At 52.4% G+C, this 115343-nt stretch carries 106 protein-coding genes (1 of these 106 cut by a window edge); 52 read left to right on the top strand and 54 right to left on the bottom strand.

Annotation, left to right across the window (positions count from 1 at the left end; all coding sequences use genetic code 11):
• Window positions 1–276: 276 nt before the first annotated feature.
• The 4 genes from DZC79_RS03735 to DZC79_RS03720 form a co-directional block, all read right to left on the bottom strand.
• A complete protein-coding gene (locus tag DZC79_RS03735) occupies window positions 277–1956 on the bottom strand; it encodes a C45 family peptidase (protein ID WP_118950215.1) in 1680 nt (559 codons plus the stop codon).
• Between the two features lie 137 nt (window positions 1957–2093).
• The gene (frr, locus tag DZC79_RS03730; protein ID WP_118950214.1) at window positions 2094–2657 is read right to left on the bottom strand and encodes a ribosome recycling factor; all 564 of its coding nucleotides are present in this window, start codon (window positions 2655–2657) and stop codon (window positions 2094–2096) included.
• A 73-nt stretch (window positions 2658–2730) separates the two neighbouring features.
• The gene (gene prmC / locus DZC79_RS03725; protein ID WP_118950213.1) at window positions 2731–3591 is read right to left on the bottom strand and encodes a peptide chain release factor N(5)-glutamine methyltransferase; all 861 of its coding nucleotides are present in this window, start codon (window positions 3589–3591) and stop codon (window positions 2731–2733) included.
• The gene (locus DZC79_RS03720; protein WP_118950212.1) at window positions 3588–4967 is read right to left on the bottom strand and encodes a thioredoxin family protein; all 1380 of its coding nucleotides are present in this window, start codon (window positions 4965–4967) and stop codon (window positions 3588–3590) included. Before DZC79_RS03720 ends, prmC begins: the two co-directional genes overlap by 4 nt.
• Before the next feature lie 119 nt (window positions 4968–5086).
• Between DZC79_RS03720 and recN the strand changes: the two genes are divergently transcribed.
• Window positions 5087–6745 carry a DNA repair protein RecN gene (gene recN, locus DZC79_RS03715; RefSeq protein ID WP_118950211.1) on the top strand — a complete coding sequence of 553 codons (1659 nt, stop codon included), beginning with the start codon at window positions 5087–5089 and terminating at the stop codon, window positions 6743–6745.
• Window positions 6746–6867: 122 nt separating this feature from the next.
• On the opposite strand, the gene DZC79_RS03710 is transcribed toward recN, so the two are convergent.
• Window positions 6868–7116, bottom strand: a complete 249-nt coding sequence (locus DZC79_RS03710) for a class I lanthipeptide (protein ID WP_118950210.1) — start codon at window positions 7114–7116, stop codon at window positions 6868–6870.
• 132 nt (window positions 7117–7248) lie between these two features.
• Entirely contained in the window at window positions 7249–8709 is a 1461-nt protein-coding gene (locus tag DZC79_RS03705; protein ID WP_157976895.1) for a hypothetical protein, read from the bottom strand.
• A 196-nt stretch (window positions 8710–8905) separates the two neighbouring features.
• Here DZC79_RS03705 and DZC79_RS03700 point away from each other — a divergent pair, with 196 nt between their 5' ends.
• Together DZC79_RS03700 and DZC79_RS03695 are read left to right on the top strand one after the other, a co-directional pair.
• Window positions 8906–10207 (top strand): NAD(P)/FAD-dependent oxidoreductase, encoded by a 1302-nt coding sequence (locus DZC79_RS03700; RefSeq protein WP_118950208.1) that lies wholly within the window; start codon window positions 8906–8908, stop codon window positions 10205–10207.
• An 89-nt stretch (window positions 10208–10296) separates the two neighbouring features.
• On the top strand, window positions 10297–10914 hold the full coding sequence (locus tag DZC79_RS03695; RefSeq protein ID WP_118950512.1) for an L-threonylcarbamoyladenylate synthase: 618 nt from the start codon (window positions 10297–10299) through the stop codon (window positions 10912–10914).
• Between the two features lie 109 nt (window positions 10915–11023).
• On the opposite strand, the gene DZC79_RS03690 is transcribed toward DZC79_RS03695, so the two are convergent.
• The 4 genes from DZC79_RS03690 to mqnB form a co-directional block, all read right to left on the bottom strand.
• On the bottom strand, window positions 11024–12124 hold the full coding sequence (locus tag DZC79_RS03690; protein WP_118950207.1) for a S1 family peptidase: 1101 nt from the start codon (window positions 12122–12124) through the stop codon (window positions 11024–11026).
• 106 nt (window positions 12125–12230) lie between these two features.
• Window positions 12231–12908 (bottom strand): tRNA (guanosine(37)-N1)-methyltransferase TrmD, encoded by a 678-nt coding sequence (gene trmD / locus DZC79_RS03685; RefSeq protein WP_118950206.1) that lies wholly within the window; start codon window positions 12906–12908, stop codon window positions 12231–12233.
• A gap of 156 nt (window positions 12909–13064) precedes the next feature.
• Window positions 13065–13487 carry a putative signal transducing protein gene (locus DZC79_RS03680; protein ID WP_118950205.1) on the bottom strand — a complete coding sequence of 141 codons (423 nt, stop codon included), beginning with the start codon at window positions 13485–13487 and terminating at the stop codon, window positions 13065–13067.
• A gap of 1 nt (window position 13488) precedes the next feature.
• The gene (gene mqnB, locus DZC79_RS03675; RefSeq protein WP_118950204.1) at window positions 13489–14178 is read right to left on the bottom strand and encodes a futalosine hydrolase; all 690 of its coding nucleotides are present in this window, start codon (window positions 14176–14178) and stop codon (window positions 13489–13491) included.
• A gap of 105 nt (window positions 14179–14283) precedes the next feature.
• Here mqnB and DZC79_RS03670 point away from each other — a divergent pair, with 105 nt between their 5' ends.
• The 4 genes from DZC79_RS03670 (at window position 14284) to DZC79_RS03655 (ending at window position 16806) form a co-directional block, all read left to right on the top strand.
• Window positions 14284–14694, top strand: coding sequence for a 6-pyruvoyl trahydropterin synthase family protein (locus DZC79_RS03670; RefSeq protein ID WP_118950203.1), 411 nt, complete (start codon window positions 14284–14286; stop codon window positions 14692–14694).
• Window positions 14695–14728: 34 nt separating this feature from the next.
• Complete coding sequence (gene folE / locus DZC79_RS03665; protein WP_118950202.1) at window positions 14729–15325, top strand: GTP cyclohydrolase I FolE; 597 nt, start codon at window positions 14729–14731, stop codon at window positions 15323–15325.
• 97 nt (window positions 15326–15422) lie between these two features.
• Window positions 15423–15926, top strand: a complete 504-nt coding sequence (locus DZC79_RS03660; RefSeq protein WP_118950201.1) for a 2'-5' RNA ligase family protein — start codon at window positions 15423–15425, stop codon at window positions 15924–15926.
• Between the two features lie 535 nt (window positions 15927–16461).
• Window positions 16462–16806 (top strand): TfoX/Sxy family protein, encoded by a 345-nt coding sequence (locus tag DZC79_RS03655; RefSeq protein ID WP_118950200.1) that lies wholly within the window; start codon window positions 16462–16464, stop codon window positions 16804–16806.
• Here DZC79_RS03655 and DZC79_RS03650 read toward each other — a convergent pair.
• The 5 genes from DZC79_RS03650 to DZC79_RS03630 are packed head-to-tail and all read right to left on the bottom strand — an operon-like array spanning window position 16803 to window position 19908.
• Window positions 16803–17099: a chaperone modulator CbpM gene (locus tag DZC79_RS03650; RefSeq protein WP_118950199.1), complete on the bottom strand. Its 297-nt coding sequence runs from the start codon at window positions 17097–17099 to the stop codon at window positions 16803–16805. The genes DZC79_RS03655 and DZC79_RS03650 overlap by 4 nt on opposite strands.
• An 11-nt stretch (window positions 17100–17110) precedes the next feature.
• Entirely contained in the window at window positions 17111–18019 is a 909-nt protein-coding gene (locus DZC79_RS03645; RefSeq protein WP_118950198.1) for a DnaJ C-terminal domain-containing protein, read from the bottom strand.
• A 57-nt stretch (window positions 18020–18076) separates the two neighbouring features.
• A complete protein-coding gene (locus DZC79_RS03640; RefSeq protein WP_118950197.1) occupies window positions 18077–18913 on the bottom strand; it encodes a hypothetical protein in 837 nt (278 codons plus the stop codon).
• Window positions 18914–18933: 20 nt separating this feature from the next.
• Window positions 18934–19308 carry a VOC family protein gene (locus tag DZC79_RS03635; RefSeq protein ID WP_118950196.1) on the bottom strand — a complete coding sequence of 125 codons (375 nt, stop codon included), beginning with the start codon at window positions 19306–19308 and terminating at the stop codon, window positions 18934–18936.
• Window positions 19309–19335: 27 nt separating this feature from the next.
• Window positions 19336–19908 carry an NUDIX domain-containing protein gene (locus tag DZC79_RS03630; protein WP_198666759.1) on the bottom strand — a complete coding sequence of 191 codons (573 nt, stop codon included), beginning with the start codon at window positions 19906–19908 and terminating at the stop codon, window positions 19336–19338.
• A 63-nt stretch (window positions 19909–19971) separates the two neighbouring features.
• On the opposite strand from DZC79_RS03630, the gene DZC79_RS03625 reads away from it, so the two are divergent.
• Window positions 19972–20448 carry a DinB family protein gene (locus DZC79_RS03625; protein WP_118950194.1) on the top strand — a complete coding sequence of 159 codons (477 nt, stop codon included), beginning with the start codon at window positions 19972–19974 and terminating at the stop codon, window positions 20446–20448.
• 48 nt (window positions 20449–20496) lie between these two features.
• Here the strand turns inward: DZC79_RS03625 and DZC79_RS03620 are convergent, their stop codons facing one another.
• Both DZC79_RS03620 and DZC79_RS03615 read right to left on the bottom strand, forming a co-directional pair.
• Window positions 20497–21189 (bottom strand): response regulator transcription factor, encoded by a 693-nt coding sequence (locus tag DZC79_RS03620; protein WP_118950193.1) that lies wholly within the window; start codon window positions 21187–21189, stop codon window positions 20497–20499.
• 12 nt (window positions 21190–21201) lie between these two features.
• Window positions 21202–22566, bottom strand: a complete 1365-nt coding sequence (locus DZC79_RS03615; RefSeq protein ID WP_198666758.1) for a sensor histidine kinase — start codon at window positions 22564–22566, stop codon at window positions 21202–21204.
• Window positions 22567–22694: 128 nt separating this feature from the next.
• On the opposite strand from DZC79_RS03615, the gene DZC79_RS03610 reads away from it, so the two are divergent.
• On the top strand, window positions 22695–25766 hold the full coding sequence (locus tag DZC79_RS03610; protein ID WP_118950191.1) for a glycosyltransferase family 117 protein: 3072 nt from the start codon (window positions 22695–22697) through the stop codon (window positions 25764–25766).
• A gap of 186 nt (window positions 25767–25952) precedes the next feature.
• Here the strand turns inward: DZC79_RS03610 and DZC79_RS03605 are convergent, their stop codons facing one another.
• From DZC79_RS03605 to DZC79_RS03590, 4 genes are all read right to left on the bottom strand, one after another.
• Window positions 25953–26822, bottom strand: a complete 870-nt coding sequence (locus tag DZC79_RS03605) for an SH3 domain-containing protein (RefSeq protein ID WP_157976894.1) — start codon at window positions 26820–26822, stop codon at window positions 25953–25955.
• A gap of 73 nt (window positions 26823–26895) precedes the next feature.
• Window positions 26896–28185, bottom strand: a complete 1290-nt coding sequence (gene eno, locus DZC79_RS03600; RefSeq protein WP_118950189.1) for a phosphopyruvate hydratase — start codon at window positions 28183–28185, stop codon at window positions 26896–26898.
• Window positions 28186–28471: 286 nt separating this feature from the next.
• Window positions 28472–28873 (bottom strand): DUF1573 domain-containing protein, encoded by a 402-nt coding sequence (locus DZC79_RS03595; RefSeq protein WP_118950188.1) that lies wholly within the window; start codon window positions 28871–28873, stop codon window positions 28472–28474.
• Window positions 28874–28982: 109 nt separating this feature from the next.
• Window positions 28983–29492 carry a DUF1573 domain-containing protein gene (locus DZC79_RS03590; protein ID WP_118950187.1) on the bottom strand — a complete coding sequence of 170 codons (510 nt, stop codon included), beginning with the start codon at window positions 29490–29492 and terminating at the stop codon, window positions 28983–28985.
• Window positions 29493–29619: 127 nt separating this feature from the next.
• Between DZC79_RS03590 and DZC79_RS03585 the strand changes: the two genes are divergently transcribed.
• Window positions 29620–31143 carry an acyl-CoA synthetase gene (locus tag DZC79_RS03585; protein WP_198666757.1) on the top strand — a complete coding sequence of 508 codons (1524 nt, stop codon included), beginning with the start codon at window positions 29620–29622 and terminating at the stop codon, window positions 31141–31143.
• 107 nt (window positions 31144–31250) lie between these two features.
• Here the strand turns inward: DZC79_RS03585 and DZC79_RS03580 are convergent, their stop codons facing one another.
• The 4 genes from DZC79_RS03580 to DZC79_RS21070 all read right to left on the bottom strand — a co-directional run bounded on the left by DZC79_RS03580 (window position 31251) and on the right by DZC79_RS21070 (window position 39686).
• The gene (locus DZC79_RS03580) at window positions 31251–36689 is read right to left on the bottom strand and encodes an alpha-2-macroglobulin family protein (RefSeq protein WP_118950185.1); all 5439 of its coding nucleotides are present in this window, start codon (window positions 36687–36689) and stop codon (window positions 31251–31253) included.
• A gap of 183 nt (window positions 36690–36872) precedes the next feature.
• A complete protein-coding gene (locus DZC79_RS03575) occupies window positions 36873–37439 on the bottom strand; it encodes a hypothetical protein (RefSeq protein WP_118950184.1) in 567 nt (188 codons plus the stop codon).
• Window positions 37436–39421, bottom strand: a complete 1986-nt coding sequence (locus DZC79_RS21075; RefSeq protein WP_157976893.1) for a patatin-like phospholipase family protein — start codon at window positions 39419–39421, stop codon at window positions 37436–37438. The genes DZC79_RS03575 and DZC79_RS21075 overlap by 4 nt, the downstream gene beginning before the upstream one ends.
• A gap of 118 nt (window positions 39422–39539) precedes the next feature.
• Window positions 39540–39686 carry a hypothetical protein gene (locus tag DZC79_RS21070; protein WP_157976892.1) on the bottom strand — a complete coding sequence of 49 codons (147 nt, stop codon included), beginning with the start codon at window positions 39684–39686 and terminating at the stop codon, window positions 39540–39542.
• A 295-nt stretch (window positions 39687–39981) separates the two neighbouring features.
• Between DZC79_RS21070 and DZC79_RS03565 the strand changes: the two genes are divergently transcribed.
• From DZC79_RS03565 to DZC79_RS03550, 4 genes are read left to right on the top strand one after another with little or no spacing between them, the layout of a single operon-like run.
• Window positions 39982–40587: a hypothetical protein gene (locus DZC79_RS03565; RefSeq protein WP_118950183.1), complete on the top strand. Its 606-nt coding sequence runs from the start codon at window positions 39982–39984 to the stop codon at window positions 40585–40587.
• Between the two features lie 19 nt (window positions 40588–40606).
• Window positions 40607–41218 (top strand): hypothetical protein, encoded by a 612-nt coding sequence (locus DZC79_RS03560; RefSeq protein ID WP_118950182.1) that lies wholly within the window; start codon window positions 40607–40609, stop codon window positions 41216–41218.
• Window positions 41215–42000, top strand: coding sequence for a sensor histidine kinase (locus DZC79_RS03555; RefSeq protein WP_118950181.1), 786 nt, complete (start codon window positions 41215–41217; stop codon window positions 41998–42000). Before DZC79_RS03560 ends, DZC79_RS03555 begins: the two co-directional genes overlap by 4 nt.
• Before the next feature lie 12 nt (window positions 42001–42012).
• Entirely contained in the window at window positions 42013–42663 is a 651-nt protein-coding gene (locus tag DZC79_RS03550) for a response regulator transcription factor (protein ID WP_118950180.1), read from the top strand.
• Window positions 42664–42808: 145 nt separating this feature from the next.
• Here DZC79_RS03550 and DZC79_RS03545 read toward each other — a convergent pair whose 3' ends face one another.
• Window positions 42809–45877, bottom strand: coding sequence for a gliding motility-associated C-terminal domain-containing protein (locus tag DZC79_RS03545; protein WP_118950179.1), 3069 nt, complete (start codon window positions 45875–45877; stop codon window positions 42809–42811).
• Window positions 45878–46085: 208 nt separating this feature from the next.
• On the opposite strand from DZC79_RS03545, the gene DZC79_RS03540 reads away from it, so the two are divergent.
• The 3 genes from DZC79_RS03540 (at window position 46086) to DZC79_RS03530 (ending at window position 50424) form a co-directional block, all read left to right on the top strand.
• Window positions 46086–46679 (top strand): RNA polymerase sigma-70 factor, encoded by a 594-nt coding sequence (locus DZC79_RS03540; RefSeq protein ID WP_118950178.1) that lies wholly within the window; start codon window positions 46086–46088, stop codon window positions 46677–46679.
• Between the two features lie 80 nt (window positions 46680–46759).
• Window positions 46760–47758: a FecR family protein gene (locus DZC79_RS03535; protein WP_118950177.1), complete on the top strand. Its 999-nt coding sequence runs from the start codon at window positions 46760–46762 to the stop codon at window positions 47756–47758.
• Window positions 47759–47898: 140 nt separating this feature from the next.
• Complete coding sequence (locus DZC79_RS03530) at window positions 47899–50424, top strand: TonB-dependent receptor domain-containing protein (protein ID WP_198666756.1); 2526 nt, start codon at window positions 47899–47901, stop codon at window positions 50422–50424.
• 10 nt (window positions 50425–50434) lie between these two features.
• Here the strand turns inward: DZC79_RS03530 and DZC79_RS03525 are convergent, their stop codons facing one another.
• Together DZC79_RS03525 and DZC79_RS03520 are read right to left on the bottom strand one after the other, a co-directional pair.
• A complete protein-coding gene (locus DZC79_RS03525) occupies window positions 50435–51526 on the bottom strand; it encodes a COX15/CtaA family protein (protein ID WP_232831750.1) in 1092 nt (363 codons plus the stop codon).
• Window positions 51527–51636: 110 nt separating this feature from the next.
• Window positions 51637–52365 (bottom strand): outer membrane beta-barrel protein, encoded by a 729-nt coding sequence (locus DZC79_RS03520; protein ID WP_118950175.1) that lies wholly within the window; start codon window positions 52363–52365, stop codon window positions 51637–51639.
• Between the two features lie 109 nt (window positions 52366–52474).
• Here DZC79_RS03520 and msrB point away from each other — a divergent pair, with 109 nt between their 5' ends.
• The 3 genes from msrB (at window position 52475) to DZC79_RS03505 (ending at window position 54705) form a co-directional block, all read left to right on the top strand.
• A complete protein-coding gene (msrB, locus tag DZC79_RS03515) occupies window positions 52475–52924 on the top strand; it encodes a peptide-methionine (R)-S-oxide reductase MsrB (protein ID WP_317124957.1) in 450 nt (149 codons plus the stop codon).
• A 40-nt stretch (window positions 52925–52964) separates the two neighbouring features.
• Complete coding sequence (locus DZC79_RS03510; RefSeq protein WP_118950173.1) at window positions 52965–54035, top strand: DUF4421 domain-containing protein; 1071 nt, start codon at window positions 52965–52967, stop codon at window positions 54033–54035.
• Window positions 54036–54099: 64 nt separating this feature from the next.
• Window positions 54100–54705: a ribonuclease HII gene (locus DZC79_RS03505; RefSeq protein WP_118950172.1), complete on the top strand. Its 606-nt coding sequence runs from the start codon at window positions 54100–54102 to the stop codon at window positions 54703–54705.
• Here DZC79_RS03505 and DZC79_RS03500 read toward each other — a convergent pair.
• From DZC79_RS03500 to DZC79_RS03460, 9 genes are all read right to left on the bottom strand, one after another.
• A complete protein-coding gene (locus DZC79_RS03500) occupies window positions 54702–55697 on the bottom strand; it encodes an ion channel (protein ID WP_118950171.1) in 996 nt (331 codons plus the stop codon). The genes DZC79_RS03505 and DZC79_RS03500 overlap by 4 nt on opposite strands.
• A gap of 79 nt (window positions 55698–55776) precedes the next feature.
• Window positions 55777–56454: an SIR2 family NAD-dependent protein deacylase gene (locus tag DZC79_RS03495; RefSeq protein ID WP_118950170.1), complete on the bottom strand. Its 678-nt coding sequence runs from the start codon at window positions 56452–56454 to the stop codon at window positions 55777–55779.
• Window positions 56455–56456: 2 nt separating this feature from the next.
• Window positions 56457–57155 carry a hypothetical protein gene (locus DZC79_RS03490; protein ID WP_157976891.1) on the bottom strand — a complete coding sequence of 233 codons (699 nt, stop codon included), beginning with the start codon at window positions 57153–57155 and terminating at the stop codon, window positions 56457–56459.
• Between the two features lie 11 nt (window positions 57156–57166).
• Window positions 57167–58312, bottom strand: coding sequence for a beta-ketoacyl-[acyl-carrier-protein] synthase family protein (locus tag DZC79_RS03485; protein ID WP_198666755.1), 1146 nt, complete (start codon window positions 58310–58312; stop codon window positions 57167–57169).
• Window positions 58313–58418: 106 nt separating this feature from the next.
• Window positions 58419–59033: a hypothetical protein gene (locus DZC79_RS03480; protein WP_118950167.1), complete on the bottom strand. Its 615-nt coding sequence runs from the start codon at window positions 59031–59033 to the stop codon at window positions 58419–58421.
• Window positions 59034–59083: 50 nt separating this feature from the next.
• Window positions 59084–59476 carry a 3-hydroxyacyl-ACP dehydratase gene (locus DZC79_RS03475; RefSeq protein ID WP_118950166.1) on the bottom strand — a complete coding sequence of 131 codons (393 nt, stop codon included), beginning with the start codon at window positions 59474–59476 and terminating at the stop codon, window positions 59084–59086.
• Window positions 59477–59601: 125 nt separating this feature from the next.
• A complete protein-coding gene (locus DZC79_RS03470; protein ID WP_118950165.1) occupies window positions 59602–60501 on the bottom strand; it encodes an LpxL/LpxP family acyltransferase in 900 nt (299 codons plus the stop codon).
• 4 nt (window positions 60502–60505) lie between these two features.
• Window positions 60506–60724 carry a phosphopantetheine-binding protein gene (locus tag DZC79_RS03465; protein WP_232831748.1) on the bottom strand — a complete coding sequence of 73 codons (219 nt, stop codon included), beginning with the start codon at window positions 60722–60724 and terminating at the stop codon, window positions 60506–60508.
• 35 nt (window positions 60725–60759) lie between these two features.
• Entirely contained in the window at window positions 60760–61065 is a 306-nt protein-coding gene (locus tag DZC79_RS03460) for a hypothetical protein (protein ID WP_118950163.1), read from the bottom strand.
• Between the two features lie 12 nt (window positions 61066–61077).
• Between DZC79_RS03460 and atpB the strand changes: the two genes are divergently transcribed.
• The 6 genes from atpB (at window position 61078) to DZC79_RS03430 (ending at window position 65898) form a co-directional block, all read left to right on the top strand.
• Window positions 61078–62202 (top strand): F0F1 ATP synthase subunit A, encoded by a 1125-nt coding sequence (gene atpB / locus DZC79_RS03455; RefSeq protein WP_118950162.1) that lies wholly within the window; start codon window positions 61078–61080, stop codon window positions 62200–62202.
• 63 nt (window positions 62203–62265) lie between these two features.
• Entirely contained in the window at window positions 62266–62511 is a 246-nt protein-coding gene (gene atpE / locus DZC79_RS03450; protein ID WP_106523203.1) for an ATP synthase F0 subunit C, read from the top strand.
• Window positions 62512–62634: 123 nt separating this feature from the next.
• Entirely contained in the window at window positions 62635–63129 is a 495-nt protein-coding gene (gene atpF, locus DZC79_RS03445; RefSeq protein WP_118950161.1) for a F0F1 ATP synthase subunit B, read from the top strand.
• A 50-nt stretch (window positions 63130–63179) separates the two neighbouring features.
• Entirely contained in the window at window positions 63180–63740 is a 561-nt protein-coding gene (atpH, locus tag DZC79_RS03440; protein ID WP_118950160.1) for an ATP synthase F1 subunit delta, read from the top strand.
• 61 nt (window positions 63741–63801) lie between these two features.
• On the top strand, window positions 63802–65379 hold the full coding sequence (atpA, locus tag DZC79_RS03435; protein ID WP_118950159.1) for a F0F1 ATP synthase subunit alpha: 1578 nt from the start codon (window positions 63802–63804) through the stop codon (window positions 65377–65379).
• 324 nt (window positions 65380–65703) lie between these two features.
• On the top strand, window positions 65704–65898 hold the full coding sequence (locus DZC79_RS03430; protein ID WP_118950158.1) for a cold-shock protein: 195 nt from the start codon (window positions 65704–65706) through the stop codon (window positions 65896–65898).
• An 88-nt stretch (window positions 65899–65986) separates the two neighbouring features.
• On the opposite strand, the gene DZC79_RS03425 is transcribed toward DZC79_RS03430, so the two are convergent.
• Window positions 65987–66919 (bottom strand): NAD(P)/FAD-dependent oxidoreductase, encoded by a 933-nt coding sequence (locus DZC79_RS03425; RefSeq protein WP_118950157.1) that lies wholly within the window; start codon window positions 66917–66919, stop codon window positions 65987–65989.
• A gap of 128 nt (window positions 66920–67047) precedes the next feature.
• A complete protein-coding gene (locus tag DZC79_RS03420; protein ID WP_118950156.1) occupies window positions 67048–68004 on the bottom strand; it encodes an MlaD family protein in 957 nt (318 codons plus the stop codon).
• Between the two features lie 167 nt (window positions 68005–68171).
• Here DZC79_RS03420 and icd point away from each other — a divergent pair, with 167 nt between their 5' ends.
• The 4 genes from icd to serC all read left to right on the top strand — a co-directional run bounded on the left by icd (window position 68172) and on the right by serC (window position 73749).
• Window positions 68172–69527 carry an NADP-dependent isocitrate dehydrogenase gene (gene icd, locus DZC79_RS03415; RefSeq protein ID WP_118950155.1) on the top strand — a complete coding sequence of 452 codons (1356 nt, stop codon included), beginning with the start codon at window positions 68172–68174 and terminating at the stop codon, window positions 69525–69527.
• 607 nt (window positions 69528–70134) lie between these two features.
• Window positions 70135–70911, top strand: coding sequence for an SH3 domain-containing protein (locus DZC79_RS03410; RefSeq protein ID WP_118950154.1), 777 nt, complete (start codon window positions 70135–70137; stop codon window positions 70909–70911).
• A gap of 372 nt (window positions 70912–71283) precedes the next feature.
• Window positions 71284–72660, top strand: coding sequence for a DNA repair protein RadA (gene radA, locus DZC79_RS03405; protein WP_118950153.1), 1377 nt, complete (start codon window positions 71284–71286; stop codon window positions 72658–72660).
• 30 nt (window positions 72661–72690) lie between these two features.
• On the top strand, window positions 72691–73749 hold the full coding sequence (gene serC / locus DZC79_RS03400; protein ID WP_118950152.1) for a 3-phosphoserine/phosphohydroxythreonine transaminase: 1059 nt from the start codon (window positions 72691–72693) through the stop codon (window positions 73747–73749).
• Window positions 73750–73816: 67 nt separating this feature from the next.
• Here serC and DZC79_RS03395 read toward each other — a convergent pair whose 3' ends face one another.
• Together DZC79_RS03395 and DZC79_RS03390 are read right to left on the bottom strand one after the other, a co-directional pair.
• On the bottom strand, window positions 73817–74473 hold the full coding sequence (locus DZC79_RS03395; protein WP_118950151.1) for a hypothetical protein: 657 nt from the start codon (window positions 74471–74473) through the stop codon (window positions 73817–73819).
• A 42-nt stretch (window positions 74474–74515) separates the two neighbouring features.
• Window positions 74516–75172 (bottom strand): hypothetical protein, encoded by a 657-nt coding sequence (locus tag DZC79_RS03390; RefSeq protein ID WP_157976890.1) that lies wholly within the window; start codon window positions 75170–75172, stop codon window positions 74516–74518.
• 54 nt (window positions 75173–75226) lie between these two features.
• Here DZC79_RS03390 and DZC79_RS03385 point away from each other — a divergent pair, with 54 nt between their 5' ends.
• Window positions 75227–76021: an ABC transporter permease gene (locus tag DZC79_RS03385; RefSeq protein WP_118950149.1), complete on the top strand. Its 795-nt coding sequence runs from the start codon at window positions 75227–75229 to the stop codon at window positions 76019–76021.
• 23 nt (window positions 76022–76044) lie between these two features.
• Complete coding sequence (gene surE / locus DZC79_RS03380) at window positions 76045–76872, top strand: 5'/3'-nucleotidase SurE (protein WP_118950148.1); 828 nt, start codon at window positions 76045–76047, stop codon at window positions 76870–76872.
• Between the two features lie 84 nt (window positions 76873–76956).
• On the opposite strand, the gene DZC79_RS03375 is transcribed toward surE, so the two are convergent.
• Window positions 76957–77499 (bottom strand): glutathione peroxidase, encoded by a 543-nt coding sequence (locus DZC79_RS03375; protein ID WP_118950147.1) that lies wholly within the window; start codon window positions 77497–77499, stop codon window positions 76957–76959.
• Between the two features lie 647 nt (window positions 77500–78146).
• On the opposite strand from DZC79_RS03375, the gene gyrA reads away from it, so the two are divergent.
• The 4 genes from gyrA to DZC79_RS03350 all read left to right on the top strand — a co-directional run bounded on the left by gyrA (window position 78147) and on the right by DZC79_RS03350 (window position 83589).
• Complete coding sequence (gene gyrA / locus DZC79_RS03365) at window positions 78147–80855, top strand: DNA gyrase subunit A (protein ID WP_118950145.1); 2709 nt, start codon at window positions 78147–78149, stop codon at window positions 80853–80855.
• 206 nt (window positions 80856–81061) lie between these two features.
• A complete protein-coding gene (locus tag DZC79_RS03360) occupies window positions 81062–81283 on the top strand; it encodes a hypothetical protein (protein ID WP_118950144.1) in 222 nt (73 codons plus the stop codon).
• 96 nt (window positions 81284–81379) lie between these two features.
• Complete coding sequence (locus DZC79_RS03355; protein WP_118950143.1) at window positions 81380–81571, top strand: cold-shock protein; 192 nt, start codon at window positions 81380–81382, stop codon at window positions 81569–81571.
• A gap of 233 nt (window positions 81572–81804) precedes the next feature.
• Window positions 81805–83589 carry an ABC transporter ATP-binding protein gene (locus tag DZC79_RS03350; RefSeq protein WP_118950142.1) on the top strand — a complete coding sequence of 595 codons (1785 nt, stop codon included), beginning with the start codon at window positions 81805–81807 and terminating at the stop codon, window positions 83587–83589.
• 50 nt (window positions 83590–83639) lie between these two features.
• Here the strand turns inward: DZC79_RS03350 and DZC79_RS03345 are convergent, their stop codons facing one another.
• Entirely contained in the window at window positions 83640–84071 is a 432-nt protein-coding gene (locus tag DZC79_RS03345; RefSeq protein ID WP_118950141.1) for a hypothetical protein, read from the bottom strand.
• 75 nt (window positions 84072–84146) lie between these two features.
• Between DZC79_RS03345 and wrbA the strand changes: the two genes are divergently transcribed.
• A complete protein-coding gene (gene wrbA, locus DZC79_RS03340; RefSeq protein ID WP_118950140.1) occupies window positions 84147–84758 on the top strand; it encodes an NAD(P)H:quinone oxidoreductase in 612 nt (203 codons plus the stop codon).
• Window positions 84759–84768: 10 nt separating this feature from the next.
• Here the strand turns inward: wrbA and DZC79_RS03335 are convergent, their stop codons facing one another.
• Window positions 84769–86355: a Na+/H+ antiporter gene (locus tag DZC79_RS03335; RefSeq protein ID WP_118950139.1), complete on the bottom strand. Its 1587-nt coding sequence runs from the start codon at window positions 86353–86355 to the stop codon at window positions 84769–84771.
• Window positions 86356–86469: 114 nt separating this feature from the next.
• Here DZC79_RS03335 and DZC79_RS03330 point away from each other — a divergent pair, with 114 nt between their 5' ends.
• Genes DZC79_RS03330 through DZC79_RS03320 form a run of 3 tightly spaced genes read left to right on the top strand, consistent with a single transcriptional unit; the run spans window position 86470 to window position 92460 of the window.
• Window positions 86470–86799, top strand: coding sequence for a DUF6660 family protein (locus DZC79_RS03330; RefSeq protein WP_118950138.1), 330 nt, complete (start codon window positions 86470–86472; stop codon window positions 86797–86799).
• Between the two features lie 42 nt (window positions 86800–86841).
• Entirely contained in the window at window positions 86842–91206 is a 4365-nt protein-coding gene (locus DZC79_RS03325; RefSeq protein ID WP_232831747.1) for a CusA/CzcA family heavy metal efflux RND transporter, read from the top strand.
• A 24-nt stretch (window positions 91207–91230) separates the two neighbouring features.
• A complete protein-coding gene (locus DZC79_RS03320; RefSeq protein WP_118950136.1) occupies window positions 91231–92460 on the top strand; it encodes an efflux RND transporter periplasmic adaptor subunit in 1230 nt (409 codons plus the stop codon).
• A 275-nt stretch (window positions 92461–92735) separates the two neighbouring features.
• Here the strand turns inward: DZC79_RS03320 and DZC79_RS03315 are convergent, their stop codons facing one another.
• The 4 genes from DZC79_RS03315 to DZC79_RS03300 all read right to left on the bottom strand — a co-directional run bounded on the left by DZC79_RS03315 (window position 92736) and on the right by DZC79_RS03300 (window position 95885).
• Window positions 92736–93215 (bottom strand): carboxymuconolactone decarboxylase family protein, encoded by a 480-nt coding sequence (locus DZC79_RS03315; RefSeq protein WP_118950135.1) that lies wholly within the window; start codon window positions 93213–93215, stop codon window positions 92736–92738.
• Between the two features lie 131 nt (window positions 93216–93346).
• Entirely contained in the window at window positions 93347–94390 is a 1044-nt protein-coding gene (locus tag DZC79_RS03310; RefSeq protein WP_118950134.1) for a bifunctional transcriptional activator/DNA repair enzyme AdaA, read from the bottom strand.
• A 115-nt stretch (window positions 94391–94505) separates the two neighbouring features.
• Window positions 94506–94991, bottom strand: a complete 486-nt coding sequence (locus DZC79_RS03305; RefSeq protein WP_118950133.1) for a DUF6265 family protein — start codon at window positions 94989–94991, stop codon at window positions 94506–94508.
• 78 nt (window positions 94992–95069) lie between these two features.
• Complete coding sequence (locus DZC79_RS03300) at window positions 95070–95885, bottom strand: AraC family transcriptional regulator (protein WP_118950132.1); 816 nt, start codon at window positions 95883–95885, stop codon at window positions 95070–95072.
• Window positions 95886–95986: 101 nt separating this feature from the next.
• Here DZC79_RS03300 and DZC79_RS03295 point away from each other — a divergent pair, with 101 nt between their 5' ends.
• Entirely contained in the window at window positions 95987–96727 is a 741-nt protein-coding gene (locus DZC79_RS03295) for a DUF6630 family protein (protein ID WP_118950131.1), read from the top strand.
• Window positions 96728–96787: 60 nt separating this feature from the next.
• Here DZC79_RS03295 and DZC79_RS03290 read toward each other — a convergent pair whose 3' ends face one another.
• On the bottom strand, window positions 96788–99271 hold the full coding sequence (locus DZC79_RS03290; protein WP_157976889.1) for a PKD domain-containing protein: 2484 nt from the start codon (window positions 99269–99271) through the stop codon (window positions 96788–96790).
• A gap of 309 nt (window positions 99272–99580) precedes the next feature.
• Between DZC79_RS03290 and DZC79_RS03285 the strand changes: the two genes are divergently transcribed.
• Window positions 99581–99940, top strand: a complete 360-nt coding sequence (locus DZC79_RS03285; protein ID WP_118950129.1) for a DUF4180 domain-containing protein — start codon at window positions 99581–99583, stop codon at window positions 99938–99940.
• A 67-nt stretch (window positions 99941–100007) separates the two neighbouring features.
• On the opposite strand, the gene DZC79_RS03280 is transcribed toward DZC79_RS03285, so the two are convergent.
• Complete coding sequence (locus DZC79_RS03280; protein ID WP_118950128.1) at window positions 100008–100223, bottom strand: class I lanthipeptide; 216 nt, start codon at window positions 100221–100223, stop codon at window positions 100008–100010.
• A gap of 207 nt (window positions 100224–100430) precedes the next feature.
• Between DZC79_RS03280 and DZC79_RS03275 the strand changes: the two genes are divergently transcribed.
• The 4 genes from DZC79_RS03275 (at window position 100431) to DZC79_RS03260 (ending at window position 104013) form a co-directional block, all read left to right on the top strand.
• Entirely contained in the window at window positions 100431–100715 is a 285-nt protein-coding gene (locus DZC79_RS03275) for a hypothetical protein (protein WP_157976888.1), read from the top strand.
• Window positions 100716–100830: 115 nt separating this feature from the next.
• Window positions 100831–101205 (top strand): hypothetical protein, encoded by a 375-nt coding sequence (locus DZC79_RS03270; RefSeq protein ID WP_118950126.1) that lies wholly within the window; start codon window positions 100831–100833, stop codon window positions 101203–101205.
• 187 nt (window positions 101206–101392) lie between these two features.
• Complete coding sequence (locus tag DZC79_RS03265; RefSeq protein WP_157976887.1) at window positions 101393–103264, top strand: tetratricopeptide repeat-containing sensor histidine kinase; 1872 nt, start codon at window positions 101393–101395, stop codon at window positions 103262–103264.
• 11 nt (window positions 103265–103275) lie between these two features.
• Window positions 103276–104013 (top strand): LytR/AlgR family response regulator transcription factor, encoded by a 738-nt coding sequence (locus tag DZC79_RS03260; RefSeq protein WP_118950124.1) that lies wholly within the window; start codon window positions 103276–103278, stop codon window positions 104011–104013.
• Window positions 104014–104146: 133 nt separating this feature from the next.
• On the opposite strand, the gene DZC79_RS03255 is transcribed toward DZC79_RS03260, so the two are convergent.
• Both DZC79_RS03255 and DZC79_RS03250 read right to left on the bottom strand, forming a co-directional pair.
• On the bottom strand, window positions 104147–106129 hold the full coding sequence (locus tag DZC79_RS03255) for a T9SS type A sorting domain-containing protein (protein WP_118950123.1): 1983 nt from the start codon (window positions 106127–106129) through the stop codon (window positions 104147–104149).
• 456 nt (window positions 106130–106585) lie between these two features.
• A complete protein-coding gene (locus DZC79_RS03250) occupies window positions 106586–106894 on the bottom strand; it encodes a hypothetical protein (RefSeq protein ID WP_157976886.1) in 309 nt (102 codons plus the stop codon).
• Between the two features lie 331 nt (window positions 106895–107225).
• Between DZC79_RS03250 and DZC79_RS03245 the strand changes: the two genes are divergently transcribed.
• The 5 genes from DZC79_RS03245 (at window position 107226) to DZC79_RS03225 (ending at window position 112854) form a co-directional block, all read left to right on the top strand.
• Entirely contained in the window at window positions 107226–108659 is a 1434-nt protein-coding gene (locus DZC79_RS03245; protein WP_118950121.1) for a serine hydrolase domain-containing protein, read from the top strand.
• A gap of 133 nt (window positions 108660–108792) precedes the next feature.
• The gene (locus DZC79_RS03240) at window positions 108793–110331 is read left to right on the top strand and encodes an MFS transporter (protein WP_118950120.1); all 1539 of its coding nucleotides are present in this window, start codon (window positions 108793–108795) and stop codon (window positions 110329–110331) included.
• 386 nt (window positions 110332–110717) lie between these two features.
• Window positions 110718–111608 (top strand): helix-turn-helix domain-containing protein, encoded by an 891-nt coding sequence (locus DZC79_RS03235; protein ID WP_118950119.1) that lies wholly within the window; start codon window positions 110718–110720, stop codon window positions 111606–111608.
• 153 nt (window positions 111609–111761) lie between these two features.
• Window positions 111762–112001 (top strand): class I lanthipeptide, encoded by a 240-nt coding sequence (locus DZC79_RS03230; protein ID WP_118950118.1) that lies wholly within the window; start codon window positions 111762–111764, stop codon window positions 111999–112001.
• A gap of 241 nt (window positions 112002–112242) precedes the next feature.
• Window positions 112243–112854 (top strand): Crp/Fnr family transcriptional regulator, encoded by a 612-nt coding sequence (locus DZC79_RS03225; protein ID WP_118950117.1) that lies wholly within the window; start codon window positions 112243–112245, stop codon window positions 112852–112854.
• Between the two features lie 23 nt (window positions 112855–112877).
• On the opposite strand, the gene DZC79_RS03220 is transcribed toward DZC79_RS03225, so the two are convergent.
• On the bottom strand, window positions 112878–113465 hold the full coding sequence (locus DZC79_RS03220; protein ID WP_118950116.1) for a hypothetical protein: 588 nt from the start codon (window positions 113463–113465) through the stop codon (window positions 112878–112880).
• 540 nt (window positions 113466–114005) lie between these two features.
• On the bottom strand, window positions 114006–114392 hold the full coding sequence (locus DZC79_RS03210; RefSeq protein WP_118950114.1) for a Fur family transcriptional regulator: 387 nt from the start codon (window positions 114390–114392) through the stop codon (window positions 114006–114008).
• A 348-nt stretch (window positions 114393–114740) separates the two neighbouring features.
• Here DZC79_RS03210 and DZC79_RS03200 point away from each other — a divergent pair, with 348 nt between their 5' ends.
• Window positions 114741–115343, top strand: the 5' end (the start) of a protein-coding gene (locus DZC79_RS03200) for a GTP-binding protein (RefSeq protein ID WP_118950112.1). 615 nt of this gene lie beyond the right edge of the window; only the first 603 of its 1218 coding nucleotides appear in the window; it begins with the start codon at window positions 114741–114743; its stop codon lies off the right edge, out of view.

The raw sequence follows: 115343 nt of genomic DNA, 5'->3' as shown, positions 1-115343 counted from the left end.
AGTAAGGCCAGGTGTTTTTTTATGATCATACGCCAGCATTAAAAATAATCACGACATTAAAGAATAAAGACTTGCTACCTACTTATGTAGCGAAATTAAGCTCAACAAAAAAGACACGCAGAAACCTGGCACAATATTTGATGTACATAGTTTATCTTTCCATAGTACGCGGTTATTGGTTTAAAAAAACGTCCCCCATTCCTGGAGGACGTTTTTTTCGGGCTCGAGGAAACCCTGAAGTAGCCTATGTTATGTATCTCTGCCGGCGGTCTTGGCTTATTGCCTGCTTTTCCTGATCTCCTTTTCTGCTTTCTTTATTTTTTCCTGTATGGCCTGCCGTTCCGCTTCCGTTGCGATCACCTTGGTGAGCGCTGTGCGGTAGGCGGCAATCGCTTCGGGATATTTATGCCGCTGCTCGTAAATATCGCCGGCAATACGGTAAGCATCGTAATATTCGGGATTGTTAGGCGCCAGGTCGCCGGGATCGGCTTGCAGCTTATCGAGCCAGCTCATTTTGGCCTGCCTGAAGCGAAGGAAGCGGGCATAGGTATCGGTAGCCAGGAAAGGATCCGGTGCAATATTCAGGCTGGTATCGGCCACCTCTTCATCTTGGCGCAACCCTTTCATCGCAAATATTTTCCGCAGGTCGTAGCACACATAGGCGCCCATTTGCCAGGGTGAAGTGCTCACCCACATCCGCAGGCTGTCGGGCATAAAGATCACCGAATGATGCGCCACGAACTGGTTCAGCGCCTTTTCATTGCCCACACCGATATTGGCGTCATGCAGCCCTTTATAGTCGCGCAATATAGCAGCCACTTTGGCCGGGTTGAGCGGATAATTCTTTTGCAGCAGCTCCTGCAGCCGCTGGTAGCGGTATACCGAAGCACTGCCGGCCATCTGCTCGCGGTTCAGCTCCTGCCCTTTAAGCGCATCGCTCTGGTAATGGTTAGCGCATTCTATGTTATCGGAATGCGGATCGTAAACCCCCAGCATATCCGGCGTCTTCTCGATCACTACCGAACGATGGTCGGCGGCGGAACCTATGAGAAAGCTTTCGCTCACAAACATCTTGCGGCGGCGGGCAATGGCGATAGCCTCTCCAATATTACCGGCATATTGCAGCACTTCCCTGGCCACCAGCGATACCGGCGTTGCCGCGCCGCGGGGTATCGATGATTTGGCCGCATTGATCGTCACGGTCAATCCCCTGTCGTTCATCCCGGAAACCACACCGATAAAGCCGCCCCAGGTAATGAAGGCAAACTTATGCCCCTTATCGGGCGCTACGAAAGAAACGATCTTATTTTGGGCAAACTCATCACCAACCCAGAAATCGAAGTTCCTTCCCAGGATCATCGCACCGTTCTCGGTACGGCTATCCCAGGCGCCGAAAGAAGTACAGCCCACCAGCATCAGGTTCTGCAGCGCATGCCCGATATCGTGCGCGGCATGGTAGTTAAGCTGCCGGGAATAATTGCTGCCGATCCACTGGAAGCTGTCGGAAGCTGCCCGGGATACGCCATAGATCTCTTCTTTGTATTCTTCGGTAACATGCCCCGGCAGGTCCCGGTTCATGAAGCCGATGATGTACTTCAGAAATTTCAGATAGGAAGGCGAAGGGATCATTTTCCGTATCTGGTGTGTGAAAGCCACCTCCTGCGATACAATCAGCTCCTGCGACAGCTTACCGTTAATGAGCCCACGTTCATAAGGCTTGCCAGAAGTATACATTTCGTACAGCCCGTAACGGCTTTTCCTTATCCAGTTGTCGCCCAGCGTGAAAGCAGCGCTGTCCAACTGCCGGCGCTGCAAAGCTTCCGTCTGCGGGTCGGATACGGCGGGCGGCTTAAACTCCGAAACTTTCCAGATATAAATACCAAAAGCCAGCAACAGTACGATCAGGATGCCCAGGAACCAGGCAAAGCCTTTAAGGATTTTTTTGAGGATACGCATGGAAATGCAAAGATAGGAAGGGGAAAAGGAAGAAGAGCAAGGCCGGCAGGGGAAAACAAGGCCTTAACGAGACAGGTCCGGCATAAGCAACACAGGCTGCCCTTTCAGGCAGCCTGTGTTGGTATCATTTATAGGGATCAGATTGTCATGATCTCTTTCTCTTTGTCTTTGCAATGCTGGTCGATCAGCGCGATGTGCTTGTCGGTGATGCCCTGGATGTTTCCTTCCGCCTGCTTGGACTCGTCTTCGCTGAGGCCATCCTTTTGTGCTTTCTTGATCTGCTCAATCATATCGCGGCGAATATTGCGGATAGAAACCTTCCCTTGCTCCCCTTCTGCGTTCACTTTCTTCACCAGCTCTTTACGGCGTTCTTCGGTCAGCGGCGGCAGGAAGAGGCGGATCACCTGGCCATCGTTCTGCGGCGTCACGCCCAGGTTGGCCTGCATAATAGCACGCTCTATGGGCGCGATCATCGGCTTTTCCCAGGGTTGTATCGATAAGGTACGGGCATCGGTTACGGTGATATTGGCTACCTGGTTCAGCGGTGTGGGGTTGCCGTAGTAATCAACCATTACACCGTCGATCATCTGCGGGTTGGCCTTGCCCGCCCTTACCTTCAGGAGCTCGCTCTCAAGATGGCTGATGGCTTTCTGCATCAGGCTGCTCGTATTCTTTATGATATTATCTACTTGTTCTGACATATTTAGATCGCTTTTCGAGGGTAGCAAAAGTAGCAAACCCCTTTGCAAATGCCAAATTTTATGATACAAACGGTTAATCTTCCCTGCGTGCCTGCAGCATGCGGTCCCTGCCCTGCATGTCTTTCCTCAGCACTGTATGCCAGCCCTGCGCTTCATAGTATTCCTTCGTTGCCCGGGCATGATCCATATGCAGCTCAAGGAATACCGAACCGCCCGGCCGCAGCTTCTTTGAAGCAAACGCAGCAATAGCCTTATAAAACTGCAGGGGATCATTATCTGTAACGAACAAGGCCATATGTGGCTCATAGTCCAGCACATGCGTCGCCATGCCGTGCTGCTCGGGCAAGGTGATATAAGGCGGGTTGCTGACGATAATATCGGCATCAGGCCATTGGTCTTCGTTCCCGGACTGCAAAATATCGGACTGCAACCATTCAAGGGACAAGCCCAACGTAGCCGCATTGCGTGCTGCTACGGCCAGAGCGTCTTCTGACAGATCGGCTGCATATACTGTAGCACGGTCCAGGTGCTTTTTCAAAGCCAATGCCAGGCAGCCGCTGCCCGTACCGATATCCAGGGCTATCGCACCCGGCTTTCCCTTCCATTCCTTTATGATCCAGTCAGCCAGCTCTTCCGTTTCGGGCCTGGGGATCAGCACCCGTTCATCGACATAGAGCTTCATGTCGAGAAAATAACATTCACCCAAAACGTATTGCACCGGCCGCTGCGCCACCAGCGACCGGGTATAGGCTTCCAGCTGCGCTTGCTGCGCCGGACTGAGCGCGGCCTCCGGCTGCCGCAACCAGGCATTGCGTCGATACCCGGTAACAGCTTCGATCACCCATTCGGCAATGTTGGCGGATTCGGCTTCATCGTAAATGGCGCCCAGCCGTTGCTTCAGGTCATTAAATGCAGTCGCGGTCTCCAGGCTCACAGGTTACCGGCTTTCATTTTCTCAAGCGTTTCTTTCATAGAAGCGGCAACGTCTTCCGGCATGCCCGCCGTCCTGGCTACAGCCTCTTCTTCCAGGGCTATCGCCTTTTCTTTCTCACCACCCAGGTACAGCAGGTTAGCATGGGTATCGGCAAACATAGGCCAGCTCTGGTTTTCTTTCCCCGCCAGCGTTGCGGCTTTGTCCGACCATTGTATGGCCATGGCTATCGCTGCAGGATCGTCTTTTTTATTTTCCACCACTTTCCAGGCCGATTCATTCAGGGATTGAGCAGCGCTCAATGTGGCCGAATGGCGCATATCCGGGTTCTGGGCCAGGGTGGCTTCGATCGACGATTCGTACTTTTCTTCCGGTACCTTCATGGCCTTGAGCTGGTAGAGCAGCGAGCTCTTCGCCCGTTGCAGCTCAGCTTTATCCTGCTCCGCATAAGTAGCAGCGGGCAGCTCCAGCAGGTGATTGGCTTCGCTGATCGTCGCTTCCCAGGCTTTTTTCTCATCACCGGTCCTGCTATAATACTCCTTGTAGAAATAGTGCATACCGGAAAGGCCTCCGGCGCTGATATCGTAGCGGCGCATACCTTGTTCGATCAGCTTCAGCAGGCCTTCATTTTTGGTCTCCACGGCATAGCCCAACGTATTGTAGGCCAGGCGCGGCCCGAAGTAATAGAAGTAATCGTCGATATCGGGATAGAGCGAGATCACTTTTTCCTTATTGGCGTAGACTACGGGAACAGCTTTATTATTCAGGGTAACTGTATGCTCCGTAAGGAATTTCAGGGCCTCATCATCCGGCTGGGTGGGTACATATTGCGCTACATAGAGATCGAGCGCTTTATCATTGTTGTGGTCCAGGCGCCTGGCCTTCTTCATATAAGCCACCAGGAAAGCCTTATCCTTCTTGCCTTTGGCCAGCTGCGCTTCATAATCGGTCCATTTCATAGGATCTTTCTGCTCCGTCACAGCTATGTCGGCCCTGTTCAGGAACTCATCGATCTCACAGGAGCCCATTACGCGGTATACCACTTCCTGCGTATTGGGATCGATAAACAGGTTGGTGGGATAACCTTCCACTTTATATTGCTTGGCCAGCGCTATCCCCTCGCCTTTCTCCGCGTCGATCTTATAATTGACAAATGCTGCATTGTATTTTTTACCTGCAGCTTCCATGGGGAAGATATTTTTGGCCATGATCTTACAGGGACCGCACCAGGTGGTGTAAATATCCATGTAGATCATCTTCTTCTCCTTCTTTGCCCTGGCCAGCACGTCCTTCCAGGCGCCCTGCTCGAAGTTGATGCCCTGAGCCTGTGCCCAGAGCGTCGCAACGCTGCACAACAGCAGCAAACCGATCCTATTCATAATTTATGATTTTTGCACAAGATACTTCAATTTGCTTGTCCGGCGATCAAAATCAAAAATTAACCGCAGGACATCCTAAAACATTGGCCATTCGTTTAAATTTGCACATTGCCTTAGCTATGCTACAAAAATTATACATCCGTAACTATGTGATCATAGACGAGCTGGAGATCCTGTTCGACCGCCATCTGAATGTCATTACCGGGGAGACCGGCGCTGGAAAGTCCATTATCCTGGGCGCCCTGTCCCTGATCCTGGGCGACCGGGCCGATACTTCGGTATTGATCAACAGGGAAGAAAAAAGTGTGGTGGAAGCCACTTTCCATACCGGGCACAATACTTATTTCAACAGCTTGTTGCAAAGGGAAGAGCTGGACATAGAACCGCATACCCTTATCCGCAGGGAGATCAGCGCCAGCGGCAAAAGCCGCGCTTTCATCAATGATACCCCGGTAACACTGAGCCAGCTTAACGAGCTGACCTCCGCCCTGGTCGACCTGCACCGGCAGTTCGACAATCGTGCGCTGGAAGAGCATACATTTCTGTATGAAGTGATCGATGCCGTAGCCGAGAACCAAAGCCTGCTGGCCGGCTACCGGTCGCAATATAGCCGGTACAGGCAGCTCCAGGCCGAGTATCGCAAGTTGTCGGACAGCCAGAGCCAGTGGCAGAAGGAGGCCGACTACAAGCAATTCCTGTTCGATGAGCTGGAGCAGGCTGCGTTCAAAGAGGAAGAGATCGAAACTGCAGAGCTGCAACTGAAACAGCTGAGCCATGCGGAGCAGATCAGATCGGTGCTGCAGCTGGTATACGGCACCCTGGAAGAAGGCGAGCAGCCCCTGAACAACGAGCTGAAACGGCTGCGCCAGCAGCTGCAAACGATAGCTGCTGTGCAGCCCGAAGCCGAAATTCTCGCCCAACGCATGGAAAGCGCACTGCTGGAGCTGAAAGATATTGCCGGGGAGCTGGACAGCCTGCAACGAGCTGTGGACCTTGATCCCGAACAGCTGCAAAACCTCCAGGAGCGGCTGGACCTGGGTTACCGGCTGCTCAAAAAGCATAGTGTACAGCAAACCGGAGAGCTGATCGCGATTCACCTGCAGCTCTCCACCGAGCTGCAGGAGCAAAGCCATGCAGGACAAGCCTTACAGGCGCTGCAGGAGCAGCTAAATACGGCGGAGCAGGAGCTGATTGTACTAGCAGCGCAGCTACATGAGAAAAGGCTGGCTACAGCGCCGGGCTTCGCTGCGCAGGTCAATGAGCTGCTGGCACTGGTAGGTATGCCCAATGCGCTGCTTAAGATCGAAGTACAACCTTCTGCCACGCTCCAGGAGTATGGCAGCGACCAGGTAAGCTTCCTGTTTGACGCCAACAAGAGCGGCAAATTCAGTCCGGTACAGAAAGCCGCATCCGGCGGGGAGATGAGCCGGATCATGCTGTGCATTAAGGCCCTTACTGCCAAGGCCCTGGAGCTGCCCACGCTCATCTTCGACGAAGTGGATGCGGGCATTTCGGGCGAAGCTGCCAAACAGGTAGGCCTGCTGCTGCGCTCGCTCAGCGATTATCACCAGGTGCTGTGCATTACGCATCAGCCGCAGGTGGCCGGCAAAGGCACACAACATTTCTACGTATACAAAACCACAACCGATCAGGGGCAGGTGAAGACGCGTATCCGTCTGCTCAGCAGCGAGGAACGCATCAGGGCCATAGCCCAGATGATCGGCGGGGAGAAGCCCTCAGAGGCTGCTATAGAAAATGCACGCGAGCTGGTAGGATAACCGACGGTCGTACATAACACGAACCCCTGCAGAAGCCGGTTCTGCAGGGGCTTTCTTCAAACACAACAGCCTCTCGTTTTATTCCTATGCCCGCGCAATCCATTGCGCAGGATGTTTCCGTATCAGTTACAATCTCCCCCCGGTCCCACAAGGGTATTGCATACCGGCACTTCCGAGTACCGCACGCAGCAGGCGCAGCCCGGGGCAGCCGAGTCTTCGCTCTGGTTACGGGTCGGGCCGCCGGGGCACCATTCTTTACCGGCCGATATAGGGCCACCGCCATTGATCTGCACCTGGTGCACCTCACTCAATAATGATATGGTTTCCTTATTGAGATGAAGCTTATGTAATGCGAGTTTTTTCTTTTTCATACTTCAGCTGGTTTAGACACTCAAAGTTCGTTACGGGTACTGCAAAAAAATTTCAGTGGCTTTGCCTCCTCTTCACCAAAACGGGCCGCTCTGTCCGAACGACTCCGCTTTGTATTAACGAGCATGAATTGATCAGAAAACCACGCGGGCAAACCCGATACTGTTCCGACGAAGGACGGGGATCATCAGCTCCCGTATATCCGTTTGCTTGCCCGAGCGCGGCAGCCAGTCGGCGCCGGCAGAGCGGCCCGGGTTCATCTTCTTCATCTGCAGGGTACCCGACAGGTCGAGCGCCGCCAGGCTGAGCGAGGATTTATTGCTGGAGAAATCGTTGTAAAGGAATACCAGACTGGCGCCCGAATTCAGCATAGCATAGGAAGAAAACATACCATCATCCTCCTGCGAGTACTGTTCCTTGCGGATGAAATTGTGCCATTTCCGCTCTCCGTTCGCATCATAGTCCAGCACCATGATATCGCCGTAATGATATTCCCTGGTAGAAGAGGTGGGATAACCGTTGTTGTACCACGAATAATAACCGTAACCCGGCCCGTAAACCGAGGTGCGTGTGGTTACATAATAATTTTCACCGACCAGGATAAAGCCGCCGTCGTTTTTTACAACGAGATCGCGCACTACAAAATCGTTGAACGCTTTTTTCTTATTGCGATCGTCGGTAGCATTACGCAACTGATCGTCGAAGGGTATCTTTTTAAAAATGCTGAAGGTATCTTTCGACATCTCGTACATGCCGTAGACGATGCCGTCCATATTGCCCGATTTTTTGCCGGAGAAGAAGGCGCCGATATAGATCTCATCTTTGTTGTCATTGGCCCGCATGAACATACCCGACATATAATCGTCGCCGAGCGGCAGGGGGATATGCCGGAACTCCTTACCATCCGGTGACAGATGGAACAGCCAGGCATCGCCGCTGAACGCTCTTTCGCTCGATCCGTTATAGCCCGAAAGGTACAGGCTGCCATCTTTGGTCAATAGCGACTGTCCCAGGTTAAAGTCATCCTCGCTGATGACAAAGGGATGTTCTTTGGCCAGGATATTCAGCGCATTGTCGAGCAATATGGTGCTGAATTCCTGGCGGCCGTTCTTTCGCTTGCCCAGGCTGAACACCATCAGCTTGCTTTTGTCACTGCTCATTACCGACGAATAGTATTGCCTTTCGGTAGAAAGCCAGCCCATTTTGACCGAATCCAGGGCTACCGGCTTCTGCAGCATGCGGGCCCTGCTGTCCAGCTTGGCGGCATATTGCACCACCTGGTTGCTTTGCACTGCCTGGTACAGCACAATGATCTGGTCTTCGGTGGTATAAAAGCGCGTGGCATAGATCTTCTGGGGAAAGAAATCGAGCGCTATGGTCGCCAGCAGGCGCATGGAATCGTTGTAGGCATCGAGATAATAGCCTTCTTTCGACGCACGATAGGTGTACAGGCGGTCGCCCGACCAGCCTACGACGCTGAAGTCGCTGTTCTGGAACGTAAATTTCTGTTCCCTTGAATAAAAAATATCCTGTGCTTTTGCCGGCCCGAAATAAAGGCCCAGCAGCAATGCCGTGCTGAAAATTAGGTTTCTCATCTTAATGCGAAGTTACGATCGGTACAACAAGGTAGAAATAAATTCAGGCAACAAAAAATATAATTAACCGCTGTTTATGAAAGCCTTGCAGCTATCGGGGTGTATAAATTAACAGGGGCGACAAAACAATATAACTATATACGTGTAATTATTTCGGGGAACCAATTAAGCCACCTAATTTTGTAAATAAATTGCTATGTCCCAACAAAATAAAAGGATCGTTATCCTTGGTGCGGGCTTTGCAGGATTGCAGCTGGCGCGCCAGCTAAGCAACACTTCTTTCGACATTACCCTCATCGACCGTTACAATTACCACCAGTTCCAGCCACTGTTTTACCAGGTCGCCACAGCGCGTATCGAACCCAGCAGTATCTCCTTTCCCCTGCGAAAGATCTTCCAGCGTAAGAAGAACATCCATGTCCGTATTGCAGAAGTGAAAGAGATCAGGAGCGGCGAAAACAAAGTGATAACCGATATCGGCGTTTTCAGCTACGACCGGCTGGTGATCGCTACCGGCTGCACTACTAATTTCTTCGGTAACCAGGAAATCGCCGCCAAGGCCTTTCCCATGAAAAGCACCACTGAGGCAATGGCCCTGCGCAACCGTATCCTGATGAATTTCGAAGAAGCGCTGCGGGCCCGCGGCGAAGACCTGAAGGCGATCATGAATATTGTAGTGGTCGGCGGAGGCCCTACCGGCGTAGAATTGTCCGGCGCCCTTGCCGAAATGAAACGCAATGTGCTGCCCAAGGATTACCCTGATATGGACTTCAGCAAGCTGCAGGTGTACCTGCTCGAAGGCGGCCCGGCCACTTTGGGACCCATGTCGAAGGCATCTCAGCAAAAATCGCAGCAATACCTAGAACAGCTGGGCGTACAGGTGTGGACCAATTCGGTAGTGGAACGCTACGACGGCACAACGGTGTACCTGAAAGACGGCCGCAATATTAAAACCCATAACCTGATCTGGGCTGCGGGTGTCACCGGCAATATTCCCGGCGGCCTGCCCAAAGACCTGGTGCAAAGAGGCAACCGGCTCAAGGTGGACCGCTACAACCTGGTCGAAGGTTTCGATAACATTTATGCCTTGGGCGATATTGCCTATATGGAAACGCCTAAGTATCCCAAGGGACATCCGCAGGTCGCCAATGTGGCCATCAACCAGGCCAAGCTGCTCGGCAAAAACCTGAAAGCCTCGCTGCCCGGCAATGCCTGGAAAGAATATGAATATAAAGATCCGGGTTCCATGGCAACAGTAGGTAAACGCAAAGCAGTGGTTGACCTTCCCAAATTCAGCTTCCAGGGGAGGCTGGCCTGGTTTACCTGGATGTTCCTGCACCTGATGCTGATCCTCAGTGTTCGCAATAAATTATTTATCTTCATCAACTGGGCAATCAGCTATTTTACCAACGACACCACCCTGCGCCTGATCCTGCTGCCGACAAAGAAACAAGTGGAAATGGTACTGGAGCCGGAAATGGAGAACGCGCGCGGATAAGGAAACGACTGAGACGCAACGGTCGCTTTTGGTGATCAACTGCCAATCGGCGGAATGTTTGTTCCGGTATGCCCCAAAACCATGATACTATGCTGATCCATCTGCATCCCGAGAATCCTCAGCCCCGCAACGTAAAGACAGTAGTGGACTGCCTGCGTTCCGGCGGCGTGATCGTCTACCCTACCGATACTATTTACGGCATCGGCTGCGATATCTACAACCCGCAAGCCATCGAGCGCATTTGCCGGATCAAGGATATACAGCCCAAGAATGCACATTTTTCTTTTATCTGCCGCGACCTGAGCCACCTCAGCGATTATGCCCGCAATATTGATACGCCTGTTTTCCGCCTGCTGAAGAGGGCGCTGCCAGGACCTTATACCTTCATCCTGGAAGCCACAAGGGAAGTACCCAAACTGCTGAAGACCAAAAGGGACACCGTGGGCATCAGGGTACCGGACCACATCATCTGCCAGACCGTCGTACAGGAGCTGGGACATCCCATCATGAGCGCCTCATTGCCTATGGACGGCGATGTTGAATATTATACCGATCCTGAGCTGATCCATGATATCTTTGAAAAGCAGGTGGACATGGTGATCGACAGCGGCATAGGCAGCATGCTTGCCTCTACCGTGATCGATTGCACCGGCCCCGAACCCGAGCTGGTAAGAGAAGGCGCGGGCCCCTGGGAAGGGCTGCTGTAACGCTTACAGCACGTGATGCTGGCACACGTGCCTGTGTGTGGGAAAAGGTCTGTATGATTGAGGCACGCACGAATTCATGCGCCGGCAAAGAAGAATTATTATCAATTGTTTATACGCCGAAGATCGCTACGATTTTGTAGCTATCGTCAAGGATCACTTTCACCCGGGCATTGTTCACCGTTTTGTAGGCCTGATCCTTGATGCTGAAATAAGTGAAATCGACCGTGTATACATAGGTATGCTCGTCGATCTTGCGTATATCCTTCAGGTCGTTCACCGCATTTTCCGTTATGGTCCAGGAGTGCCGGTAGCGGCTGGCCAGCTGCGCTTCGTTGGGCGGCTGCAAGTCCCAGTAGCGGTACATATCCGGGGAGAAATAGGATAAGATCTCCTGCAGGTCACGGTGTTCCTCAGCCAGCAGGAAAGCTTTGATCACTTCCACCTGGCGTCCTTCGTCGACACTGGCTGCCGATGCTTCTGCCGTAAGATCGAAGTCGTTCTTATAGCTTTGGAGGGGAAGCTTTTCAATATTGATCGCAAAGAAAAGATTATCCTCGATCACGCCTTTGGTGGTGATGCCGATCACTTCGCCCTGGTCGTTGAACAAGGCGCCGCCGCTGCTGCCATGGGTTATATTGGCGGTGTTCTGGATGATGCGGCCATCCTCGCGGAAAGCAGAAATAATACCATTGGACAAGGTTTGCTCCAGGCCCCTGGGATTGGACACCGTGAAACATTCCATCCCTATTTTAGGCAATGAAGTGGCAATCGTTGCCGGCTGAAATCTATGGCTACCGTTACCGATTCTGAAGAAGATATAGTCATCGTCTTCGCTGAAACGATATATTTTAGTGATGGGGTATTTGTGGCCGTCGGCATCGATGGCATAGGCTTTTTTACTGTTCTGGAAGACATGGAAATTACTGATCGCATCGCCTTCTTCGTTGATGATGATGCCCGAGCCCTGGCTTTGCTCCATCTCCCCTTCCGCCATGATCATCACGACAGACTTATGTACATGATCGAATTTATCGGCCAGCGTCTCTTTTACTTTGCTGTTGTTCTCGCGCAGGGCGCTCAGCTCTTTCCGCTGGGCTTCCAGCTCGTCCAGCATTTTCTTCCGTTCTTTGTCTTCAGGGTTGCCGCAGGCAGCGAGCAGCCATAAGCCGGCGCAGCAGATCAGGACCGGCATCTTTTTCTTGGTGTTCATGTTTTCAGCAAGGATAGGATTAGGTTTCTGGCGTAAAGATGCAAAAATATCGTGTAATTGATACAGCGCTACCTTAAGGTAATATGGCCCCTGGCCCGCAATCAGCTTAATCCTTCAGCAGGTCGGGTCTTCTTTGCTGCGTGCGTTCAAGCGCCTTCTCATAGCGCCAGGCGTCGATAATTTTAGGATCGCCGCTCAGCAGCTCCTGCGGCACTTTCCAGCCCCTGAAATCGGCGGGTCGGGTATATACGGGAGGCGCCAGCAGATCGTCCTGGAAAGAGTCGAACAGGGCCGAAGTCTCATCGCTGAGCACACCCGGTATCAGTCTTCCTACCGCATCGACTACCACGGCAGCGGCCAGCTCGCCGCCGCTTAGCACATAATCGCCTATCGACAATTCCAGTGTAATGAAGTGTTCTCTTATTCTTTCGTCGATGCCCTTGTAGTGGCCGCAGAGGATCATCAGGTTCTCCTTCATCGAAAGGCGATTGGCCGTTTTCTGCTCAAACCTTTCTCCGTCCGGTGTCATAAAAATGATGTCATCGTAGCTGCGTTCGGCCTGCAGGCTTTCAATGGCTCTAACCAGGGGCTCGGGCATCATCACCATGCCGGCGCCGCCGCCAAACTGGTAGTCATCCACCTGTGCATGCGCATAAGGCGTGTAGTCGCGCAGGTTGTGCACCTGTATTTCCAGCAAGCCTTTCTGCTGCGCTCTTTTCATAATAGAGTGTGCAAACGGGCTTTCAAGCAAATAAGGAACTACAGTAATGATATCGATGCGCATTTTTAGATGTTAGATGTTAGATATTAGATATTAGAGGTCAGGCTTTAGATGTAAGCGATTGTAAGTATTTAGATACTGGAATTGAATTTTGGAAATTGGAAATTGAAAATTGGAATTTGGTACTTGGTATGTGGAATTTGAACATTGGAATTCGCTTCAGAAATCGGCGCCGCAGTGAAAGCAATGCCATTTATCGGAGGTAAAGCCCTGCAGGAGCCAGCGCAGCATAGCGGGCCGTTTGCTGTAGTCTTCCTTCCTGGTATTTTTGCTGCCGCAATGGATACAGATACGGTTATTGGGATCGAGCTGATCGATATCTTCCTCATCCCAGAAACCGATAGTCGATTGTACCGCCAGCGCCTCCTGCTCGATCACTTCGAGCACGTGCTCGGCCATGGCCTTGTCGCATTCCGCTACCTGCAACCGTATCAGGCCATTGGCTTCGGCGATATGCCATTGCATAGCTATCGTATGCTCATTTTGCAGCACACAGGCCAGGCCTTCCGCTTCCAGCCTCGACTTGACGATATGGGCGTGTACATAGTTGTCGAAAGTGCGCAGGGTAATCAGTTTTGCCATATTAAACGCTCTTCTGCAGGGTTTGCGATATATTGGCGATCAGCCAACTGTTGAGCTTTTCGATCGCTTCCTTCATTTTCCAGCGGCTTTTATCGCGGGGCTCCACATAGTTGGAAATGCTCCGTACCTGGAGGAAGGGAATTTTTTTCGTCAGGCATACATAATGAAAAGCCGCGCCCTCCATGCTTTCCAGGGCACAGGCGTAATGCTCTGTGCGGCTGCTGATCGTCGATTCTGTACCACTGACTGTGTTGACCGTGAGCGCCGATACGAAAGGCAGGTTTAGCCGCAAAGGAAAATCGCTGAAGGTGTTGATCAGCTTTTTGTTGATGAACGGCCGTTCCTGGGCATCCATCAGCCCTATATCAAACATATCGCGGAACCGCCCGTTGTCTTCCACACCGAGATCGCCCAGCACTTCTTCCTGTACAATAACCAGCTCGCCCAGGAGAAGATTGCGGTCGAAAGCGCCCGCTACACCCGCCTGCAGGCAGAAATGCGGGTCAAAGGCGGCGATGCTTTCTGCAAGGTTGAAGGCCGTCTGCATACTCCCGATACCAGTGATACAAATGCTGATTTCCAGGCTTTCCCGGCGATAATGGTTCCCTCCTGTTTGTTGAAAGCGCTGCGCCAGGAATTGCTGCAAGGGTTCCAGCTCAAATGTAGTTGCCGCTGCAACCAGTAATCTCATAGCCTGTTTTTGTTCCGGCAAATTTAATCTGTTTATAGCTTTATGGGTAATGTTTTTTGCCAAACCTCGCTAAGGTAGTACCTTTGCAGAAATCATTAAAATTTTATGGTATACCTTACACGTGTCGAGCATTTTAATGCTGCGCACAAATTGTATAACCCGCATTGGAACGAAGAGCAGAACCGCGAGATCTTCGGCAAATGTTCCAATGCCAACTGGCATGGCCACAATTATGAGCTGCATGTAACCGTAAAAGGGGAACCCCATCCCGAGACCGGGTTTATCTTCAATGCAAAAACCCTGGGCACCCTGGTTAAAGATATTATTATTGAAAAAATAGATCACAAGAACCTGAACCTGGACGTGGACTTCATGAAAGGAAAGTTTACCAGCGCCGAAAACCTGGCCATAGGCATCTGGAACGAACTGGAACCGCATATTGCCCGGGAAGGCGCCATCCTGCATGGCATCCGCCTCTACGAAACCCCTAAGATCTACGTAGAGTATTTCGGCTAGAATTTCCGTTCAAACGATCAATTTCAAGCATTTAATGGCGTACAAAAAAACAGAGCATTACGACGAAGACATCACCACGTCCCTGAAAGATCACTATACTTCGGTGATCAACCTGTTGGGCGAAGACATGCACCGCGATGGGCTGGAGAAAACTCCCGAGCGCGTAGCCAAGGCCATGCAATACCTCACCCAGGGCTACCAGATGGATGCCGCCGAGATCCTGAACTCGGCCAAGTTCAAGGAGAGCTACAGCGAGATGGTGATCGTTAAGGATATCGAGCTGTATTCCCTTTGCGAGCATCATATGCTGCCCTTCATCGGAAAGGCGCATATCGCCTATATTCCCGATGGTTATATTACCGGCCTCAGCAAGCTGGCCCGCGTGGTTGATTGCTTTTCGCGCCGCCTGCAGGTGCAGGAAAGGCTGACCGAGCAGATATTGCATGCCATCCAGGATTCGCTGCAGCCCCAGGGTGTAGCAGTAGTGATCGAAGCCAAGCATATGTGTATGATGATGCGTGGTGTAGGCAAGCAGAACAGCGTCACCACTACTTCGGCTTTCAGCGGGCAGTTCCAGGTAAACGAGACCCGCACCGAGTTCCTGAAGCTGATCTCTTCCGATCTGAGCTAAGACAACGGCATTTAAAACGAATCATTTTAAGGAGCGGTTTCCCGGCGGGGAGGCACGCTCCTTTTTCGTATCTTTAGGGAAGTCCAAACCAAAGCCTATGGAAGCACTGTACCTGGTAGCCATATTACCACCCGGCCCCGTGGATGAATCCATATGGCAGCTCAAGCAGGAGTTCGCCGAAAGCTTTCCCAGCTTCAAAAGCACAAAGGTATTGCCGCACATCACCCTGGTACCGCCGTTCCGGGAAGACAGCAGCCGGGCCGGGTTCCTGGCGCATGACCTTACGGTGCTCAGCAGCGATTGCCGGCGTTTTGCCCTTCGTTTAAATGGCTTTCAACATTTCGGATCGCATACCATTTACGCCGATGTGGACCAAAATGAAGCATTAGCAAAATTATTGACCCGTCTGAACCGCAGTAACGCGCAGCCACATATGACCATAGGGTATAAGAACCGCGACCGCTTTGCCTTTCCGAAAGCCTGGAACGCTTTTAAAGACAGGTATTTTGAGGCCTTCTTTACGGTAGACAGCTATTGGCTGCTGTGCTTTGAGCGGGGTCGCTGGCAGCGGCTTTGCGAGATACCGCTTGTAGCCGGCTGATCAAAGGAGCACCAGGCCAGTTCGGCAAAGCCGGTCAGGATACATGGCGGTCTGAACGGTCATCACTGGCGCGCGACTTCGCGTGTGTCCGTATCCACTGTTACTTGCCTTTGCAGGTTTTACTCCTACGGGACAACTATGGATGCTTGTTTGCTACAAACCTTTTGCTCCTACGGAGCATTTTATGGATGGCCTTTTATGGTACAAACCTTTTGCCCCTACGGGGCAAAGGCTGCCTGCACGGCAGCCGGGCGTTGTATTTCTCACAAAAGCTAAGCGACACGAAGCATGATTAAAGAAGGCTTGCAGTGTCGCGGCGAGAAAAAGAGACCATTTGCTGGCACACACATATGCTTAGCCGGTCGGGACGCATAGCGGCCTGAACGGCGACCGGGCTTTTATGTAGCTAACAAGCAACAAGAGACGAAGCGTGATTAAAAAAAGTCCCGCGGCGGGAAGAAGGTGCGTCTATCCTCGGCCCCTTCGTCTTTAAGGGAAAATAAATACGCTATCTTTATAAAAAACCGCACCTGATATGCCTTATGATGAAAAGCTGGCCGACCGCGTACGGGAAGCGCTGCTGGCGTACACCACCGAAATCGAAGAGAAAAGAATGTTCAGCGGCCTCTGCTTTATGGTGAAGGGAAAAATGTGTGTCTGTGTCAGCAGGGATGAGCTGATGTGCCGCATAGGCCCCGAGGCCACTGCTGCAGCCCTGGAGCGGGACGATTGCCGGCCTATGATCCACAGCGGGCGAACCTTAAAGGACTACGTATATGTAGCGCCCAAAGGCTATAAAAGCCGGAAAGATTTCGACGGCTGGATTGCCGCAGCCATGGCCTTCAATAAGGAAGCGAAGGCTTCGAAGAAGCAGGCCTAAGCCCCGGCTTCGTACCGCGCCAGCTTTGCTTCCAGCGCGCGCACCCGTGCCTGCAGGCTGCCGATCCTTTCCAACAGGTAATGTACCGTTTCAATGCCGGCCACATTGATATCCAGCTCATGGTACCAGCGCGTATAGCTTTCCAGCTGCTCCAGCTGGTCGTAGTCGATAAAGCGTTCTTCTTCGCGCTGTATGGTATGGATGAGTCCGCTTTGCTCCAGCGCGTCGATAAAAGACAGCTCGGTATGATGGTGAATACAGTATTCTGTTATCGTGATCAGCTCAGTAGCCATAGAAATTTGTTTTAGGATTTTGCGAGTTGTTCAAACAGTTCTTTTTGCTTGTCGCTGAGCCCCGTCGGCAGTTTCACATTGAAGCTCACATAGAGATTGCCGAATTCCCCTTCTTTTTTATACACCGGGAAACCTTTGCCCTTCAGCCGGACAGTGGTGCCATTCTGGGTACCGGGCTTCACCTTCAGCTTTACCTGCCCCGAGAGAGTTTCCAGGGTTACCTCTCCACCCAATACCGCCGTATAGAGGTCAATATCCTGTTTCAGGTACAGGTTATCTCCTTCACGCCGGAACACCGGATCTTCATTAATGTGAAAGGTGAGGTAGAGGTCGCCTGCAGGGCCACCATTCGTTCCCGGACCACCATAGCCCTTCAGCTTGATCTTCTGCCCCTGTGCAATGCCTGCATTAACGGTGATCCGTACATGCTTGCCATTCACGGTAAAGGTCTGCTGATGGGTGGTATAGGCCTCGCGTAAAGACAGGCTCAGTTCGGCATTGTAGTCCTGCCCCTTGAACACGGATTGTCTTCCGCCGCCGCTGCGGCTACCGAACAACGATTCGAAGAAGTCGGAGAACTGCCCCTCATCGAAGTTGCCCGAATAGTCCTGCCAATTGCTTCCGCCACCGCCGCCATAACCGCTGCTTTGCTGGTATTGGCTTTGCGCCCGCTGCGCCTGTTCGTATTGTTCCGCATGCTTCCAGTTTTCGCCGTATTTATCATACTGCTTGCGCTTTTCCGGATCGGTGAGCACTTCCTGCGCTTCATTCAATTGCTGGAACTTGGCTTTCGCTTCCTGGTCATCGGGATTAAGGTCGGGATGATATTTTCGGGCCAGCTTCCGGTAGGCTTTTTTCACCTCATCGGAGCTCGCATCCTTTTTAATCCCCAGCACTTCGTAATAATCGATAAAGGCCATAAGGCAAACGTTGATTTTCGGGTTAAGAACAAATGGTGCGGGTAAAAGTTGATGCGTTCAGTGCGCGATCCTTTTTACCCAATCGGATCGGAGCAGCTTTTTATAATACCCCCGGTAGCGCTTCAGCGCCGCCTCATCGTCCAGGTCCAGGTTTGCCGGCACCACATTGTTAAGGTAAAGCCGGGTGTTGCTCCCCTGGGGCTCCAGCGCAAAGCGGATCAGCCGGAGGGTATCTTTTGCACCCAGCACTACATTCCGTATCTCATAGTTGCGGACATGCCAGGGGTTACCTCTGTCATAGCCACTATCGGAATAGACCTGGAAGCCCCGTTGCCGTAAGGTATCGAGCAATTGTTCATTGCTCATCCTGATCTTGTAGTATTTGCCGATGGTCAATCCTTTTTCCTTTGAGAAGTAATACGATTTGGGCGGCGAGGTCGCCATCAGGGCCAGCATACAGGGCAAGAGTATCCAGGCAGCGGCCGGCTTTATTGTTGCATCCTGTTGCTCCGCTTTTTTTTGAATGCGAGCGATAAGCATAAAGACAAAAGGCAGCACCAGCAAGGCCCACAGGTCGGTGTAATCCACTATCCTTTCGATAGGGATCAGCGCTACCCGGTTGTATGCCGCGATAAAACGCTCCGATAGCGGCAGCTTCCAGCATATAAAGAAAAGGGCAGCCGGCAAAACGGCATAATGCTTCAGGCGGGGAAAAAGATAGGCCAGGAGCAGCGGTAGCAGCACCAGCCCTGCTATATCGGAGAGCTTCCCCGTCAGCACATTGTGGTACCGGGCTTTCCCGTAATGATCGTTGAGCAGCAATACTGCCAGGCTCAGCAACAGCCAGGGGTTAAACAAGAGGCGTTTACAGCGTGTAGATCGTATATCCTGCATGAACTAAAAATAGCTAAAAATCAGATACGCCAGGGCGGGTTCAGACGATTTTCCCCGGCATAGTAGAGCACCAGTTGGTTCCCATCAGGATCGCGGAGCCGTGCTTCCCGCCAGAGCCAGGGCTGATCTTCGGGTAAGGTCTCCATTTTAATGCCGGTGGCCTGCAGCATTGCAACACGATCGTCCAGGTCTTCACATTTAAAATAAATCGCTATTGCCGGTCCCTCCGCCAGGCGATCTGACAGGTGGAGGGACAGCGTGCTGCTACCGTCGGGACACACGAAACGGGCATAGCGCGGCAGGGCATCGACAATCAGCGTCAGCCCCAACTGCCGATAGAAAGCAACCGAACGTTGCAGGTCAGGTGAAGGCAGAGTTACCTGGTTCAGGTTCATAAAGCATAGCGCAATTAGGTACGCAAGTTAAGGCAATGCCTGCTTTGCCCACAGGTACTGCAGCAAAAGGATCGTTTTGGCATCGCGGATGGTTCCGGCGCTTACCTGATCCAACACCTCTTCCAGGCTCAGCTCCAGCACTTCGATAAACTCATTCTCAGCAGCAAGTCCTCCCCCCTCGCCCACCTTCATACTGCTGTCGTAGGGCGCGATAAAGTAATAGACCAGCTCCGTAACCGATGCCGGCGACATATAGGTTTCCATTACTTTTTCCACTGCTTCCAGGCAATAGCCCAGCTCTTCGATCGCTTCCCGCCGGATGCAGGCTTCGGCCGTCTCTCCTTCCTCCAGCACACCGGCACAGCATTCGGTAAGATAGCCGTTGCCATTGCCGTTCAGGAAGGTGGGCAGCCGGAATTGCCGGATCAGCAACAGGGTTTGCCGCACCGGATCGTAAGGTAGCACCACAGCGCTGTTGGGCCGCACGTAGACTTCCTTTTGCTGTTCCCGGCCGTCGAGCCGGAAGCGGACCTGCTTCAGGGTGTATTTTTTGTCGGAAAGGATCTCTGTTCCTTCGATCGTTACCCGGTGGTTGTCCATAAGCATTTCATCTTTTGTTTACCGGCAATAAGAACAATCGGGACGCCAAATAGTTATTCAATCATGGAACAAAAAAACACGCTGATCGCGGAGCTGGTCTTCCTGCTCGAAAAAGGCAATGCCCATGCCTCATTTGAAGACGCTGTTGCCGATGTGCCGGCGGAGCTACGGGCAATGAGACCCGATGGCCTGCCTTACAGCATCTGGGAGCTGGCAGAACATATCCGGATCACCCAATGGGATATTGTCGAATTCTGTCTGTCGGCAAAACACAAGTCGCCTGAATGGCCGGAGGAATACTGGCCCGGCGCGCATGATAAAGTCAGCAATAAAGATTGGGAAGAGGTACTGAAGCAGGTAAAGGAAGATCGCGATCGGTTCATCGCCTTATTGCAGCAAAAAGAGGCGGATCTCTACACGCCTTTTGCACATGGCAACGGGCAGAATCTCCTGCGGGAAGCCCTGCTGATCGCTGACCATACGGCCTATCATATAGGGCAGATCCTGGTACTGCGGCGCTTGCTCGGTTGCTGGAGCTGACTCTGGTGGCCATTCAGGTCGCTACGCGCCCCGACCGGCCTCGGCCGGCTATCCGCAGACGAAAAGATAACCCTGGCCTTTCAGTGTAATGATCTGTATGTTGTCGTCACCGGCAAAGAAAGCGCGCAGCTTGCGGATATACACATCAAGGTTACGGGAATTAAAAAAGGAATCGTCGCCCCATACGGTTTGCAGCAGCAACCGGCGATCCAGGGCCTTACCCTTATGCAGGCACAGCATGCTGAGGATCTGGCTTTCCCGCTGCGACAGCCGCCTGACTTCCTTATCCAGGTGTAGCTCCAGCTTGCCGGGATAAAAACGCCAGGCATTCAGCTGCACCTCTTCGGGCAGCTCGGGCTGGTTACCGTTCTTTTGCTGCTGCAGCCGCAGCTGGTTCTCTATACGCGCCATCAGCTCGTCCATGCTGAACGGCTTACGGATATAATCGGTGCCACCGCTGGCAAATCCCTGCACCAGGTCTTCCGTTTGGCTTTTGGCAGTCAGAAAGATCACGGGCAATTGCGGGAAAAGGTTACGGATAAGGTTGCCCAAAGTAAAGCCGTCAACATGGGGCAGCATCACATCCAGCACGCAGATATCGGGATTGAACTGGCGGATCACATCGGCAAGACGGGTACCTTCTTTTTTATGCAGCACTTCATAGCCTTTCAGCATCAGGGTTTCCCGGACGATACGCCCCAGATAAGGTTCGTCTTCAATGTAAAGTATCTTTTTCTTCATGATAAGTGCACACTATAGGCAAAGCGTGAAGCGGCAGCCGCCCTCAGGCATATTGGTTACAGCAATGCTGCCCTGGTGCTGCTGCATCACCTGCCGGGCATAGCTCAGGCCCAGCCCATAGCCTTTGACCTGGTGGCCGGCTTCCGAAGGCACACGGAAAAACTTCTCAAACACTTTACGGTGATAATCTTCAGGGATGCCGGGGCCGTTATCGGTTACGGATACATTCAGCTGATCGCCGCTCTGTTCCAGCAGGACCTGGATAAGGATCTGCCCGCGACCGTATTTCAGGCTGTTGTCGAGCAGGTTAATGAGCACGCCCTGGAAGTGAAGCTTATCCGCCATAGTATTGAACTGCCGGCCCCTGGCTTCAAAACGGACTTCAGCATCGTAGGTCAGCATCTTGACCTGATAGGCTTGCAATACTTCTTCAATGATGTCTTTCAGATCACACAGCTCGGGCTGTATCACCAGCTTACCCGATTCAAGCAATGAGGTATGCAAAGAGCGGTTCACCAACAGCTCCAGCCGTTCCAGCTCCAGGGAAGCCATTTCCATATACTCGGAAGTCAGTGCCTTCTGATCGGCAGCATCGAAATGCTGGATGGCTTCGAGGGCAACTTTCATCGTGGCAATAGGTGTCTTGAGCTCATGCGACATATTGCTGACAAAGTCATCTTTCATTGCGCTCAGCTGGATCTGGCGCAGCAGGCTTCTATAGGTGGTATAAAAGGCCATCAGGATCACACCCAGCAGCACCACCACAAACACAGCCTGCGGCCAGAGCCTTTGCAGCAGGTAGCCACGGTACCGGGTGATGAGGATACCGTGACCCGTCTGTAAATAACGGTTGGGAATAAAGATCGCTTCTCCGGCGCCCGGCTTAGCAGCGGTAGCGATCCATTGTACCGGGAACTGCCAGCCCATACGCCGCATCCTGTCGGTAAATTCATTATTGAACACGGAGGTATCGATATGGAAGAGGTATTGCTTTTCCGTCGGGCTCAGCTGGCGGACGCGACGGACGGCCATTTTCAATCCCTGCAGAGAAATATCCTTTCCACTGTCGCGGAACAGCAGCGAGGATAATTTTCTCAAAGTGTCATCGCTCAAGGCCGGAGCCGCTTTCGGGTCTGTGCTGGCTGCCGCCGGCAGCTCGCGTATCTGCGGGTCGACCACCGAGACCAGCAGCAGCGAATCGGTAATGCCTTGCTGTACATTGTCGAAGAGCTTGCTCAGCTCTTTCTGGAGGCCGTTCTCTTCTTTTTCGTACTGGGTATACAGCCACTGGATGGCAAAGCCCATCAGCAGCAGGTACCCGATCGCCATAAGGACACGGGTACGACGCAGCTTATATGTTCCGCTTGTGGATCGCATAAGAACAAGCAAATTACAACATTCGCGGCGAAGCATCCACCCATTAACTTTAATTAACCTTAGTTCCCTTTGGATTAACCCTGTCCCCTGGGGTCTGCGCCTAGCTTTGCTCCTGTCAATCCGATGCTATGACTTACCGCAAATACAACAACCTTACTGGCTGGCTGCTCGCCCTGCTGGCTTTTGTTATTTATTTCCGTTCGATGGAACGTACTGCCAGCTTCTGGGATTGCGGCGAGTTCCTGGCCTGTGCTTATAAGCTCGAAGTGGGACATTCGCCGGGCGCGCCCCTGTTCATGCTGCTGCAGCGGCTGTTTGCCCTGCTGGCCGGGCCGGAAGCCTGGCTGGGAAAGCCCTCCACCCGCGCTGCCTTTGCTATCAATACGCTTTCGGTGCTCGCCAGCGCCCTTACCATCCTTTTCCTGTTCTGGAGCATTACCCGCCTCTGCCGCAAGATCATTAGTCCTGCGGCGACGCCGGACCGCAGGCAGACGCCGATGATCCTGGCCGCCGGGATCATCGGCGCGCTCGCCTATACCTTCTCCGACACCTTCTGGTTCTCTGCTGTGGAGGCGGAAGTGTATGCCACCTCATCTTTCTTTACCGCGCTGGTATTCTGGGCGGCGCTGAAATGGGAAGCGATCGCCGACGAGCCGCATGCCGATCGCTGGCTGTTGCTGATCGCCTACCTGGTAGGCATTTCCATTGGCGTGCACCTGCTCAACCTGCTTACAATACCCGCTATTGCAATGGTCTGGTATTTCCGCCGGAAAAAGACCAGCCGCCGGGGCCTGCTGCTGGCCCTGGCGGGCGGATGCCTGCTGCTGGGCATCGTTCAGTTCGGCGTGATCCAGTACCTGCCGATCTTAGCATCTTCCTGCGAGCTTTTCTTTGTCAACAGCCTGGGCCTGCCTTTTCATTCGGGTGCGCTTTTCTTCGTCCTGCTGCTCACAGCCGCTTTGGTCGCGGCCCTGTTTTATTTCCGGAAGAAGGGCTGGTACCTGCTGCATATAGCCGTACTCTGCCTTGTCTTTATCCTCATCGGCTTCTCCTCCTATATCGTACCCATTATCCGTTCTTCAGCCAATACGCCTGTGGATGTGAATAATCCGGACAACGTTATCAGCCTGGTACCTTATGTGCAGCGGGAGCAGTACGTGCATCCGCCACTGCTCTACGGCCAGGACTTCGACAGCCCTGTTACGGGGGTAAAAGAAGGAAAGCCTTTTTATTATGCACAGCAGGATGCGCAGGGACACCGTTATGTACCGGCCGGCGCCCGCAATACCTATACCTACGAAGAAGGTACACAACGGTTCTTTCCCAGGATATGGGATAATTTCGAGCCGGGGCACCAGGCTTTTTACCGCCGTTACCTGGGGCTGGACAAGGAAGAAGCGCCCACAGCAAAAGACAATCTATCTTTTTTCTTCGGCTACCAGATGAACTGGATGTGGTGGCGTTATTTTATGTGGAACTATGCCGGGCGGCAAAACGATGCCGAGGGTCAAGGAGAGGCACGCAACGGCAACTGGATCAGCGGCATTCCTTTCCTCGATTACCCGCGCACCGGTAATATAGACCTGATGAGCGATCCCTGGAAGCATAACGCTGCCCGCAATGAGCTCTATTGCCTGCCTTTGCTGCTGGGCCTCGCCGGCATGATATGGCACTTTCGCCGGCAGGGCAAAGATGCTTTCATTGTGCTTCTTTTGTTCTTCTTTACTGGTATCGCCATTGCCCTCTATCTTAACATGTCGCCCCTGCAGCCCAGGGAACGGGACTATGCTTTTGCCGGCTGCACCTATGCCTTCGCTATCTGGATCGGCATGGGTACCCTGGCCCTGGCGCAGCTTACCGGCAAAGCGCTGCCGCGGTTCAGCCTTCCCCTGGCCTTTACGCTTTGCCTGCTGACCGTTCCTCTGCTGATGCTGAACGAAGAATGGGACGATCATAACCGGTCGGGCAAAAGCCTGGCGCAAGCTACCGCCCGCAATACTTTACTGTCCTGCGCCCCCAACGCCATCCTGTTCACACAGGGCGATAATGATACTTATCCGCTATGGTACCTGCAGGAAGTGGAAGGGGTGCGCCCCGATGTGCGGGTAGTGATCATGGAGCTGCTCAATGCCGACTGGTATATCGACCAGCTGAGGTACAAGCTGAACGAAGCCGATGCGCTGCCCATGGTATGGCGGCGGGAAGACTATATGGGCGATGCCGGCAACTATATACCCTACTATCGTCACCCGCAGCTGCCCGAAGAACGCTTTTTCGATCTCTACGAAGTCTGCAGCTTTATCGGCAAGCCGGAGAACAAGCTCCGCAACCAGACCGGAGCGCCGACGAGCTACCTGCCTTCCAAGAACTTTTCCCTTCCGCTGCCACCCGGTACAAAACAGGTCCCCCCGGTATTGCCCGGCAGCAGCGACCGGCTTTATTTCAGCATCAGTGGTAATGGTGTACAAAAGAAAGAGCTGGCGGTCATGAATATCCTGGCGGCCAATGCACACGCGGGCTGGAAGCGGCCTGTCTACTTCAACGGCAGCTATCCCAATAAGGAGGACGTGCTGGGCCTTATGCCTTACCTGCGCATGGAAGGCATCGTGTATCGCCTGGCGCCCTTTACAGCCGCCGATTACAATGCTACGGCGCGGCAAGTCAGCAATATCGATGTGGAGAAAAGCCTGTATTGCTTCAGCTCCCTGTACCGTTACGGCGGCGCAGAAAGGAATGATGTTTATTTTGATGAAAAGAACCGGGTAATGCTGATGGCCTACCGCATCAACAGTGTGGAGCTGGCCGAAAGGCTCACGGCCATGAATCGCAGAGAAGACGCAATAAAGCTGCTGGACAAGATGGAACACAACATCACTGCGGCAGCCTACCCTCACGACGAGCTTTCCGTTTTCATGGCCGAAGCTTACTATCGTGCAGGGGCCAGGACGAAAGCCGCACAGCTGGCCTTATTGCTGGCTACCCAGCTTCGGCAGGACATGGTCTGGATCAACAATATGGATAGCGAACGACAGGAAAGCATGGCTTACGATCTGCAGCGGGATCATGCGTTGCTGCAACGCCTGGCTGCAGCGGCGCGCGCTTCCGGTGATGAAGATACTGCCAGGCGCCTGCAGGGCGGTGCAGCGGAACCACTGCCACAGCTTCATTACCAACCGGGCACCCCTGATACGCAACGGTAATGAATACTCGCGGCGGCGGCGCGGCGCGGAATCTTTTTTATATAGAATAGGAAAGTACTTTCCTATTTTCTCTCTGCGCCACCGCACCGCTGCGGGATACTTTGCCTTACCGCGCCTTGGCGCCTTTATGGCAGGTTGAATTGCAGCACAGCACTGTAGCGCATTGCAGGGAAAAATTGCGGGAAATTACAGCTTCTTTGCCTGGTGCCCATCCCAGGCATAGACTTCCCGGGTCTTTTTGACTTTGAAGACGGTTTCTCCGTTGGGGTCCGTTTTTTCTTCGTCAGCTTCGCCTTCTTCCGCCAGGCGGATGATACGGCCGGGCTGCCCGCCGGGCTCTTTGGGAAAGAGCAGGGTCTCGGAATGATAGAAGACGCCGGCATCGCCCACTTCCGATTTACCGGGCAGGGCTAAGAGCTGGCGGCCCGTCCAGCCGAAATAAAAGTAATCGGTAGGAATGCCGCAGGCTTCGCCGCCAAACTGAATACGCCAGATATCGCTGGTCCCTTCCAGCCCCATGTCGCCCAATAGCTTCGCTTCGGTCACCGAGGTCTCCAGCGCCTTGACCACAAATTCCTTTTCATCCAGCAGCTGCAGCGCGGGATCAAGCGCTTTGGCCTTTACATGCCAGATGGCAGGCTGGTAGTCGTCATCTTTTGCCCGGGAAGGACTGATCCAGTCCAATCCGTACAGGAAAGTCTGCTGCGCCTTATCGGTACGGCTGCCCAGGGCCAGCATGCCCAGCCAGATATATCCTTCTTTACCGGCGCCGTAACGGATCCTGACCCAGGGGGCGTAAATACCTTTCAGCTGCTCCATATGGCCCGCCTGTTCCCGGACCACCACAAGTGTACCGCAGGGAAGGGAATCGGTAATGGTCTCCATTTTACCGGGCTGTGCGCGGACATTGGCTGTTTTGCCATAGACCCTGAAGGTATCGCCCGGCTTGGCATACCAAAGATTAAATTCTATATTGTTTTCCCGCTGTCCCCACAGGGTTGTATGACCAAGACTAAACAGCAAAGCCATGAGGCAGCAGATCGATATTCTGTTCATGCTGTAAAAAATAGGATATTAGACAAACGAGGCTGCCTGGAAGGTCAGCCTCGTTCAATTATTTTCCGGGAGCTTATTTTCCGAATTTCAGCTTCCTGCCGGGATAATAAGCCAGGCTGCCCAGCTCTTCCTCGATACGGATCAGCTGGTTGTACTTGGCCATACGGTCGCTGCGGGAAGCGGAGCCGGTCTTGATCTGGCCGCAGTTAAGCGCCACGGCCAGGTCGGCGATCGTGGTATCTTCAGTTTCACCGCTACGGTGGCTCATGATCGTATTGTACTGGTGGTATTGTGCCATGCTCACGGCATCGATCGTCTCCGTAAGAGTTCCGATCTGGTTTACTTTTACCAGCAGGCCATTGGCTACATTTTCCTTCAGGCCTTTTTCGAGGCGCAGCACATTGGTCACAAACAAGTCGTCGCCCACCAGCTGCACTTTATTGCCCAGGGCTTCGGTCAGCATTTTCCAGCCTTTCCAGTCGTCTTCCGCCATACCGTCTTCGATGCTCACGATCGGGTATTTCTTGCACCATTTTACCCAATATTCTACCAGCTCTTCACTGCTCAGCTTCTTGCCATCGGATTTATGGAAAATGTACTTTTTGCTTTTGGCATCGAACAGCTCACTGTTGGCGGCATCCATAGCGATCGCTACCTGGTCGCCGGGCTTGAAGCCTGCTTTCTCAATCGCTTTCAGCACCGTTTCAATAGCTTCTTCGTTGCTCTGGATATCGGGGGCAAAGCCACCTTCGTCACCTACATTGGTGCTGTAGCCTTTTTCTTTCAATACAGTCTTGAGCGTATGGAAGATCTCCACACCCCAGCGCAGGCCTTCGGTGAAGGTAGCGGCGCCAACAGGCATTACCATGAATTCCTGGAAATCGATCTTGTTATCTGCATGCGCACCGCCATTCAGGATATTCATCATCGGCACGGGCAGCGTCTTGGCGTTGGTACCACCGATATAGCGGTACAGGGGCATACCGGCTTCTTCAGCCGCAGCTTTGGCTACGGCCATACTTACGGCCAGCATGGCGTTGGCGCCCAGCTTCGACTTATTGGGAGTGCCGTCGAGGGCCAGCAGCATCTTGTCGATACCAGCCTGGTCCATTACATTAAGACCATACAGCTCCTCAGCGATGGTTTCATTTACATTTTTTACTGCCTTCAATACCCCTTTGCCCAGAAATTTCTTTTTGTCGCCGTCGCGCAGCTCTACCGCTTCGTGAACGCCCGTTGATGCGCCGGAAGGCACAGCTGCACGGCCGAAAGCGCCGTTGTCGGTATAAATATCTACTTCTACAGTGGGATTGCCACGCGAATCGAGTATCTGGCGGGCATAAACGTCAGTAATAAAGCTCATGAAATGTGGAGATTTTGAATTTGAGCGCAAAGATAGGAGGATATCCTGACATTGAGCGTATTCCTGCTGAAGCGGAAAAGCTGAGTCTTCGTCATCAGCCTGCTACCACTATCCGACCGGCATGTTGTGTTCGTGGGAAAAGCAGCATTCGTTGCGGCGTTGCGAGAAAAAATCTTTCGCCGTTCAGACCGCTATTGCATTCCGACAGGCGTGTTGCCTCCATTGCCATACCCAGCAAGAACGCTCCGGAGGGATCCCCGGAGCGTTCTGTTTTTTGAATAAAGTCTTATTTGGCGACGACGCTTCCCTTCAGGATAAGCGTATAGCGCTCTTTGGATTTGTCGTCAAGCACGGCATTGGACTTGATGGTGACATCCTTATAGGCCGGGCCTACTTTACCGGCCGTATTGAAGGTGACTTTGATCGAGCTGCTTTTGCCGGGCATGATCGGCGTTTTGGGCCATTCGGGTGTAGTGCAGCCGCAACCGGCATCTATCTTCAGTATCTGCAAGGGCTGGTCGCCACTGTTCTTGAATTCAAATACGTGCACGACTTTCTCCCCTTCTTTTACCGTGCCGAAGTCGTAAGTGTCGTTCTTATCTTTAAACTCAAACTTAGCGCCTTTTTGCGCATACACAGCCACAGTAGAAGCGGCAACCAGCATAAAGGCAGTCAGTATTCTTTTCATTCGTCCGTTCGATTTGGGGTTAAAAAAACCCAACACCGGGAAGGCATAGCGGCCCTGTATTCCCGGTGTTGAGCTATTCTTTCAGGACCTCATGCCTGTTGAAATGATCTTAGTTGGTCTTCATCATAGAGCTGTTCTGGGGAACGGAGCCTTCGGGCGCTTTTTCCACAGTGCCTTTGATGTAGATCACATTGGTACCGGCAGTAGAGGTAACGGTGATGTTCTTGTTGAAAGCACCCACGCGACCTTTGGTACCGTAAGCAGCTTTGATCACGCCGGTTTTGCCGGGCGCTACAGGATCTTTAGACCAGAAAGGCGTAGTACAACCGCAACCGGGCTGAACGTTCTGGATGATCAGGGGCTTGCTGCCGGTATTGGTAAACACAAATTCAGCTTCAGCAGGATCGCCTTCCTGTAAAGTACCGAAATCGTGTGTTTCTGTTTTAAATTTAATCGTGGTGGTAGGCTCGGCCGGAGTAGCAGCAACAGCAGCAGGCTGAGTAGCAACGGCAGCCTTCTCAGTAGCAGTAGCTTTTACCGGCTGCAATTTTTTACCCTGTGCAAAAGCACCGGTGGCGGCAAGCGTAACGACTGCAACGGCAAGGAAAGTCTTTTTCATAACAGATGTTGTTTTTATTTTTTGTTGTCTACAAAGTTATACCGGGGGGCTATTTAGGCCTGTTAATCGCAGGTTAAGGTTATAGGTTAAAATAACCATATGTACATGTTTAACAAACGGATAAGCTATGCGCTATCTTTGTGGCGGGGCAAGGCTTTCAAAGCGCCGGCTGCTGCAACATATGATATCCATTATTGAGAAAAGCAAAGGCCGCGGAAGCCGTATTGCCATAACGGACAACACTGGAAGCTATAGCTATGCGCAGCTACTGCTGGAGGCCCGGCGGATCGCTGCGGCCATTGTACATCGTAACGGCCCTTTCCCCGGTCCCGTATTGTTCCTGGTGCCTTCAGGCTTTTCCTATGTGGCGACGCAATGGGGCATCTGGCTGGCCGGAGGCATTGCTATACCGGTGCATACCGCGCACCCTGCAGAGGAGATCGCTTATCTGGTACAGGACACGGGCGCCAGGCTTTTCCTTTATGAAACATCATTTGCAGAGAAAGCGCAGGAGGCCTGCGCAGATCCTTCTGTTACCATCGCATTGACAGAGCTGGATGGCCCTGCCGCCATCAGCCTCCCGGAAGTGAGACAAACGGACGACGCCATGATGATCTATACCAGCGGCACCACCGGAAAGCCCAAGGGTGTAGTGATCAGCCACCTGCAATTGGATACGCAGCTACGTTCGCTCTCGGAAGCCTGGGCCTGGCATAGCAGCGATCGCATACTCAATGTGCTGCCCATGCATCATGTACATGGCGTGGTCAACATTACCTGCTGTGCCTTGTATAACGGGGCGATGCTGGAAATGCAGCCGGCTTTCGATCCGGCGTATGTGGCGGAAAGAATGACATCGGGCGAGCTGACTTTATTCATGGCGGTACCGACCATCTATCATAAGCTGATCCAGCATTTTCAACAGCTCGATGCCCGCACGCAGGAAGCCTGGCAGGCGGGTATGCGCAGCATGCGGCTGATGGTGAGCGGCTCTGCGGCGCTACCGGTAACCGTGCTGGAACAATGGCGGCAGATCAGCGGCCATACTTTGCTTGAGCGTTACGGTATGACCGAGATCGGTATGGCGCTTTCCAATCCGCTGAACGGCATACGGAAACCAGGCTATGTAGGCACTCCCCTGCCCTATGTTGCAGTAAGGCTGACGGACGAGCAGAACAGAATCATCGAAGCGCCGCGCAGCCCGGGCGAACTGCAGGTAAAAGGCGACACCGTGTTCCGGCGTTATTGGAACCGGCCGGAAGAGACGGCAAAATCATTTGACGGCGACTGGTTCCGTACCGGTGATATTGCAGAGCGCGATGAGGAAGGAACCTACCGCATACTCGGCCGCAGCTCCAGCGATATCATCAAATCGGGAGGCTACAAGATCTCGGCGCTGGAGATAGAAAACGCTTTGCTGGAACACCCCGGTGTAAAGGAATGCGCTGTAGTAGCGCTGCCCAGCGAAGAATGGGGCGAGACCATTGCAGCAGCCATTACCGGCGATGCCGACACGGCCTTGCTAAAAGACTGGCTGAAAGAACGCCTCGCACCCTACAAAATACCACGGCATTTTCTACATACGGACTCGCTGCCCCGTAATGCCATGGGCAAGCTGCTGAAGAAGGAGGTCAAACAGCTTTTCCAATAGAGGGATGCTGCTGTCTTTTCAGAGCAGGTAAGGGATAAGCCTGCTGGTATGTTTGCAGCAGGCCCGCTGGCATAACCCTGTGTCGCTTGCCTGCATCATCAATATGGCTATTCCGTGATCTTCACCACACCGGCGCCGTTATAGGAATGGTACATGCCGTTGTACATGGCATCAGCCTGTACGGGACCCAGCTGGTATGTACCGGGCGATACGGCGCGTACCATGTAATAGAAAGTCTTTGGTGTACTGTTGACCGAGGTAAAGAGGTTCAGACGGTCGTCGCGCACATCCATGTAATCGGGCTCATCTTTGTCTTTGGCTTCAGTAATCCATTTCATATTGGGCATGGCATTGAGCCGGGTATTCTCGATCTCCAGGCCTGCCGGCAGCATATCGGTGATGACCACGTTCTCGATCTCCCCGCTGTATTCTGCTGCGATCACCAGCTTCACCACGATAAGATCATTCTGCCGGAAAGTAGTACCTGCAATCGGCTTGCCTTCACGGTGGTAATAGCTCCGGCGCACTTTCATATACTTGTCTTCTTCTGTTATGCTGCCGTCGGCGGTAATGCCCGCCAGCTCGCGGAAGAAGTAATACTGTCCTTTGCCGGTAACCTTAAGCTGCATCGGCTGGTTGAAATAAGGCTTTAGATCGATCTTTAAGGGCGTGCCTTTTGTCGTGCCAATATTTTTACCTCCGGCCAGCACCTGCGCCTCCGCATCGGTGCCGGCGCTCCGGCGGGCGATCTTGCCCAGCGCCAGCAGGCTGAAGACACTTTCCTGTGTATTGAGATAAATATTGTTGCGCAGCTCTTCGGAGAGCTGGCGCGCCAGCTCGGCCACCTGCGGGTTGGCCGGATCCACGTCCAGCAAGGCATTCAGGGCCAGCGCACGGTCGCGGGTATAGGAATAGAAGCTGCCCCCGAAAACCGTATTGGCTTTCTCCCCGGTGAAGGCAGGCGGCACTACCTGCCGGGCCTGGTCCTTCATGCCGGCCAGGGCATAAGCGGCGGAAAGCAGGTAACGGCCGTCCAGGCTCAGCATAGACAGGTTGCCTTTATAATAATTCATGGTGCTTTGCTGCGGCTGGCGGGCCAGGGCCAGCACGTAGAGCGAATAAGGAATTTCCTTGGCGGCAATGCTCTTTCTTTCCTTGCCGTTGAAATAGTATTCGATCATTTCCTTTTTCTTCAGCCGGAATTTGACATATTCCAGCAAACGGCTGAGGGTATTGGCATTCACGTCAAAGCCCGCCCTCTGCGCTTCCAGCAGGAAGTGCGCCGCATAAACGCTACCCCACCAGCTCTCGTAATTGCCGCCGGGCCAGTAGCTGAGCGCACCGTTGGGCAGCTGCATGGATTGCAGCTTCCATATGGCCTGCTGCACATTGTAGTTCGGACTCTGATCGCTATCGTCTTTGGCGCCCAAGGCCTTGACCAGGTCGGTATAGTACAGCTGTGGAAAAGCGGAGGAGGTTGTTTGTTCTACACAGCCATAGGGATAGTTGACCAGGTAAGACAGGTTCTTCGTAAACTGCGCCAGGGGCGATGTCGCTACCAGTAGGCTGCCGGAAAGGGTGCCCGGAAGGAAATTGGCGTTGAGCGGGATGGCCACAGTAGCGCCTGCTGCTACAGTGCCGCTCTGGTATTGCTTTTGCAGCGATGCTGCCGGACGAACGGCTATTTCCGTTTCATTGGTAAAGGTTTCGTTCAGAGCCTTTACGGTAACCGTTACTGTACCGGCGCCGATCTGCGCTGCTGCGACAATATTGAATACGGCGCGGCCTTCGCTGTTGGGCTTGATATCGACCGACTGGCTGCTGCTGCCGGATACGCCCAACGGACCTTTCACGGTAACCGTTACCTCGGCACGCGCATCTTTTGTGGTCGTATTGCTCATCGTTACCGGCATCACTACTACATCTTTCGGGCTCAGGAAACGGGGCAAGGCGCTGCTGATCACAATAGGATCGGCCACTTTCATATGATTGTCGAAGCTGCCGAAGCCTTTGTCCTTATAGGCGACGGCCATGACCCTTATATCGCCGGAGAACTGCGGCACATCAATCTCGTAGCGTACGGTGCCGCTACCATCCGCTTTCCGGATGCCGCTCCAGAAAGAAACATTCTTCACCCGGTTCACGAACAGGGGATTCACACGGGCGTTCTGGCCATCGTCGCCGCCATCGCCACCCGTGCTGGATAAGGTTGCCTTATATTCGGGCAGCAGCAAAGGATAGATATCGAAGCTGTTCACCGCCAGGGCTACCTTCTGGTAGAAATAGCCGTAAGGATCGGGTGTTTTATAGTTCTTCACCTGCAGGATGCCTTCGTCTACTGCCGCGATCGTCACGAAGGCATTGGGAACGGTTTTCACCGTGATCACCTGCTTCGTCTTCGAACGCGATTTCTCCGTAAGGGAAACCGCGACGGGCAGCTTATTCTGCCTGGCTTCTACCTTGATGTTCCGGAAACCATGCGCCACGGTAAGCGGCATATCGCTGGCATCCATCGGGCGGAACAGGGTTGCCGATACATAGACATTGGGTAAATAGGCATCCGTAGCTTTGAGCTTAAGCGAAGCCGATTTATTTTCGGTCTGCAGGAACACGTGCTCGATCACCTTATCGCGTTCGATGCTGACCAGCATCCTTCCTTCAAAAGGTGTGGTGAAGAGCAGGTTGACGGCATCGCCGGGAGCATAGCTTTCCTTATCGGCCTTGATCGTTACATTACCCTCGTTGTTGACCTCGAAGGAAGCATATTGCGTATCGCCGTGACCATAGGCATAGAAAGATTGCGCCACATAGCTGCTGCTGCCGGCTATGGCCACTCTTACTTCGTACTGGCCGCTCACATCGGGCACATAGGAGAATACCGTATTGCTGCCCGAGCAATTTACCTGCTGCGTCTGCAGCACTTTTTCCGTCCACTGGGCTACATATTTATATTTCCCGCCGTTCTCCTGGATCACGTTCTGCCACTCCCTGCGGATCACCGAAACGGTAAGCTGCTGCGCCTGCGGACGGCCGCTGCGATCCAGCGCGATCAGGCCTATCTTCAGCGGCACGCGGGTGCCTACATAGGAATTGAAATTGCGGATACCGGCAAAGACCGGCTGGGTGTAGACCTGGAAACGGGCATAGCGATGCACCGGTCGCCCGGTCTCATCGAATACGGTAGCGCGTATATTGCCTTGCAGCAAGCCGGTCTCCGAAAGATCCTTATCCAGCGTAACGGCTTCCGAAACATGACCGGAGGCGTCGGTCTTCCCGGAACGGAACACGGTACTGAAGCTGAACTTCTTCACCACATCGAAGCTGTAGTCCTCATAGCCTTTAGGTTCAAAGGCTACCTTGTCCAGGTTCAGCTCCCATTCATAATTGCGGCCGGCTGCAGGTGTGCCGAACAGGTTATCGGCCTGCAGAGAAGCAGATACCTCTTCGCCCACCCCATAATCTTCCTTATTCAGTTTCAGATCGCTTTTGATGCGGTCGGGCATAAAATCTTCAATGCTGAAATTGTAGGTAGCCAGCAGCACATCGTTGCCCGTAAAAGCCTGCAGTACATAAGTACCGGTAAGCGCCGTATGCGGTATGGCAAAATCGGTTTCGGTGCTGCCCTGCTCATCCAGTATCTTTCTCCGGGTAGCAAACTCTTTACCATTGGGCATCAGGAGACGCAGCTTTACCGGCATTTCGCCCGGCTGTCCCCAGCTTTCATCCCTTACGATAGCGCTGGCATGAATGGTCTCTCCGGGCCGGTAGAGGCTGCGTTCGGCATAGATCCAGGCATTCAGCCCTGTAGCATTCGTGCTCCTGCCCCCCACATCGAAGCGGGAGGTTTCCACCCTGCTCTGATCGAGCCAGATAAAGCTGTATTCCTCTCCCATCTTCGCCGTTACCATACCGACATTGAAGCCCGGCGCCTTTTCTTTGATGTTCTCAAATACCGCTTCGCCATCACCATTGGTCTCGGTGCTGTACACCTGCTGGTTGGTAGTAGAGATGAAAGAGACCTTTACATTTTTCAGCGGTGAGGCATTCCGTATCGAATTGGCGAAAACGTACATCTTGTCTTGCTCCTGCTTGAGGATAAGCCCGATGTCAGATAGGGAAAGGATTTTGCTCTGCTGCAGCCATTTCTGCTCCGAAGAGGCGATCGTGATCACATAGACGCCGTTGTATCCTTTGAGCTTATCGCTGAAGTCGAGATGCAGCAGGTGCGCGGCATTATTCTTAGGCAATTTGGAAACATCGTAGCTGGTGGTAAATACGGTATCGCCGAGGTTCTGGGTGTTGTAATATTCATAGTTGTGATAGTCATCGTCTTCATCGTAGGAATAGCCATAGCTGGAGCCGCCACGGAACAGCTGCAGCATATTGTTCTCATATACTTTGACCACCGTTACCTCAACCTTGGGTACGTTCACAATGTTCAGCGCCAGGTTGCGATAGCCTTTCGAAGACAGGTAAAGGCCTTTGCTGTTGATAAAATTAATGGCGGGGTCCAGCTCGCCGAACATGACCTCTTTAGTGGTTTCCTCTTTCAGCTTGCCGCCGAAAGTGCCTTCCAGCGCGGTGCTCAGCGTTACCTGGTAGGTCTTCTTAGGGTCAAATTCGCCGCTGGTCAGGATGAAGCCGCTTTCATTGGCGGTTACATCAAAGGCTACGGCGGGCTCGATTTTGATCTTGTCCTTAAGGCCTTCTTCGGCTACCGGCTGCGACAGGCTGATGTTCACAATGCCCTCCACACCGGTATGCTGCGCCTGCACGTCGGTTACGGCCAGGGTAAAGCGCGAGGCAATGGATGTGCTGAAGCTGGTATCGGCAATGGAGCTGACCTTGCTGTTCGCTATGGGTACGCCTTTGGCCAGGGTTATATCCAGCTTTACTTCCTCATCCTTGTCGTTGAGCGGCAGCAGCTGTACCGATAAGGTTTTGCCTATACCGCTGTTCACGACATTATAGCTTACCGGGTTGCCGTTGGCGCTCAGCTTAAGCTTTGCCGCCGCTTCTGTGATATTGGTCTCGTAATTGAATTCCAGGTCGAGCTGTACCATCACATTACCCGATTCCCTTCCGCGCATCCAGGAGGTATGCGCCTGCTGTACCTTCATCGGCGCCGTGTGGAAGCTCAGCACCTGGCTTTTAGAAAAACGGTATTCTTTTTTCCCCTTGCTGAGGATATGCCGCGTCAGCATTGCCTTATACTCCACGCCAGGACGGAAGCCACTGGCCGGCGAAAATACCAATTCGCTGGAGCTGTTCCACCGGAACGAGCCTGCTACTTTGGGCTCAAACTCGATGTACTTCGTCGTGTCCCAGCGGTTGAGCAGGCTATCGGGGTACAGGTCCTTGTTGAAACGGAACACCAGGTTTTGCTGCTGTTCTACCTCAACGTCAAAGTTCTTGTCCACCACCTGCACTTCGTTGCGGTTGCTGCAGGAAGAAAAGCAGGAAAGAAGGAAAAACGAAAGAAGGAGCGCAAGCCCCGCAGGGCTTTTCGCGCTGCGCGGCTCGTTAGCAAGGTGAATCGTCTTCATAGGGTTTGCTATTTCTCTTACAAACCTAATGAAAGTTCAGAGATTGTATTCTTACAGAAAAAAAATATTTCATAAAAAATTGGCATCATAGCCGATTCCGCAAGGGCATCCCGGGCCGCACTTTCATCAGCCTCAAGCATACCGCCGCGCCCTGATCTTTGCAGCTGCCACGTCCCCTGAACTTTAGCAGCAACCACTCAGACCGGCGGAGAGCAGACCTGTGACAACAGCAAGCACCGCCACCCATTTCAGCAAAGCTGTCAGCAGCAATAACCTGGACTTAAACGGGCTGAGCTGCTTCAGGCAGGCAAAGGAGAGGATATTTTCCAGGATATCCAGGCCCCAGGCCACGAAAGGCAGCCAGGTGGCCGCGCAGAGCACAGCGGCTTGCCATCCCCAGCCCCCAGCCCTGTGCCGCAGCAGGTACCAGGCGACTAGCGCCAGCAAGGGATAGACGAATGCCATAAAAACAAAGTCGATCCAAAGTGACCATCTCAACAGCTTGACCGTCCGGTCAGGGAGCTGTTCCAGGAATTGGCGGAAAGCCTTGTGGGAAAAGGGCAGCTGCAGCCGGAAAACCAAGAAGCGCTTCCCTTCGGGCGCAGCAGCTGTCGGTGGCACCAGGAAACCTTTTGAAAGAATATGCAGCATGGTGTACCAGAACACCGTGCCTGCGGCCAGGAAAAGGATCAGCCAGCGCAGCATAGGATCGGCGCATACCAGGTCGAGACACCATTGTTCGGCTTTCATGGCTTTTGGATTTTAGGGTCAACGAGCGCAGCATCCTTCTTCAATAGCTCGGTGGGATTTTGCTTGAAGAAGTCGTCGGCCAGCATGCGATCGAACTTGTACTGCTCCCATTCGAAGGTGATATTGTCCAGCGAAAAGTCTTCGGTATGAAAAACCATTTCCTGTCCTTCGTAGATTGAGAAGACACCTTCCGTTCCTTTCACCGATTTGCCATAGCTCAGCAGCTCCTGCTCTTCCTGCCCGGTCATGCAATGCCGGCTGAGAAAGATAGTGGCCGTAAGCGCGCCACGGAAAAACAGCTCGATCTTTTCCCGGGAGCTAAGGTTGAAGTTAAGCCAGTTGATATTGCCGGTATCGATACTGCGCACCGTTTTGCGGTAGATGTTGTGCTTGTTGATAAAGTCCCTGTCATAGAAATAGCGCATGGTAGATACCATAGAACCTACCAGCCCCAGCTCTGAGCGGATGCTTTTGTACACACCATCGTCCTCGTACTCAAGCTTGACACCTATCGTAGGTTTGGCCGGCACGGGTATTTCGGGATTGTAGAAAACATTTACAGGAAAATTGGAGATGAGGCCGCCGTCAACAAACAGGGAATAGTTATTCTCCTCTGTAAACTGCTTCCGTACGCCCATGCGCTTGTACCATTCTTCCTGGATCAGCTTCAGCTGGGAAGCGGCAAAGGATACTTTAAGCGGCTTAAAGAAAAAGGGGATCGACATGGACGCCCGTACATACTGCGCGGGAGAAATGGAGTAATCCGAGCCCCAGTACATAGGGTGCATCGCGGGGAACTCCACTTTTGTCTCGTTGGTAATGTCGGCTGCCACAATCACCAGCTGCTTGACCGGCTGTTCATGATAGAAATTTTCCACACGCCGTTCCAGGCTTCTCAGCACCGCCTGCATCGGCTCCGGCGCCGAGGCTTTCTCCGGCGCAGGGGCTGCCGACCTCAGACGGACAGTACCTTCCACGCGGTTCTTCAGCTCTTCCTTCACGGCGGAGATACTGTACCGGGGATCTTCGATCTTATCCTGCAAGGTATCGCTTACAGCGGTCGAGCGGGTCAATGGCTGGTCCTCTTGCGCTGCATAATCAGGACCAGCTTTGCTGCATTTATCATAGCGATAGTGCAGCCGCTTGCCTTCCTTATCCAGCTTATTTTTCAGGTCGGTCACGCTTTGAATACCATTGTCGGCCATACAGCGCGACACCCAGCCTTCGAAATCATCGCCCGGATTGATGCCCAGCCTTTCGGCGAAGAGATACAGCATGCGGCCCCTGAGCAGCTGGGCAGTAATGAAGCAAATTGCGGCAAACAGCAGGATACCGGAAACAATAGCGCCCCACCTGCTGATCGTATGCGATAAGCACTGCGTGCCTTCCAGGAAAGTATTTCCTGCCATGAACAGCAGGAGCAACAGCAGGTTAACAACAAACAGCACTGCGTAGAAACGGAATTTTTTGAAGTATTTCTTCAGGTTGGAAAACCGTACTTTGCCGGTAAAGGCGTTGAGAATAAGGCTGCGCCACCATCTATGCCCATCCACCAGCTCGGACAGGTCTTTATTGGACAGGTATTCCAGCAGCTTTTCCGACCGTGTCTCGTAATATTTGGCCGGGTCCTGGTCCAGGATCACAGCCTCCCTCTTGGTATAGACGCAATGCAGCAGCATGCTGTTGATGGCCCCTGCGCTGGTGCCGGCAGTGCTCATAAAGGAATTACCCATCTTCTCCAGGATATAAGTATAGCCGGCCAGGGCAATGCCATGCACTCCTCCTCCTTCGAGCACCAGGTCGACATAGCGCCGGGGTGCGGTATCGGCAACGCCTTTGTCTTTAAGCACCTGCTCTGTGATATCGGGGTTGTCGACGATATCTGAAATTCCCAGTCCCTGGGGAAATTTACGCCGGAGGAATTCCAGCAGCGGTGTTACCGAATCGCTGAAGTCGGAGACATTCATTTTGACCTGGGGCATAGTGTTGGTATTATGGTGCGCATCAGGGCGATGCGGTTAGGGTAAAATAATAGAAATTCCCGGATAAAAAAGAATACCCGGTGCAATTTCAGTAGAACAACGTAGACCCTGCTTTTCGTTAATAACGGTTAAGGATCAGTACAGAGGCATTGCCTTCAGCTCGAAGAAGCTGCGTACGCTTCTCAGGCGGGGCTGCTGCAGCAGCCACTTTTGCTGCAGGGGCTACGGCAAAGCTGTTGATAGATCCGACTTGGATGAGGGCCATGATAATTGCGAATCGCTTAGTAAAGCTACTTAGCTACTAACAAAAATAAAACGACGAGGGCAATTGAACCACACGTAGAAAAACGGAAAGTGACACAAGGGAATCCTCACACTTAAGACCGTAGAAATACGGAAAAATTCAAATAGATATACGGGATTTTCTCAATCGCAGTATTATAAAACGTTGATTTTAGCCCAAATCAACATTTGGATTTTTTTACGCCACATCTCATCTCTATTGCAAGAAGCTTTGATTACCCTATTTTTATTCCGTTAAAATTTAAACACTACTTTTTATGGCAGACCAACTCAATTTCGAAATTGATGCTCTTGATGCTTTTGCCCCAATATGGAATAAAGCATTGACTATTGCAGATTGCGAACAAAGAGACTATGAAGATTTCTTGCTTTATGAGAGACATCCCATATCTCAAAGTGCTTTTGAAAAAATGATTCTGTTCAGGTTTAAAGGAGTCGCCACCGCTATTCAACAAATCCAATTCAAACGAATAACAAGAGGCGAAATCGAAGCCCAGATCATGTTTGAAGGAAGGTATAAGCCGTGTAATGAATACGTTGTCGAAGTTGACGACCAAATAGAGATTACAGATCCAGCTGACAATACTAAAATCACGTTTACAGCTGTCCAACAAGCTTCTGCTCCGGCTAACCAACATTACTTTTCTCTATCTTTGTTCAAGGCAATATTCAGGGAGTATCCTACGGTGAGTGAATTCTTTTTTTCTATCGGAAAATCAACTAATCCATTTACCACCTGGCAGGAAGTCATCCTGTTTAAGTTTATGCTTCCAACAGGCCAAACTGCCTATTACAACTATAGCCAGGATCCACCTACAAAACATCTCATAAAAGCATTGCTGGAGTATTTGTCACAAGAATAAACATCAATTAACGCGTTGAATGCTACTGCTCCTATCGATCCTTTCCCCACTGCTTCCCATCATTGCCGGCTTGAGGCGCCGCAATAATTTTTTATGGTGGTACGCGGTATGCAGTATTCTTAATGAGGGACTGGTTCCCGTTGTCAGGCGATGCTTTCAGGCAGAGGTAGCAATTACGAGCAATTTGTTTGCACTCTGTGAGTGCTGTCTTATCTTTCTGTTCTATAAAAACAAGGTATTCCCTAAGGGTACCTTGTTTTATTTTTGGCTGGGTATCAGTTTATCCTTTTTCATTACACTTACTACTTTTGATACCGGTTGGTTTCGGCTGAACCGGCTAGGGATAAGCGTTTTCCTGATCGAATACATTGGCCTTAGTATATGGGGGTTTTTCACAATCCTCCGGCAGCAAAAAATCCTCTTCCTCGAGCAATCTTCCTTCTTCTGGTCCAACATTGCGATCCTCATCTATTCTTCCGGAGCTTTCTTTCTTTTTTTGCTGACTATTCATATCAAAACTGCTGCGGATAAAGCTACTTTGATCCAGCTTTGGAATACCCTTTTTCTTTCTCTGAACATTTTGAAAAACATATTATTAGCTATAGCTTTATCTAAAAAAGAAGACGCTTGAAGACCGCCGGCATTGTGATTCTCGGAGTATCGGCCATGCTACTCATGGCTATGGGCGTTATTTTATTCGTGATCCTCTACCAGCGCCGCGTCATTCAATCGCAGATAGAGATCGAGCGGATCAACCGGGAGAAGCAGCAGGAGCTGCTGAACGCCTCCATCCGGAGCGAAGAGCAGGAACGCATGCGCATTGCCGCCGAGCTGCATGATGATATTGCCCCTACCCTGGCTTCCGTCAAGCTTTACCTGTCTACTGCCGCGCTGAAAATGACCGACACACCGCTGATACAGCAATCCAAAGCGCTCCTCGACGAAAGCCTTCAAAAGATCCGCAATATCGCCCACAAGCTACAGCCATCCACCTTGTACTACCTCGGCCTGGAAGTATCGCTGCAGGCGCTGGCCGACATGATCGGGCAATCCGATAGCGTGCATGCCGCTTACATCTCCCTGGCCAGGCTTCCCCGCTTGCCTGAGAATACCGAGCTGTCGCTCTACCGCGTAGTACAGGAGCTCACGCACAACATCCTGAAACATGCCCATCCCCGGTCGCTGACAATCGAAAGCACTGCCGTTCCCGGCCAGGTCACGCTTGTCGTCAGCCACGACGGCACCGGCATCACCCAGCACCTGTTCGACGAGCTGCTCTACAAAAAAGGTGCGATCGGTCTGAAAAATATCGTCACGAGGCTAAAAAGCATAGACGCTTCTGTTTATTTTGAGCAAGTATCCGTAAGTTTGTTTACGATTACTATCCAAGCACCTATAAAGGAGGTTTTTTAATCACCTGTAACCATGGCGATCATATCTTACATTATAGCTGACGACCACAAGATCTTCAGGCAAGGCCTTAAAATGACCCTGGCCGACGACCATAAGCTCAAGTGTGCCGGAGAAGCCGGTAACGGGCTGGAACTACTGGCCCTGGTGCAATCCCGCAAAGCCGATGTGGTGCTGCTTGATCTGAAAATGCCTGAGATGGACGGCATGGAAACACTCAAACAGCTCAGGGAACAGTATCCTGTGCTTAAGGTGGTTGTGCTCACAATGTTTGAAGAAGAGCATTTCATCCTGCACATGATGGAAGCGGGAGCCAACGGCTACCTGCTGAAGAACGCGGAACCGCAGGAGATCAAAACGGCGATCCATTCGGTGTGCGAGAATGAGTATTATTTCAACGACCTTGTCAACACCACCCTGCTGCGCAAAGTGGTCCAGCAGAAGAAAGAGCCGCCGCGCTTCCGGCAGGAGATACGGCTCAACGAAAGGGAAACCCAGGTGCTGCAGCTCATCTGCCAGGAGCTGACGGCTTCGGAGATCGGCCGGAAAGTATTCCTGAGCCCCCGCACGGTCGAAGGTATCCGCTCCGCCTTATTGGAAAAAATAGGAGTACGTAATACGGCCGGCCTGGTGATGTACGCCGTAAAGAACGGCATCGTCGTCTGAAGCTGGCCCTGGCCAGTGATCGCTCCGTTCTGCCCGGGACAAAAAAGTCCCCGGACCAGCATGCGCCGGCCCGGGAACTGGTCAACTTTCCTGCCTGTTATTCTTTATTCCTGCCTGCTTCCCGGCCAGTACCTGCCGGGATATCTTATCTGATCAATTGTACATCACCTTTCATCATCTTTTCTTTTCCATTCAGGAAGACTACTTTCAATACATAATAATAAGTACCGCCGTCGGCCGGCTTACCCTGGTTATAGTAGGTGCCGTCCCAGCCCTGGTTATTCTTGCCCGATCCGTCGTAGACTTCCTGCCCCCAACGGTTATAGATCCGGAAGATCTTGACCGAATAGCCTCTCTGGTTAAAGAAGCCGGGAAGAAAGCGATCGTTGAGCCCATCGCCATTAGGGCTGAAAGCATTGGGCATAAAGGCATCGGGCACCAGTGTATCGACGGTCACCTTTATCTGCGCGGAATCCTTGCAGCCCAGATCGGAAACGGCCACCACCATAAATGTTTCATCATGCTGCGGCTTCGCCCTCTGGTTCAGCGCCTGCTGATCGGGAAAGTAAGCCGATGGATACCAGGCATACGGATGGTAGCTGGCATTGCCTGATGTGCTCAGCTGCACATACTCACCATTAACAATAGCCTGCGGATCGACGGCCAGCGCCAACCGGAAATGCTGCGGCCTTACATTGACCGTACGCAACAGGCTGTCACAACCGAAGCGGTTGGTGAACATCCGGGTCAGGGTAGTCTCTTCAGTATAAGTCCTGCCTTCAAAAATCACTTCATCGCAAGCCGCCGTATCGATCACCAGGCTACCCGGTGTGTTGGAATGAATAGTAATGGCCGTAACCAGGTACAAGCTGTCGCAACCGTGCACGTTCTGGAAGGTCTGTGTTACCGTAGTGCTGGCGGTATAGGTTACTCCGTTGAACACCAGCTGACCGCAGGCGGCAGTATCCCGGTTGACCGTTACCGGGTTGGTGGGATAAACCGTAATATTGATCGTGCGGTACAGGCTGTCGCAACCCGTAGTATAATGCAAAGTGTCGTGCAGCACCTGGCTGGTCGTGTAGGTATGCCCTTCAAATATAGCCTGACTGCAGCCCTGCGCAGCAAATGTCGCCGCCGCGGGCTGCTGCACCACCAGGTTAAGCTGAACAAGGCTGTCGCACTGAGCCGCAGAAGTGCCGGTGAATGTGGCCACAGCGGTGCCGCCGGCCGTTACCGTAATGCCGTTCCAGGTAAAAGGCATGTCTGCCGCACATTTGGTCAGGTTTTCCGTATGCTGCACTACGGGCGTCACGGTAAGATTGAGCGTCGTTACGGAATCGCAGCCATTGCTGCCGGTAACGGTATAGGTAGCTGCTGCCGGACCACCTGTGGCGACATTAATACCATTCCAGGCATAAGGCAGGTGATTGCTGCATACCGTACGGCTGACAGTAACCGCGCTTACCGGCTTTACCGTAAGGTTCAGGCTCACCGCCGAGTCGCAGCCCAGCGCCGTGCTGCCATGATAGACGGCTACCGCTGTACCTCCCGCAGCAACGGTAATACCATTCCATACATAAGGCAGCTGGTTGCTGCAGATCGTTACATCGGCCGTGCCGCTGTACAGGGGATTAACGGTAAGGTTCAGGCTTACTGCCGAGTCGCAGCCGAAGGTTGTTGTGCCATGATAAACAGCTGTCGAGGTCCCTCCTGCAGGCACTACGATACCGTTCCAGGTATACGGCAGCTGGCTGGCACAGATGGTTACATTGACTGTACCGCTGTAAGGCGGATGCACCACGAGGTTGAGGGTTACAGTAGAATCACAGCCATTGGCCTGCGTACCGGTATAAGTAGCCACGGCCGTGCCGCCGGCGGGCACTACGACACCATTCCAGGTATAGGGTAGCTGGCTGCTGCAGATATGGATCGTTTGTGTGCCGGTATAAACGGGCTTAACCGTAAGGTTGAGCGTTGTTACCGAATCGCAGCCACCGGTGCTGGTGCTGTTAAATGTTGCTGCAGCCGGGCCTCCTGTGGCAACGCTGATGCCGTTCCAGATATAGGGCAATTGGTTGCTGCACACGCTGCCGCTTACGGTGGCCGTCACCGAAGGGCTCACCGTGAGGTTAAGTGTGGTAACCGAATCGCAGCCGAAAGAGGTGGTGTGGTGCGCTACAGCTGCTGCAGGCCCTCCGGTCGTTACATTGATACCGTTCCAGGTAAAGGGCATCTGGCCCGAGCAACGCGTCATGGTCACGGTTTTGGCGAGCTCCTTTACTGTAAAGTTCAGCTGGGCAGGCAGAACGAGCGGGTTGTTGCACAGATCGAGCAAAGTATTGCCATCGGTGCCCTGCTGCGCATGAACCGTATAACTACCGGGCAGAAGCGCCGGCGAAAAGGTAAGCTTTACTTTATCGGTATAGCCGGACGGGCCGGAACAGTTGATCCCCTGGGCAGAGACGATGGTACCGGAAGGGCTCAGGTAAAAGTCGCTGCCGTTGGCGGCGATAGAGCTGCATTTCACTTCCGAGCTCAGCTGTATCGTGATCTCGTTTTTATAATTGCACACCGGTGTCAGGATGCTCTGCAGCTGCGGTGGCGGCGGCGCATTGAATGTAGCCGTGGAGCCTGCGAAATTGATAGTAAACCCTGAAGACGGTCCGCCGAGGGCATAATTGCCGAAGTTGTTGATCAGGATCAGGAACACCTGCCCCGCTGTTACATTAAGCTGCTGGCAGAAGGAGCTGCCGAAAGTGCCACCGGCAACGGTTTGCACGGTAGAGGTTGTATTAAGCCCGATGACGCCGTTCACATTGCTTCCCGGCTGGTTGTTGTTGAAATTGCAGCGTACTACGTTGGCCGAACTCAGGTTGCTGCAGGTCGTATTGCTGATGTTCAGCACGGCAAAGTCGTAATCGTCCTGGGGCGATATGGGAGTAATGGTAAAGACCAGGGTACCCGAAGTGCTGACGGTAAGCTTCAGCCAGACTGAATTGGCCTCTCCCGATCCGCAGGGTGTCGTGCCGAGATTATTTATAGCGCCTACACCCTGGTAGCTGTAAGGTGAGGTAAAGGAGCTGCCGCAGAGCACCAGCGCATTGCAGGCATCCTGCTCCGGCTGGTTGGGCGGCAGCAATTGTGCAACGCTTCTGGATACCAGGCCAGGCAATAATAAAAGCGCAAGGATAAGGGGCAGGTGGCATTTTTTCATAAGCAAAAACCGGGGAGCCGGGGTTCAATCAAAGGAGACACAAAGAGAAAAAAGGAGTACTATAGTTATTCATAATTTTATCTACATTAGCAAAAACTTGCCTGTACTATAAATTAACAGGGCAAACATAGTACCGCCTTGCCTGAGCTGTGTCCAGCATGCGAAACAGCAAGGGCCCGATCTCTAAACCAATATTTTACCGTCACTATTGAATTCATATTCTGATATCGAACTCTGGGCGCTTGTACGGCAGGACAACGCGATGGCATTCGAAGCCTTGTATAACCGGTACTGGGAAAAGTTCTACACGCTTTGCTACTGGCACCTGCTCGAGCAGGAAACGGCGAAGGATATCGTCCAGGAACTGTTTATCGACCTTTGGGACAAAAGGGATAAGATCGACATCCGGGAAACCGCCGAGGGCTACCTGAAAGTAGCCGTGAGGAACCGTGTGCTGAATCATATCCGGTCGGTCAATACCAAACGGAAACATTATGATGCAGCCAGGAGCGCTATCGAAAAGGAAACCCACTCAGAAGACCTGAACAATGAACGGGAGCTGAGAAGGCTTTACCAGGAAGAGATCGGCAAGCTGCCTCCCCGTATGAAGGAGATCTATCTGCTAAACAAAGAGCAGGGCATGTCGATCGCCCAGGTGGCCGACCAGCTGTCCTTATCGGAACAAACCGTTAAAAATCAATTAGGTAACGCACTAAAAAAGATCCGCGGCGGGCTGGAGCATTACCGTCTGTTATCGCTGTTCTTCGCTGTCGTCTCTTTTTTTGGCAAAATATTAATATAGTACCCCGTGTGCGCCGCACTGTCTTTAATGCAATACGGCCAACACCTAAATAAAGGGTTATCGTGCCCTTAACAACAATCATGACTAGTATAACAAACAAACAACAGTTGCTTCAGCTTATTGAAAAACACCGGCAGGGCACCGCTACCCCGGCCGAAGAAGCAATGTTGTCCCAATGGTTCGACGAAGTACCGGCCATTAATGAACTTACCTTTACTTCGGAAGAGGAGAAAGAAGACATCAGGACCGGCATGCGCGATGCGATCTTCCGGACGATCAAAGAGGGCAGGGAAACGCCGGCAGCTATACCCGCTACGGTTCAGCCGCTACGCCGCAAAAACCGCTGGACTGTAGGTATCGCTGCGGCAGCATTGCTCTGCGTTTCTGTGCTGGCCTACTATTTCCTCTCCCGCGAACCGGCGCCGCAGCTCCTGACCATTACCGCACCCGCCGGGATACAAAAACTACCGGTTACCCTTCCCGACAGCTCAGTAGTATGGCTGGCCGGCGGCAGCACGCTTCGTTTTCCCGAACATTTTCCCAAAGGCTCCCGCAGCGTTGCGCTCGATGGCCTTGCCTATTTCTCCGTACGTCATAATGAAAAAGCGCCCTTTACCGTCACCACGCCACAGGCCCTGTCTGTAAAGGTGCTCGGCACCTCATTTGTGGTCGATGTAAGAAAAAATACCCAGCATATCAAAGTAAGCGTGATCACCGGCCGTGTCCAGGTAGAAGAAAATAAAAAGGGCCTGAGCATACTGCTTCCCGGCGAAAGACTCTCTTATTCCTGCCGCTTCCACACCTTTGAAAAAGGCAAATACCTACCCGAAGAAGTAAATGAGTGGAAAAATAACAGCACAATTTACCTCAACAATGTATCATTAAATGAATTATCTGTTATATTGCAAACTATTTACAGACTTCATCTGGTCTATGATCCCGGACAAATGATCCAGTATCGCTTCAGCATGAGCTTCTCAAGAGAGCTTTCGGGCGAACAGGTACTGGACATGCTCAGGGTGATGAGCAGGTTGCGCTTCGATAAAAAGGGCAACGAGGTCAGTGTAACAGAAAAATAGATACATTACCGGTATAAGCGGTTATTAAATTGTGGATGGCATGTAGGAGATTGACAAGGCGTATTTATTCCAGGTTTGCTTTTTTTCTTCTTTTAGTTTTCGCTGGAATAAACACTTATGCCCAGCTGCTGGAATCCCGGTTGACCATCGACCTCAGCTCCGGCAGGCTGGATAAGTGCGTTATGCAGCTGCAGCAAGCTACCGGTTACTCCTTTGCCTACGAAACCAGCGGCTTGCAGGCCTACCCGGTAAAGCCCCTCTCCTTCAAAAAAGAAAAGCTGAAAGTGATCCTGGAGCGCTTGTTCGAAGGCTCTGGCTATATTTTTGAAGAACGGCATCACGTCATCCTTATCGGCCCCGCATTCGGGCGCCAGTCTGCAAAAAGAATGACCTACCAGTTCAATGGCGTCATAGAAGACAAGCAGACCGGCGAAGTGCTGAAAGGCGTGGCCGTTTCCCTGGCCGGAGAAAGAAGCACCGGCACCTTTACCAACCAGGACGGCTATTTCAGCCTTACCTCGGCTTCAGATACCTTAAAATTAAGACTGAGCTACCTCAGCTATAAACCTGTAGAGATCGTGCTGCAAGCCGCAGACGCTCCCCTGATCCGTATCCGCATGGATGTGGCGCCATCAGCCCTGGATTCGGTGCTGGTTGGCGATCCCGACGATGTAATCCCCGTATCCCCTTTAAGCAGGGTATCCCCCCCGATCAACCGCCTGTTCTACCTGCCCCGTTTCTGCGGTGATGTCGACCTGATCAGTATGCTGAAGATCACGCCGGGCATACAGGAAGCCAACGACGGATCAGGCTCCCTTATCGTACGCGGCGGCGCACCCGACCAGAACCTGCTGCTGCTCGACAATGCCAACGTATTCAATGCCACCCATCTTTTTGGCCTGGTTTCGACAGTAAACGTCAATGCAGTGGAGGATCTCGAGATCTATAAAGGCGCTTTCCCCGCCCGCTATGGCGGCCGCATCTCTTCGGTATGGGATGTCGGCCTCAAAGACGGCGATCCGAAACAGCTGCATGGCGCCTTGTCGCTGGGTACCTTTGCTTCCGACCTGATGCTGGAAGGGCCCATCATTAAAAACAAGACGACCTTCATGATCGCCGGGCGCAGAAGCTATCATGATCTTTATGTCCGCTTGTTCACTCCCGGGGTCAAGCTGCACTTCCAGGACATGAATGTCAAGCTGCATCATCGTTTTTCAGAAAAAGACCACCTGTACTTAAGCGGCTATACCTCAAGGGATGTGTTTAACCTGGACAGCGATACGTTCTATGCCGGGGATGCTTACCAAACAACCGGCATTTCGCTTAAAACGACAAACCAGGCGGCCAGCCTCAGGTGGCGCCACGACTACTCCACCCGCGTGACCACCAATTTGAGCGTGTTGTACTCGGCCTACAAGCTTGATGCAGGCACCGACTTCAACGCACAGATGCCAGGCATCCTGGAGCCGGATGTGAAATACTGGATCGGCCTCAGGGATAAGGTGACCAGCGGTGTATACGATATCGGCGGCAAATGGGATGCCCGCTTCCAGCTGGGCAACCACCATGAGGTAGAAGCCGGCCTCTATTACACCCATCACAGCTTTGAGCCGTACCGCTTCACAGAAGACTGGGTGCTCCAGGACCCCTTTATTGTTGCCAACCCGCCGGCGGCAAAGGAAGAGCTCATCCGTGACTCGGTCAGCAATGAAAGCGGATTGTATGTGGAAGACCATTTCAATATTTCTCCCCGGTGGAAAGCCTCGGCTGGCCTGCACTTTAACCGCTACAGCCAAAACGGTAAGAGCTATCTTTCGCTTCAGCCAAGGGTAAATGTACGCTATGAGCTACATCCCGGCTGGTACCTGTATGGCGCTTACGTAAAGATGCAGCAAAACATCCACCGGCTTTCGGCCAGCCAGACCTCGCTGCCCATCGATGTATGGATACCCTCTACCGACAAGCTGAAGCCGCAGGTATCGCATCAATTCAGCCTGGGCCTTTCCGGTACGCTGGGCAGTGTTCTGGATTTCAGTGTGGAATCGTACTATAAAGCGATCAACGACGTAGCCGAGCTGTTGCTGCTGCGCCTGGTCGACTCGCTGGATCCCAAGCGAAGCACGAGCTGGGACCAGGAAGTAGCCACAGGAAAAGGAGCGGCTTATGGTATTGAATTTTCCCTGAGGAAGACAAAAGGCAATTTTACCGGCTGGTTCAGCTATGCCCTGTCCTGGAGTAACCGTACACTGCCCGAGATCAACAACGGGCTGACCTTCCCTTATAAATACGATCGCCGGCACAATCTAAACCTGGTTGCGCTGTACAAGCTGAGCAAAACGCTGGAGCTTTCCGGCGTTTTCACCTTCCAGAGCAAGCCACGGGCCCCGGTGCCGATTATCCGTACTTCAGACCTGTCTTATGATGCCGAACTGGTAAAGGAATATGCGGCCACTACCGAGCAACGTGCCTACCACCGGCTCGATGTGGGTATCAGCTGGCTTAACCGCTACACTGCCCGCCTGCACGGCACCTGGAACCTGAGCGTGCTGAACGTGTACAACAGGTCCAATGCTTTTTATTACTTCTCGAAGAATAACAACAACCAGCTGGACAGGACGGTGCTGCTCCCGGTTTCCGGTGTGCTCACCTATACATTTACTTTCTAAGCCGGCATTATTATGCCGCCTCCCGCCTGCCGCTCAGCAGGTAAAGTTGGGTGACCAATGCCATCAATAAAAACATTGCGATCAGCTGATGCAATTCGGCCAGGGTTTCGAAGATGCCCCAGCAGTTGGGAACGATCGAAACGCTGGTCAGCACGGTGCAAATGCCCAGTATTACCTGGAGCGCTACCAGCAACGCCGGCTGCCAGCGATAACGACGGAAGGCCGCGCTCCGGGAACGCTTACGGTAAGCCATGACAGCGGCCGCAAAGATGAGCAGGGCCAGCAGGTAAGCTATGCCCCGGTGAATGAAATGAATGGTGATCTTGTTTTCGAGTAGGGGATGACCCGAAGCGGCCTGTCCCATGCCATCCGGTATCCAGCTGCCATTGATCGTCGGCCAGGTCGCCGCAGCGGTCGCTGCCTTGTTACCCGCCATCAGGGCGCCGTACACCAGCTGAAGCAGCAATACGAGGAAGGTGAAATAATAAAGATTGCGCAAGGCCGGATGGTGCACCTTTTCCTGCCTGGGAATCAGCAGCTGCAGGGCAAACCACAGCACATAGCAAGCCAGCACCATAGCCAGCACAAAGTGGATGGCCAGCTTTGTCGGCCGTACATAGATCGCATCGCCGGTGAGGCCGCTTTTCACCATGATCCAGCCCACAGCACCCTGCAGACCGCCCAGGATAAACAAAGCGACCAGTGGCATCACCATGTCCTTGCTGAAGTATTTTTTGACCAGGAAATAAATAAAGGGGATAGCGAACACGAAACCGATCAGCCGTGCCCAAAGGCGATGAAACCATTCCCAGAAAAAGATCGCTTTGAAATCGCTTAAGGTAAAATCGCTGTTGAGATAGTGGTATTGCGGGGATTGCTGGTATTTGGCGAACTCCTTTACCCAGGCTTCGTGGTTCAGCGGTGGCAATGCGCCGGTTACCACATCCCATTCTGTAATAGACAGGCCCGAGCCGGTAAGCCGGGTAACGCCGCCCAGCAAGGTCTGGATGATGATCATCACTACCCCGGTGATCAGCCACTGAGCTATTCTTTTCTGCCTGCGCTTCGAGGCCTCATCGGTTACCATGCTGGAAGTATTCAAATCGCCGCAATTTTTGCGCAAAGGTAAGCCCGCAACGACAAACGAAGAAGGCGTTTACCGAAGTAAACGCCTCATTAACCTATTATTTCCGTTTGTATATCAGCACACGCTTACCAACTGTCTTTCCCGAACAGGTAGCCGATTGAGATGCCCATTCCCCAGCTGCGTACCTTGGAATCGGCCGTATTCAGCGGGCTCAGGTTGCCCAGCCCATAGGCAAAACCGGCCTTAAAGTAAAGGCCAACATTCGACTCATAGCCGATGAAGGCATTAACACCATAATCCCAGTTTTGCAGATCATCTGTGCTATCTTTGCCAAATTGCAGGTCCCTGTTGCTGTGCCGGTAATCGTAACCCGAAACTTTTTGCGGATCCGTTCCGTATGTAAGTACCGGAACATCGGCGCTTATATTGCCCGAAAAGAGATAGGACACATATGGACCTGCACCGGCAATAAACCGTCCCGTACCCTCAAAACCTGATTTATAAGTAAGATACAAGGGCACTCTCAGGCTATTTGTTCTGTAGAAAGTGGTCTGCTTGACCGATCCGATTCCGTACCGGTTAAAATCGACACGATGCACATATTTTATGTTATCAAAAAAATAAAAAATACCCCCTTGCAAATACATATTTTTCATCAGTCCGAGATCGGCAACAAAGCCACCGGAAAAGCCGGGAGCAGGTTTGCTGTTCACGGTCATTCTTCCGGCGCCAGCCATAGTACTTTTGCTGGATTGCATACCCACATAAAAGCCGGCCTCAGGTCCGAACTTTATCTGAGCGAAAGTTGTTGTAGACAAAAGTGTTAAGGATATAAGCAGAACTACTTTGTTCATAAGACAGAGTTTAATTAATGCAAAATTAAAATTTAAGATGAGATTAACCCTGTTTTTTATTATTATGATTTTATTTCCAGCCTGTAAAGGGGCTGCACAAGAGCAAGCTATGACAAACAACCATAAAAACAACCCCTACTATTCCCGCACGGACACCGCGCACCTTAAGGTAGCCAACAGCGAATGGAAGAAGATTCTTCCTGCCGACCTGTATGCTGTTGCCCGCGAACAGGCCACAGAAAGAGCTTTTACCGGCCGGTACTGGGACAGCGATACCAGGGGTACCTATTATTGTGCGGTATGCGGAAATACCCTGTTCAAATCTGATGCCAAATTTGCCAGCAGTTGTGGCTGGCCCAGCTTTTTTGAAGCCATCAGGCCCAATAGCGTAGTCTACCGGGAAGATAATTCCTACGGCATGCATCGCACCGAAGTCTTATGCGGCCGCTGTGCGTCGCACCTGGGGCACATTTTCGACGATGGCCCGCCCCCTACCTACAAGCGGTTTTGCATGAACTCGGTATCGCTCGATTTTGAGCCGGACCCGGGATCAAAGTAGACAGCGCTTTCATTTTTCTAGAATAGAAAAAGACCTTTTCATGAAGGGAGTCGTAATGTTGCTGACATTAGGAGTATTTTGTACTGTACCTTATTGCGCTTCCGCCCAGCTGCTGAAGGGTCTTATGCAGCGATCGCCTACCGATACAGCTTATGTTAAAGCATACGACAGGGAGATCACCGGCAGGGTCTATCTTTCTCAAAAATATACCGGCATACGGATACCGGGCAACAGCAGGAAATCTTCTTTCCGCTATCGCCCCAATACAACGCTCAACCTGGGTATCGGCGCTACCTACCGCTCTTTTTCCCTCAACCTGGCCTATGGCTTCCCGGGGCTTAACGGCGACGGTAAAGAGCGTGGCAAGACCCGCTACCTTGATCTCCAGGCGCATCTGTATGGCCGCAAAGTAGTGATCGACCTGTTTGGCCAGTTCTATAAAGGTTATTACCTCTCACCGGAAAATTACATCACGGGTGTGCCGGGCTACTATATCCGGCCCGATCTCAAGGTACGTATGGTGGGCGGCTCTGCCTATTATGCCTTCAACAACCGGAAGTTCTCCTATCGCGCCGGGTTGATCCAGAACGAATGGCAATGCCAGTCGGCCGGCACCTTCCTGCTGGGCGGCGATGTGTACTATGGGGTGATTAACAGCGACAGCTTCCTGGTGCCCCGGCAGGTAGCCGAGGAGTTCCCCCAGGGTAATGTTAAGCACATGCGCTTCTTCAACATCGGCCCGGGCGGCGGCTACGCCTATACCTTCGTATACAGACGCAACTGGTTTGCCACAGGCTCGCTCACTGTGAATATCCCCATCGACTTTGTGAAAGAGGCCACGTCAACAGAACAAAAAAATAAGATCAGCGTCTCTCCCAACTTTATGGTCAGGGGCGCCGTAGGTTACAACAGCCGGCGCTGGATCTACACAGCTTCGCTGGTCAACAGCACCGTTACCGCCGACGGATCGTACAACGAGGGTATGTACCGGATCAGCACGGGCAATTACCGGCTCACAGTTGCCCGTCGCTTTTCGCTCGATCACAAGACCCGTAAGACCATCAAGCCGGTCGACAAAGTGCTTGAAGCACCAAGGAAATTGACGAAATAGCCCATCTCCGGACGTGGAAAAATAGCGCCGGCCAGGCAGCGGTTTTTGCGTTATTTTTGCGGCCATGCTGCTGCCTTTCTTCCAGAAGAATATTGTAGAAGCCGGATGCGATGAAGCCGGCAGGGGCTGCCTCGCCGGTCCGGTAGTGGCCGCCGCTGTTATCCTGCCCCGGGATTTTCACCATCCCCTGCTGAACGACAGCAAGCAGCTGACGGAAGAGCAAAGGGAGCTGCTGCGGCCGGTGATCGAAGAAAAAGCTTTGTCCTGGGCGGTGGCTTTTGTGGACAATGAAGAGATCGATCGCATCAATATCCTCAAGGCTTCTTTCAAAGCCATGCACCTGGCTATCGACCAGCTGCGCATTATTCCTGAGCTGCTGCTGATCGACGGCAACCGCTTCACCCCTTATTTCGGCATTCCCCACGAATGTGTGATCAAAGGCGACGGCAAATATGCCAGCATTGCCGCCGCCAGCATTCTCGCCAAGACCCATCGGGATGCTTACATGAGCACCCTTCACGAAGAATTTATCCCCTACAACTGGAAAGAGAATAAAGGCTACCCTACCCCTTTTCATAAGCAAAAGGTGAGAGAGCTGGGGCACACCCGCTACCACCGGCTTACTTTTCAGATACGACCGGGGAAAAACGACGGAGAAAACGAAGACTAGTCTGCCGTATCCTTTGCCTGGCGGTCAGGTTCATCCACAAAAGAATGCCGCGTGAATTCGCCGATCCTGTCGAGCATAACTTCCGTATGCCCGCCCGAGTCGGAGCGCTCATACATGGGCACAAAACGGGCGCCATATACCAGCTCATCATTGGTATAAGAGGTACGCTGCTGTACCGTGTTGGAAAAATGATCGTCAAAAGCCTTGATGGTGACCAGCAGCTCGATGGAACGGGCCCGCATATCTTCTTCCCGCATCTGCCAGAAAGGGCTTTCCTCATTCATATAGTGCACACAGGTCCAGCTGATGGCCAGAGAGTTGATCCTGCTGATCTCCAGCTTCAGGGGGTAAAACCGTGTGGTACGCTTGCCGTTCTCCACATAATGAATAGCTGCCGTTACTTCAGCGCTGACTTCCGTAAGATCGTTGTTCTTATAGGTAGCCAGCCGGAACATGATCGCTCTCCCTTCCTGGAACGGCGCCACGATAAAATTGTCGCTGAAACGGATGTAGGCCTTGGGGCGGGAGAAGCGGGCATAGAACATGCCGGTTACCAGGGCGAAGGTCATAATACCCAGGAACGACTCGATCGACGCAATGCAATTGGCCACCACTCCTACCGGCGCTACATGTCCGTAGCCTACCGTGGTCAGCGTCTGTGAGCTGAAGAAGAAAGCCTGGAGGAAATTGTCGATAAAGCCATGCCCGCCGGAGCTACCCGACAGCTTGTCGCTACCGATCAGCATATAAATGCCGGCAAAGAACAGGTTGACCGTGGTATAAAAGAGGAAGACCACTACCAGGAACTTCACCCGGCTCATCTTGAGCAGGGTGTGGTAGGTGCTGATCCGCTGGTAGAACGGGATACCTGTCTTGCTCAGGTTGGCGCTGCCGTCCTTGTTCAGCAGCCGCTTTCCTTCTGCGCTGCTGTTGCCGCTGAACCCGGAGTTGTTGACTTCCCTGGGCTGCTTTGCTTGCTTGTGCGTATTCATGGATATGTCTTTACATGGAATCTGCCCGATATTACAGGATAGTGTATCCGTCCTGTAAAACAGGAGAAAGGTACACCAATTACATCAGTAAGCGCAGCAGCTCTGCTATCCCTTCGGTAGCCGGCTTTTCAATAGGGATAACATTGTTGTAGCGCACCTCCGGGATCACCTTATCCAGGATATATTTGGGGGCGCCCGGCGGCACAAACTGCAGCAGGCCGGCCGCAGGGTAGACGGCCAGCGACGAGCCTACCAGCACAAAAATATCGGCTTCCTGCATCAGCGGGATCGCATGGTTGATCATGGGCACCTCTTCCTCAAACCAGACGATATTGGGACGCAGCTGGGCGCCGTCCGGAGCCAGGTCGCCGCGCTGTATATCCGTACGGATCTCATAAATGATGGAAGCATCCCTTTCGCTGCGCATGGTCAATATCTCGCCGTGCAGGTGCAATACCTTGCTGCTGCCGGCACGCTCATGCAGGTCGTCGATGTTCTGGGTAACGATATGCACGTTATAGCAGGCTTCGAGACCGGCCAGGCCCAGATGCGCTGCATTGGGCTGCGCAGCCAGCACATCGCGGCGGCGTTCGTTGTAAAAACGCAGCACCAGGTCCATGTCCTTTTTCCAGGCGCGGGGTGTAGCGACATCTTCCACCCTGTAATTTTCCCAGAGGCCATCGCTGTCACGGAAAGTCCGGAGGCCGCTCTCGGCGCTGATCCCGGCGCCGGTTAAAACTACTAATTTGGGTTTCATGCTTAGCTGTATTGCAGTATTGAAAGAATAAGGCGCAGGGCGGCAAACCCCAAAGCTCCCCAGAACAGGATAAGGCCATGCAGACGGGATGAGGGTTTGTAATAGTAGACCTGCCCGCCCGTGGATAATGTCCGACTGGAATGGCTGAGCGTCCAGCCGAGAAACACGGCCAGGCCGCCGGGGAACAAGGTAAACGCCGGATGCCTGGCCAGGGCCAGCATAGCGCCCGACAGCAGCGAAAAGTAGCCGAGCAACAGGATCTTCCAGTCGGAGCTGGCCGCTTTCTCTTTCTGCCGCAGCCGCTCTACGTTGGACAATTCGATCTGCACGCCAGGGATGGGTACACCGCGCCGTTGCAGCAGGGCTTCTGCCAGCTTATAATTGTAATCGCCCCACTCGTCCTTTTTCATCATCACGTCGATCAGCTCTTCATCGCTGAAGGACAATAAATGATATTCCGGATCAACCTCATCGGGATTGACCGGTGTCTGCTCTTCCAGTATCTTCCGGGCTTTCTCAAAGTCCTTTCCCGGCAGGCTGAGCAGGTAACGATTGTCGAAACGCTGCCCCAGGTAATTGCTGTCGAGCGGCCGCACATCCCGGTTGATCTCCACGATAATAGCGTTGCCACGCAGCAATGCTGCCGCCTGCTCCGCAGCTTGGGGTGTAGGATAAGTATCGAATACGAGTAAAGGATCCATGGTGTTCCAGGCTAATTGAATTTTTCCCATACCAGCGCAGCATTACAGCCGCCAAAGCCGGAAGCGGTCTTCAGCACATAGTCGTACCGGCCTTGCTCCGCCTGCCTTTGCACGTTTACGGGTGTCGAAACACCGGGTTCGGCATAGTTCAGCGAAGCCGGCAACAGATCCTGCTGCATCGCCATACAGGCGATCGCCGATTCCAGGATACCCGCCGCGCCGAGCGTATGGCCTACATAGCTTTTAAAGCTGTGCAGCGGCACATGGGCCAAACCGGCCAGGGTCAATGCCTTGGCTTCCATTTCATCGTTGAACATCGTCGCGGTACCATGCGCTGATATCGCGCCGATATGCCCGGGCCTTACTGATGCCTGGCGCATAGCCTGCCCTATGGCTGCAGCCAGCTCTTCGCCGGTACGACTAGGCCCTGATAAGTGATTGGCATCATTGCTGGCGCCGCCGCCGGCAAGCCTTGCTAGGGGCGGTGCTGCGCCTGCTGCAGGCGCTACGGACAAGACCATGCAGGCTGCCGCCTCGCCCAGGTTAATGCCTTTCCGGTCGCGGTCAAAAGGCCGGCATAAACCTTCGGCCAAAGCATGAAAAGACTGGAAGCCGCTGTGGACGAAGCTACTGAAACGGTCGCAGCCGACTACGATCGCATGACGATAACGCCCTGCTTCCAGCAGCCGCATGCCGGTAAGGAGCGCCAGGGCTCCCGAAATGCAGGCATTGGCTACCACAATCGGGCGGTGGGCCAGGCCCAGGTGCTCCGCGATCAGCGTGGCAGAACGGTGCAGGCTGATCCGTTCGTCAGGCTGGCGATTCAGCCATTCGATATTCCCTTTGGTTGTCGAGAGGATAAGGATACAGTCTTCGCTACGACAATCGATCACTGTTTCCTGTAATGCCTCTTCGATGGCAAAAAGACACATCTGCTCAAAAGGGCTGAAAGCCAGCTTAGCGCCGGGATAGCGGGCGGCCAGCACCTGGAGCATAGCGGGCGGCAGGCGGCCGGCGAAAAAGGGCGCAGGTGCAACGGCCGCATCGCTGAAAGCCTGTACGGCCGGCTGCTGCTGCCTGAGCGCAGCGATATGCTGCTCTTGCGTATTTCCTGCCGGGCTAAGCAAAGCGGAACTGATAGCAAATATTGGCGACACGATCATTTTCTTTTCTGGTCTGCGGGAAGCTGTCTTCCTGCGATAAAAAAACGAAACCCCGCAGCGGTAAGCTACGAGGTTCCAAATTTAGGATTTCCCCACAGTCTTAGTTTCCTTTTTTCCATTTTTTCATTTCGCCGGGCATAGCCTTCAGCACCTTGTTGATGGAGCCGGCCCAGTAGTTACGAAAGCCGAAGCCGCCGCTTTCGCCGATCAGCGGTTTGCTCAGCAGCACTTCTTTAGTACTCATATTGATGAAGGTTACCCAGAAGGAAGCTTCCTTACGGTTCTTATCCATCGCTTCGGCCACCAGCACCAGCCCGATGCCCGATTTACCTTTAAGGTTGTACTTCTTCACCATCTGTACGATCTGCTCTTTTTTCAAGTGCTCGAAGGCAGCTTTATCGGTGGTGATGAAATCGCCTTTGGCGCTCTTGTTTGCCTGTGTTACTGCGCCCAGGTCACTTTCTACAGAAGCGCGGTCGACAGCTTTGGCAATATCGAATTTCTTGGGTTCGTTCATCACAAGGTCGTTCCAGCCGGGAAAATATTTGTTCTGCAGCTCTTCGTTGGAGACCATTTCATCCGACTTGATCAGCTTCAGGGCCGAGAAATCGAGTCCCAGCCAGGTTACCAGCTGCCTGGTATCAAATACGTCCTGAGCCTGCACCGACATTACGGTTCCCAGGAAAAGGGAAAGAAGAAAAGCGATCCGTTTCATAAATCGATTTTTTTTAAGGGTTATAGATTGGAGTAAAAGGTAAACAGGATTTATTGCAGGAAGATCTTGAATTCGGCTTCGGCGATCGTTTCGCCGCGGAGCGTAACTTTTCCCTGCACCACATGCGCATTCATTACCTGGTGCAGCGTGGTTACCGTCGATTCGATCGTATCGCCTACAGCCGGCAGGGTATTTACTGCAAAATTCTTGACCGCCCCGATGAAGCCTATCGGCGCCGGCTGTTGCTGCTGCGCTGCTTTCCAGCCCGTGCCCGCCGCCGCCGTCTGCGCCATATTCTCGATCAGTCCCGGCTCAGTAAACACGCCTCCATCGACAAACAAATGTCCCTCCCTCACGGTAAAGCGGGTCCGGGTCTCGGTTTCAGTAGCCGCCACCACATCGTCGATCATCTCAAAGGGAGCGGCCTGGGGAATATACTGCATGGATAAGCGTATTGGTGCGGCGAAATTAAACATTAACCGGTAGCCGCGCAATACCGGGAAAGACGGATTTTAGGACAGGGTTACCTCCGTACAGAGATGCGAAAGAGGAAGTGATACAGGCCAGATCAGGGTGTTGCAGGTGTTTCCGGCTGCGCCCAGAAGTCGAAGTAGTTGAACCATTGCGCCGGGTACGCACGCACCTTATTTTCCAGCAGGGTCACATAATCGTGCAGCATAGCTTCGGCGCCCGTGGTACCGCGTCCCTCATAGGTTTTGGGCGGATAACCATAAAAATGATAGCCGTATTTCGATTCCTTAAGGGCGAATACGAAGCAGACGGGCGCCCGCAGCTTGCTGGCCAGCACGAAAGGTCCCAGGGGAAAGTGCGCCTCGGCGCCCAGGAAAGGATGCGTGATGGTACGATTGCCGGCCATATACCTGTCGGCATGGATACAGATGAGCTCGTTGCGCCGCAAGGCCGCCGACATCTCGTAAATATGCGACATATCCTCCTTAATAAAGATAATATTGAAGGTCCTGGGCCCCGTAACCTTGCTCAGGTATTGCTTGATCTGCTGCGCTTCGCCATCGTACATTACGATATTGACCACAGAATTGAGCCGCTGCAGCAAGTGGCCGGCCATTTCATAATTGCCGAGATGCGCGCTGACCAGGATACCACCCTGGCCGCCTTCGGCCAGCTCGTTGAGGTAATGCCCCCCGGTACGCTCCACGGTAAAGCGGTGCTTTTGCCCGCTCATCACCACGATGCGGTCGATGATGGTTTGCCCGAAAGTGAGAATATTCTTCCGGATCAGGCGGCGGGTTTGCCGGGAGCTCAGCTGCAGCCGGTTCCGGTACAGATCGCGTAAAGGCCCTGTGGCTTTCGGAACGAACCATAGATAATACAGCACCACGAACCGCAACAGCAGGTAAGCCGGAGTGATGCCTCCCCAACGCAATAAAAAAATGAAGATAGAATAACCGAGACGGTTACCCTTCGATTGTCCGTCCCAGGTGGACATTTGCTCAGGCAGTTATATTGGTCTCGAGCCGGTTGGCTACATAATCGTAAAAATCCTTGATGGTGATCATGGTCTGGAAATCTTCGGGCTTTACTTTAAAGCCGAAATTGCTTTCAATAGCCACGATAAGGTCTATATAATCAAGGCTGTCAAGATCCAGAGTTTCCTTAAGGGTAGCTTGTGGGGTAATAGCAGACGGTTCTACCTCAAAGTCTTCTGCCAAAAAATCGTTTATACGACTTACTATTTCCTGATAGTTCATGTCAATACTGCTTCGATGATCTTGTTATAGGGTTTGAACGGAAATACGGGGGTATTCCATAAAACATGCAAAGGTAAATATATTTTTGAATAAGAGAAGTGGCGTATCGAAGAATTACGCGTTTTTACCGGCCCGGAGCCTGCAAACTGCTGATCCTGAAAAGCAGGTAAAAACAGCAGGTAAAAACCAGCCGAAACAGCTCTGCTTTTTGCCCCTTTTTCCACCGTAAAAACAAGATAAAAAAATCCTTCATTTTTATACAGAAACTTTGTTTTCCAATTAAAACGCTTACCTTTGCGCAAAATTTCAGTGCTGTGTTAACTATTTGTAAACGGTTATTTGCTGTCTTATTCTTTATCGTAGCGGGTTTCAGCGCTTTTGCATCCGAAGAGCATGCAGAAGCAGCCCATGGCGAAAAGAAAGGATTCAATGCTTCGGAAGTAATATTTGGCCACATCGGCGACAACCATGACTGGCATTTTTTTGACTGGAACGGGCACCCTGTTTCCATGCCGCTTCCGGTAATCGTTTACCACCCTCAAAAAGGGCTTTCCGTTTTCTCTTCTGCCCGCTTCCATCATGGTCACGAATCTTATGAAGGCTATGCGCTGAACGAAAAAAACAAGATCGTTTCAGAAGACGGTGTTGCCATCAAAGATTTTTCCATTACCAAGAATGTAACGTCCATGCTGATCTCCGTGATCCTCCTGCTGCTGATCATGACCAGTGTGGCCAAAAAATACAAAAAGAACGGCGCCATGAAAGCCCCCTCCGGTTTTCAGAATGCGCTGGAGCCTGTGATCGTGTTTGTACGGGATGAGGTGGCCAAGCCCAACCTGGGTCATAAGTATATGCGCTATATGCCCCTGTTGCTGACCGTGTTCTTCTTTATCTGGATCAACAACCTGCTGGGCCTGCTGCCCGGCGGCGCCAACTTTACCGGCAATATCGCCGTTACGGCTGCCCTGTCGCTGATCTCCTTTATCGTGATCGTCTTCAGCGGCAACAAGCACTTCTGGGGTCACCTGTTCAACCCGCCCGGCGTGCCTTTCGGTATCAAGCTGCTGCTGGTTCCCATCGAGATCATTTCCCTGTTTATTAAGCCTATAGCCCTCATGATCCGTCTTTTCGCCAATATCCTGGCGGGGCACATTATCATCCTGAGTGTGATCTCCATGATCTTCATTTTTGGCGCGCTGAACGCATATGCAGGCTGGGGTTTTGTGCCGGTATCGCTGGCTTTCGCCATCTTCATGTTCTTCCTGGAGCTGCTGGTAGCCGCCATCCAGGCCTTCATCTTCACCAACCTCACCGCGGTATTCATCGGCCAGGCGATCGAAGAGGCGCATCATCACGATCACGAGCACGAAGAATACCATGCCAAGCACCCGATCACCGGCCAGGGCTATAATGTATCTGAGCAGGAGATCATCGCCTGAGCAAAAGAGGAAGCATAAAGGAATTGTCAAACACGTTTTTTCATTTTTAAATCCATATATACAATGTCTCTGTTGAACACTGTAATGTTAGCCGCTGAGAGCGCAGGTTTGGGCGCCATCGGTGCAGGTATTGCTGCCCTGGCAGCTGGTGTTGGTATCGGTCAGATCGGTAAAGGTGCGGTAGAATCTATCGCCCGTCAGCCCGAAGCTGCAGGTGATATCCGCTCCAACATGATCCTTACTGCTGCATTCGTGGAAGGTGTTGCCCTGTTCGGGGTTATCGCCGGTCTGCTGGCAGTTGTACTGTAATTTGTTACGGTACAAAGATCATCCGGCAGCTGCGCCCGACGCAAAGGGCAGAGGACGCAGCTGTCTTTAAAGAAAACGATATTAGAGCTCTATAATTCAATTCACAATTCAAATTTTACAGCAATGGATTTGCTTATCCCTGATTTAGGTTTGTTTTTCTGGACCCTCCTGGCGTTCCTGGTCGTTCTGTTCATCCTGAAAAAATTTGCCTGGGGCCCCATCGTAAAAGCACTGCAGGAACGTGAAAGCGGTATCGCCGACAGTATCGCTGCCGCCGAGAAAGTGAAAGCGGAAATGCAGCAGATGCAGGCACAGAACGAAAGCCTGCTGATCCAGGCCCGCGAAGAACGCACCCAGATGCTGAAAGAGGCCAAAGAAACCAAAGACAGGATCATCAACGAAGCAAAAGAGCAGGCTAAAACAGAAGCCAACAAGATACTTGAAGATACCCGTCTGCAGATCGAGCGCCAGAAAATGGCTGCTATGACCGAGGTGAAGAACGAGATCGGCAACCTGGCCGTGGAAGTAGCCGAAAAGATCCTGCGCAAGCAGCTGGCAGGACAGGAAGCCCAGCAAGGCTTTGTGCAGATGCTGGCCGATGAGATCAAACTGAATTAATCATTCCCGGATAGCCTATCCGCTATTCCGTCAACGCGACAATTGAATATATGCAAAATCCCCGTCTCGCATCCAGGTATGCCAAATCGCTGATCGACATCGCCCAGGAACAAAACGCCCTGGAAGCGGTACTGGATGATATGGAGCTGATACAGCAGATCTGCCAGGGCAACCACGACTTTGTGCTGATGCTGAAAAGCCCGGTGGTAAAATCAGATAAAAAAATGGCTATCCTGCGCGCGGTGCTGGATGGTAAGATACAGGCGGTCACTATGGCCTTCATCAACCTGCTGGTGAACAAGGGACGGGAGTTCTACCTGCCCGAGATCGTCGATGCGTTCTCTGCACAATACAAAGAGCTGAAGAACATCCGTACCGTTAACCTCACTACTGCAGTAGCCATTGATGATAACGTGAAAAAGCTGATCTTTGATAAAGTAACCGCTTCTATCGCCGACGGACATGTGGAGCTGAACACCTTTGTGAACGAGGACCTGATCGGCGGCTTCACCCTGGAAGTGGACGACAAGCTGTTTGATGCCAGCATCAGGAGAGACCTGAACGACGTCAGGAACCAGTTTACCAAAAACCTGTTCATTGCCGATCTGTAAACGGCAGGAGCAACAAGAGCAAAAACAACAATTCATTTTACTTTTTTAATTCCTATAGAAAATGGTTGAGATCAAACCGGATGAAATATCGGCGATATTGCGCCAACAGTTAAGCAACTTTAACGGCTCTGCCGATCTTGAAGAAGTAGGAACGGTACTGCAGGTAGGCGACGGTATTGCCCGCGTTTACGGCCTGGGCGGTGTGCGCCAGGGCGAGCTGGTAGAATTTGAAGATGGTACCAAGGCGATCGCCCTGAACCTGGAAGAAGACAATGTGGGTGTGGTACTGATGGGTGAAAGCGACGCGATCAAAGAAGGTTCCAAAGTGCGCCGTACCGGCAAGATCGCATCCATTAAAGTAGGTGAAGGCCTTATCGGCCGCGTGGTAAACACCCTTGGTGAGCCCATAGACGGTAAAGGCCCCATCAGCGGTGAGCTGTATGAAATGCCGATCGAGCGTAAAGCGCCCGGCGTATTGTTCCGTGAGCCCGTAAAAGAGCCGCTGCAGACCGGTATCAAATCGATCGACGCCATGATCCCCATCGGACGTGGCCAGCGTGAGCTGGTGATCGGTGACCGTGGTACCGGTAAGACCGCGATCTGTCTCGATACCATCATCAACCAGAAAGAATTTTTTGAAGCAGGCAAGCCTGTATACTGTATCTATGTAGCCATCGGCCAGAAGGCATCTACCGTAGCCGGTGTGATGAAAACCCTGGAAGAGAACGGCGCTATGGCCTACACTACGGTTGTGTGCGCTTCCGCCTCCGATCCCGCTCCCCTTCAGTTCTATGCACCCTTTGCCGGCGCTGCTATCGGCGAGTTCTTCCGCGATACCGGACGTCCTGCCCTGGTAGTATATGATGACCTGTCCAAGCAAGCTGTGGCTTACCGTGAGGTATCCCTGCTGCTGCGCCGTCCGCCCGGTCGTGAAGCTTATCCCGGCGACGTATTCTACCTGCACAGCCGTCTGCTCGAGCGCGCTGCGAAAGTGATCAACAACGACGCGATCGTGAAGAACATGAATGATCTTCCTGAAAGTATCCGTCATATGGTGAAAGGCGGTGGTAGCCTTACCGCCCTGCCGATCATCGAAACACAAGCCGGTGACGTATCCGCTTACATCCCGACCAACGTGATCTCCATTACCGATGGCCAGATCTTCCTGGAAAGTAACCTGTTCAACGCCGGTATCCGCCCTGCGATCAACGTGGGTATCTCCGTAAGCCGCGTAGGTGGTAGCGCCCAGATCAAATCCATGAAGAAAGTATCGGGTACCCTGAAGCTTGACCAGGCCCTGTACCGCGAGATGGAAGCCTTTTCCAAATTCGGTGGCGACCTCGATGCGGCAACCAAAACCGTAATCGACAAAGGCGCCCGTAACGTGGAGATCCTGAAGCAAACACAGTTCAACCCCTACCCTGTAGAAAAGCAGATCGCGATCATCTACCTGGGTACCAATAACCTGCTGCGCGAAGTACCGGTGAAAAATGTGAAAGCCTTTGAAGAGGCCTTCCTGATGGAGCTGGAGACCAAGATGCCGCAGCTGCTCGCCGAGTTCAAGAAAGGCAACCTGCCTGAAGAAGGACTGAGCAAAATGGTATCCCTGGCTCAGGGCCTGATCCCTCAGTTCAAATAATCGATCATTATTTGACAATAAAAAAAACCGCTTTCAAAAGAAAGCGGTTTTTTTTTATTGTTTTCCTGGTCCTTTCACCAAAAAACTACCTGCTCTTTACAAATTTTGTTACTTTGTTTCCTTCCCGGCTAAAGTTCAGGTTAAGCAAATAGACACCGTTGGGTAGCCTTCCTATATTCATCTTCAGCAGGTCGTTGCCGCCTAGCCGTTTATTTCCGCGATGGCAGGTTTTCACCGGTAAGTCTCCCAGGCATATGGATTTATGATTTCATTTAGGCTTTTTCCGGTACTTTCGGGCATTATTCATTATTTCATTTGAACACAATGCAAGAAGGTACAGTAAAATTCTTCAATGAGACCAAGGGATTTGGCTTCATTAAACCCGACGACGGCGGCCCCGACGTTTTTGTCCATGTTTCCGACCTTCAAGGTGCCAGGATCAGGGAAAACGATAAGGTTACCTTCGAAGTAAAAAATGGCAAAAAAGGTCTGAATGCAGTTAACGTAACCGTTATCTGATCCAAACATATCTACACCTTTGCAGCACCAAAAAGAGCTGTCCTTTACCGGGATAGCTCTTTTTGTATTAAGGACAATATTTAGGTACCTATCCGTCCATACGTCCGGTGGCGAGGAAATGCTCTTCGATCAGCTGCCGGTTAATAGCAGCGCCGGCAAAGTTACCCGCCCCTGCCGCTGCTGCTACGGAACGCGCCTGTATGCTGTTGTCGCCGGCCGCATAAAGACCGGGCACAGAAGTCTGCCGCATGTCATCTACCGTTATCAATCCTGCAGGGTTCAGCGCGCAGCCCAGCTGGCCGGCCACATCCAGCTGCTGTGCCAGGGGTACCCGGGCATACATGACTTCCAGGGCCAGCCTGCTGCCGTCATCAAATACAATACCGTCCAGGTGGCCCGCCTGGTGCTCGATCCGGCTGATCCGTTTTTCCGTCACCTTGATCCCGTTGGTTTCCAGCACTGCCCTGTCGGCCTCCGGTATGGTAGAAGGGCCATCGGTAAGCAGCTGCAGCTTGCCGGTCCAGTGACGGATCAGCTTTGCCATTTCAAGCGCCATAGCGCCATTGGCCAGTATAGCGGTATTCCTGCCCCTTACTTCGTAGCCGTGACAGTAGGGGCAGTGCAGTACCGAAATGCCCCAAGATTCGGCAAACCCCGGTATATCCGGCAACAGGTCCTTCACGCCCGTAGCCAGCAATACTTTAGCCGCGGAGAAGGTTTCCCCGCTTTCCAGCGTTGCCAGGAAACCCGCTTCTGTTTGCGCCAGCGCGCTCACATGGCCTTCTTTCCATTGAACCGTCTGGTAAAACCATACCTGCGACCGGGCGATCTGCCCGATCACGGCCGGCGGCGTGCCGTCGTGTGTAATGAAATTGTGCGATTGCGGTGTATTGCGGTTGCAGGGCGCTCCCGCATCGATCACAAGCACCCGGCGCAAAGCCCTGCCCAGGGCCAGCGCCGCCGAAAGGCCCGCATAGCTGCCCCCCACAATGATCACTTCGTAATCCTGGTTATGTTCCATAGCTGAATTAAAATTTGTCCGCTGCAAAGATAAACACAAATGCAACATAGTTGCATTTAAATGAAAAAAGAAAAAATGATCCGGCCATAGCCGGATCATTTTTTCTTTTCTGCGCCACAGCCGCCTGTTTAATCCTTAGCCTTGCGGCCGAATACCGAAACGTTGATATACTTGGCGGGATGCGCTTTCAGATCGGTCAGCAGCACATCGAGACTGCCCAGCGTGCTGGTCAGGTTATTGTAGAGCTTTTTATCGCTCAGCATCATACCAAGGCTGCCATTGTTATCATTGATCTTGGCGACAATGCCCTGCAGCGCGGCTGCTGTGCGCTGCAGCTCTTCTACGGTTTGCTGTATAGGCGCATTGTTTAACGAAGTGGAAAACGTCTCAAGGTTGTTCAGAGTATTGGAGATCTTTGCATTGCTGCTCGCCAGGTTGCCGGTAATGCTGTTGGCATTGCTGATCACGCCGGCGAGATTGCCGCTTTGGGCATTCAGTTGCGATGCCAGCCCGGAAAGCTGCTGCAGGGTTACTTCCAGCGAGGCAAAGCTGCTGTTGAGGTGCTTGCGCGTGTCGTCGTTGATAATGTTATTGACGGTATTCAGCAAGGTATCGAGCGTAACCACGGTATGCTGCACCACACCGACCAGCGGCGACACCTGGTCGCCGAGATTGTCCAGTATCCCCTGCGAGGCTTTGCCCTGGATGAAGCTGCCAGGAGGCAGCAGGGCAGGGTCGTTTGTCATCTGCAGGCTGATCAGCTTGGTACCAGAGATGAGATCGCCCGCGGCGAGCTGCGCCACTGTACCCTTCGGCACTTTTATCTCTTTATTCAGCTGGAACGTAACCTTGATCTTGCGGTCGGGCTGCAGCTCGATTTTCGAAACTTTACCCACAGCATAGCCCTTCAGCTGCACTACTGCCGCTTCCTGCAGGCCCTGCACATTATCGTAGTAAGTGTAATAAGATTTATCTGAAGAAAAAACGCCCCGGCCGCGGAGAAAATTGAAGCCAAGGATAAATATGGTAATGGTTGCTGCAACTAATATTCCGATCTTAACCTCATTTTTCATTTTAAGGGCCATAGATGATTGTATTTGTTTGCCAAAAGTAATTAATAATACAATTCCCGGACCAATTAAGTTTAAGGTGCTGTTAAGAATCGAAGCCTTCAATTCTTTTGATTTTCAGGCAAAAAATACGGCCGCAAATGCGTAATTTTACGCCTCAAATTCAAAAACAGTTTTCTATCATGACAGGCGAAAATACAGCCACCACTCATACCTCTTTCCACGCGGCTTCAGGCGAAAAGATCACCATGGGTCCCGATAATAAGCTGAACGTTCCGGCACAGCCCATTATCCCTTATATCGAAGGCGACGGCATTGGTCCCGATATCTGGCGGGCTTCCGTAAAGGTGCTGGATGCAGCAGTGGAAAAAGCCTACGACGGCACCCGCAAAATCCATTGGAAAGAGATACTGGCTGGTGAAAAAGCCTTCAACCAAACCGGCGAATGGCTGCCGGAAGAAAGCCTGGAAATTGCCAAAGAATACCTGGTATCGATCAAAGGTCCGCTGACCACACCTATCGGCGGCGGTATCCGCTCGCTCAATGTAGCGCTGCGTCAGACGCTCGACCTCTATGTGTGCCTGCGTCCTGTACGTTGGTTCCAGGGTGTTCCTTCGCCGGTAAAGCATCCCGAATGGGTGGACATGGTGATCTTCCGGGAAAATACCGAAGACATCTATGCCGGCATCGAATACAAGACCGGTACACCGGAAGCCGAAAAATTCAAAAAATTCCTGCTCGAAGAAATGGGCGTTACCCAGATCCGTTTCCCCGAGACTTCGTCCTTCGGCGTAAAACCCGTTTCCAAAGAAGGCTCAGAACGCCTGGTACGTGCATCAATCGAATATGCCATCAGCCATCATAAGCCTACGGTGACCCTGGTGCACAAAGGCAATATTATGAAGTACACCGAAGGCGGCTTCAAAAACTGGGGCTATGAGCTGGCCCGTACCGAATTTGCCGATAAGGTATTTACCTGGGACGAATGGGAAAGCATCAAAAAGGAGAAAGGCGAGAAAGAAGCTAACGAGGCGCTGCGCCAGGCGAAGAGCAACGGCAAGATACTGGTGAACGATGTGATCGCCGACAATTTCCTGCAGCAGATACTGCTGGCGCCTAAAGACTACTCTGTAGTGGCCACGCTCAACCTCAACGGCGATTATATTTCCGACGCCCTGGCTGCTGCCGTGGGCGGCATCGGCATTGCGCCTGGAGCCAATATCAACTATAACAGCGGGCACGCTATTTTCGAAGCGACTCATGGTACGGCGCCCCGCTTTGCCAATACCGATACTATGAACCCCTCTTCCCTTATTCTCAGCGGCGTGATGCTGCTGGAATACCTGGGCTGGCACGAAGCGGCAGAGCTCATTACCGGCGGCCTCAGCGCTACCATCATGCGCAAAACCGTGACCATCGACTTCTACAACCTGATGACCGATGCCACCCTGCTGAAGACCAGCGAATTTGCCGGCGAGATCATCCGCAATATGGGACTGAATATATCGCCTGTGATCCTGAAGAAAGCAGAGCTATAGCAAAGTACTGGATTCATTTCTTATTGGCCGGCGGAAAATTCCGCCGGTTTTTTTGTCTCACCGTTCAAAGCGGGCCGGGATATACCTTAGCCTTTCCCGAATTAACGTTCCGCAGCAAAAGAGAAGCCGATATCTGCTTTTTAAGTTCAAATAATAGATTTAAAATCATTAAAAATCAATACTTTAATTAATTGTAAATCTCTTCTTTTTACCTTATAGGCAACATTGATAAATTCAATTTCGTTTATTCTGATCAGAAGCTTATTTTTGTAGTCATACTAGTGAATTTAATGGGTTAGTAAGATACCGTCCTGGTTTCCCCGGGACGGTTATTTTTTTGTTTTCGGATTTGCCGGCGCTATTTTAACGAATCAAAGGGAAAGCTTGGGGATTACAGAAGTGTGTAGAATGAGGTGATAAGGACTGAAGCGTTCCCTCTTTTTGGCTCTGAATTGATGCCCCGGATTTTTATCAGGATATGCTTAATTACATTCCCCAACTTTTCCGCCTGATCCCATTTTAGTACTGCGATCACAAGCCTGTTCATAAGGCAAAAGGCACCCCGTACCGCCCGCTGAGTTTATAGGAACTTCCCTATCTTAGCGACATGAAAACACGGAACCGTATCACCGGCATTGCCGCTTTTCTCCTCCTTGGCGCTATCGGCACGCTTTCGGCGCAACAAACGATGTACAGCACGGCCAGCGCGGGCCTCAGCCTGCGCCAGGGGCCGGGCGACAAAGCAAAAGTGCTTACCCGTATTCCCTATGGCACCCGGCTCACCGCTATGAACATGAGCGATGATACCCTGGCCACACAGCAGGTAGTGCTTGGCGGTCTGCCCGGCTACTGGCGGAAGGTAAAATATAAAGATACCCTGGGTTATGTGGCCGAAGCCTATCTCTCCGGCATACAGCCGCCCAAGGCCGGTACCAAAAACATGAAAAGCTATGTCGCGCAGTTGTCTCCCGTAGCCGGTGCTGCACTGGTCAGGGAAGAAAAACAGGAGAATATTTCTGAAGGAGGTATTTCCGTGACCCGCCAGCTGTATAAGAACGGCATGGTGCACAGCGATTTCAGCGGTTATGAATATATGGCCGAATCGCTGCAGTTTCCGGGGCAGACGGTCGTAACGGTATACAACCTGGTCAGGGGATTGAGCGATTTCGCCCCGGTATTCAAAACCAGCCCTGAGCTGAAGGAAGGTAAATACACAACCAAAGACGCGCAGGGCCAGGAATACACCTGGGAGGTACGGTACACACACGAGAACGGTCTCTGGCTCGACGAAATCAAAGTGGGCTGGGAAGAAGGCGGCTATTCCAACATTTCGATCCGCAGTACGGAAGCCGAAATCATTGTGACCTATAGCAGCGGCGTATAATATTCGCGAGGTACGCCTACCTTTTTCAATTGCCTGAATATTGTTTTCAACGGTTTCGCCTTCGTCACGCCTGTATTGGCCGGAACGCAATGGCGGCCTGAACGGCTTGCCGGATTTTAGTTACCTGGTTACGAAACGTTTTGCTCCTACAGAGCAATTTCATGAATGGTTATTTTGCTACAAACCTTCATTCCTGCGCGGCCGGGCCGGTCGGGATGCATAGCAGCCTGAACGGCCCGGCTAGACCAGCAGAGCATATACCTGATCCTGTAGTGCTGCATTCCTTCTACTTTCCAGCCTGATCCCCGATTAATCTGCCGGAATCGGTAACTTGCATGCTTATTGGCTATGCCGATGTTTAAATGAATTCAATTGAAAAACAAGACTGCTTTTTTTTGCCAGGAATGCGGCTTCGAAAGCCCGAAGTGGGCCGGCAAATGTCCTTCCTGCGGCGCGTGGAATACTTTTGTAGAAGAAAAAATAGATAAGCCTGTTAATGGCAAAGCTTCCGTAACGGAGCTATGGACCGAAGAGCGCAAGGATACGGGCAAAGCCAAAAGCATCGAGTCCATCGTTGCCGAAGAAGAGACGCGTATGCTCCTGCCCGACGGGGAGCTCAACCGCACGCTGGGCGGTGGCCTGGTGCAGGGTTCGGTCGTGCTGGTGGCAGGCGAGCCGGGCATCGGCAAATCGACCTTGTTCCTGCAATGTGCTATGCAGTGGACACAGGGAAAGACGCTGTATGTTTCCGGCGAAGAAAGTGCGCACCAGATCAAAATGCGCGCCGAAAGGGTAAGCATGAAGAACGAGAACCTGTACCTGCTTACCGCCACCGATACCAGCACCATTTTCCAGGAGATCAAAAAGATAAGGCCGCAATGGGTGATCATCGATTCGATCCAGACCCTAGAATCGCCTTATATCGAAAGCGCACCGGGCAGTGTATCCCAGGTAAGGGAATGTGCTGCGGAGCTGCAGCGTTTTGCCAAGCAAACGCATACGCCTGTCTGCATTATCGGCCACATCACCAAAGACGGCGCCATTGCAGGGCCCAAGATACTGGAGCATATGGTGGATACCGTGCTGCAATTTGAAGGCGACCGCCACTACGCTTACCGCATTCTCCGTACCCTGAAGAACCGCTTCGGCTCTACTTCAGAGCTGGGCATTTATGAAATGACCTCACAGGGTATGCGGGGCGTGACCAATCCCTCCGAAGTATTGCTTACACAGCACGAAGAGCCGCTGAGCGGCATTGCGATTGCAGCCGCGATCGAGGGTTTGCGCCCGATGATGATCGAGGTGCAGGCGCTGGCAACCCAGGCGGTATACGGCACACCCCAACGCACCACCAACGGCTTCGACCTGCGTCGCCTGCAGCTGTTGCTGGCGGTGCTGGAAAAAAGAGGCGGCTTTCATTTCGGCATGAAGGATGTGTTTCTCAACATCGCCGGCGGGCTCAAAATAGAAGACCCTTCGATCGACCTGGCTATCGTATGCGCCCTGCTGTCTTCTTACGAGGATGTGGCGCTGCCATCCAATGTATGCCTGGTGGGCGAGGTTGGCCTCAGCGGCGAGATCCGCGCGGTGAACCGCATCGAACAGCGGATTGCCGAAGCTGCCAAAATGGGTATGGACATGATCGTGATTCCCAAGGCCAACGCCAAGGGCCTGGACAAGACCCATTTCGGTATCGAAATACGGCTGGCCAATAAAGTGAGCGATGTGTACCAGACTTTTTTCAACTAGCTTTGCTCCTTCTTTTACCTCTTTAACGATATGCTGATCAATTTTGATGCGGGCCCTGCTACCCTGCCCCGTACCGTTCTGGAACAAGCTTCGGAAGCGATACGCGACTATAATAGCAGCGGACTGTCTATACTGGAGATTCCTCACCGGGGCAAGGCCTTTGAAGCCATACTGGAAGAAGCCAATAGCCTGGTCAAAACCCTGCTGGGCCTGGGCGACGATTATGCGGTGCTGTGGCTGCAGGGCGGCGGCCGGCTGCAGTTCAGCATGCTGCCTATGAATTTCCTGGGTGCAGACGAAACAGCGGGCTATATTGAAAGTGGTCATTGGGCCGAGGAAGCGCTGCACAATGCTGTATTGTATGGCCATGCCGAAGTGCTGGGCTCTTCCAAAGAAGACCAGTACAGGTATATCCCCGATTGGGGGACGATACCGGAGCATCTGCAGTATGTGCATCTCACTTCCAACAATACGATCTACGGCACCCAGTTCTTCCGCTTCCCGGAAACAGATGTGCCGCTGGTCGCCGATATGAGCTCGGAGCTCTTCAGCCGCAAGCTGGATTACAGCCGCTTCAGCCTTATCTATGCCGTAGCGCAGAAGAATATCGGCCCCGCAGGCGTCACCCTGGTGGTAGTGCGGAAATCCATGCTGGAAAAGCAAAAGAGAACATTGCCGGGCATTCTCTCCTATAAAGCGGAAGCGGACAACAATTCGGTGCTCAATACGCCACCGGTATTCGCCATCTATTGCAGCTTGCTTACCCTCCGCTGGATCCATAGCATCGGCATCGAAGCGATGGATCGTCGCAACCAGGAAAAGGCCGACCTCCTGTATACGGCGATCGACAACAGCAAGCTGTTTTACGGCGTTGCCCGCAAGGAAGACCGCAGCCTGATGAATGTCTGCTTCCGGGCGCATGACGACAGCCATACGCAAGCCTTCCTCGATTTCGCAAGGGAGCGTAATATCACCGGCATTAAAGGCCATCGCAGCGTAGGCGGATTCAGGGCTTCTTTGTATAATGCGATCGGCATAGAAGCGGTACAGCAGCTGGTAGATGCCCTGCACGCTTTTGAGAAAGGATAAGCACTGCCCAGCATACAAGACTTGTATGCTGAAGGTATATGATCAAGGTAATGTGGATAACACCTCGCTATTTCAGGTACCAATATGCCGCCACTTGTACCAGCACACCGACAAGATAACCCAGCCACACTTCTGAGGGCTTGTGCGCCTGTAATACCATACGTGCCGTGCCGATGATGCCGCCGATAAGCAGCGCCAGCAGCAATGGCAGGAAGAGGTTGATATGGCTGATCATCATCACCACCAGCACTATGCCCAGCACGCCTCCGGCAGCAGCGGTGTGCATGCTGATCTTGACGAATATATTGATAATAAATACCGCGATCACCCCCCAGAAAGCGCCCAGCATTAATACACGCAGAGATAGCGGCGCCTGCACGTTCTTCATGATCAGGTAGGCCCAGAAATAGAAGATCATCGTCGCAATGAGCGGTATGATCCTGTCTTTGCTCTTGTGCATCTGTATGCTATCGATAAAACCCAGAGCTTTCAGCAGCAAAGTGGTAAGGATAGGAAATAAAATAGTATTGAGCGCGATATTGCCCAGCAATTGCAGGCGATGCGGCATATCCAGGGCCGCGAATGCGGCGCGGTTAAGATAGCTGACCAGGATCGCCATAATGGTCGGCATGAATACCGGGTGGAAAATATAGGAAATGACGCGGGAGGGGCCGCGCAATCCCTTATAAGCCTGAACATCCGGGAGCTGAAGTTTTGTCTGCATCGGGCGCAAAGTTAGGTAGAAATGCCAAATAAGGAAGACAGCCTACCAGCAGGCCTCTGCCGCCAGCCCCCGGGTTACGCGCTGCGCCCATTGCTCCTGCTGCTCACGCAAAACACCATGGCGGGTTTCGCTGTCGTAAGCCTGCTGCCATTCGCCCAGCTCTTTCGTGTGTTCCTGCTGCAGCGCCCGCAGGCGCTCCTTAACATTGCCCGCGGTATATTGTTCTTTCGCAATAGCCTCCGCAAGCGCACAGGCTTTGATCGCTGTCAGGTCAAAATGCAGCTGCTCATGCGCGAGCACCAGGTCGTTGCGGCCTTCTTTTTTCATCCACGACTTCGTACGGTCGAAATAGATAGCAAGCGTAACGGTGATTTTCAGCACGCCCCGCTCTTCCCTACCCTCCATTGTCATCATGATGCCACTGTATGTAGCGCCTACCCCCGGTGAAGCCTTATCCGGCCGCCCTTTGAAGTCGCCGATCCGCAGCGGTCGGTCGGTATGGTACAGGATCAGGTTGTCCAGGTCTGTTGTTTTTGCTATCCCGACGCTCACCTGTACCGCTGCCGGCTTTTGCGCGACAGCCGGGCAGCAAAGCAGCTGCCCGGCAATACAGCATATCGCGGTCAGATAAGCATACTTACAGTATTTGCCGAAGCGAAGCATGACAATAATTTCCGGTAAAAATAACGATTCCAACATCTTCAAAGCTTATCTTTGAATCCCGGCTTCGTTAAGCAGCCACCAGCCTTACCTATGATACAGCTCCTGAGTATAGAGTGGATGAAGCAGCGGAGATATGCTACCTTCCGCGTATTGGTTTTACTTTTTTCCGTATTGCTTTCACTATTCTATGTTGCTATTGCCTTCGACTGGCTGAAGATTGGCGCCGGTGGCATTACCCTTTTCGGAAAGGCATCCAGCTTCTCCGGCGTATGGAATGATCTCTGCTTTTTTGCCAGCTATTTCGTAATCATCCTTACCATCCTGGTCGTCATTGTCAATACTAACGAGTTTCAGTACCGCACCAACCGTCAGAACATTATCGATGGCTGGACACGGCAACAGTTTTACCATGCCAAATGGCTGCTGATTATTGTCCTCAGCCTGGCAACGACGCTGTTTACCTTCCTGCTCGGCCTGGTTTCGGGCCTTATCGGCGGCCTTTCATTGAGTACGTTGTTCGATGGTGGCGAAAAGCTGGTCTATCTCTTTTTTCTTTGTCTCAACTATTTCGGCTTTGCGCTGACCCTTTCCTTCTTCCTGAAACGCAGCGGCCTCAGCATCGGCATCCTGATGTGCTACAGCCTTATTGTAGAAACGATTCTTAACGCGATCATTCTTTTCGAATATAAATTTCCACCCGGCGATTTCTTCCTCCCGTTACAGTGCAGCGACGAATTGCTTCCGGCCAATCCCTCACGGATGCTGAGGGCTACCCTCCCCGCCGGCTCGGTACCTGACGACTGGGCTTATCTCTGTGTAACGATGGGCTGGATCGTCCTTTACTACTTGTTGGGGCGCAGGAAGATGGCAAAAACGGACTGGTAACGTATTTATCTGAACAAACAACTATGGACCTACATACACGACCGGTAATCCTCATTACCAATGATGACGGCATTACTGCTCCGGGCATCCGCAGCCTTATCGAAGCCGTGCACGACCTGGGCGAGGTGATCGTAGTTGCCCCCGACAGCCCGCAATCCGGCATGGGGCATGCGATCACGATAGGAAAGCCCCTGCGGCTGGATGAAGTCAATGTATTCCAGGACCTGGGCATTAAAGCCTATCAAAGCAGCGGCACGCCCGTGGATTGCGTCAAGCTGGCTCACGATGTGATCCTCCATCACCGCCCCGACATTTGCCTCAGCGGTATCAACCACGGCTCCAACGCCTCGATCAACGTGATCTACTCCGGCACCATGAGCGCCGCCATGGAAGCGGCTGTGGAAGGTATCCCTTCAGCAGGCTTCTCCCTGCTGGACTTCAACTTCGACGCCGATTTCAGCATTGCCAAAATGGTGGCGCGCGAGGTAGCACAGCGGATGCTGGCCGAACCGATGCCCGAACATTTCCTGCTGAATGTGAACATACCCAAGGTAAAGCAAACCGGGTTCAAAGGTATCCGCGTATGCCGCCAGGCCGACGCCAAATGGGCCGAAAACTTCGATAAGCGGAAAGACCCGCGCGGCCGCGACTACTACTGGATGACCGGTAAGTTCATCAACCGCGACCGCGGCGCCGATACCGATATCGAGGCGCTCAACAATGGCTACGCTTCCATTGTCCCGGTGCGGATCGATTTTACTGACAACAGGATCAAGCAATGGATGGAAACAAAATACCCTGACTTCGCACAATTCCAAAGCTCCGGTATGCCGGAGACAGGAGAAGAATAGACCTGTCCCGCGCAATAGACATAGACAAAGGGCTGTACGAAAGATCTTCGTACAGCCCTTTGTCTTCCGTCCCGGAGCATTCCTTTATTTTTTGATCGCGTTCACGATCTCATCGCTCAGCGGCTTTACTTTGGGAGGGAACATGGCAACAAGATTACCTTGCTCATCGATCAGGTATTTCTGGAAGTTCCAGCCCACCGAAGTATTGTCGTAATGATTGTAATCCTTATTGGTGAGCCATTGATAAATGGGCGCCATGTCCTTGCCTTTTACGGAAATCTTGGCAGCCATGGGAAAAGAAACGCCGTAATTTTTCTGGCAGAATTCGGCAATCTCTTTATTGCCTTTGGGTTCCTGGAACAGGAAGTTGTTGGCCGGGAAACCCACGATCACCAGCTTGTCCTTATACTGCTCATACAGCTTTTCCAGCTCGGCATATTGCGGTGTGAAACCACACTTGGAAGCGGTATTGACAATCAGGATCTTCTTCCCTTTAAACTGGGCAAAATCAATGGTACCGCCTTCAAGGCCCTTCACCTTAAAATCATAAATGGATTGGGGCACATCACCCGCCTGGGTTTTAGGACTGAGGAAAAAAAGGGAGACCAACAGGGAAAGCAGTCGCATAGGTTTCTGAATTTTAATGCAAGGTACGACAATAAAAACGAGGGAACGTTTAGCAATGGTTAAGTCGCAGTCACGGACTTCTTTTTTAACTTTATTCAATCAACCAGTCTTCCCTGATAATCAAAACCCACGTTGGCTTGTTGCCACATTGCTGCTCTTCTGTAGTTTCAGGAAAGACAGGCGACGTTACCGTGCAGCAGTCACTGACAGCTAACAGGAATACTTTCGACATTTTAATGTATTCTATCCGGAACTATATAGTGACATGCTGACACAGGAGATCCGGGATACGGGCAACCGGCCGTTCAGGACATCGCCCCCACACCCACCAATCGATGAAGCTATGGGCTACAAAAGACCTTGCGCCGGGCAAAAGCATTCATGCGGGCAATGGTACCCCTTTTCCTTACCATTGTACCAGGGCTATGAGGTCCAGGCATTCTTCCGGGTGAAAACCCCACCGGGGACACTCATTTCGGAAAGTAATATTTATATCTTCAGTGAATTGAAAATCAAAAATTTAAAAAGCCATAAATCCAACCTGAAAAGTTATCCACATTTTCCTTTTTCCTTAGGGGACACAGGCTTTACAGCCGGTTTTTAGGCTTATATTTCGTACATTTGCGTTCCCTTTCTAAACAGTCAAAATGGACGAAAACACAAACAATATCCCACCTCAGGAAGGTGGAGAAAACAATAGCCCGAGCAGGCTGGTTTCCGTTAATATTGAAGAACAGATGAAGACTGCCTACATAGATTATTCTATGTCGGTGATCGTAGGCCGTGCCCTCCCCGATGTGCGCGACGGCCTTAAGCCCGTGCACCGCCGTGTGCTTTTTGCCATGAACGAGCTGGGTATGCAATTCAACAAACCCTACAAGAAATCCGCGCGTGTGGTGGGTGAGGTGTTGGGTAAGTATCACCCGCATGGAGATGCTTCGGTGTACGATGCCATGGTACGTATGGCCCAGCCCTGGAGCATGCGCTATATGATGGTCGACGGACAGGGAAACTTCGGCTCACAGGACGGCGACGGGCCGGCAGCCATGCGTTATACCGAGGCCCGTCTGCAGCGTTATGCCGAGAGCATGCTGGACGATATCGACAAGGAAACGGTAGATTTCCAGCTCAACTTCGACGATTCCCTGCAGGAACCGACGGTGCTGCCTACCCGCATACCGCAGCTGCTGGTGAACGGCTCCAGCGGTATCGCTGTGGGTATGGCTACCAATATGTTGCCGCACAACCTGTCTGAGGTGATCGATGGCTGCATTGCCTATATCGACAATAATGAAATTACCGTAGACGAGCTGATGAAGCATGTCAAAGCCCCCGACTTCCCCACTGGCGGTACCATATATGGCATCGACGGTGTAAAAGCCGGTATGCAGACCGGCCGCGGCCGCGTCGTGCTGAGGGGTAAAGTGAACGTTGAGACACAGAAGAGCGGCAAAGAGCAGATCGTGATCACGGAAGTGCCTTACCAGGTAAGCCGCGATGCGCTGACGGAGAAGATCGGCGCATTAGTGAACAACAAAGTGATCGACGGCATTACCAATGTCGCCAACGAATCCAACAAAGACGGTACCCGCATTGTAGTAGAGCTGCGCCGCGACGCCGTGGCCCAGGTTATCATCAACCAGCTGTACAAATACAGCGAGCTGCAGACCTCCTACGGCATCAACAATGTAGCCCTGGTGAAGGGACGGCCGCGTACGCTAAACCTGAAAGATCTGATCTCCGAGTTTGTCAGCTTCCGCCATGAAGTGGTGGTACGCCGTACACAGTACGAGCTGAGGGAAGCAGAAAAACGGGCGCATATTCTGGAAGGCTATATGAAGGTGATCGGTACCCAGGACGACCTGGACCGCGCCATCAGGATTATCCGCGAAAGCAAGACACCCGACGATGCCCGCGAAGAGCTGATCGCCGCCTTCGACCTGAGCGATATACAAGCCAAGGCCATCCTGGAGCTGCGTCTGCGCACACTTACCGGCCTGGAGATCGATAAGATCCGCTCGGAATATGAAGAATTGCTGAAAACCATCAATCACCTGAAAGCCATCCTCGCCAGCGAAGAAATGCGCATGGACATCATCAAAGGGGAGCTGGAGGAAGTGAAGAAAAAATTCGGTGATGCGCGCAAATCCGATATCCAGTACCTGGCTAATGAAATGCGCATCGAAGACCTGATCGAAGAAGAAGATGTGGTGATCACGGTATCGCACCTGGGTTATATCAAACGTACTTCGGCGGCCGATTACCGCTCACAGAAGCGTGGCGGACGCGGCGCCATGGGTGGCCGTACGCGTGAGGAGGACTATATCGAACACCTGTTCGTCGCTTCCACACACCATACCCTGCTGTTCTTTACAGAGAAAGGACGCTGCTTCTGGCTTAAGGTATACGAGATACCCGAAACCGACAAGAACGCCAAGGGACGTGCCATACAGAACCTGATCCAGATACCTGCCGACGATAAGATCCGCACGGTGATCGACGTGCCTCGCCTGGACGATGACGACTTCGTCGATGGCCACTCCATTGTACTCTGTACCAAGCAGGGTATTATTAAAAAGACCAGGCTGCGTGACTTCAGCCGTCCCCGCCAGAGCGGCGTGAACGCCATAACCATCCAGGAAGGCGACCAGCTGCTGGATGTATCGCTTACCGATGGCAAGAGCTATATCATGATGGCCGTAAAATCGGGCCGCGCGATCAGCTTCCCCGAAGAGAAAGTAAGGGAAACAGGCCGTGGCGCTATAGGTGTGTATGGTATCGAGCTCGACAATGAACAGGATGAAGTGATCGGCATGATCTGCCTGCCCAAGGACGGTATACAGAAACAGATCCTCGTGGTATCCCAGAATGGCCTGGGCAAGCGTACGCCTTTCCTGGAGCGGCTCGAAGCCAATGCGCCGGAAGAGGAACTGTCCAAAGCTATTATGATCCGTGACGAAGCCGGCAACGAAATCCCTTATACCCTCTCCTACCGCATCACCAACCGTGGCGGTAAGGGTGTGAAGACCATTAATGTTACCGAGAAGACCGGTAGCCTGGTGGGCCTGCTCGCCGTTGAGGAGAAAGACGACCTGATGATCACCTGCAAATCGGGTATTACCATCCGTATGAAGGTGGAGCATATACGTGAAGCCGGAAGGGCCACACAAGGGGTAAAATTGATCAACCTGGAGCAGGGTGATGAGATTGCCGCTATCGCCCGCATACAGGAGCAGGAAGGAGATGAGCTGTTGCAGGAAGAGCAGGGAAATCTGCCTGCCGGAGGCGACGATGCCGGCAACCCGGCTGCCAGGCCCGACGCCGCAGCTGAACACAGCGACGAAGTGCCTGAATAAGCTATACGCAAAGATAATAACGACACAGGAAGAGCCGGCTATTGTCCGGCTCTTCCTGTATTTTGGTGTGGTTATTTTTCCCACCCCTTTATTGTACACTCCACATGTTAAAATCTCCGCAACGCAAAACTGTGTATTGAAATTTTGTGTTACTTGCCATACCGGTAACCAAAAATTAATTTACCCGCTAAACACCCCGTAAGCGTATGAAATCACTCGAACAAATCAAACATGAGTATGCCGTAAGCAAGCGATTCAAGAACTGGGAAAGCTTTTGCTTCGTTGCCAATGATAATATGTTTGTCCGGGCGGTTGATGAGATCGCGACGCTATATGCCGAATACCGTACCCGTTTTCTGCTCAGCTCCCGGTCGTTTACGGCGGCTCTGGTGCCTGCCGGCATTGCGCTGCAGGAGCATTTCGGATAGGTCGCCTGCCCGCCTGATGTTTTTCTCGTGATAAAAATCAGTAATCCCGGCTTTTTATATTAACTTCGCACTTTATTCATTTTTATTGATTACACAATGCAAGAAGGAAAAGTAAAATTCTTCAATGAAACTAAAGGATTTGGTTTCATCACCCCCACAGACGGCAGCGCCGATGTATTTGTTCACGTTACCGGACTTATTGACGAAATCCGTGAAGGCGATTCTGTTTCCTTTACCATCAAGCAAGGTCCCAAAGGACTGAACGCTATCGAAGTGAAAGTTATCTGATTCCCTGGATAAACGCCCTGAAAGCACGCTACAGCGTGCTTTTTTTTATGCCCCTGCTTTTTGTTCTGCTTTTATAACAATTATAAGGATATAGGTAAAAAGAATGCAGCAAAGGATCGCCGGAATATGGCTCCGGAGCTGCTTTTTATCCTGAAGTGCAGGAGCCCGCCCTGACACTGCCATGACAAATGGCAAGAGATTCGCTTACCTTTGCTCCCGTTGCCAATATATCTATGAAACTACTCTTACAATACCTCAGCCGGTACAAGTGGCTTATCTTCCTGGCCCTGATACTGGCAGCCATCAACCAGATCTTTTCCCTGCTCAATCCCTATATCCTGGGTAATGTGCTCATCGACCCTTACGCCAACAAAGCGGGCGACTTCAGGGCCAGGGGAGCCGGAGGCGATTACTTTCGCGGCATTACCATAGGCTTGCTGATGATTATCGGCGCCGCTATGGTATCGCGTATCGCCAAAGCTTTCCAGGACTATGTGGTGAACGTGGTGATCCAGAAATTCGGCGCCCGCCTGTACACCGACGGTCTGCGCCATGCCCTTCGCCTACCTTACCAGGATTTTGAAGACCAGCGGAGCGGCGAAACCTTGTCGGTGCTGCAAAAAGTACGCGCCGACTGTGAAAAGTTCATCACCAATTTCGTGAACGTTCTTTTCGCTACCCTGGTCGGTATCGTTTTCGTGGTGATCGTGGCTTTCCGGCTCAGCCCCATGCTCCCCGTGATTTACCTGGTGGGCGCCGTGGTGCTGGCCATCCTTACCAGCGTGCTGAGCCGCCGCATTAAGTTCATCCAGCGTAGTATCCTTAAAGACACCAATGCCCTGGCCGGATCGACCACCGAGTCGCTGCGCAATATCGAGCTGGTCAAAAGCCTCGGTCTTACCCAGCAGGAGATCCGCCGCCTCAATACTTCCACAATGAAAATATTGAAGCTGGAGCTGAAGAAAGTAAAGAGCATCCGTTCGGTAAGCTTTGTACAAGGCACCTTCGTGAACTTCCTGCAGCAGTGTATTATGTTTTCGCTGCTCTTTTTCGTGTTCCGCGATAAGATCACCGTGGGTCAGATGATGATGATGCAGTTCTATTCCTTCTTCATTTTCGGGCCGCTGCAGGAGCTGGGTAACATTATTTTGTCTTACCGCGAAGCGGAGGCATCCCTCAACAACCTGCAGGACCTGATGAGCCGTCCTGTGGAATACCAGCCAGCCAACCCTGAAGCACTGCACGCCATTAACCGTCTCCGTTTTGATAAAGTGAAATTCCAGCACCAGTCGGCCACCAAACCTGCGCTGGAAGAGATATCCTTCGAAGTGCAGCAGGGTGAGACCATTGCTTTTGTTGGTCCTTCCGGCTCGGGTAAGACAACCCTGGTCAAATTACTGGTGGGCTTGTACCATCCCAGCTCAGGACATGTATATTATAATGACCTGGCCGGCGATGCCATCGACTTCGACGAGCTGCGGCACCAGATCGGCTTCGTTACCCAGGATACCCAATTGTTCTCCGGTACCATAAGGGAAAACCTGTTGTTTGTAAACCCCGGCGCTACCGATGAAATGATTGCCGATGTGCTGCAGAAAGCGGCCGGGCAAAGCATCCTGGCCCGTGCTGACAAAGGGCTGGATACCGTTATCGGCGAAGGCGGATTGAAGCTTTCAGGTGGCGAGCGGCAACGCTTGTCCATTGCCCGTTCCCTGCTGCGCCAACCGCGGTTGATGATCTTCGACGAAGCCACCTCGGCGCTCGACTCCATTACCGAAGAAGAGATATCCAATACCATCCGGCACATCACTGCGCAGCGCCAGCACATTACCGTGATGATCGCGCACCGTCTGTCGACCATTATGTATGCCGACCGCATCTTTGTGCTGGAAAAAGGAAGGATCGTAGAAACCGGCAGCCATCATGCGCTGCTTGATCTTAAAGGACTGTACTATGCCATGTGGCGCCAGCAGATCGGCGAGCGGAAAGATGAGCCGGCAGAAATGGCGTTGAAATAAAAATACTTACCTGACGAGAGAAGTCAAGTTTTGAAACTTGACTTCTCTCGTCAGGTCGTCCCGTTCAGGTCGTCCGGCAGCCAGTGCACGATCTTAGCGGCAAAAGGCGCCAGCATATTCCAGAAGAAACGGTTATGATCATGACCAGACTCTCCGCAATCGATCATGGCACAATAGCCGATTACCTTGTCCGTCAGGGTTGTGATCAGCTGCAGACGGACAAGATTGTCGAGCGCGGTAGCCAGGTAGCCGAAATAAACATGTCCCCATATTTCGACTGCCAGCGAAGCATCGCTGATATCGAGCTCCCGGTCAAACAGCTGCAGGAAGTGTTGCTTCAGCTGGCATACCAATTCATCCAGCGCCCCCGCTTTACCCGCTTCCAGGAGGCATTTCAGCGCCTCGTCATTGGCGATATGAACAGCATGTTCATCGAACACCACTGATATTTCTTCTTCCCTGATGTTGATACGCTGCTCCATAGCCCAACAAAGAACGGGTTTGTCTGTTGTATAGACAAGCAATTCCGCTTAATCTTAACAGAACCAACAACAGCTATGGATACCGTAAAGATCGCCGTTCTCTTTTACAGCGCTACCGGCGCCAATTACCAGATGGCGCAATGGGCCGCCGACAGTGCCCGCGCCGCCGGCGCAGAGGTCAGGCTAAAAAAAATAAAGGAAAGTGCCCCGCAGGAAGCGATAGCGCAAAATGCGGCCTGGAAAAAGAACTTGGAAGCTATGAAAGACATACCGGAAGCTTCGCTGGATGACCTGGAATGGGCCGACGGCCTGCTTTTCAGCTGTCCCACCCGCTACGGCGTGATCGCAGCGCAGCTGAAAGCCTTCCTGGATACCACGGGCGGTTTATGGTCGCAGGGCAAGCTCGCCAACAAAACGGTAAGCGCCATGAGTTCTGCTGCTAACCCGCATGGCGGGCAGGAAGCGACACTGCTTTCTCTGTACACGCAAATGATGCACTGGGGCTGCATTATTGTTGCCCCCGGCTATACCGACAAGGTGACCTTCGCCTCTGGCGGCAATCCTTATGGCACCAGCGCTACAGTAGATATGGAAGGCGGGATCAAAGATGATATAAAGGACGGTGTTAGCTACCAGGCCAGAAGGCTGGTACAGGTAACCCAATGGCTGCACAAAGGGCAACAGTAATACGGGAAAATTATTCGTGCTCGTAGCGGACACGGTGCTTCTCTTCTTCCAGGTCGACAAGCCACAGGTATTTCCGGATCACCTCATCATCCATGTCCTCGTGATGGTTCAGCTCCATCAGCCAGCTCCGTTGCCGGTTCAACAGCTCGAGATAGGCATCCCTGAAGGCGATATGTGCCATCGGATCTTCTTCGTCGGGAAGATGCTGCTCGCTCTCGTATTTGGCCATCATGTACCGGAGTGCTTCATGCTCCTTGAATATAGGACTCCCGTATTCTTTCATAAAAGCGATACTCTTTTCCGCCAGCAGACGCTTGACCTGCACCTCCTGCAGTTCGGGCGACAAATGTTTATCGGGATCTTCCATATTGACTTTCCGGATCACCAGCGGAAGTGTAAGGCCCTGCACCACTAAGGTAAGCAGGATCACCATGAACGTAATAAAGAGAATAAGATTGCGCTGCGGGAACGCCGAACCATTAGCCAGGTAAAAAGGTACGGAAAGCGCCGCCGCCAGCGATACCACGCCGCGCATGCCGGCCCAGCCGATGATGATGGGACCGCGCCAGCCGGGCCGGTTATCGGCCGTCGTAATGTAGCGGCTGATGAATACCGTGAAGACCGAAGCGCCAAGCGTGCACAGGATACGCGATATAACAAGCGCAACCGTGATCAGCACGCCATAGCCGATAGCCGCGCCCAGGCTTACATTGCCGAGGCCAGCCACGATAACCGGCAGCTCCAGCCCGATCAGTATAAACACCAGGCCGTTGAGCACAAAGCTGAGCGCCGACCATACGGTGGCCCCCCTGAGGCGGCTCCTGTGGCTGAGGATCTGGTGGCTGCGTGCCGAAAGGAACAAGCCCCCGGTAACTACAGCCAGCACGCCCGAGAAATGGAACTGCTCAGCCACGATATACATCACATAAGGCGCCGTAAGCGTAAGCACAATATCGATATTGGCATCGGTAGGCAGCCAGCGGTGCAGCGCGTAATAGATCAAACCAACCACCAGGCCGGTAGCAATACCCATCACGATCACCACCACGAAGCTCGTTGCCGCCTCGTGAAAGACAAAGCTGCCGGTGCTCACCGCGATCAATGCAAAGCGGAACACGACGAGGCTCGAAGCATCGTTCAGCAGGCTCTCCCCTTCCAGGATAGAAGTAACCCGCTTCGGCACCTTAACCTGCTTCAGTATGGAGGTGGCCGATACCGCATCGGGCGGCGAAACAATGCCGCCCAGGAGGAAACCCAGGGCCAGCGTAAAGCCGGGAATGCAGGAGTGTGCCACCAGCGCAACGACCAGGGAGGTAATGAGGACAATGATAAAGGCAAAGCTGCTGATCACCCTCCGCCATTTCCACAGCTCCTTCCAGGAGGTATACCAGGCTGCCTCGTAAAGCAAAGGAGGAAGAAAGATGATAAAGATAAGTTCAGGATCGATCTGTATAAGCGGCAGGCCCGGGATAAAGCTGATCGCCAGACCACCCAGCACCAGCACGACGGGATAAGCCACTTTTAATTTTTGCGACAGCATGACCAGCAGCAGGATCACGATGACGATAATGACATAAGGAATAAATTTTTCGACCATAAGTAGCCATTTGAGTCAAATGATGAAAAGCAAATATAAAATCCTGCGCTTAAAGAAGGTGTTATTCGTAACTGCAAGTATTTTATTTAATTATTTATTTTCTACATTTGCTCCATGAAGTTCTGGTCTTTCCTCATAGCGATCACGATCCTGGTGCTGAGCTGCATGCCCTGCAGCGATGCCGGAGCGTCTGTATCTGCCCTGAGCCGGACTTCTGCCCCGGCCAATGCGCAACCCACCGGAGGCCACCAGGACGAGCACCGGGATCTCTGCTCCCCGTTTTGCCAGTGCTCCTGCTGCTCGGTCGCCTATGCGCTGCCTTTATTCCCGGCACCCCAACCGGCTGCAGTATCCCTGTTCCGCGACAAGACCTTCTCCCTGCTGATACAGCCATGCCCCGCCGGCATTGCGCTTCCTGTGTGGCAGCCTCCTCAATTAGGCTGATCATTTTCCTGAAGCAATCATCCCGCGCCGCAGCACTGCTGTGTGCGACGGGCCGTATTCACGCCTTCAAGCTATGATTCAACCATGCTGGACAGCATTATCCGTTTCTCTATACGGAACAAACTGGTCATCGGCATCTTTACGCTGCTGCTGATCCTCTGGGGCGTCTATGCCCTGCGGCAATTACCTGTTGACGCCGTTCCCGACATTACCAACAACCAGGTACAGATCATTACCAATGCCCCTACCCTGGCCAGCCAGGAGGTAGAGCAATTTGTGACCTATCCCATCGAGCAAAGCATCGCCAACCTGCCCGACCTCGAGGAGATCCGTTCTATTTCCCGCTTCGGCCTTTCGGTCGTTACCGTAGTATTCGACGATAAGGTCGATATCTATTTTGCCCGACAGCTCATTAATGAGCGGCTGAAAGAGGCCGTGGACCGCATACCCCAAGGCATCGGCGTTCCCGAGCTGGCACCGGTAAGCACCGGCCTCGGCGAGATATATCAGTATGTGCTGCACCCCCAAAAAGGCAGCGAGCAAAAATATACCGCTATGGACCTGCGTACTATGCAGGACTGGATCGTAGCCCGCCAGCTCTATGGCACACCTGGTGTAGCCGAGGTGAACAGCTTTGGCGGGCAGCTCAAGCAGTACGAGGTAGCGGTCGATCCCACCCGCCTTAAGGCCATGAATGTGACCATAGCCGAGATCATGACCGCGCTCGAAAAGAACAACCAGAATACCGGCGGCGCTTATATCGACAAAAAGCCCAATGCCTATTTTATCCGTGGCATCGGCCTCATCAGCAACCTGGAAGATGTAGGCAATATCGTGGTCAAGAAAAGCGGCGGCATCCCCTTGCTGATCAAAGATGTAGCCCATCCCCGGCTGGGCGCCGCTGTACGCTATGGCGCCGTGACCCGCGATGGCAACAGGGAGGTGGTCAGCGGTATCGTTATGATGCTGAAGGGCAGCAACAGCGCCGAAGTGGTGGAACGTGTCAAAAAGAAGATGACAACCATCCAGCAATCACTGCCGCCCGATGTGGTGATCGAGCCTTACCTCGACCGGACCAACCTGGTAGAACGTGCCATCTCCACCGTAAAGAAGAACCTGGTAGAAGGCGCGCTCATCGTGATCTTCGTGCTCGTGCTCTTCCTGGGCAATTTCCGCGCCGGCCTTATCGTAGCCTCGGCAATTCCCTTATCCCTGCTGTTTGCACTGGGTATGATGCATGTCTTCGGCGTATCGGCCAACCTGATGAGCCTGGGTGCAATCGATTTCGGGCTCATCGTGGATGGCGCCGTGATCATTGTCGAAGCAACCATGCATCACCTGGCCCTGCGCAGGGGCGTGGCACGGCTCACACAGCAGGAAATGGATGAAGAGGTATTCCTTTCTGCTTCACGCATCCGCAGCAGCGCCGCCTTTGGCGAGATCATTATTCTTATCGTTTACATCCCTATCCTTACGCTCGTAGGCATCGAAGGGAAAATGTTCCGGCCGATGGCGCAGACCGTTGGCTTCGCGATCCTCGGCGCGCTGATCCTTTCCCTTACTTATATCCCGATGATGTGCGCGCTGGTGCTGCCCAAAAAGACCGGCCACAAACGCAGCCTTTCCGACCGCATGATGGATTGGCTGCAAAGAAAATATACGCCCCTGCTGCAGGCCGCCATCAAAGCAAAAAGCATCGTGATCGCCAGCGCCCTGGTATTGATGGGCCTAAGCATCTTCCTGTTTACACGCATGGGTGGCGAATTCATTCCCCAGCTGCAGGAAGGCGACTATGCGTTCCATTGCATCCTACCGCAGGGTTCCTCGCTGTCGCAAAGCATCGAGACCTCCATGCAGGCTTCCCGTATCCTGAAAAATTTCCCGGAAGTGAAGGAGGTGATCGGGAAGACCGGCAGCGCAGAAGTGCCGACCGATCCCATGCCGCCGGAAGCTACCGACCTTATCGTGGTGCTGAAGGATAAAAAGGAATGGACAACTACCAAAGACTACAGCAAGCTGGCCGGCCTTATGGAAGAAAAGCTGGAAACCATACCCGGTGTCTTCTTTGAAGCCAACCAACCGATACAGATGCGCTTCAATGAGCTGATGACCGGTGTAAGGCAGGACGTGGCGGTAAAGATCTTCGGCGAGAATATCGACACCCTGGCGGCGCTGGCCCCGAGAGTAGCCGCACTGATACAACAGGTAAAAGGAGTTACCGCTCCGCAGATCGAACGGACGGCGGGCCTTCCCCAGATCACCATTACCTACGACCGCGCCCGTATTGCGGCGTATGGCCTCAATATTGAAGACATCAACCAGGTGGTGAGCACCGCCTTCGCCGGGCAGCCGGCCGGGGTCGTATTTGAAAATGAGCGCCGCTTCGACCTGGTGGTCCGGCTGGACTCGGCCTACCGTACTTCGATCGAGGATGTAGCCAACCTGTATGTACCTGCAGCAGACGGCACACAGATACCTCTGAACCAGCTGGCCGATGTATCCCTGAAGGAAGGCCCGGCGCAGATCAGCCGCGAAGGCGCCCGCCGCCGTATCGTGATTGGCTTCAATGTGCGCGGCCGGGATGTGCAAAGTGTGGTGGAAGAGCTCAAACAGCGGCTTACCGGCAGCTTTACCATGCCATCGGGCTACTTTATCACCTATGGCGGTACTTTCGAGAACCTGGAGAAAGCCTCCGCCCGCCTGCAGATCGCCGTCCCTGTGGCCTTGCTGCTCATCTTTGCTTTGTTGTATTTCACCTTCCATTCCCTGCGGCAGGCGGCCCTTATCTTCACTGCTATTCCGATGTCGGCGATAGGCGGTGTGCTGGCTCTACTGCTGCGGGGCATGCCCTTCAGCATTTCGGCAGGTGTGGGCTTTATTGCTTTGTTCGGTGTAGCGGTGCTGAACGGCATCGTATTGATCGGCACCTTCAACCAATTGGCGAAAGATGGCATAACGGACATCAGGGCAAGGGTTATCGAAGGCACGCAAACGCGGCTGCGTCCGGTGCTGATGACAGCCACAGTAGCATCGCTCGGCTTCCTGCCCATGGCGATCTCCACAGGCGCCGGCGCCGAGGTGCAGAAGCCACTGGCCACCGTTGTGATTGGCGGATTGCTGAGCGCCACGCTGCTGACTTTGTTCGTACTACCGCTGCTGTATCTCCTCTTCGACAAAAAAAAGAAGCCCGGCGCCGGTAGCGCTAAAGCGGTCGTGACCGCAATCGCATTGCTGTTGCTGCCTACCCTGGCGCAGGCACAACCCACAGCGGAACGGCGCATCAGCTTTGAAGAAGCCTATAGCCTGGCTCTGCGTCAGAACCTTCAGCTGCAGAGCAGCGACATCGCCGTACGCCGGGCAAGGGCCCTTAGCAGCAGTGCGTTTGCCCCGCCCAGGACCGGCCTCTTCTTCGAGAATGAAGATCTGCGCCCTTCCGACAGCAAAGGCATTCTTAAGGTCGGGCTTTCACAAAGTATGGAATGGCCGGGGTTATACAGCGCCCGCAAAGAGGTGCTGCGGCAGCAGGAACGTTCGGCCGGCTATGCGCGGCAGCTTAAAGCGCTTGAGCTGAAAAAAGAGCTGCAGACTGCCTACTATACCTTATGGTATTACCAAAGCAAGCAGCAGCTGTGGCAACAGCTGGACAGCCTCTACCGGGAGCTGGCCCGAACGGCTGTGCTTCGGGTGCAGAAAGGCGAATCGGCCGGCCTGGACAGCATTGCCGCAGGAGCCAAAAGCAGTGAGATCGCGGTGCAGCTCAATATGCTGGCACAGGATATGCTGACCCAGCAAGGTTTGATCAAGGCATTGCTCAATACCGACAGCGCCTTCCTGCCCGAAGCAGGGCCGCTACGGCAGGTACCGGTAGCGGCCTCCGGCAGCCCCGACGCTCATCCCCTGCTCCAGGTGCAGCAACAGAACATCGCGATCAGCGAGGCAGAGCTGAAGGTTGCACGGCGCGATCTGCTACCCGATTTTTCCGGCCGCTTCTTTTCCCAGAGACTCTACGGTCTCCATGATCCTTATTCAGGCTTTTCCGTTTCCGTAGGTATCCCCTTGCTGGGCATGGGCAGCTATAAGGCCAGGATCAAGGCAGCCAACCTCGAACGCGACTACCGGCAAACACTGTTCCGGTCGGAGCAGCAGGTACTGGATGCCGCGGCCGGGCAAAGCCGGCGCAATGTAGCGAAGGAAAAGCAATTGCTGGCCTTCTACGAAAGCCGGGGCCTGGTCCAGGCCGAAGCGATACTTAAGGCTGCGGAACTTTCCTACAAAGCCGGCGAGATCAGCTTTGCAGAGCTCTCCCAGTTCCTGACGCAAGCCATCGATATCCGGAAGAATTACCTGGATGTGCTGCACCAATACAACCAATCGGCCATCAACATGGCTTATTACTCCATGCCTTAAACCGTGTATCAAAAAGAAAGAAACATGAAAGTCCTTCCAATAGTTTTAGTGTCTATCGCTCTGTTTTTTTTCAATTCCTGCGGCAGCAAGCCGGAGACTCCCGTTTCCGGGAAAGCCGCCGCTGAAGCGCCCGAAGCAGAAGAAGAAAGCACGATTGTCTCCGTATCCGAAGAGCAGGTCCGGACGGTCAGGATAGAGACGGCGCCCCTTGAATATAAGAACCTGGGCTCTTCCATCAAAGTAACCGGCCGGCTCGAGGTACCCGCCCAGAACAAGGCTGCTGTGACCTCCTTATACGGCGGTATCCTGAAGACTTTGCTGGTGCTGCCCGGCAGCGAAGTACGCAAGGGCCAGGCGATCGGTACGATCGTAAATACCGAGCTCGCAGGACTACAGCAGAACCTGATATCGGTCAATGCCCAGCTGAAGCTGGCCGAGCTGGAATACACCCGCCAGAGTGAGCTGGTGGCGGGCAATGCAGCGCCATTGAAAAATCTGCAGCGTGCGCAGGCCGAGCGTAACAGCCTGAAAGCACAGCAGGCCGCACTGAAAAAGCAGCTGGCCGACCTGGGTATCGGCACCGCATCGCTCAACAGCGGCTCGATCTCTTCCGTCCTTACCCTTACCGCCCCCATTGGCGGCACCATCAGCACCGTGAACGCAGAGATCGGCGCCCGCGTGGATATGGCCACGCCGGTGGCGACCATCGTGAACAACGCGCAGCTGCACCTCGACCTGTATGTTTATGAAAAGGATCTTTCGCTGGTACAGAAGGGGCAGACCATCCATTTTACACTGACCAATGCACCGGGCAAAGAATACGACGCCCGTATCTTCTCTATCGGTACCGCTTTCGCCGACCAGTCGAAGGCCGTACCTGTTCATGCCGAAGTGTCGGGCGACAAGAACGGCCTGATCGAAGGTATGAATGTTACAGCGGTGATCAGCATCGGCAACACCACAGCGCCGGCCGTACCTTCGGAGGCGATCGTGTCCAATGCCGGGAAGGATTATATCTTCATCCGTACCGATAAGAAAGAGGCTCGCGATCATGCGGAAGAAGCAGGTAAAGAAGACCACGACAATCACGATGCCTTTCGCTTTGAACGGATACAGGTGGTTAAAGGGGTAAGCGATCTGGGCTATACCGAAATACAGCCGGTGGCCGATCTGCCACGCGATGCCCGGGTCGTGGTCAAGGGCGCCTTCTTCGTTATGGCAAAAATGACCAATACCGGCGGGCACGAGCATTAATCCCCGCTATTCCCTGGCGGATATACTAATGAGGCTGTCTCAAAAGCAGTAATTTTGGTCACATTGAGCGAAGTCGAAATATAACCAAAATTACTGCTCAAGCCTGTTTTACATTTCGACTTCGCTCAATGTGACAGGCTTGAGACCTTTTGAGACAGCCCTATTCTTATCATCGCTGAACTTATTTAAGAACAGTTATGATAATGTGGTGCTCCGACAGGCTTGGCGATCCCGGCCGGATAAAGCTGATTAGGTATTTCTTATACGGATCGCCACTAAATATCGTTTTTTGCCGCAGCAAACTGCCCTACCTGGTAGCTGCCGCCCTGAACACGGAAAGCGATGTTGATCCTGTTGTAACAGTTGATCGTATTTACCGCAATCGTCAGGTCGACCAGCTCTTCTTCGGAGAACTGCGTCCGGGCCTGCTTGTAGATATTTTCAGGCACCTCGCCGTTGGTAATCCTGGTCACTGCTTCGGCCCAGGCCAGCGCCGCCTGCTCCCGCTCACTGTATAAAGGGGCTTCCCGCCAGGCATTCAGCAGGTACAGCCTTTGCTCGCTTTCACCTATAGCCCTGAGGTCTTTGGCATGCATATCAAGGCAATAGGCGCAGCCATTGATCTGCGACACCCTGAAGTAGACCAGGTCGAGCAAAGCCTGCTCCAGCGGCGATTTTGCAAGGTATGCACTCAACCCGAAGAGCGCTTTTATCGCACCTTGTCCCTTTTCCACGAAATTGATCCTTTGTTCCATTTTATTTTGTTTTAAAAGGTTAACTGTTTGTATTTATCTTATAACAAACCAGCTTTCCCCGATTGGACAAAAAAGAATAGATTTTTTTTCCGGCGATTATAGCGCCGGTTATTCCAAAAGTGTTTAAGAGACTAAACTGCGGAATGGCTGCGCTCATGCTCGAGTAGCCACTGTTTGCGGTGCAGGCCGCCACCATAGCCGGTAAGGCTGCCATCGCTGCCCAGCACGCGGTGGCAGGGCACCAGGATGCTGATGCGGTTCATCCCGTTGGCATGGGCTACCGCCCTGATGCTGCTGGTAATGCCCAGCACTTCGGCCTGCCGCTTATAAGATGAGGTATGGGCATAGGGCACTTCGCATAAGGCTTTCCATACCTTTTGCTGGAACGCAGTACCCGGCATATGCAGGGATACGGTAAATACTTTGCGGCTGCCTTCAAAATATTCTTTAAGCTCTGCACGCAGCAGATCGATGTGCGGACTGTTACCGGGCACGATTACGGCATTCAGCAGGCGGCTGATGTCTTTGAGCTCGGTTTCCAGCATCTTACGGTCGGCAAATTCCAGCAGACAGATCCCTTCTTTAGCCGCGCAGGCGATCATCGGTCCCAGGGGCGTTTCCAGGCGGCCCAGCTGGACAACGCCGGCATTCCTGCTGTTTTTAGGGGAGACACCGAAAATGGATTTGAAGGAATGGTTGAAGCCGCTCAGCGATTCAAAGCCGGCATCGAATGCAGCGCCGGTCACCTGGCCTCCTTCCTGTAGCTTATGAAAAGCAGTATTGATGCGATACATACGCTGGTAAGCCTGGAAAGTGATGCCATGGTGCCTGAGGAACCAGCGCCGGATAAAGCTGGGCTCTACGCCCATATGCAATAAGTCTCCGTCTTTAAGCTTATGAGAAGGATTGGTCTGCACGGCCTGCAGCACCGCCGCAATATTCCCCGGGACCTCCCCTACCTGCTCCATGGGCCGGCATACCTTGCAGGGCCGGTATCCCCTCGCCAGCGCTTCCTTTATCGTTTTAAAAAATTCCACATTCTCCCGCTTCGGCTTCCGCGCCGTGCAGGTTGGCCTGCAAAAGATCCCGGTTGTCTTCACTGCCGTTACAAAGCTGCCTTCATACGCCGTATCCTTAGCCAATATCGCTTCATACATCATATCATCGGTAAGCATAGCTGATCATTTTGATGCAAAGATACCCCGGGGTTACACGTCCTGCTACCGAAAACTGAACAGGTATTTTTTTAACGGGAGCAATTCTGTCAGCCCGTAAAAAAAGTGCCCGAAATTATTCAGCCATTAGCTTTTTCATAGGAAAAGTCACCTTGCGCGTCTCACCCTTCGCTATGCCGGATACTTCGGCGATAAGCGCATCCTTTCCATTCCTGCGGTAGGTGATCACCTGTGGAAAGTCATGTTCCGGATTCTCAAAGACCATTTCCGTTGCGCTTAAGCGGGTTGCCCGGAAACGTACCGGCTGTCCGCCGTTCTGATCCTTTACTTGTGGTATATAGAACCAATCGTCGCCTTCCCGGCGAAGCCGTATGCTTTCAAATACCATCGTATCTTTCCCCTTTAGCGCAAAGCTTTTCCCGGACAAAGTGCTGTCGCCGTCCTGCAGCCATTGTTCATATACCTTACCGCGGGTGGTCTGCTGTTCCCAGGTACCGATGAGCCAGGAGATGTTTCCGGGTAGACGGCTGCGGTCGGGAAGCCAGCTGCTGCAGGAGAGGATGAGAGCGGTGGCGGCGATGAAGGATAGTTGTTTGCTCATATCATTTTGTTTTGCTGATTGCGGAACAAAGCTATGCCGCGGAGGCAAGAGGAAATTGTACAATTGCGACAGCAGCACCTAGCCGGCGCTGTAAAACAGCCGGGACAGCTCCAGCTGCGCACCATAGAACTGTTTCGGCGTATAGCCCGTAAACTCGCGGAAATCCCTGATAAAATGCGCCTGGTCATAATAATCCTTATCATAAGCCAGCGCAGTAAGGTTATCAAACTGCCCTCTCAGCAAGGGTTTCAGCACCGCCTGCAGGCGAATGATCTTCGATAGCTGCTTGGGGCTTAAACCTACAACGGAAGCAAAACGGCGTTCCAGCTGACGCCGGCTGATGGCCAGTGTTTCGGCAAGCTTCCCTATGGGCATGCGGCCATTAACACCGGTCATGAGCTCCGCGGTGGCGCGGGCGATCTCGTCAACCACCTTTTGGTCCAGCACGCGGCACAGCAGGAAAGCTTCTACATGCCCAATCTTCTGCGCAACCGTTCCGGCTTCCACTACAGCGCTGGACAGCAACGCGCCCTCCTGCGCATACAAGTCTTCCAGGGAAACGGCCCTGTCCTCCAGCGCCGTTACAGGCAAGGTGCAGAAAGGCATGAAGCCACCGGGATAGAACCGCGCTGCAAAGATACCGGTACGACCGGTCGGGGCTATGGACAAGGGCACAGTGAACTGGCCGAAGACAAAGCAACGCGGCTGGATAATGCTATTATTCCCGTCCAGATACTGCCGGTACAAGTCGCCATCGTGAAAGATCATTTCCATGCAGCCGTCGGGCACGATGACCTGGCGCTGCAGCGGCCCGGCGCTCTCATCTTCGAGGGTCCAGTAACACTTGACAAAACCGGCCAGCGCTTCCGAAGGCATATAGGTCTGATAATTCATTGACAGGTAGCTATAAAGGCAAGTTAAATGATTTTACGCCATGTCCCAACAGCTGCTGCAGGCTTTTATTTAATCTAATTTAGCGTTTCATCTTTCTCCTTATGCGCCATCGCCTTTATTATATCCTGCTCCTGGTCTTCATTGCCGGCATTGTGCTTACCGGCCTGATCCTTCATGCCGACGGCCGTTACTGGATATGGAGCCTCGCCGGCCTCGTCCTTTACATCTGGTGCAAAGATGTGTTTACCGGACAGCCCTGGTTCGGAAGAATGCCTTCTCCTCTACAGCGAAACCCGGGGATAAGCGAAGAGGCATATCAGCTGCAGGTCCTGGACTATCCTGCTGCACCGGGCGATGAACAGGCCGGCTACCGGACGCTGGCACAGCTTTGTGTCGCAGCGGAAAAACAGGCGGACCTGCTGGCTTTCTTCGGACAGCTGAAAGATTTTTCCCGGGATGAAGATTACGGCACAACCCTCAACTATGTTATGGAGTACCTGGACGAGCACAGTATTCATTTTATCATGACATTGGACTGGAGAGCTGCAGTCGAAGACCTGGAATGGCGTGTCGGCTCCGCGCTGAAGGACAACTTCGATCAAACGCTTTCCCTGCCCCGCCCTGAAGATTATCCTCCCCGCGCCTCTGTTTCCCATAGCTCCGTGTTCAGCGACTACGACCGCCCCCTGAGAGCGGCAGGCTTCCAGATAGGATTGATCAATACAGGATCGGATGAATATGTGGTGCTGGTCCACAGGACCACAGACAAGGAAGCAGTAGCGAAAGCCGTGGGCCAGATCGGCTATCCTTATATGGAAATTACTGAGCATCGTTCTGCTTAAAACCCAAAGAGGTATCTGCTCAACAACAGATACCTCTTCGTTTCTTATGAATTAAAGCTTTTAACGCAGCAGGGTTACATTACCGCTGTATTGCTCGGTGCGGCCATTGGCCAGCACTACATTGATCTGGTAGATATACACGCCGCTGGGCTGCTCTTTGTCGTTAAAGCGGCCATCCCAGCCGCGGCCGTTGCGGTTTGACGTTTCAAATACCACTTGTCCCCATCGGTTAAAGACCTTCATGGTAAAGCCACCGACGTTCTTGCTCAGCAACTGCCTGGGGAAGAAGTAGTCGTTATTGCCGTCGTTGTTGGGCGTAAAGGAATTGGGCACATCAATATAGCAATCCTTATCTATCACCACTACATCGGTAGCGTTACAATCATAAGGTGTGGTCACCGTAAGGCTATAGGAGCCGTGGTGCGCAATACGCAGTACACGCGCGGTATCGCCTGTGCTCCAGCGGTAATGCTCGCCGGGAGCTACAGGTTCAAGGTTGGTGAGGTAGAAAGGCGCTGCATCGAGACAGATCGTGGTGTCGGGGCCGAGGTTGACCACGGGCAAGGGATGTACATTCACCGAATCGCCCGCTGTAAGCTCTTCGCATACCCGGTACCGGGCTTTCAGGGTATAATGATAAGTGCCGGGCAGCGCATAGGCATGTCCTGCAGGATTGATGTCGGATGCCGGGCTGTTGTCGCCGAAATCCCAGTCCAGGCCGGTATTGCCGGAACCGGTATAGTGCGCGGTCACCTGAATGGATTGGCCGGTACAGATGTCATAATAGTCGGGTACCAGCTCCAGGTGTGGTGTGCTATCGACGACAATGGTGCGATAAGCCGTGTCGTAGCAGGGCAAGGTATCCTTTGCCACCATTCTTACCTGGTAAGTGCCGGCAACCGTGTACTGGTGCGTGGGATTCATCAGCGTGGAAGTTCCGCCATCGCCGAAATCCCAGGAATAGCTTGCCGGCTGCAGGGTTACGGTAGAGCTGTTGCTGAAGTTGACCACTCCATCCTGGCATATGGTATCGCGGCTGGCGGTAAACACTGCCTGGAGCGGATGACGGGTGTCGACTACTTTAATCGCGCTGTCCTTGCAGAGATAGTTGCTGGCAATCAGCTTCACCTGGTAGCTGCCCTGGCTGGGATAAAAATGACGGGGAGCCGTTATGGTGTCTGTAGCGCCATCGCCAAAATCCCAATAGCTGCGCGTGCTGCGTACCGAAGTATTGACGAAGGCAACGCTGTCGCCGTTACAGCCCCTGTCGATGACGTAAGTATAATCGGGCAATATCGACTCGTCTTTTACCTTTATCCGCACCGAATCGGTAAAAGTACATCCGCCCTGTGCCGGCCCGGTAGTTACGGTGATCCGGAATGTGGTATCCGCCACGGGGTTGATTACAGGATGAACCGTAGTGCCACCCGAAGAAATAATGCCCGCCGGCGTCCAGCTGATCGTATAATCGACCCAGGGACTGGTCCCCGTAAGGCTTCCAGCTATCGTGCCTGTATACTTGCCGCAACCATAAAGGGTATCGTCAGGACCCGCATCGACAACGGCCGGCGGCACCATCCAGAAGGTATCAATAGCATTCCCACCCGATCCGCAGGCAGGTGTGGATGAGTAGAGCACAAGAGTGGTAAAGCCATCGGGTACTATCGAGAATTCAGGACCGGTGCCCGTGATGGTGGCGCTGCCGTTGAGCACCAGGTGAGAATAGGGCTCGCCGCCGCTGGCCCTTACCTTAACGGTATCACCGGCCTTGCAGGAGTACAGCGTATCGGCGGCAATAGGCGCACCGGTAAAGGGACAGCCGCCGAAATCGATCGCGGAAGGAATATTACCCAGCGAAGTAAGGTTGACCGTAGCGGAGGTCGGGTCGACGGTACCGGCGTAAACAGGATTGCTGCCTACCAGCAATTGGTTGCCGGATAACGAAAAGCAGATAGCCGAACCGGGCCCGCCCAGCACCGTCCATTCATACAATAACGTTCCGGAAGGGCTGTACTTTCTCAGGAAGGCGGAGCCACCCAGGTCGAGCACATAGAAATTACCTTCGCAATCGGCAGCAATGTCAAACACATTCACCGCAGAAGGTATCGTCGTGATCATCGTCGCATTACCGGTACCATCATAACGGTAGATCTGGTTGCCGGTCTTACCATAGATAAAGCCGCCGCCACCGCCAATATCGACGGAACCGGAAGTATGGCCGGTATTCACCCATGCGGTACCGTCATAATAATAATAGTTGACGCCAACGACAGCATAAAAAGTGGGAGAAGGCCCGGTCGCAGAATTGAGGTTGGGGCTTACGGCCAGCGAAATACCACCCGGAGGCGGAAAGGTGTTGGGAACAGGATTGGTAGCAGATATCGGCAGATAGGTATTCAGGTTATAGATGGCGCCATTATAGATAAAGTAAACCATACTGTCGCAAACCGGGAACTGGGCAAAGCTGTTCTTCTGAACAGCCGCGACCAGCGCAAAGCAAAATATCGTTCGCCATAGATAATGCAGAATGTACTTTTTTTTCATGATCCTTATCGCTTTCTTTAAGATGATTATACCCCAGGCAGGCTCCTGAAGGAACCGGGATGCCCTTAATGCTGTCAACAGGAAACAATTCCGGGAAGCCGGATAACATGGATTGCCCGGGTAAGTAGACAAGACCACAAAATAATAGGTTTGGTTTGGAAATCCAAGCGATTTATTCTAACACGGGAACAGACCGTTGTTATAGCAAGAAAGCTCCTCTAAGGATCTTATTTTTGCAAACAGGTCTGCCAGGCGCCTTCCCGCAATACCGGGAGCAGCGATGGTGTCCCGGATAAATGGAAAGCAGCGATGGATATATTCTTTCATGATCATAAAGGCTCGAGGATAGCCGAGCTGAATGCCGATAGTATTTTAATCGGTAACGAGGACGATGCGCTGCAGCTCTTCATCGATCTCAGCTACCAGGACGCCGCCGGGATTATCGTGCACGAGCAGCTCCTGGCTCCCGCCTTCTTCAACCTTAGCTCGGGCCTGGCCGGCGCAATACTGCAAAAGTGCTCGAACTATAACATCAGGTTAGCTATTGTCGGCCGCTTTGATCAGTATCCCGGGCAAAGCCTGAAGGACTTTATTGTTGAAAGCAATAAAGGCAGGCAGGTCAATTTCCTTCCTTCGGTAGCAGAAGCCCTCGAAAAGCTTTCCGTTTAGGATCTTCAGCGGCAAAAAGCCGCCTACCCTGCTGGTAAGCGGCTGTTCCTTTTCCTTTTTACCGGGATCAGACACAGAAGATCACGGTACAGGCAATACCCAGGGAGTGGGTAGTGCAGCCGTATTGATTGGTATTGCCCTCGCAGAGCGTTTTGTCTTTTGTCAGCTGGCAGGCGCTATCGGTTTCGCCCCCGGCAGCACGTTGCAGCTGCCGGGGGTTAAGCGTGGTGATCCTCTTCTTGGACAGGGACAATTTCCGTTGCTGAAGCTGTTGCTTTTTCATAAAAATGGATGTTTGGGTGAAATGTAAAAATACCCGGCCGTGCTGCACTTTTGATGCAGTAGCCTCAACTTTTAAGATTCCCTTCACCAGCTAAGCCGATAGGCAACCGCGGTCCTTGACGCAAGTCCGGCGAATATAGATTTACGCCGGAACAGGTCCGAAAGAGTATTAATATTGACGTTCGCGGCTCAAGGGCCGGGCGATCAGATGAAAAGAAACGATAAAAGCTGGATCATTCACCTGGTCCTCCGGCTCATTGCCATACCGGCATTGTTTGTCATCATTTACTGGCTGGTGCTTGACGGCCGGGGCGATCCCATGGGATTAGGACTGGTATACGCGATACTCATCCAGGGAGCTGCAGGCATCCTCCTTTTAGGGATAGAGGCCATCGTGCTTTATCGTAAAAAGGTATGGTCTAAGTTTTATTGCAATATCGGGATGCTTCTCATCGCATTATTTTTCATACTTAACCTGCTCACAGGAAAATGAAAGGTCCGTTTCCTGCAAATATGGACACAGGTTCCGTAAATATCGAAATGGCCGGCCCCGGATACGAAAAGCATCCTAATATTGGCAGGCGAACTGTAAAATTCAATTGACCATCATGTCCCGGATCAAATCTATCTTCACGCTAGCCATTCTTGCTGCGTTATTCTTTTTGGCATCCTGCAACGGGTCTTCAGGCGCCTCCGATACGCAGAATTATTTTGCCACCACACAGATCCAAACGCCCCGGTTCAGCAATGATATCATCAACAAGCACCTGGCCGAATTTGCCCTCTATTACAATGAGCTGGCAGCGGCGGCAGAAGTGAAAAACAAAGAGGCCATGCCCGAGCTCAGCAGGTTGTTCTCCGACTGGATCGTAAAGGCCATGTCGCTGAGGGAAACTCTTTCAACCGGTGAACAAGGGGCTTTCGACACCTACATGGATCGGGCCAACCAGGTCTGGAATGAGCAGAAGAGCCTGCTGCTGTAGTTGGCCCCCCTGTGCCAAAGACGATAGCGTCCTTCCGTCATCTTCTTCAGGAATACGCTGTTGCCGGGGGCTACAGCCATTGAGATCATTTCTTTTAAGCAGCATGGAAAAATCCGCTGTCCGTTCCGAAAGAATTACTTTTACCAGCACAAACCAGGATTTCCCAGGCATGGCAGGCTTTTATAAATTGGCATTGATCTTTTGGACGGGTATCGTATTCTGCTCCTGCGGCAGGCCGGAGCCCGAAACCGCTGCCGGCAGCGATAGCCGGCTCGATACTGCGACGCAACATTATATTCCGGCCCTGATCGGCTATGATACCCTGAACGGCAAGCAGAAAAGGGCGCTGATACAGCAATTGCTGGCGACAGAAAAAGGAACACAACATAGCCCCTACTATTATTATGTGAAAGGGTTGCAGCTGGATCTCGCCCACAATACAGACAGCGCGCTTTATTATTACGGGCTGATGAAAGCGGACACTGCTACCCCCGACCTTTACGCGCTGCAGCAGTACGCTATCTTCAATAACAATATTATGGAGGAAAACATTGTTTCCTCCGATAAGGTAAGCGCCCTGCTTCGTGTCACCCGGAAAGCGGAAGAAGGAAAGAGCACCTTCGTCTATCTTCTCTACGACCTGCTGGCCAAAACGTATTACCGTAATGCAAATACCGACAAGGCTATCATCTACACGGATCTTTACTTTAAGCATAACCCCTTACAGAACAGCCCGGTCATACAACAGCGGTATCACGACATCTCCTTTATGCTGGCCGCTCAGAAAAACAAGGCATGGGCCATGGAAGAGCACCTGGAAAGGGCGCAGGAACTGGCGATACAGCTGGGCGACAGCCTGGCCCTGGCACGCACCTACGACTATGAATCGCAGCTGTACTCGCTTAAAAAGCAGCCTGGCCGCGCACTGGAAAGCAGTCGTAAGTTCTTCAATTACCTGAAGCAGCATAACCTTTTAAGAAAATATGCCTTCAACAACATGGCCACCACTTTTATACGGAACCGCCAGCCAGACTCGGCCATTTATTATTACGGGCTGGCAATACAATGGGCACGGCAGCATCCCGGTTCCGACCTGTTCTCCGAATTCCAGGGACTCGCAGAGGTGTACCGCTTCAAGCAGGATTACAAAAACGCAGCCATCGCGCTGGACTCGGCTATCAATATCTTCGGTCGCAATACAGCTGCCATTGAAGCCGAAAAGATAGAAGAGCTGCACACGCGCTACCAGACCGAAAAGAAGGATCAGGCCATCGCTTCGCTACAAACAACCAACCGGCTGAACCGGAAGCTCATCACGCAGCAACGGTGGATATTCCTGGCGGCATCCCTGCTGCTGGGCACGCTGGCGCTGATCGTATACAATACCTACCGCAGAAAGCTGCTGATCGCTAAAAACGAAAAACTCTCTGCAGAGAACAGGAAGCTGCTGCTGGAACAAAAAGCGCTGCAGCTGCAGCTGGACCCGCATTTCATCTACAACGCCGTTGCCAATATGCAGGGCCTTATCAGCAGCGATAAGAAGAAAGAAGCCAATGCTTACCTCGTCACCTTTTCCAGCCTGATGCGCAATATGCTGGAGCTGAACCGGCAGGACCTTATATCGGTCGGAGAGGAGATCGGTGCGCTGGAAAATTATATAAGGCTGCAGCAAATGCGCTTTGAACATGCCTTCGCTTACCGTATCGATACTAACGGCCTGGATACCGAAGCGCTGATGATCCCGCCTATGCTGGTGCAGCCCTTTGTAGAGAATGCTATCGAGCATGGCTTTAAGAACATCGCGTACCAGGGCATGCTGGACATCACCTTTACCGCCGAAGCGGGACAGCTGCACATCTGCGTAAGTGACAACGGTGCAGGTCCCGATACGGATCAGCCACGCGCCAAGAAATCCCTGTCCGGGTCCATCATCGGGGAAAGGCTGGATGTGCTGTTCAACCAGAAAGAGAAAATAGCTTATTTTAACACGCAATCCCATACCGCGGCGAACGGGAAGGGCTACCGGGTGGACCTGTACATTCCCCTGATCACCGCATAAACTGATTCGTAATGACTGTATACCTGCTGGAAGACGAAACGAACATCCTTAATCATATCCTGTCGCTGATAAGCGATATCCCCTACCTGCAGCTGGCCGGCTACAGCGATTCTGTAGCCAAAGCCCGGGAAGAAATACCTCTGCTGAAGCCGGAGCTGATCCTGGCCGATATACAGCTTAAGGACGGTAACAGCTTTGAGCTCTTCAAAAATACCGATGTCGCCGCGCATATTATTTTTATCACGGCCTATAACCAGTATGCCATCGACGCCCTCAATATAGGCGCCTTTGCCTACCTGCTGAAGCCGGTGGATACCGCGCTGTTTACCGAAACGATACACCGCTGCTATATTAAAGCCGAAGAATATAAGTTCGGCCAGCAGCAGCTGGCGCTGACTGCAGCTTACTACGCCGGTAAAGCGCCGCTGCAGCGGCTGGCCCTGAAAAGCATGAGCTATACGCAGATCGTCAACGTGGAAGATATCCTTTACTGCCACAGCGACAAAGGCTATACCACCTTTTACCTGAAGAACGAAAAGCCGGTAATGGTATGCAAAGTGATCAAGGAATATGAAGCCTTGCTACCTAAAGATGTCTTTCTCAGGTGCCATCAATCCTACCTGGTGAATACCCATCACATCAAAAAATATTTCAAGGCCGGCTATATCGAAATGCTCAACGGCGCAGAGATCCCTATCTCGGAAAGAAAGAAAAGCTATGTGCAGGAGTTTATCGAAAGAATATTCTGAAAACACTTTTCGTCACCGGTATACCCATCAGCATTACCGTCTTATCCTTCAGATCGCCGGTTCATACAGATACAAAAGATCCCCGGCCGATAGCCGGGGATCGTGGAACTGCCTTCCGTTTTTTATACCGTTTTTATTGCTTCAGGAACTTCAGCATCTGCTGTGTACCACCGGCAGGCACAATGCGGATAAAGTAGATGCCTCCGGACAGCTTGCCGGTCGCAACGCAACCCTGTCCTTCAAAGCTTCCTGAAGCAGCAACCGCGCCTGTAGCGGTAGTGATGGTATAGCTGTATTGCTTACTGAAAGCGCCTTGCAGGTACAACATGTCCGTCACCGGGTTGGGATAGATACGTATCGCATCGCCCTGGCCATCCAGAGACATAAACCCGTTCATAGGCTCTGCTTCCGATACGGCCGAAAGATCCTTGCAGGTAAGATAGCTGGATTCCGTCCGTACGCCGGGATCATTCTTGTAGATGTCGAACTTAAAGTTATTGATCGCAAATTTAAAGGCGACCGGTGATAGGCTCACTGTAGTGGACAAGGATACCTGCTGGTAAGGATCGCACTCTGCTTTATCGGTAACAAAGCGGAAGCCTGAAAGCGTGGTATGGAAGCGCGGAAATAATGCAGGCACAGTATCAAGCCGGGCGCCTGTTACGGCAGCATCATCGTACTCCGTATGCCGGTTAAGTATGCCGATATCCGGTACCGAGGCAATAGGCATACTTCCCTTCTCAAAAGGCCGGAAATAATCGATGGTACCGCCCGGTCCGTAGTCGCTGTACTGCGCACTGTAAATCTTTTCCAGGTTGAAATTGCTCAGCAAGGTGCCGGCATTGCTTACTTTGATGGTATAAGGGTGAACGTAGTCGCCGGCCATCGATTTATCGTCCCCTACCCTGTAGCCCATGATCACGAGCTCGTCGGGATTGTTCTGGCTCTGGTACATGCTGAATGCCGGCAAGGGTGGCGTGCTGCTGGTATAATAAAGCTTCTGGTAGCCGATAGCACCTGAACCAGGCTTCATCTGCATCAGGGTAAAGGCCTTTTTAGGATGATAGTAACCCAGCATATAAAGGTAGCCATCGCTGCCCAGCAGGCTCCTGACATTCTTTTCCCGCTCATCGAATGCGTTGACGTAAGAGAAGACCGTAGGGCTTACCACCGAGGTACCGCCGCCGTTATAATGCATCAGGGCATAATAGGCATGCCGGACATATTGGGGATCGATGCTGCCGGAGAACAGCGGCGGGCCGCCTTTATGACCAAGCAGCATCAGCCCGTAGCCGGGTATTTCTTCCACATCGGTAGTGATGTCGAAAGTGTTGGGCTCGTCATCATTGGTATTGGTGCCATGAAACACCTTCAGGTATTTCGTTTTGATGGGTGAGCGGGCCGCCGGGTTCCTGTCGAAGGCGAAGCGCCATACAAAGCTCCGTTTGGCCGTTCCGTACTCGCCCACCGAAGGCTTGTCGCTCATAAAGCCTGTCACCACGAAATCCCCGTTCTGCGTGGAATCCGGATCGGCCTTTACCTGCAGGATATCGAGGCCATAGTAGTTCGGTATCCTGAAAGAAGTGCATAAGGTGCCAAAGCCGATCTCGCCGGGCCCGGGGAAGAAGCTGCAGGGTATGCTATCGGCAGAAAGATTGAAATCCTGGATCACATTGCCCAGGGGATCCACCTCCATCAGCCACAGGTCATCCCTGTTGGTTTCCAGGTTGGCCTGGTAGCCGGTAAGCACATAGCTGTCGTACTGGGCATTGTAGCTCATCGCAAAGCAGCGCCTGGCCTGCCCGGCCACACTGCTCTTGTACACCTTGCTCCAGATCAGCGTTCCGTCGTGGCGCACAGCCGTAAGCTTTACAGACAGCTTGTTCTCCGTTACGTTACTCGCCATGAGATAGTCCAGCGTGCGGCGTGCACCTATAGGCGTGCCGTAATAGCGGGTAACGATCGTATTGCTGCTGTTGTTAGCCGTCCGGGACAGCGGCAGGCGCGACGGATAAGCATTGGTAAAGGATAAGTCCTGGGCCGAAGCGGGGACCATCCCGGCAAAAGCAAGAAACATACCGACCGGTATGTTAAGAAGATTGAATTTGATTTTCATAGCTTTTTTGTTTGGTTGAAAAAATGGTGTTCGTGCAGGTATGCTCCACGGCACATAGTGGTTATATGGCAAGCATTCACCGGGCTCCCGGAGGAGACCGTAACAACGGCTTAAAAACAGGCAGGCAGTTCCACAGGTAAGCAGAGAAGTGTACAGGGCGGCGGTGTAAACGGATACGATCGTGATCCGCTACCATAAGACCATAACGATATTTTTATTCTGGTTTTACGGAACGACAGGTGCAACACGGCATAAGAACAGGGCAGGTATAAGCCTGCAAGACAGGCTCAACAGTAAGACAGGCGGGGATATTTTCCCGGCAGCTAGAACAGGGTGAACAGGTACATTTTTTTCATCATTATCTGGTGTTTGGTAATGCTAAATTAAACAGGTACACTGCAGCTTTTATACAGCAGACCTGTAGCAGAAAGAGTATGAGATCTAAAATGAAAATGATCAATACACTTCCCTGTTGGTTTTATATTTGCGCAGGCGCCTTTCGGCGCGCTGCAGCCTGGCATGGATAGCATTCTTCTCCTTTGCGCTGAAGTAATGATCCTCCTCCGCCTTTTCTATCGCAGTACCGATTTCCTCCTGTTCCCGTAGTAACTTATAATATTCGGTCTCTGTGATCTTTTTCTTTTGCCGGGCCTGTTTTATCGCGGCCGAAAGCGACTGCTGCCGCTGCTTAAAATTCTGGGCGCCGGCCATCACCGGTAAAGCGACCGCTATTAAGGCTCCCCATAAGAATAGTTTGACCCGCATAAGCATGCATTAGGTTGAATCGCATTCGGAATAATTGCAAAGCTAATTTCCGATAAATCGCAGGAACGGCAATAGGCAAAAACCGCCATTTTCCGGCTCCATAAAAACCCTGAGATCGCGCTATAGTGTCAAGCGATGATTAAATTTTTGCCTCCTACGACAGTTTTCGTAAAAAAAGTTTTGGAAATACGAAAATTGTCGTACGTTTGCTACGAATTAATTCGTACGTATTATAGTGCACTGACATTTAACGAAATCTACAGTTCCCGATAGCAGCAGGTTTTACCGATTCTAATAATCATACCAAATAAAAAGATAAAATAAATAACCTATGAAAAAGATACTTTTTGCATTTATGGCCATGGTCCTGACCTTCATCTGCCGCGCCCAGGAGAATACCCGGGAGGAGCAGCTGGACCATATTTTCGCTATGCTTCACAAGCAGAACCAGTTTAACGGCGCCGTACTGATCGCGGAAAAAGGAAAAGTCATTTTTGAAAAAGGTTATGGCTATAGTAATGAGGACAACAGGCGACACAACAATGAGCAGACGATCTTCGAGCTGGCTTCCTGCTCCAAGCAATTTACCGCGGCGGCCATTGTATTGCTGAAACGCCAGGGTAAGCTGCGCTATGAAGACAAAGTATCCCGCTACCTGCCCGAGCTGGGCTTCTGGGACCAGGTTACCATTTCCGACCTGCTGCGGCATACCAGCGGCCTGCCCAATGATTATATTTCCCAGCTGGGTAGAGACTGGGACAGAACCAGGATCGCCGGCAATAATGATGTTATCCGGTATTATGAAGGCCGCAAAGACTCGCTGCGCTTTGCTCCCGGCAGCCGGCACGAATACAACAACAATAACTACGTGTTGCTGGCCAGCATTATAGAACGCGTATCGGGCATGAGCTATGGCGATTTCCTTGCCCGCAACATCTTCAGGCCCCTGGATATGAAGCGTACCTTTGTCTATAACCGGCGGGAGCATCCCCGGAACATACCCAATTATGCTACAGGATATATATGGAACAAGAATACGCTCAGCAAAACCACATCTGAAGCCAGCCGCTTTCACGACAGCACCGCCTATTTCCTGGACGGTATTGTAGGCGCCGCCAAAGTGAATTCCTCTGTAGAAGATATATACAAGTGGATGGTTGCGCTGAAGCAGAATAAACTCTTTACGCAGGCCGAATTTGATGAAATGACGGCCGTTAGCCAAACTGCCGGCGGCGAAAATGTTCCTTACGGCTTCGGGCTGAACCTGTCCAAAGGAGACGGAAAATTTTCCTTCGGGCACACAGGGAACTGGGACGGCTATGTCTCCTTCATTTCCCAGAATATGATCAAAGACAGGACGATCATCATCCTGCAAAACCTGCACACAGGCCTGTTTCCCTTCAACAATATCAACCAGGTGCTCGACGGCAAGCCTCTTGAGCCCCGGTACCGGGAGAAGATCTCGCTGCCTGAGGAAAGCATCAAAAAGTACACCGGCGTGTATACTGACGGGCAGAACGAAAACGAAGCGCACCTGATCACTTATCATGACGGACATCTCTTCTACAACGCCAGCAACGGGGAATATGATATGCGTTTCTTCCCCGTAGCGGCAAATGAGTTCCAGGCACTCCGGTCCAACGGCGCCGATGGCCTGATGCGCTTTACCGCCATTGCGGGAGGCGCCCTTCAGCTGGAAATGCTGCAGGACGGCGAACGGGTAGGAAGCGGTATCCGGAAAAAGGATAATGATGGCAAGCTATAGTTGCTTAACCTTTAGAGAACAATGAAGGGCTGTCTCCTATGTTTGTGCAAACAAGCGCAGGAGACAGCTTCTTTTCCTTACTGTACTTTGATCCGGAATAGCGCCGTAACTTTAAGCATCTAAACCAAAACCGATGACCGTTGCGCTTAAAAGCCGGGAAGGTGCCTGGATCATGACAGCAGCCATTATGGCCTCTGCCATGGCCTTTATCGATGGCACTGCGCTCAATGTGGTGTTACCCTCCCTGCAGACCGGTCTTCGTGCCTCCGGCGCCGATATTTTCTGGATCCTGAATGCTTACCTGCTCATGCTGGCATCCCTCATCCTGGTGGGTGGCGCTTTGGGCGATAAGCTGGGACGGAAGAAAGTGTTCATGTATGGCATTGCGCTGTTCGTGGCCGGCTCGGCTTTGTGCGGCTTTGCCGGCAGCGTGTTCCAGCTGATCCTGTTCCGGCTGCTGCAGGGACTTGGCGGCGCTTTCATGATCCCCGGCAGCTTGTCGCTCATCTCTTCGTCCATTCATGAAAAGGAAAGGGGAAAGGCCATCGGCACCTGGTCTTCGGTCACAACGGCCGTCACTCTCGGCGGTCCCATACTGGGCGGTGCTTTGGGCGATGCCGGGCTCTGGCGCTATATTTTCTTCATCAATATACCCATAGGCCTTGCAGCGCTCTTCATCCTGTGGAAGGAAGTGAAGGAGATCAGGGCGGAGGATAAAGACCGCTCGATCGATATTGCCGGAGCACTTACCGTCGCCTCCGGCATGGCCCTGCTCACGTTCGGCTTCCTGCGCATGCCGGCCCTGGGCTTCAGCCATCCGCAGGTATACCTGGCCTTTGCCGCAGGCCTTACCCTGTTTGTCCTGTTTATCCTTATTGAAAAAAGGAGCAGGCACCCTATGATACCGCTCCGGCTGTTTGTCAACCCGGTCTTCAGCGGTGTCAACCTGCTTACGTTCTTCCTGTATGCCGGGCTGGGCGCGGGTATGCTTTTTCTCGGCCTGAACCTGGTGCAGGTGCAGGGCTACAGCCAGCTGCAGTCGGGGCTTACTTTCCTGCCCTTTACGATACTCATGATCCTGCTGGCCCGCTTTACCGGCGGCCTCGCCGACAAATACGGCCCACGCCTTTTCCTCATCGCCGGCCCTGGCCTGGCTGGTCTCGGCTTGTTGCTGCTTTCTTTCGTGCAGCAGACCGGTGGCGCCAGGGATTACTGGACCAGCTTTTTCCCCGGTATCCTGACATTGGGCCTGGGCATGTCGCTTACCGTGGCGCCCCTTACCGCTACGGTAATGGGATCGGTTAGCGATGCTTATTCCGGTACGGCTTCCGGCGTGAACAATGCCTTAACGCGGGTCTCCAACGTGTTTGCCAATGCTATTTTCGGGGCCATGGCGGTGCTCCTCTTCAGCAGCACCCTGGCGCAGCTGGTATCCGGCGATACTTTTACCGCTACAGAACAACGAACGATACAGGCCCAGGCGGTCAACCTCGGCGATGCGCATGCTCCTTCCACCTTGTCTCCCGAGCGACAGGCTGTCGTGCGGCAGTATTACCACCAGTCCTTTATCCGGGCTTATGCCCGCATCCTGCAAGTGTCGGCCCTGGCCTGCTTTGCAGGCGTATTGTGTGTACTGCTATTGATCAGGAGAATGCCGGTAAAAAAAGAATAGTAACCCAGCCTTTCTATAGAAGTATGTAAACGGATTGCGTCTTAAGATAAAAACAGCCAATCGTTGACCCCGAACGCAATTGTCACGCCGGACCCTGATCCGGGATCTGCGTCTCAAGGAGACTGCGGGTCGGGCCGCAATGACAGTCCTTTTCAGACGGTTGAAAACACTGATCACTGATGATAATGTTAGCCGATACCAGTGACCGGATACCAGGGAATAAATGTAGTAAAAATTCAATTTTGGCCTTTATACTACCGCTGGTTGCCCGATACAACCAGGAGTAGCGGCCTTACAACTAAGAGGAGCGTGTTTTTTGCTGATTGCCGTGACAATGGAAAATACCTTTGCAGTGTCGAAAATATAAAACAAAAAGACATTATAATATGGAAGCTAAGATCATGGGCAACAAAATTGCCGGAGCACGCAAAGAGAAAAACATGTCCCAGGCGCAGCTTGCCGAGCAGCTGTTTATCAGCCCTCAGGCGGTAGGCAAATGGGAACGGGGCGAATCCATCCCGGACATCCTTACCTTTAGCCGGCTCGCAGAAATCCTGGGGGTAGACCTTAATTATTTCTCGGAAAATTTCCCTTCGGCCGTCGCAGAAAAAACTTTTGCTGCAGACCAGCAAACGGCCGCTTTAACCCCTGCAAAGCAGGAGAAAAAGCTGAGCTGGGATATGTCGCGCGGCAACTGGGTGGATGCCGACTTCTCGGGCCTGAAGAACCTGCATGAAAAGTTCAGCTCTTCCAACATGCAGCGCTGCCGGTTTATAGGTTCTGTTTTATCGGGCCTGCTCCTGAAAAGAAATAATGTCGACAGCTGCGACTTCTCCGGCTCCGACTTCAGCAACAGCCATATCCAGGCTTCCCATTTGTCGGGCAATATATTTACAGACTGTTCCTGGAAAGAAGTCACCTTTCTGGAAAGCTATGCCAGCGGCTGCGATTTCTCCGGGGCCGATTTTACCGGGGCCAAGATCAGGTCGGGCGGCATAGAGAAATGCAATATGCTGCATGCTATTTTGAACCATACCTCCTTTAATGCTGTACAGCTGGCCGATATCATCTTCGAAGGTACTCTGGAAGATTGCGCTTTCGAGAATTGTGCCTTTACGCGCGTGACCTTCCGGAACGCAACGTTGATCAATACTTTCTTTAAATGCAGAAGCCTGAAACGGATCCGGTTTATAGATTCCCAGGTGGACCGGATGACCTATGCCTTCCTGAAAAACGGTAATGCCAACCTGGAGGGCATTACCTTGCTCAGCACCTAGACCCGGACCGGGCGCGTTGCCCATGCATCGCGCAGCAAACCGATCAGTGAAAAGAAACCGGCATATCCCGGCTAAACATTATCGGGTAGAAATCATAAATTGCAGCATCAGGACCATGCCGGTTCTGTTACCTTAATCCAACCAAATCATAAGATGAAAAAAATCAAAACCCATGCAGCCAAACTGCAGCTGAACAAAAAGACGATCACCAACCTGACCCGCAACGAAAAAGAGAGGATACAAGGCGGCGCCATACCGACCTGGTCCGTAGATCCGCTGGGCGGCTGCTTCTCCGTTTCTGAATGCGCTTCCCGGTGGTGCGATGATGAGCCCATGCCGCCGATCGGCAATACCGGCTGTATTGATTGCACCGTTTGCCCCCGCACCTTCTAGGACACAAGTGGTCCCGGATACAAAAGCTTCAACAAAAACAAATGGCCTGTCCCTTCATGTGACAGGCCATTTTCAACCTTTTATCGAGCGAAAACTTAAGCCATCCTGCGATTCCTTTCTTAAATTCACGTACATTTTTAACTTAAGTAAACATTTCGCAGATCGGGGATCCCTAAATTAGCCCGTTCTTCTCCAGAAAAGTGGAGGCTGCATAAGATGTTGACCGATAAAATGTCCCCGCATGGATAATAAAAATGAAATCTTAACGCAATACCTGCGGAACTTTGCCCCCTTAACAGATAAAGACATTGCCGAAAGCCTGGCGTACTGGAAGCCACGAAAGATTGCCAAAGGCGATTTCTTCAATATGCAAAGCATGGTCTGCACCGACCTTGGCCTCGTCGTAAAGGGCATCTTCCGGATCTATTACAGCGACCCTGAGACTCAGGCGGAGAAAAATCTCTTCTTCTTTTCAGAAAACCAGTTCGTGGTTTCCTTCAGGAGCTTCATCTCGCAAAACCCCTGCTGGTATTACATTGAGGCCATGGAAGATTCGGAGATCATCCAGATCTCCTACCGGGATCTTAATGGCCTGTATGAGCGGAATCCGAATTGGGGAAAGTTCGGCAGGCTGCTGGCAGAAACTTTCTTTGCTTATGCACAATCAAGGACCGAAGAGTTTGTCTTCTTCTCTCATGAGAAAAGATTTCTCAGGCTCCTGGAGGAACATCCCAATATCATAGAACGCATCCCCGCCTATCATATCTCCTCTTTCCTGGGCATCACCAATCCCTCCCTCAGCCGGATCAGGAAACGGTTGAAGAATAACCAGACTGATGATCATGCAAGCTGAACCGACAACCGCCCCTGCCCTGCTTACATTGCAGGAGCGGCTTTGATGGTCTTAGACAACCGGATCGCCGTGAGCAGGAAATAAAAGGCGCCGAAAGCAGCATAGCCGGCCAGGGTTGTGATGCCCTGGTTGGGCGTGTGGGCCATTGCAATAAAGGCTCCTCCGGCCAGCATCGACTGACCGCCGCTGATGATCATCGGCCACTGGCCGCCCATCTGCCTGCGCCTGCGCAAGCCCAGTATCAGCTGGATAAGCCCCGTTATTACCGCCCAGGCGCCAAAGACGATAAGGGCTTGCGGGATACCGCTTTGCAGGGCCAGCGCTACACCTATCGTCGTGGCGATGCTGATTGCCAGATTAACGTACTGCGGCATCTTATCCGCGGCAGGCAGGTTGGCCCGGATATCCAGGTAAGTGGCTACGGCGTCCCATGCCGGGTAGACGATGAACAGCGCCGTTGCAATCGTCGTATTGTTTTTGGCCAAAGCGACGACCAGGATCACCCAGGCAATGGAAAACCCTGCACGAAAAAAATATAGCTTTTGTAATGACCTGGCTCTTTCGGCAGCCTCGCCGGAAGCACTGAAGGCAGATGGATGTGTGGATGTCATGATAGATTGTTTTTACATTTCCGGAACAAAGGTCCGCACTCCTGCGATCCCGTTTTTTCACTTAAGTTAAAATACTTCGTTTTGACAAAGCAGACGATCACCGCCTAGTGTGATCCACAATTATCAGGCGCGCCGGCAGGGTGATACTTTGTTCAGGCCAATATTGTACAAAGCAATGCGGGAGGGCTTGATCAAGCCAGAATACCTGGCTCTTATTGAAGACTTCGGGTCGAATACGAACATTCAAAGACCCAGCCATGGTACCAAATTCTTTACAAAATCCGCCCCCCCACAAAACAAATTCTTTCTTCGAGCCGATTACTCCATGTACAAGAGCTTCGCCAACAAAGAGTCTGAGGCGAGATTTTTGGAGGAGCGTGAAGTTATCGTAAAGGAGATACCGGATTGCACCCAATAATGCTACCATTCCGGTGTTTAAGGGCATACTTGGAATATAATATACTTAATTAGCCAACAAATAAAGTCCCCTTCCTCAATCATTCATCGCTGCAGGCCTTTCCCGACCACCGGTATCTGATGCTAGGCAACAGCATGCCTGCAACTACGGCAGTAGCCAGAAATCCAGCAATTCATATTTACCCCTTTGTAGCCCTTAGGTAATTTAACGGCGATGGTTTCGCGAAGGCATTCTACACGATCGCAGGAAAGGCACCTGAAATGAAAATGATCGTGTGTATGGTGTTCGTGTTCGCAGCTTCTGCACAACGCATAATAACTTTTCCCTTCTTCCGAAATGGCTCTATGCGTTATACCATCTTCACAAAAACGATTGAGCACCCTATAGATCGTCACCTTATCCGCGGAGATCGTCAATTGCTGTTCAATCATATCCTGGCTTAATGCTGTATCGGATTCTTCCAGTAAGGCCAAAACAGCGGCTTTAACCGGGGTATTTCTTCTTTTCATCACTCTGTACAACGGAATTTGTCCACAAAGGTAATTTTTATGAAAATTACTTAATGCAATTGAGTTGCATTAATTAAAAAGTATTATTATTGCAACTCAATTGCATTAATAAATGATCCCTCAGAATTTTCAGCAATGGCACTATTGCATCACAGTACAATGCGGCATCGCGCTGACTGCAGGCTTTGCAGAAGAACGCCTAAAGATATACAGGCAGCCGGCTCATCCGGAAACGCGTGCCTTTATAGCTCATTATGGCTTGCGCCATTTGCACAACATCATATCCTGGCTGGAGGTCGCAGCCCGGGGATAAAAATGGACAATATCACTCGATAATCTCATACAGACATGGATCTCGCACAAAAAAACAAACTGCCGGTTACCGTTCTCAGCGGGTTTTTAGGAGCCGGAAAAACAACTTTACTGAATCACATCCTTCATAATAAAGAGGGGTTAAAAGTCGCCGTAATCGTTAACGACATGAGCGAAGTCAATATTGACGCGCAGCTGGTGGCGAAAGAAAATACGCTATCGAGAACGGAAGAGAAGCTGGTGGAAATGAGCAACGGCTGTATCTGCTGCACGCTTCGGGAAGACCTGATGGTGGAAGTCGAAAAGCTGGCCAGGGAGGCCCGTTTTGATTATTTACTGATCGAGAGTACCGGTATTTCAGAGCCGGTACCTGTAGCGCAAACGTTCAGCTTTACCAGCGATGATGGCAGCGTGGATCTTTCGGCATTCAGCTACATCGATACAATGGTGACCGTTGTCGATTGCTTTAATTTTTTCAGGGATTTCAGCACGACCGATACGCTCTCCGACCGCAACATGAATGAAGCGGAAACCGATACCAGAACCATCGTTAACCTGCTTACCGATCAGATCGAGTTTGCCAACGTGATCATCCTGAACAAAACAGACCTGGTAACAGAAGAAACAATTGGTCTGCTG

The organism is Taibaiella helva (assembly GCF_003545695.1).
Classification (GTDB): Bacteria; Bacteroidota; Bacteroidia; order Chitinophagales; family Chitinophagaceae; genus Taibaiella; species Taibaiella helva.
Note: the sequence above shows the minus strand (reverse complement) of the source record. Positions and strands in the feature narration are given on the sequence as shown.

What these genes read in the sequence shown, in the direction of transcription:
- DZC79_RS03735 (WP_118950215.1), bottom strand. Translation starts at nt 1,956, where the DNA reads ATGCGTATCCTCAAAAAAATCCTTAAAGGCTTTGCCTGGTTCCTGGGC.
- frr (WP_118950214.1), bottom strand. Translation starts at nt 2,657, where the DNA reads ATGTCAGAACAAGTAGATAATATCATAAAGAATACGAGCAGCCTGATG.
- DZC79_RS03720 (WP_118950212.1), bottom strand. Translation starts at nt 4,967, where the DNA reads ATGAATAGGATCGGTTTGCTGCTGTTGTGCAGCGTTGCGACGCTCTGG.
- recN (WP_118950211.1), top strand. Translation starts at nt 5,087, where the DNA reads ATGCTACAAAAATTATACATCCGTAACTATGTGATCATAGACGAGCTG.
- DZC79_RS03710 (WP_118950210.1), bottom strand. Translation starts at nt 7,116, where the DNA reads ATGAAAAAGAAAAAACTCGCATTACATAAGCTTCATCTCAATAAGGAA.
- DZC79_RS03705 (WP_157976895.1), bottom strand. Translation starts at nt 8,709, where the DNA reads ATGAGAAACCTAATTTTCAGCACGGCATTGCTGCTGGGCCTTTATTTC.
- DZC79_RS03700 (WP_118950208.1), top strand. Translation starts at nt 8,906, where the DNA reads ATGTCCCAACAAAATAAAAGGATCGTTATCCTTGGTGCGGGCTTTGCA.
- DZC79_RS03695 (WP_118950512.1), top strand. Translation starts at nt 10,297, where the DNA reads ATGCTGATCCATCTGCATCCCGAGAATCCTCAGCCCCGCAACGTAAAG.
- DZC79_RS03690 (WP_118950207.1), bottom strand. Translation starts at nt 12,124, where the DNA reads ATGAACACCAAGAAAAAGATGCCGGTCCTGATCTGCTGCGCCGGCTTA.
- trmD (WP_118950206.1), bottom strand. Translation starts at nt 12,908, where the DNA reads ATGCGCATCGATATCATTACTGTAGTTCCTTATTTGCTTGAAAGCCCG.
- DZC79_RS03680 (WP_118950205.1), bottom strand. Translation starts at nt 13,487, where the DNA reads ATGGCAAAACTGATTACCCTGCGCACTTTCGACAACTATGTACACGCC.
- mqnB (WP_118950204.1), bottom strand. Translation starts at nt 14,178, where the DNA reads ATGAGATTACTGGTTGCAGCGGCAACTACATTTGAGCTGGAACCCTTG.
- DZC79_RS03670 (WP_118950203.1), top strand. Translation starts at nt 14,284, where the DNA reads ATGGTATACCTTACACGTGTCGAGCATTTTAATGCTGCGCACAAATTG.
- folE (WP_118950202.1), top strand. Translation starts at nt 14,729, where the DNA reads ATGGCGTACAAAAAAACAGAGCATTACGACGAAGACATCACCACGTCC.
- DZC79_RS03660 (WP_118950201.1), top strand. Translation starts at nt 15,423, where the DNA reads ATGGAAGCACTGTACCTGGTAGCCATATTACCACCCGGCCCCGTGGAT.
- DZC79_RS03655 (WP_118950200.1), top strand. Translation starts at nt 16,462, where the DNA reads ATGCCTTATGATGAAAAGCTGGCCGACCGCGTACGGGAAGCGCTGCTG.
- DZC79_RS03650 (WP_118950199.1), bottom strand. Translation starts at nt 17,099, where the DNA reads ATGGCTACTGAGCTGATCACGATAACAGAATACTGTATTCACCATCAT.
- DZC79_RS03645 (WP_118950198.1), bottom strand. Translation starts at nt 18,019, where the DNA reads ATGGCCTTTATCGATTATTACGAAGTGCTGGGGATTAAAAAGGATGCG.
- DZC79_RS03640 (WP_118950197.1), bottom strand. Translation starts at nt 18,913, where the DNA reads ATGCAGGATATACGATCTACACGCTGTAAACGCCTCTTGTTTAACCCC.
- DZC79_RS03635 (WP_118950196.1), bottom strand. Translation starts at nt 19,308, where the DNA reads ATGAACCTGAACCAGGTAACTCTGCCTTCACCTGACCTGCAACGTTCG.
- DZC79_RS03630 (WP_198666759.1), bottom strand. Translation starts at nt 19,908, where the DNA reads ATGGACAACCACCGGGTAACGATCGAAGGAACAGAGATCCTTTCCGAC.
- DZC79_RS03625 (WP_118950194.1), top strand. Translation starts at nt 19,972, where the DNA reads ATGGAACAAAAAAACACGCTGATCGCGGAGCTGGTCTTCCTGCTCGAA.
- DZC79_RS03620 (WP_118950193.1), bottom strand. Translation starts at nt 21,189, where the DNA reads ATGAAGAAAAAGATACTTTACATTGAAGACGAACCTTATCTGGGGCGT.
- DZC79_RS03615 (WP_198666758.1), bottom strand. Translation starts at nt 22,566, where the DNA reads ATGCGATCCACAAGCGGAACATATAAGCTGCGTCGTACCCGTGTCCTT.
- DZC79_RS03610 (WP_118950191.1), top strand. Translation starts at nt 22,695, where the DNA reads ATGACTTACCGCAAATACAACAACCTTACTGGCTGGCTGCTCGCCCTG.
- DZC79_RS03605 (WP_157976894.1), bottom strand. Translation starts at nt 26,822, where the DNA reads ATGAACAGAATATCGATCTGCTGCCTCATGGCTTTGCTGTTTAGTCTT.
- eno (WP_118950189.1), bottom strand. Translation starts at nt 28,185, where the DNA reads ATGAGCTTTATTACTGACGTTTATGCCCGCCAGATACTCGATTCGCGT.
- DZC79_RS03595 (WP_118950188.1), bottom strand. Translation starts at nt 28,873, where the DNA reads ATGAAAAGAATACTGACTGCCTTTATGCTGGTTGCCGCTTCTACTGTG.
- DZC79_RS03590 (WP_118950187.1), bottom strand. Translation starts at nt 29,492, where the DNA reads ATGAAAAAGACTTTCCTTGCCGTTGCAGTCGTTACGCTTGCCGCCACC.
- DZC79_RS03585 (WP_198666757.1), top strand. Translation starts at nt 29,620, where the DNA reads ATGCGCTATCTTTGTGGCGGGGCAAGGCTTTCAAAGCGCCGGCTGCTG.
- DZC79_RS03580 (WP_118950185.1), bottom strand. Translation starts at nt 36,689, where the DNA reads ATGAAGACGATTCACCTTGCTAACGAGCCGCGCAGCGCGAAAAGCCCT.
- DZC79_RS03575 (WP_118950184.1), bottom strand. Translation starts at nt 37,439, where the DNA reads ATGAAAGCCGAACAATGGTGTCTCGACCTGGTATGCGCCGATCCTATG.
- DZC79_RS21075 (WP_157976893.1), bottom strand. Translation starts at nt 39,421, where the DNA reads ATGCCCCAGGTCAAAATGAATGTCTCCGACTTCAGCGATTCGGTAACA.
- DZC79_RS21070 (WP_157976892.1), bottom strand. Translation starts at nt 39,686, where the DNA reads ATGGCCCTCATCCAAGTCGGATCTATCAACAGCTTTGCCGTAGCCCCT.
- DZC79_RS03565 (WP_118950183.1), top strand. Translation starts at nt 39,982, where the DNA reads ATGGCAGACCAACTCAATTTCGAAATTGATGCTCTTGATGCTTTTGCC.
- DZC79_RS03560 (WP_118950182.1), top strand. Translation starts at nt 40,607, where the DNA reads ATGCTACTGCTCCTATCGATCCTTTCCCCACTGCTTCCCATCATTGCC.
- DZC79_RS03550 (WP_118950180.1), top strand. Translation starts at nt 42,013, where the DNA reads ATGGCGATCATATCTTACATTATAGCTGACGACCACAAGATCTTCAGG.
- DZC79_RS03545 (WP_118950179.1), bottom strand. Translation starts at nt 45,877, where the DNA reads ATGAAAAAATGCCACCTGCCCCTTATCCTTGCGCTTTTATTATTGCCT.
- DZC79_RS03535 (WP_118950177.1), top strand. Translation starts at nt 46,760, where the DNA reads ATGACTAGTATAACAAACAAACAACAGTTGCTTCAGCTTATTGAAAAA.
- DZC79_RS03520 (WP_118950175.1), bottom strand. Translation starts at nt 52,365, where the DNA reads ATGAACAAAGTAGTTCTGCTTATATCCTTAACACTTTTGTCTACAACA.
- msrB (WP_317124957.1), top strand. Translation starts at nt 52,475, where the DNA reads ATGACAAACAACCATAAAAACAACCCCTACTATTCCCGCACGGACACC.
- DZC79_RS03510 (WP_118950173.1), top strand. Translation starts at nt 52,965, where the DNA reads ATGAAGGGAGTCGTAATGTTGCTGACATTAGGAGTATTTTGTACTGTA.
- DZC79_RS03505 (WP_118950172.1), top strand. Translation starts at nt 54,100, where the DNA reads ATGCTGCTGCCTTTCTTCCAGAAGAATATTGTAGAAGCCGGATGCGAT.
- DZC79_RS03500 (WP_118950171.1), bottom strand. Translation starts at nt 55,697, where the DNA reads ATGAATACGCACAAGCAAGCAAAGCAGCCCAGGGAAGTCAACAACTCC.
- DZC79_RS03495 (WP_118950170.1), bottom strand. Translation starts at nt 56,454, where the DNA reads ATGAAACCCAAATTAGTAGTTTTAACCGGCGCCGGGATCAGCGCCGAG.
- DZC79_RS03490 (WP_157976891.1), bottom strand. Translation starts at nt 57,155, where the DNA reads ATGGATCCTTTACTCGTATTCGATACTTATCCTACACCCCAAGCTGCG.
- DZC79_RS03480 (WP_118950167.1), bottom strand. Translation starts at nt 59,033, where the DNA reads ATGAAACGGATCGCTTTTCTTCTTTCCCTTTTCCTGGGAACCGTAATG.
- DZC79_RS03475 (WP_118950166.1), bottom strand. Translation starts at nt 59,476, where the DNA reads ATGCAGTATATTCCCCAGGCCGCTCCCTTTGAGATGATCGACGATGTG.
- DZC79_RS03470 (WP_118950165.1), bottom strand. Translation starts at nt 60,501, where the DNA reads ATGTCCACCTGGGACGGACAATCGAAGGGTAACCGTCTCGGTTATTCT.
- atpE (WP_106523203.1), top strand. Translation starts at nt 62,266, where the DNA reads ATGTCTCTGTTGAACACTGTAATGTTAGCCGCTGAGAGCGCAGGTTTG.
- atpF (WP_118950161.1), top strand. Translation starts at nt 62,635, where the DNA reads ATGGATTTGCTTATCCCTGATTTAGGTTTGTTTTTCTGGACCCTCCTG.
- atpH (WP_118950160.1), top strand. Translation starts at nt 63,180, where the DNA reads ATGCAAAATCCCCGTCTCGCATCCAGGTATGCCAAATCGCTGATCGAC.
- atpA (WP_118950159.1), top strand. Translation starts at nt 63,802, where the DNA reads ATGGTTGAGATCAAACCGGATGAAATATCGGCGATATTGCGCCAACAG.
- DZC79_RS03430 (WP_118950158.1), top strand. Translation starts at nt 65,704, where the DNA reads ATGCAAGAAGGTACAGTAAAATTCTTCAATGAGACCAAGGGATTTGGC.
- DZC79_RS03425 (WP_118950157.1), bottom strand. Translation starts at nt 66,919, where the DNA reads ATGGAACATAACCAGGATTACGAAGTGATCATTGTGGGGGGCAGCTAT.
- DZC79_RS03420 (WP_118950156.1), bottom strand. Translation starts at nt 68,004, where the DNA reads ATGGCCCTTAAAATGAAAAATGAGGTTAAGATCGGAATATTAGTTGCA.
- icd (WP_118950155.1), top strand. Translation starts at nt 68,172, where the DNA reads ATGACAGGCGAAAATACAGCCACCACTCATACCTCTTTCCACGCGGCT.
- DZC79_RS03410 (WP_118950154.1), top strand. Translation starts at nt 70,135, where the DNA reads ATGAAAACACGGAACCGTATCACCGGCATTGCCGCTTTTCTCCTCCTT.
- serC (WP_118950152.1), top strand. Translation starts at nt 72,691, where the DNA reads ATGCTGATCAATTTTGATGCGGGCCCTGCTACCCTGCCCCGTACCGTT.
- DZC79_RS03395 (WP_118950151.1), bottom strand. Translation starts at nt 74,473, where the DNA reads ATGCAGACAAAACTTCAGCTCCCGGATGTTCAGGCTTATAAGGGATTG.
- DZC79_RS03390 (WP_157976890.1), bottom strand. Translation starts at nt 75,172, where the DNA reads ATGTTGGAATCGTTATTTTTACCGGAAATTATTGTCATGCTTCGCTTC.
- DZC79_RS03385 (WP_118950149.1), top strand. Translation starts at nt 75,227, where the DNA reads ATGATACAGCTCCTGAGTATAGAGTGGATGAAGCAGCGGAGATATGCT.
- surE (WP_118950148.1), top strand. Translation starts at nt 76,045, where the DNA reads ATGGACCTACATACACGACCGGTAATCCTCATTACCAATGATGACGGC.
- DZC79_RS03375 (WP_118950147.1), bottom strand. Translation starts at nt 77,499, where the DNA reads ATGCGACTGCTTTCCCTGTTGGTCTCCCTTTTTTTCCTCAGTCCTAAA.
- gyrA (WP_118950145.1), top strand. Translation starts at nt 78,147, where the DNA reads ATGGACGAAAACACAAACAATATCCCACCTCAGGAAGGTGGAGAAAAC.
- DZC79_RS03360 (WP_118950144.1), top strand. Translation starts at nt 81,062, where the DNA reads ATGAAATCACTCGAACAAATCAAACATGAGTATGCCGTAAGCAAGCGA.
- DZC79_RS03355 (WP_118950143.1), top strand. Translation starts at nt 81,380, where the DNA reads ATGCAAGAAGGAAAAGTAAAATTCTTCAATGAAACTAAAGGATTTGGT.
- DZC79_RS03350 (WP_118950142.1), top strand. Translation starts at nt 81,805, where the DNA reads ATGAAACTACTCTTACAATACCTCAGCCGGTACAAGTGGCTTATCTTC.
- DZC79_RS03345 (WP_118950141.1), bottom strand. Translation starts at nt 84,071, where the DNA reads ATGGAGCAGCGTATCAACATCAGGGAAGAAGAAATATCAGTGGTGTTC.
- wrbA (WP_118950140.1), top strand. Translation starts at nt 84,147, where the DNA reads ATGGATACCGTAAAGATCGCCGTTCTCTTTTACAGCGCTACCGGCGCC.
- DZC79_RS03335 (WP_118950139.1), bottom strand. Translation starts at nt 86,355, where the DNA reads ATGGTCGAAAAATTTATTCCTTATGTCATTATCGTCATCGTGATCCTG.
- DZC79_RS03330 (WP_118950138.1), top strand. Translation starts at nt 86,470, where the DNA reads ATGAAGTTCTGGTCTTTCCTCATAGCGATCACGATCCTGGTGCTGAGC.
- DZC79_RS03320 (WP_118950136.1), top strand. Translation starts at nt 91,231, where the DNA reads ATGAAAGTCCTTCCAATAGTTTTAGTGTCTATCGCTCTGTTTTTTTTC.
- DZC79_RS03315 (WP_118950135.1), bottom strand. Translation starts at nt 93,215, where the DNA reads ATGGAACAAAGGATCAATTTCGTGGAAAAGGGACAAGGTGCGATAAAA.
- DZC79_RS03310 (WP_118950134.1), bottom strand. Translation starts at nt 94,390, where the DNA reads ATGCTTACCGATGATATGATGTATGAAGCGATATTGGCTAAGGATACG.
- DZC79_RS03305 (WP_118950133.1), bottom strand. Translation starts at nt 94,991, where the DNA reads ATGAGCAAACAACTATCCTTCATCGCCGCCACCGCTCTCATCCTCTCC.
- DZC79_RS03300 (WP_118950132.1), bottom strand. Translation starts at nt 95,885, where the DNA reads ATGAATTATCAGACCTATATGCCTTCGGAAGCGCTGGCCGGTTTTGTC.
- DZC79_RS03295 (WP_118950131.1), top strand. Translation starts at nt 95,987, where the DNA reads ATGCGCCATCGCCTTTATTATATCCTGCTCCTGGTCTTCATTGCCGGC.
- DZC79_RS03290 (WP_157976889.1), bottom strand. Translation starts at nt 99,271, where the DNA reads ATGAAAAAAAAGTACATTCTGCATTATCTATGGCGAACGATATTTTGC.
- DZC79_RS03285 (WP_118950129.1), top strand. Translation starts at nt 99,581, where the DNA reads ATGGATATATTCTTTCATGATCATAAAGGCTCGAGGATAGCCGAGCTG.
- DZC79_RS03280 (WP_118950128.1), bottom strand. Translation starts at nt 100,223, where the DNA reads ATGAAAAAGCAACAGCTTCAGCAACGGAAATTGTCCCTGTCCAAGAAG.
- DZC79_RS03275 (WP_157976888.1), top strand. Translation starts at nt 100,431, where the DNA reads ATGAAAAGAAACGATAAAAGCTGGATCATTCACCTGGTCCTCCGGCTC.
- DZC79_RS03270 (WP_118950126.1), top strand. Translation starts at nt 100,831, where the DNA reads ATGTCCCGGATCAAATCTATCTTCACGCTAGCCATTCTTGCTGCGTTA.
- DZC79_RS03260 (WP_118950124.1), top strand. Translation starts at nt 103,276, where the DNA reads ATGACTGTATACCTGCTGGAAGACGAAACGAACATCCTTAATCATATC.
- DZC79_RS03255 (WP_118950123.1), bottom strand. Translation starts at nt 106,129, where the DNA reads ATGAAAATCAAATTCAATCTTCTTAACATACCGGTCGGTATGTTTCTT.
- DZC79_RS03250 (WP_157976886.1), bottom strand. Translation starts at nt 106,894, where the DNA reads ATGCGGGTCAAACTATTCTTATGGGGAGCCTTAATAGCGGTCGCTTTA.
- DZC79_RS03245 (WP_118950121.1), top strand. Translation starts at nt 107,226, where the DNA reads ATGAAAAAGATACTTTTTGCATTTATGGCCATGGTCCTGACCTTCATC.
- DZC79_RS03240 (WP_118950120.1), top strand. Translation starts at nt 108,793, where the DNA reads ATGACCGTTGCGCTTAAAAGCCGGGAAGGTGCCTGGATCATGACAGCA.
- DZC79_RS03235 (WP_118950119.1), top strand. Translation starts at nt 110,718, where the DNA reads ATGGAAGCTAAGATCATGGGCAACAAAATTGCCGGAGCACGCAAAGAG.
- DZC79_RS03230 (WP_118950118.1), top strand. Translation starts at nt 111,762, where the DNA reads ATGAAAAAAATCAAAACCCATGCAGCCAAACTGCAGCTGAACAAAAAG.
- DZC79_RS03225 (WP_118950117.1), top strand. Translation starts at nt 112,243, where the DNA reads ATGGATAATAAAAATGAAATCTTAACGCAATACCTGCGGAACTTTGCC.
- DZC79_RS03220 (WP_118950116.1), bottom strand. Translation starts at nt 113,465, where the DNA reads ATGACATCCACACATCCATCTGCCTTCAGTGCTTCCGGCGAGGCTGCC.
- DZC79_RS03210 (WP_118950114.1), bottom strand. Translation starts at nt 114,392, where the DNA reads ATGAAAAGAAGAAATACCCCGGTTAAAGCCGCTGTTTTGGCCTTACTG.